This window comes from Bradyrhizobium sp. ORS 278, from assembly GCF_000026145.1.
Taxonomy (GTDB): domain Bacteria; phylum Pseudomonadota; class Alphaproteobacteria; order Rhizobiales; family Xanthobacteraceae; genus Bradyrhizobium.
In genome coordinates this window covers 3,780,054-3,885,523 of sequence record NC_009445.1, presented here as the reverse complement: position 1 = coordinate 3,885,523, position 105,470 = coordinate 3,780,054, and the positions used below count along the sequence as shown (strand labels likewise).

Here is a 105,470-nt window from a genome sequence, read left to right as displayed (position 1 = left end):
CGAGCGCCTGCAACTGGCGCTGGTCGAGCATCGCGTTGTCGACCATGCCGACCAGCACCTCCTCGACCGACCCGTTGCAGAACCAATCGACGATGCGCTGCACCGCCTTGGCGGCGACCCGCGCCCGCGGCTCCGCCGCGCTATAGACATAGGTGCGCCCGTCGACCGTGTGGGTCACATAGGCCTTGTCCTCGAGCCGGCGCAGCACCGTGCGCACGGTCGATTCTTTCAGTTTGCGCGACAGATTCTCCCGAACCGTCTCGGCGGTGACCGGACCATGCTCCCAGACCAGTTGCATGACCTCGCGTTCGAGGTCGCCGAGTTCGGGGAGGCTCGCGTCCATGATCCGTCCTTGCGTTGAGCGCTGTAACGCTACAGATTGTCGCTCAATCACAGGTTTCCGGCAACAGGTTTCCGCAGCGCGTTGCCTCGCGACCCACAAAGGGGGGACAGCGGGCGGCGGATCCGACAATCCCCGGGGCGCTATTTCGCGGCCTTAACCTCCTTCGCGTAAGTATCCGGCTTGAAGCCGACCACGCGCTTGCCGCCGAGGTCGAGCACCGGGCGCTTGATCATCGAAGGCTGCGCCACCATCAGCGCGATCGCCCTGCTCTCGGTGAGCCCCTCCTTGTCGGCGTCGGGAAGTTTCTTGAACGTCGTGCCGGCGCGATTGAGCAGCACCTCCCAGCCGAGTTCGTCGCTCCAGGCCTTGAGCTTCGCCTTGTCGATTCCTGCGGTCTTGTAGTCGTGGAAGTCGTAGGCAATGCCATGCTCGTCGAGCCAGGCGCGCGCCTTCTTCATCGTGTCGCAGGTCTTGATTCCGTAGATCGTGATGCTCATGCCAGCCGTCCTCAACCCTTCGTGTGCGACTGCAGCGAATGTCTCATGTTGCGACAATCGGACCCGCATTTTGCAGTGCGATTCACTCGCTTTTGATGCGGACAGCCCGCGCGTTCCACAGTCGGAATTCATACGGAGCTTTGCCATGAAAGTGTCGGCTGAGCATTACATTTTCTTCGCATCCCCGGCGTATCTGGCGCGCGAACAGGAGACCGCGAATGGGCAAGATCATGGTGCGTTGTCCGCAGACCGGCCGCAGCATCGAGACAGGGATGGACATGGATGCCGAGCGCTTTCAGCGCATGCCCGTGTTCTTCTCGCGCGCCTACTGCCCGCACTGCCGAACCTATCATGAATGGTTCGCCGCCCATGCCTGGGTGGTAGAAAGCCGCGACCGAGAGCGGATTGCCCTGGTCTGATCAGAGCATGCAATACAAAATGCCAGGCGTGATCCGGGCCTGATCGTCGATCTGCAGATCCGGGCGGCGATGTCGGGATGGGATGGGCCACGAGCCATCCTCGCTAAGCTCGCAGCCGCCTCACTCATCCACCGGATCGCTTTTCAGCGGCTTGGCGGAGTCGCCGGGCATCAGGCAGGGATGAAGCTCGTTGAACACGAAGCCGGTTCCGCCGGCGGCGCGATCGAACCGCAGCACGACGTCGAAGCGCTTGTGCGACCAATGCGTCGGCAATTGGCCGGCATTGCTGACCGGAAGCCGCGGCAGGATGCCGGAGATGATCGCCTTGTGCTCCCACGCCACCAGCACCGTGCCGGACAGCGGCAACAGCGCATCGACCAGCGCCGCCTCCTGCCCCTTTGCAAATGTCGTGTTCGGCCTGGCGAGCCCGATGCGCGCGGCCAGATCGAGCACCGTTTCGTACGGCCGGCGGCTCGGGTCCGAGCTGTCCTTGGTCGTGTCGGGATCGGCGGCGTAGATCGCCTGTGGTGTCGGATAGTCGGCGCCGCCCAAGCCGCTGCCGAACAGCGCGGTCCAGGCCCCTGCCCGCTCCCAGCCTGATATCACCAGCGATTTCGAATCGTCCTTGCCCTTATGCGTCAGGCCGGGGCCGGTCGCGTCGCCATCCGGCTTTTCGGCGTGGCGGATGATCAGAAGTGTGAGCGCATTCACGGTATCCTCCGCATGCAGACGGCGTCTTCGATGCCGACGGCCAACAGGCTAGTGTTCACCCGGAGACCGTCCTATGAACTCGTTCACAGGTTGCACGCGGAAGTCTTCAGCCGGCCGCGCTGCGCTGCGGCGCTCTGGCGCCTGCTGCTGGCATCATGGGCTGTCCGATCCAGGCGCGGTTGAGCAGCCGCGTGATTGACGGACACGGCTCGCCGCGGATGCGTGCCATCGCTTCCTGATAGGGACCGACGGTTCGTAGCCGGTCCGGCAACGCCGCGTAGGCCCGCGGCAGCCAGATGCGCGCCCGCGAGGCGCTTCGGCGCTCACGTGCGCCGTATGGCAGGTCAAATGCGAGGCGCAGCCGCTCCGGCAGCATCTCGGCCGTCAGCGCGGTGAACCAGCGCGGCGGACCGATCCAGGTCGCCTCGCCCGCGAAGATGCGCTGCGCGATATCGCGCGCCGCCGTACTGACCGTCAGCGTCTCCTGATCCATCATCGCAGCCGTATAGGCCTTGAACGAGGTCCAATCGGACGGCAGCGCCGCGCGCGGAATTCCAAACAGGCCCGCGAAGCGCATCGCCTCGCGCCAATATTGCTCGCGCTCGGCTGGGCTCAGCGGCGGACACAGCAGTCCGTAGGACATCATCGCGGTCTCGACCAGCGTCGCATGAACCCAGCGCAAGGCGTCGACATCGTTGGCGAGGAAGCGCGAGCCGGCTGTGTACGGTCCCGCCGTCTCCGTCATCAGGCCCTCGACCGCGCCGTGGCGCCGGTTGAGCCGCCGCGCCACCGCCACGGCCTGCTCGCGCGTGCCGAACACCATCGTGTAGACGATGCTGAAGGTGCGGTGGAAGCGGCCGAGCGGATCGGCGAACACCTTCGACTGCTCGGCGATGCCGGCCGACACCCAGGGATGGGCGAGCTGCAGCAGCAGCGCGCGGCCGGCGCCGAGAAACAGCGCGGCCTCGCGATGCACCCGCCACATCATGCTATCGGGGCCGACCACGCCACCGCCCGCCACGGCGGGGGCCGACAGCACCTCGTCGAGACAGCGCTCGAAATCGGCCTCGCTGACGATCACGGCCGCTTCGGGATCTCCAGCCCGCGCTGCACCGCCGGCCGCGCCAGGCCGCGCTCCAGCCAGGCCGGCACATGCTTGAGCTCATCGAACGCCACCAGCTCGCGCGCGCCGTAAAAGCCGATCAGGTTGCGCACCCAGCCGAGGCTGGCGATGTCGGCGATCGTGTAGTCGAGATCCATGATCCACTCGCGTCCGCCGAGCCGCGCCTCGAGCACGCTCAGCAGCCGCTTGCTCTCGGCGACGTAACGCTGCAACGGCCGCTTGTCTTCATATTCACGGCCCGCGAACTTGTGAAAGAACCCGAGCTGGCCGAACATCGGCCCGATGCCGCCCATCTGGAAATGCACCCATTGGATGGTCTGCCAGCGCCGCGCCGGATCGGCGGGCAAGAATTTGCCGGTCTTCTCGGCAAGGTATTGCAGGATCGCGCCGGATTCGAACAGGCCGAGCGGCTGGCCGCCGGGTCCGTCCGGATCGATGATCGCGGGGATCTTGCCATTCGGATTGAGCGACAGGAATTCCGGGGTCTTCTGGTCGTCCTTGCCGAAATCGATCGTGTGCGGCTCGTAAGGCAGGCCCGTCTCCTCCAGCATGATCGAGACCTTCACGCCGTTAGGCGTCGGCAGCGAATAGAGCTGGATGCGATCCGGATGCTGCGCCGGCCAGCGCTGGGTGATCGGGAAGCTGGAGAGATCGGACATGGGGGCTGTTGCTCGCCTGTTGCGTGGAGACATCAATCTAAGCCAGGGCAGAGCCGCCGCAAGCCATGAGGGGGAACTCGCTTGGCGGAATCATCTTGTGGTGCAGCACATGTGCAGAGATCCAGCATGAGCAGTGCAACCTACCAGTTGATCGTGCAGGCGATGACGAAGCGGCGGCAGGTGCTGTGCATGTATCGCGGCTTTGCCCGCGCGGTCTGCCCTCGGCCACACCGCAGGCCGCGAGCGGGTCCTCGCTTTCCAGTTCGCAGGCGGCGCGAGCAGCGCCCTGTCGCCGGGCGGTCAATGGACGTGCTTCGACATCGCCGAGATGAGCGAGGTCGAACTGTGCGACGGTCGCTGGCATGCGGGGCGCAGCCACAGTCAACCGCAACATTGCGTTGCCGACGTCGACCTCGATGTGAATCCGGACAGCCCGTCCGGCCCGAAGCGGATCGCGCAGTCGCGCAAGACCAAGCGCTGAGCTTACTGCGGCTCGCGCAGGCGCACGCGCAACAGCGCCGGCAGCTTCGACGTCGCCTCATGCTGCGCGAGCCTGGCGGCGACGCGGCGCATCAGCGAGGACGCGCCCTGCTTCGCCAGCAGCTTCATGCCGCGCGCGCTGAAGTCGACCACCACCTCATGATGGCGCATGCCCTTGCCGCCCTTGACCAGGCCAAGGTCGCGCACCAGGCAATAATGCCCATCGCTCATGCGTGCCAATCGGGTGTTCTCGAACATGCGCTGAAGCAATGCACCGAGTCGCCTCTCCGTCAAGATTGACAGGAACGACTCATGAACTCAGCACGGCATCGACAGGCCGGCGCGGCGAGAATGGCAGCGCGGGCCCGTAGCCAAAGCGAAGCACGAGATCCGGTCGCCGCGTCGTCCCGAGCAGGCGCGCCAGTTCGGGCCGCAACGCGGCAACCTCCACCGGCTGGTTGATGAAGGCGAGCTTCAGCCCGAGTCGCGTCGCCTCGAGCGCGAAGCGCTGGCACGCCTGCCCGACCCTGATCCAATGGGCGGGATCGGCCTGGTCGGCAACAAACACGGCAAGTCCTGCCGATGACGCGATCTGCCGCGCATATCTGTCGTTCTCGGCGGATGCATCGAACAGGCGATCGAAGGCGAAGCCACCCAGCGTCGTCGGCAAGGACGGATTGCCGCTCGCCGCCGCCAACAAGCCGTCGCCCGTCGTCATCGCACTGCGCGGATTGAACCGGATCCAGTCCTTGAGCTCGCGCATGAACGCGATGTCGCGTATCTGCGCGCTGTTGCCGGCCACGACGAGATCGCGGATCGCAGCGATGACAGCGGGCGCCGTAATGATGATGAGGTCGACACCTGCAATGGCCGCAGCAACCTGCAGAGCCGTGAGGTCGCGCGGCGCCACCTCGCGTCCGTCATACTCCGCGCGCGTCGACTGTCGGCGGACGATTGCGGCCAGCAGCGGATCGACGTCATCGCGCCGGCCGCCGGTGAAGTTGTAGCGCACCATCGGACCATCGATGATCAGTTCGCCCGGACGGCCGCTGGCCGCGGCGGCGATCGCGAGGTTGGCCGCCGCACAGCCGAGACTGACATACAGATGATGATCGTCGGGATCGACCACCGGCGTGCGGCGCGACGGGTCGGGCTTGATCGTGATGGCATCGGCTGATGCGGCGAAGCGCCATGGCTGCGTGTTGTGGCCGTTGGCGGCCAGTGTTGCGTAGCGGATCACGTCGGTGATCTCGCCCGACAACGGCGCGCGCAGCCGCGCGCTGTAATCGTCATAGGCGGACATCGATCCGGTCGCGGAGCGCCAGGTGCCCGCGCCGACCGCAGCCGCCGTCAGCGCGCCGCTCGCTCCTAGCAGGATCTGCCGTCGGTTCATGACCACATGCTCGCCGAACTGATGAGGATGAGGATAAACGTGCCTCGTGCCTCCGTGTTGCTTCAGATCAACAGCACCACCTTCGACCAAAATTCTTCGCGAAGCGCCGTTGACAGCAACAACAAACGAGCGTAGGTACCGCGGCCTCGCGGATGACTGCGTCCGCGACAATCACGAGCGAAACGATGTCCTTCGATATAAACATGATCTGCACCGCCAGCGGCTTCGGGCCGTCGGATGGCGCACGCCATGCTCGGGGGAGCGGTCTTGCTTGAGGCAAGATCAACAGTCCGTATCATACGGACCCTCCCGAGCCAGCCGCTCCGGAGGGTTTTTTATTGCCCTCGCGCGAGCGGCCTGCACGGCGAACTCACAAATATCCCGGCAATCAGCCGGAACGGGAGACCCGGATCCCGGGGCTCGCGCTGTCATGCGCGTGCCCAAGAGCGCGGGGCCTGTCGGAGGGAACGAGGCGTCAAGCGCCGGACACCGATGACAGAGCGAGCTTCCCTGGAGCTCGCACCATGCGGCGCCGCCGAGCGCCGCAGACAAGCTATTTGAATGCCCGGCCGCTCGCGGCCGGGTGCTGCTGGTGGTGAAGATCGCGGATCCTTCGCGCCAATGCGGCCACGCGCCGCCTTCGATCGATCGTACCGTGGAATCCGTCAAGCGAGACGGGTGAGTCGCGGGTTGCGGTGAGGCCGATGCCGAGGCTGATGCCAAGCATCATGCCAAGCCTGATGCCAAGCCTGCGTTTCGATCGTCGTATGACCGTGATCGCCCGTTCCCCAGCATGCCATCAACGCCGCCCGGCAACCGCCAGGCGGCCAGGCGGTGGTGAGGATGTCTGTTACTTCGTTGAAACCGAGCGCCCCCTTGGGCAGCAATAGCTGCCCCTTGGGCAGCAACAGCATCGCCCGTTCCCCGCCGAAGACATTGCCGGTCTCTGACCCGCCCCTCATGGTGAAGAGCGCCGCGCCAATTCTGACAATTCCCGGTCAGGTCGTCGCTCGCGGCGCGTCTCGAACCATGAGGCCCCAGCGAGGCCTCGCCCTTCGAGACGTCCGCCTCTGGCGGGCTCCTCAAGGTGAGGTTCGAAACCTTGCTCGTCGCGCGGCGAGACGGAGCTCGGTTCATCCACAATTCTGTTGCCACGCGCCGTGGTGAAGAGTGCTGATACTTCGATTGCTAATCGAGAGGTCGTGGGTTCGAGTCCCACCCGGCGTTCCGTGCGCCGGTAGCTCAGCGGCAGAGCGCTATCCGCTCCACGCGAGTGGAGCGGACCTCAGCATTCGCTCGTTCCCGGCGTGTGGATCTCATCACGCGTGATCTCCCGCGAGGTGACGCGCGTCGGCCGTGTGCCGGCCATCCATCCAACATCAACCCAAACAGAGGAGGCCATCATGGTCAGGCTCAACAAGGTCCTGCGCGCCTTCACCCATGAGGGTGCGCCATCCCGACAGCTCGCGCCGCTCGAGGCGCTGCAGCGTACGCTGATGAGCTGCCTGCTCTGGGAGGACCAGTTCTACGAGGACGGGGTCGCGATCGCCGATCGGATCAAGGTTCTCGTAGCTGCGGTCGAGCCGCGCGAGGCGGCTCGGCTCGCCGTGAGTGCGCGCGAGGAGATGAAGCTGCGGCATGCGCCGCTGCTCGTTGCTCGCGAAATGGCGCGGCTGCCGCAGCACCGCGCGCTGGTGGCCGAGACCCTGGCGCGCATCATCCAGCGGCCGGACGAGATGACCGAGCTGCTCGCAATCTACTGGGCCGACGCGCTCGGTCCGCAGCAGCAGCGCAAGCGGCAGCCGGTCTCGGCGCAGGTCAAGAAGGGGCTGGCGAAGGCGTTCGCAAAGTTCGACGCCTATCAGCTCGCGAAGTATGACCGCGAGGGGCCGGTGCGGCTGCGCGACGTCCTGTTCCTGGTTCACGCCAGGCCCAAGGACGACGCTCAGGAAGCGGTGTGGAAGCAGCTCGTCGACGGCGAGCTGCCCTCGCCCGACACCTGGGAGGTCGCGCTGTCGGCGGGTGCGGACAAGCGTGCGAGCTTCGAGCGGCTGCTTGCCGAGCGGCGGCTTGGAGCGCTTGCGCTGCTGCGCAACCTGCGGCTGATGCTGCAGGCCGGAGTGCCGCGCGACATGATCGCGGAAGCGATCGTGTCGATGCGAACGGACCGGATCCTGCCGTATCGGTTCATCACGGCGGCGCGGCATGCGCCTGATGTCGAGCCCGAGCTCGAGCAGGCGATGCTGCGGTCGATCAAGGGCCATGCGCGGCTCAAGGGCCGCACGCGGCTCCTGATCGACGTCTCCGGCTCGATGTTCGCGGCGCTGTCTGCGAAGTCTGAGATGACGCGCGCGGATGCGGCGTGCGGACTGGCGGTCCTCGCCCGCGAGGTCTGCGACGAGGTGGAGATCTTCACGTTCAGCGACGCTGTCGTGAAGGTGCCGCCGCGGCGTGGCTTCGCGCTGCGCGATACGATCCTCCGGTCGCAGCCGCATTCCGGGACCTATCTCGGCCGGGCGGTCAAGGAGGTCGACCGCAAGGGAGACCGCCTGATCGTCTTCACCGACGAGCAGAGCCACGATGCGGTGCCGGCGCCGAGGGCGCGCGGGACCATGGTGAACGTGGCGTCGTACCAGCACGGGGTCGGTTACGGGCCCTGGACGCGGGTCGACGGCTTCTCCGAGTCCGTGATCGCCTGGATCGCGGCGCAGGAGCAGTCGCTGCGCAGCGCCACGCTGCACTGACGACAAATGACCCGGACGCGTCACAGACGCGCCCGGGTCTCATTGCACAAGGGCTAGGACTCGCTGGTTCAGCATTCTTGTTCACGAGGAGCTGAGCTGCGTGATTGCGCCGTCATTCCGGGGCAATCGTCGATGCATCGAGGCGAAGCGGCGATGCGTTGACGATTGAACCCGAAATCTCGAGATTGTTCAAAACAGACGCAAGACAATGTCGAGATTCCGGGTTCAAGGCCTGTCGGCCTTGCCCCGGAATGACGGTGGTTGTGACTCCCTGGGATTTCCGTGACGCCATGTTTCTCTCGATCGCCACCACCCATCAGCCCGCCACCGATCTCGGCTTCCTGCTCAACAAGCATCCGGACCGGCTGCACGAGTTCGAGCTCACCTCGGGCAAGGCGCTGATCTTCTATCCCGAGGCCAGCGAGGCCCGCTGCGAGGCGGCGCTGGTGCTCGACGTCGATCCGATCGGGCTCGTTCGCGGCAAGGGCCAGAGCGACGGACTGCTCGATCAATATGTCAACGACCGCCCGTATGCCGCGTCTTCGTTCCTGTCGGTGGCGCTCAATAAGGCGTTCCGGACCGCGATGAACGGCGTCAGCAGCGCGCGCCAGGAACTAGCCGACAGCGCGATTCCGCTGGAGGCGGTGGTGACGCCCCTGCCCTTGCGCGGCGGTGAAACCGTGGTGCGCCAGCTGTTCGAGCCGCTCGGCTGGGACGTCTCGCTCACGCCCATTGCGGGTCCCCAAGGCGACACGACCAGCCGCTACGTCCGCCTCACCTTGCGCGGCACCAACAGGCTCAGCGCCCTGCTGAACCACCTCTATGTGCTGATCCCGGTGATGGACGACGCGAAGCATTACTGGGTCGGCGACGAGGAGATCGACAAGCTGCTCAAGCGCGGCGAAGGCTGGCTCGATGCCCATCCGGCCAAGGAGCTGATCGTCCGCCGCTATCTTCGCCATCGCGGCGTGCTCGCGCGTGCGGCGCTGGCGCGGCTCGCACCTGAGACGCAGGACGAGGCGCTGGAGACCGAGACGCAGAGCCAGTCCGAGGAGACGCTGGAGGCGCCGATCCGGCTCAACGATTTGCGCCTCGCCGCCGTCGTCGAAGCTCTGCGCGACAGCGGCGCCCGGACGATCGCCGATCTCGGCTGCGGCGAAGGCAAGCTGCTGCAGCTGTTGCTGCGCGAGCGCTTTGCCGAGCGCCTGATCGGCCTCGATCCCGCCGCGCGCGAGCTGGAGCGCGCGGCCAAGCGGCTCAAGCTCGGCGCGCCCGGCGGCCCGCCCGAGGGACGTGTCACACTGCTGCACGGCTCGCTCACCTATCGCGATGCGCGCTGGGCCGACGCCGATGCGGCCGCGCTGGTCGAGGTGATCGAGCATCTCGATCCCGACCGGCTACCGATGGTGGAGCGTGTCGTGTTCGGCGCGGCGAGGCCGCGCGTGGTCATCGTGACCACGCCGAATGCCGACTACAATGCGCTGTTTCCGAGCCTGCCCGCCGGCCAGTTCCGGCACCGCGACCACCGCTTCGAATGGACGCGCGCCGAATTCGCTGCGTGGGCGCAGCGCGTCTGCGAAACCTTCAATTGCCAGGTCGCCTTCTCCGGCATCGGCCATCACGACGAGACCCTGGGCGCGCCGACACAGATGGCCGTCTTCACCCGCTGAGCACCGTCATGAACATCGACATCCCCGACTTCGCGCTGGTCGTGCTGATCGGCTCGACCGGCTCCGGCAAGTCGACCTTCGCCGCCAAACACTTCCTGCCGACCGAGGTGATCTCCTCGGACCATTGCCGCGCGCTGGTGGCCGATGACGAGACCGACCAGAGCGTCTCGGCCGACGCCTTCGATATCGTCCGCGAGATCGCCGGGCGGCGGCTCAAGCATCGCCGCCTTGCCGTGATCGACGCTACCAATGTGCGTCCCGCCGACCGCAAGGGCTGGGTCGAGCTGGCGCGCAAATGGCATGCGCTGCCGGTCGCGATTGTGTTCGATCCCGGCATCGACATCTGCATCGAACGCAACAGGTCGCGTCCCGAGCGCAGCTTCGGCGGCCCAGTCGTGCAGCGCATGGTCTCGGAGATCCGCCGCGGCCTCGGTGGCCTGCAGCGCGAGGGTTTTCGCCAGGTGTGGAAGCTCGACAGCGTCTCGCGCATCGAGGCCGCGACGATCGCGCGGCAGCCACTGTGGACCGACAAGCGGCACGACACCGGTCCGTTCGACATCATCGGCGACGTTCATGGCTGCGCGAGCGAATTGCAGGCGCTGCTGGCCAGGCTCGGCTATCAGGTCGAGTGGCGCGAGCAGGATGGCCGGCGCGCCGTCACGGTGACGCCGCCGGCAGGCCGCAAGGCTGTGTTCGTCGGCGATCTCGTCGACCGCGGACCACGATCGCCGGACGTGCTGCGCATCGTCATGAGCATGGTCGCGTCCGGCGTGGCCTATGCCGTGCAGGGCAACCATGATCGCAAATTCCAGCGCTGGCTGGCCGGCCGCAAGGTCACGATCGCGCATGGCCTGCAGGACACCATCAACCAGCTCGCGAATGAGGATCGCAGCTTCCGCGACGGCCTGCCCGATTTCCTCGACGGCCTGCGCAGCCATGTCTGGCTCGACGGCGGCCGGCTCGCGGTGGCGCATGCCGGGCTGAAAGAGGAGATGATCGGCCGCGGCTCCGGCGCGGTGCGCGAGTTCGCACTGTATGGCGAGACCACCGGCGAGATCGACGAGTTCGGCCTGCCCGTGCGCGCCGACTGGGCCGCGAACTATCGCGGGCCGACCGCCGTGGTCTATGGCCACACGCCGATGCTGCATGCCGAATGGGTCAACAACACGATCTGCATCGACACCGGCTGCGTGTTCGGCGGACGGCTGACGGCGCTGCGCTGGCCCGAGCGCGAGCTGGTCGAGGTCGAGGCCGAGCGCGTCTGGTGCGAGCCGGTACGGCCGCTCGGCCTGCGCGCAGGCAGCGCCTCCGCGCAGGCCGAAGCGGATCAGCTGCTCGACATCGACGACGTCAGCGGTCGGCGGTGGATCGAGACCACGCTGCGCGGCCGCATGGTCGTCGCCGAGGAGAACGCAGCAGCCGCGCTGGAGGTGATGAGCCGCTTCGCGCTGCCGCCGCAATGGCTGGTCTACCTGCCGCCGACGATGTCGCCGTCGGAGACGAGCGCGCGCGACGGCTGGCTCGAGCGGCCCGAGGAGGCGTTCGCGCATTTCCGCGCGCGCAACGTCGCCGAGGTGGTGTGCGAGGAGAAGCACATGGGCTCGCGCGCCGTCATCGCGCTGTGCAGCAGCGCCGACGTCGCTAACGCGCGGTTCGGCATCACAGGCGCGGAGAGCGGCGCGATCTGGACGCGGACCGGCCGCGCGTTCTTCAACGACGCGGCGATGACCGAGGCATTGCTGGCGCGGCTGCGGAGCGCCGTCGAAAGTGCGGGTCTTTGGCAGGAGCTGCAGACCGACTGGCTGCTGCTCGACGCCGAGATCATGCCGTGGTCGGCCAAGGCCGGCGCCCTGATCGAGAGTCAATACGCACCGGTGGCGGCATCTTCTGTCGCGGGTCTCGACGCCGCATCCGATGCGCTGGCGCGGGCCGCTGCACGCGGCCTCGACGTCACGGCGCTGCGCGACCAGTTCGACGCGCGCGCGGCCCGCGCGCGGCGCTATGGCGCTGCGTGGGCGCCCTATGTCTGGCCGGTCGGCGGGATCGACGATCTCAAGGTCGCGCCGTTCCACCTGCTCGCCAGCGAAGGCCGTGTCTGGTTCGACCAGGATCACGTCTGGCACATGTCGCTGGCCGACCGCCTGGCGGCGGCGGATCCCGTGATCAGGCGCACGCGATGGCGCGTTGTGACTCTGGCCGACGAGACCGCAGTGAACGACGCCACCGCCTGGTGGGAGCAGCTCACGGCCGGCGGCGGCGAGGGCATGGTGGTGAAACCCATGAGCTTCGTCGCGCGCGGGCCGAAGGGCCTGATCCAGCCGGCGCTGAAGGTGCGGGGCGCCGAATATCTGCGCATCATCTACGGCCCGGAATATGATGCGCCCGAGCACATCGCCCGCCTGCGCCAGCGCAAGCTCGAGGGCAAGCGCGCCCTCGCGCTGCGCGAGTTCGCGCTCGGCCACGAGGCGCTGACCCGCTTCGTCGCCCGCGAGCCGTTGCGCCGCGTGCATGAATGCGTGTTCGCCGTGCTGGCTCTCGAAAGCGAGCCGATCGACCCGCGGCTGTGAGGACGGCGCTTATCGCTGGCCGACGCTGCGGGCGCCCGCTTCCTTCAGGACTCCTTCGATGTCGGCGGAGCCCGCGGTGAAGCCACCGACCACCACCTCGATCTCGCCTTCGAGCTCCGGCGCACCTTTCTTGCCGACGCCGGGATGGCCGCTCTCGACGTCGGCGCCGGAGGCTTGCGAGCCGGCGCTGTTGGCCGGACCGGCCGCCCGCACGGACACGTCGGTACGGGCGATGCCGTGATCCTGCACGAGGTGCTCGACGGCAAGCTCGGCCTCACGGCGCGTGGCGAAGTGGCCGATGATCGTATGTTCCATTCCCGTCTCTCCTGGCTTGTCACCGGCGACGCCGGCCGCTCCAGGTCGAACGCATGGCGCAGCACGGCCGTTCCATGCTGCAAGGCTGCGACATCACGCCGTGTAGGACGACAACCGCGCATCGAGCGAGAATTCGTGCGCGAGATGATCGATGATGGCGCGCACCTTCAGCGGCACGAAGCGGCGCGAGGCGTAGACCGCGTGCATCGGCAGCGGCCGCGGCGCGTAGTCTTGCAGCAGCACCTTCACCGCGCCGCTTTCGATCTCCCTGACGAAGGCGAAGGTCGGGATCACGGCGATGCCGAGCCCGCCGAGCACGCCGTCGCGCACAGCCTCCGAATTGTCGGCGCGGTAGCGCCCGCTCACCTCGACCGCGACGGGCCCGTCCTTGCTCTCGAACAGCCACCGATTGCCGGTGGCGAGCCTGGAGTAGACGATGCACTGATGCAAGGCGAGATCGGCCGGCACCTTGGGCGCGCGATGTGCCTTGAGATAGGCGGGCGAAGCCACCGTCACCCGCTGCACCGTGCCGATGCGCCGCGCGATCAGGCCGGGATCCGTGATGTCGCCGACACGGATGGCGACGTCGATGCCCTGCTCCACCAGATCGGCGAAGCCGTCGCTCATGATCAGATCGATCGACACGTCGGGATAGCGCTTCAGGAACGCCGGCAGCCGCGGCACCACATGCAGCCGCCCGAACACCACCGGCGCCGCCAGCCGCAACAGCCCGGAGGGCTTCTGCCGGCGGCGTCCGACGGCGCCCTCCGCCTCCGACACCGCCTCCAGCGCCCGCAGCGCGTGCTCGTAGAACACCCGGCCGTCGTCGGTCAGCGTCAGCGCCCGGGTCGTCCGCGTGAACAGGCGGGTGCGCAGATGCTCCTCCAGCGCGCCGATCTGGCGGCTGATGGTCGGCTGCGTGGTGTTCAACTCGTCGGCGACGGCGGTGAAGCTGCCGGCCTCCACCACCCGCACGAAGGTCCGCATCGGTCCAAGCAGGTCCATCGCTGCCTCTCATACACAAAACGTATGAATGATATCGATCCGACGAGAATTATCCAAGGGCACCGAATGAGCCATGCTCCTCCCATCAGCAACGGCCGGCGCATCGCCGGCAACCGCCACGGAGAGAGCCATGACCCCGTCCTATTTCACCCGCTTCGCCCATCTGCGGCTGACCCGCGATGCCCAGGGCGTGCTCCTGGTCGAGATGCACAGCGACGGCGGGCCGATCCGCTTCGATGCGCGCGACCACACCGAATTTACCGACGCCTTCTATGAGATCGGCCGCGACCGCGACAACAAGATCGTGATCCTGACGGGCGTCGGCGACTACATGGCCGAGATCGACTTCGCGAGCTTCGGCAATGTCGGCGATGCCAACGCCTGGTCGCGGGTCCATGACGAGGGCACGCAGATCCTGGAGAACATCGCCAACATCCGCGTGCCGCTGATCGCCGCGATCGAGGGCCGCGCCCACATCCACACCGAATACGCGCTGTTCGCCGACGTCGTCATTGCCGGCCGCGGCGCCACCTTCCACGATCTGCCGCACTTCGCCGGCGGCATCGTGCCGGGCGACGGCATCTTCACGACCTGGTCGTATCGCGCCGGCGCCGGCCGCGCCCAGGCCTTCCTCCTGAACCCGCAGCCGCTGTCGGCGCAGGAGGCCGCGAACTGGGGCGTCGTCAACCACGTCGTCGACGACGGCACCACGGTCGCCTTCGCCCGCGAGCTCGCCGCGCTCTATCTGCGCCAGCCCGAGGTCACCCGCCGCAACAGCCGCATCCATTTCGTCCAGCCGCTGAAGGAGCGCATCGTCCGCGAGGTCGGCTATGGCCTCGCCCTCGAGGGCGCCAGCGCCAACGCCCTGGTGCAGCAGATGATGGCGGGACAGCGCTGAGTTCGTCCGCTCGATGTGAACCGAGCTCATCCTCAACAACGCTGCGCTCCCTCTCCCCGTTCTTGGGCGCACGTGAGGAGCTTCGCTCGCGCTGAGAGGGCTGGGTTGAGGGGCAGCCGCACGGGACGTGTTCGTCGTCAGACCTGTCCCCCCTCACCCGGATCGCATCTGACGATCCGATCTCTCCCCGCAGGCGGGGAGAGATCCACCACAAGCACGCTTCAATTCCGACGCCACAGCCCGACAAGGACCCGTCATCATGTCTCTGCAATCCGAACTCGACGCCTTCAAATCTGCTTGGACCTCGCGTGTCGGCGACGACATCGCCACGCTGGTCGACACCGACAACGCAGCCCTCCAAGACCTCGCGGACCGCGCCGTCAAGGAAGGCGCCGCCTTCCCCGCCCCCACCCTCCGCAACCACAAAGGCGGCGTCACCGACCTCGGGGCGCTGATGGCGGAGAGCGCGCTGATCGTGACCTTCTACCGCGGCGGCTGGTGTCCCTACTGCAATCTGGAGCTGCGCGCCTACCAGGCGCTGCTGCCTGAGATCACGGCGCGTGGCGCGCGTCTGGTCGCGGTCTCGCCGGAGACGCCGGACAATACCCTGACCACGGCGGAGACGAACGCGCTTCTCTTCGAGGTGCTGTCGGACACCGAGGGACGTCTCGCCGATGCGCTTCGTATCCGCTACGAGCTGACGGCTCCGATCAAGGCGCTGTACCAGAAGTTCGGCCACGACCTGCCGGTGCGCAATGGCGACGGCCGCTGGTCGCTGCCGATGCCCGCGACCTATGTCGTCGCCAAGGGCGGCCGCATCCTGCTTGCGCATGTCAGCCCGGACTATCGCACGCGGCTGGAGCCGGAGGCCGCGCTGGCCGCGCTCACCTCGCCTGCAACGGTCGCCGCCGCCTGATCAGGCTCAGAGGAGGCAGTCCCATGACACTCGACGGCAAGGTCGCCCTGGTTACCGGCGCCGGCAGCGGCATCGGCCGCGCCACGGCTCTCGCGCTCGCCAGGCGCGGCTCTCACCTCGTCCTGTTCGGCCGAACCCGGGCAAAGCTCGCCGAGACGGCGGCGCTCGCTGCCAGCCACGGCGTGCGAACCGAGACGCTCGGCGGCAATGTCAGCGACGAGGCCGCCTGCGCGAGCACGCTCGCTCTGGCGCGCGAGCGTTTCGGCCGGCTCGACGTGCTGGTCAACAATGCCGGCAATGTCCGTGCCGGCCGGCTGGAGGCGACCGACGTCGCCGACATCCGCGCCATGATCGAGGTCGACCTGCTCGCGCCCATCCTGTGGACACGCACAGCGCTGCCGCTGCTGCGCGCCAGTGGCGATGGCGCGATCGTCAACGTCGCCTCTGGCATCGCTCTGGTCGGCGCGCCCTTCTACGCCACCTACGCGGCGGCGAAAGCGGGCCTGGCGCGGTTCGGCGAGGCGCTGCATCGCGAGCTGCTCGACGAGGGCGTGCGGGTGCTGACGGTCTATCCCGGCGCCACCGAGACGCCGATGATGGCCAGCAACAAGGCCGGTCCCGATCTCGGCTTCGCGCGGGAGACGCCCGAGATGGTCGCCGATGCCCTGGTCGAGGGACTCGTCACCGGCGCCCGCGAGGTCATCCGCGCCAACGAAACGCGGCGCGCGATGATTGCGCTGAACCGCGATCACCCGGAGCAGATCGACGAGCGCTTCCGCCTGCTGAAGCCGCGACTCGAGGCCGCCGTCGCGAACCACCACGCGCCTTGATCTCCTGCGGGGGCGAAGGCGGCGGTCCTGCCGCCGCCTTGCGCCCATCGGACCAGACTCATCTGCCCTCCGCGCGGTTACGCGGCTGCCGGCCAACGGGCCGGGAGCCGTGTCCCGCTGTCCGTTCGCGTCGTGGCCGAAGCCCCAATCCGAAAGTTCCCGGCTTGACGAACCAGCCACAAACCGGCCAAAGATTGCGCCAAAATGTCGCGGCGGAGGTTGGCCATGCGATATCTCGACGGTGCAGTGATGTTCTTCAGCCTCTGGCTGCTGGCATCGATGCTTCTCGACGCCCTGACGCCGCCGGAGCTGACCTTCTACATGATCGGTCCGGCGATCGCGCCGGCCGTCCTCGTCGCCGGCTTGCTGTACTGGCTGCGCATCCCCGCGCTCGATTACGCCGTGGTTTTCGGCACGCTCTGGATGGTCTCCGAGATGGTGCTGGAGATGATCTCGCCGAAACCCCTCTCGCCTCTGATGGCTGTTCTGGCCGTCGCCCCGCTGTTGCTCGCCGGAATTCTCGTGAACGTCCGGCAATGGCGCCATTCGGGCCGGCGCGACCGTCCCGCCCCTGCGGCGCCAATCAAGGGCCTGCCCGGTTCGCCCGGGCCGATCGCGAGCCGCCGGCCACTCTGATCCCGGCCTGACGGCTCGTCGCCGCTGCAGCGGCTGTGCTCATGCGCGGGTCACCCGGCCTGGCCTGCGAGCGCGTTCGTCAGCAGCGTCGCGACCGATCCATCATGGTTGAAGCCCAGCGCCAGTTCATTCGTCGCATCGAGCGCCGGGTAGCGGCCGAATGCGGTCTCGATGCGCTCGTCGGGGTGGAAGGTGACGAGCCGCGTTCGCTCGGCACCATAGAGCTGGGCCAGCCCCTCAACCACATCGGCGATGGAAAGATGCAGCGCCGGCAATTGCAGTTGTCCGCAGATCTCGGCTGCGCCCGCCAGAACGAGATTGTCGACGACCGCCGTCCGCGACAACCACCAGCAGGTCGCCGTCGCAGAGACCGGACAGGCATAACGCTGGCCCTCGGCCAGCGCATGCAGCAATTCGCTCATGAAGGCCGAGCCGAAGCCGCTCACCGGACGCGGTCGGGCGACGATCCCCGGCAGGCGCAAGGATACGCCTGAGAGCTCGCCTCGTCTTGTGTGATCAGCGAGCGCAACCTCGACCATCCGCTTGTGCGCGCCATAGGTGGCGGCCGGCCGCGGCTCGGTCGTCGAGCTCACGCCAGCCTCCCCCAGCGGCCCATACACGGCGATGCTGCTCGCATAGACGACGCGAGGGCGATGTCCCGATCCGGCAAGCCATTGCAGCAGGTCGAGCGAGGCATCGAGATTGACGCGGCGGCTGAGCCCGGGCTCGGCTTCGGCGCGCGCGCCGGGAACGCTGGCAAGATGAAACACCAGATCGAATGAGGCGGCGCCGAGCGGGGCCAACATGCCTGCGTCGAGCGCGCCGCTGATCCAGCGCAGACGAGGATCGAGTGACGACCACGGTTGCGCAGCGAGATCGATCGCGGTGATCTCGGCAATGGTCGCGTCCGCGAGCAATCGCCGCAGCAGCGCGCTGCCGATGAATCCCGCAGCGCCCGTGACGAGGATACGCATCGCTCAGTCCCGCGTCGCGCTGGACGCGCGCACCACCTGCTGGTGGATGCGTCCGAACGGCCCCGGGCTGCCGTCGGCGAAGCGGGCCTCCATCGTGACGTGCTCGCCGAAGCGCAGGAACGCCGTCCTCGCCTCGCCGAACTCGATCATCTCGATCGCGCGGCGCTCGGCCAGACAGCTCGATCCGGCTGCGCGATCGGCGTTCGAGACGGTGCCCGAGCCGATGATTGTGCCCGCGCTCAGCCGGCGCGTCCGCGCGGCATGGGCGATCAACTGCGAAAACGAGAACGCCATCTCGCCCCCCGACGCGGCTCCGATCCGCTCGCCATTGCGCTGAACATGCAGCGCCATGTCCACACGGCCGCCGTGCCAGGCCGCACCGATCTCGTCGGGCGTCAGCGCGATGGGCGCGAAGCTGGTGGACGGCTTGGCCTGCAGGAAGCCGAAGCCGGTGCGCACCTCGCGCGCGCCGACCGCGCGCAGGCTCCAATCATTGATCTGCACGAGCAGCCGTATCCGCTGCTCGGCCTGCTCCGCCGAAACGCCGATCGGGACATCATCGACGATCACCCCGAACTCGCCCTCGCAGTCGATGCCGTCCGCTTCGGACACGAACGGGACGTCGGCATGCGGGCCAAGGAAGTCGTCGCTCGCGCCCTGGTACATGACCGGAATGGTCTCGAAATCCGGGATCGGCGGCTTGCTGAAGGCGACGTCCATCAGGTGCCCGTGGTTGAGAAAGGCCGAGCCGTCCAGCCATTGCGGCGCGCGCGGCAGCGGCGCAGCGCAGCGCGCGGGATCGAACGCGAAGACGCCTGGCGCCGCCCCGGTTTCGAGCCGGCCGGCCAAGCCGCGCAGCGGCGCCTCGACCTCGGCCCAGCGCCGCAGCGCGCTCGCGAGATCCGGCGCGATCGCGCCCGCATCGACGGCGCGCGCATGGTCCCTGGAGACGATCACGAGGCGGCCGTCGAGGCTGCCGTTCTGATAGGTCGCGAGCTTCATCAGGCGGCCTTGCCGGGATTGGCGTCGGGACCGAACTTGCCGTCGACCAGGATGAACAGCATCCGGCACGGCTGGTCGCTGCGATTGGCCCACGCATGATTGGTGCCGCGCTGGATCACGACGTCGCCCGCCTTGAGATCCGCCGTGCCCTTGTCGAGCACCAGCGTGACTTCACCCGAGATGACGATGCCGTAGTCGATGGTCTCGGTGCGATGCATCAGCGGATGCGGCGATTCCGTCGTCACCGTCGAGGCATGAGGATCACCGATCTGGCCGAAGGCGGCCTGCATCCGCGCGGCGCCGTTGCGCAGGAAGTCCTCGGTATCCGGCGGAATGTCGACGAAGCGGATGCGGCTGCCATGTGCCGGCGGCGGCAGACGCAGCGGCCCCACCGTCGGATCGGGGCCGTTGTCGATCGGCGCGGGCGTCGCCTGCGTGCTCCAGACCTCGTGGAAGAAGGTGCCGGGGATCGCGGCGAGCTCGGTCACGGTCGGCAGCGCGCCGTCGGACGAGATCACGGCGGCGCCCTCGGCGTCATGCCCGGTGACGACGCGGCGGATCTGCGGAAGGGTCATGGAACAGGTCTCCTGATCAGGCGATTTCGAGAGTGGTCGTGGTCGCGGCGCCGCGCGCGGCGAACACGCGCGAGAACATCATGACGGCGGCCGACGAGATGACGACGGCGCCGAGCCCGAGCGCGGGATAGCCGAACAGTTGCACCAGCGTGCCGCCGAGGATCGGCCCGATCGCGGCGCCGATCATCAGCATCGCCGGCGTACCGGCGAGCGCGCGCGCCGTCGGGTCGAGCCGCGACAACAGGCCGAAGGCAAAGGTGTGAGTGAAGATCATCACGGCGGCAAACACCGCCGTCGGCACGGCATAAGCGAGGAAGCCCGAGCCGAAGGTGATCGTCACGGCGATGATCGCTTGGCAGACCGGACCCGCCAGCAGCACGTGGCGCGCCGGCAGCCGCGTCTCAAGGACCGCCGCGAGCGGCGCCGGCAGCAGGTTGACGAAGCCGAGTGCGATCAGCACGCCGGTGACCGTCTCCGCACCGAAGCCGTGATCGATGCCGATGCGCTCGATGAAGCTGAATAGCATCGCCTGCGTCAAAGCCATGCAGCTGATGCCGGCGATGCCGAACCAGACGGCGCGCGGCAGATGACTGACCTCGGCGATGAGATCCTCCTCGCTGCGCACCACGCCCTTGGGAAACGACACCGCGGACGCCAGCGCCGCCACCGCCATGACGCCGGCGAACACGATGAACAGCGCCGGCCCGCCGAAGCTCGCGACGAGATTGGGTGTCAGGCCGAGGAACAGGATTGCGAACACGCCGAGCGCCATCCCGACGATCGCGAACAGCCGGTGCGGATTGGCGCTGCGCGCGATGGTGCCATGGGTGAAGCTCAGGCCGCAGGCGGCCGTCGCCCCCGCCAGCGCGTGCAGCAGCGCGAGCAGCGGAAACTCCGACGTTTGGCTCGCGGCTACGAACACCAGCGCGGCCGCGGCGTATCCCGCAGCGGCCGACAGCGGGGCGTTCAGGCGGTTGAAGCGCGGCGCAAAGAACAGGCTGCTGAGCACGGCACCGAGCAGGAACAAGGTGGCGAGCAGTCCGGCCTGCTGCGGGCTGAAATTGTAGCGCGCGATCAGCGTGCCCACCCACACCGGAAGCGCCACGAGGTCAACCATCCCGGCGCAATGCGCGACCATCAGGGCGATGCGCCCGCGCCAGGTTTCCGTCGTCACCATCTTTGCGTCCTCCCCTTGATCGTTGTTTTTCTGTGTTCGTTGCCGGCTCAGATCGGCTGCGTCAGCCCGACGGTCGACTCGCGCATGACGCGGGCTTGCTCGGCCTTGTCGCCGTTTTCCATCTCGATGCGGCAGAGCTGCGCGGAGTTCTCGATCACCATGCGGCAGCGCTCCCAGCGGCGCGCATGGAAGCGGTCGAACGCGTCCTGTAACGTCGCCGCCCGCGCGAGCTCCTCGGCCAGCACGATCCCGCTCTCGATGCCGATGCCGGCACCGGAGGCGAGATGCGGCGTGGTTGCCGCCACGGTGTCGCCGATCAGGATGACGCGCCCGCGATTCCACGGCGCCGGCACCAGCAGGTTCGCAAGCGGCCGATAGTCGATCGCCGCGTCCGCGGCGAGGAGATGCGACCGAAACGCGGTCAGCACGGGATCGCTGAACGGCGCCAGCATGTCCGCGACCAGCTGCGGCCACGCCGATCGTTCGATCTGCTGCTTGTCGCGCCGCGCCTCGGTGACAAACATGTACATGTGGCTCGGCGACACCGGATTGACGCCGGCCTTGACGGTGCCACCCAGCCACATCCGCGGCCGCACGATCTCGTCCGGCCGCGGCAGCACGGCGCGCCAGACCACCTGGCCGATATATTGCGGCGGCTTCACTTCCGGAAACAGCAGCGCCCGCGTCTTCGAATGCACGCCGTCGGCAACGACGACGAGATCGTAGCGCCTTTTCGTGCCGTCAGTAAAAGTGACCTCGACGTCGCTGTCGTGCTGCGTGATCTCAGTATAGCTGCAGCCGACCCGGACGCTGACGCCGGCTTCACGCGTCGCATCGGCGAGAATTCGGCCGAGCTCGGGGCGCATGATGCCGCCGCCACCGGGCACGTCCGATCCGACCGGCTTCGGCGTCGGAATCTCGCCGATGCGATGACCTGCCGGCGTGAACAGCTCGACGCCATCAGACAGATAGCCGCGCCTTTTGAATTCGCCGAACACGCCGATCTGGTCGAGCGCCCGCAAGGTCGGGCCGCTGACGGTGATGCCGGCGCCTTCCGGCCGCCAGCTGGAATCGATCTCGACGAGATCGACCGCGATGTCCGCCTTGCGCATCTGGATCGCTGCGGCCATGCCTGAAAATCCGCCGCCGATCGTCAGCACCCTGCTCACCACTGCCATGGCGCCCTCCTCCCTCTAGAGTCCACCCTTGCGGGCTTGTTATGACTTCACGAACAGCTCGCCGTCGGCATCGACGACGAGCTCGAGTTGATGTAGCCGCTCACCGCGGCACGGCCCCTGCACGCACAGCCCGCTGTCGGGCATGAACTCGGCGCCATGTGCGTGACAGACGATGCGCGTGCCCGCCGCATTCAGGTAGGCATCCCTGCGCCACGCCATCGGCGCGCCCTGGACATGCGGACAGGCGTTGCGCCAGGCGTGGAGTTCTCCCTGCCATCGGACGACGAAAAGGCTGTCCTGCCCTTCATCCCGGGGATCGAATCCCCGCGACTGCGCCTCGCCGATCTCATCCGAATGGCACAGGCGAACGAGGCCTGACGGCGCGCCCTCATGCGTAGTCGCCATTCTCGGAGATTCCTGGCCCGGGGTACCATTTCTTGCGCATCTTCAGCAGGAAGGTCTGCGAGTTGTCGGCCGAGGCCGTGGCCTCGCGCGGCTGCCAGCTCGCATCGTGCTGGTCCATGTCGGCGTCCATCTCGATGTGGCAGCCGAACGGGCTGTTGAAGTACCAGAACCAGTTCGATCCGAGGATGTGACGGCCGGGGCCCCAGAACGCCTGGTAGCCCTTCTCGACGAAGCGATAGCCGTTGGTGATCATTTCCGAGGGGCCGCCGAAATGGAAGGTGAAGTGCTCGACGCCATGCATGTGCGGCGGCGCGCCGATCAGGAAATGGGTGTGATGATCGAGCGAGCCGGCGGGCTGCAGGAACGGCCCGGTGCCGGTGAAGCGATCGGTGCAGCGGAAGCCCAGGCGGTTGACGTAGAACGCCTCCGCCTTCATCACGTCTGGCACGAAGTACACGACATGCGACAGCGAGCGCGGACGGATCACGCTGCCCGGCGGCGGCACGCCGAGACTGTTGACGGGCCTGAACACCACGCCCCCCGGCGCATTCGAGATCTCGCCGGCGAGAACGAACGGCCGCCGCGCCGTGAGCTGGAATCCGATCACGAAGCCGCAATCGTCGATCGACTCGATCGAGCCGTCCGGCAGCCGCCGGACCTCGCGGTCGCGCCGCAACTCGGCGGCAATCGCGCCCAGGGTGATCTCGTCGGCGACGCCCATGACCGTCTTGCGCAGGCGGCAGCCCGGCGTCGGTCCCGGCGGCAGCGACGGCTCGTCCTGCCGCGCGATCACGACAGCCGTCCCGTCCATCGCCTCGAAGCGGCCGCCGCGTTCGGAGACGTCGACCGCCGTCAGGCCGTAATCGACCAGGAAGCGCGCCGCGCCCCTGACGTCGTCGACAGCGAAGATCAGGCTTTCCAGTCCGAAAATTTTCATGGCTTTCCTCTCCGCCTGCCGCTCAGGCGACCCTTCCGTTCAAGGTCTCGCGTTCAAGGTCTCGGCCACCCAATCCGCGATGTAGTGGCCGGCGTTGATGCTGTTGTCGAAGCTCGCATGCTGCGCGCCGCCTTCGCGATCGGTGAAGATCTTCAGCTCGCGCTTCGGCGAATTGACCAGCTGCTCAAAGGTCCGCTCCGCCCAATGCAGCGGGATCTGCGAGTCCTTGGCGCCATGCGTCACCAGGAACGGCACCTTGATGCGGTCGAGGATACCGTCGAGGTGAACCCGCTCGGCGATCCGCATGAAATCGTCCTGATCCCGCGCACCCCACACCCAGCGCACATGCGCCCAGTAGTGCGGGACCGGGAAGTTGCCTTCCTTCTGCAGGCGCTTCTTCTGCACGTCGCGCCAGTCATGATTGGCGCCCCAGGCGACGCCGCAGGCGAAGCGCGGCTCGAACGCCACGGCGCGCGGGCAGTAATAGCCGCCGAGCGATACTCCCTCGAGGCCGATGCGCCTGGGATCGACGTCGCTGCGCGTCTCCAGCCAGTCGACGACGCGCGAGGCCCAGTGCTCGCTGTCGTAGCGCGCGGTGAGGCCCTGCAGCCGCAGCGCCTCGCCCGAGCCGGGCTGATCGATGACCAGCGATGCCACGCCGCGCTTGGCCAGCCACGCCGGCAGGCCGACGCGGTATTTCATCTCCTTGGTCGAGTCCAAGCCGTTGACCTGCACCAGCAGCGGCGCCGGTCCATCACAGCCTTCCGCGCGCACCAGGAGGCCCGCGATGTGGCTGCCTTCATAGCGGATCTCGACGCGCTCGCAGTTCTCCCGCGCCAGCGCAATTGCCTTGGCGAAGGTGTCGAGGCACTTGCGGTATAGCGCCAGCCGGCCTGGCGCGTCATGCGCCTGCAGACGCTCGCAGGTCATGAGATAGCTCGCAGCGCGGCCATACTTTTCGCCGGCCGAGAGCAGCCGGCCCTTCGCCTCATCCTCGGCGGCAAGCTCGCAGAGCTTGTCCGCCATCCGCGCCCAGGTCTCGCGAAACGCCCGGGTGCCGCTGGCGTCGGGCTGCCGTGCCGCGTCCTGCAACGGCGCGCACATCTCCTCGATCTCGCCGATCCTGGCGCCCATCTCGATCGCCAGATCGACCGACAGATTCCAGACGTAGTTGGTCGGAAAATATTTGAACATGCTGCACTCGCGACGCGCAGACCGGCCGCGCGTCCCCTTGAGGTTTCTTCCCGGGATCTGGAGTAGCGCCGTTTGACCATTTCGAAAAATTGATTATCAAGATCGGTGGCATTGATCCTCTAAATACCTCCCGCGAGGCGGCCGATGCGGTTCAACAACAAGTTCGATCTCAATCTGCTGGTCGCGCTCGACCATCTGCTGCACCTGCGCAGCGTCAGCGGCGCGGCCGCGCGCATGAACATGACGCAGTCGGCGATGAGCAACGCCCTGCTCCGCCTGCGCACCTATTTCGACGACGAACTGCTGGTGAAGATCGGCCGGAAGATGGAGCTCACGCCGCGGGCGGAGGTGCTCAAGGACTCGATCAGGGACCTTCTCGTGCGGGTCGACTGGGCGATCGCCGCATCCTCGGAGTTCGACCCGGCGCAATCCGACCGCTGCTTCAAGATCCTGGCCTCGGACTACACGCTGGTGACGCTGATCCCGCGGCTGCTGGCGCGCAGCGAAGCCCTCGCCCCCGGAATCCGCTTCGATTTCCTGCAGCAGGTGCAGCGGCCGGAGCGCGCGCTCGAGCGCGGCGATGTCGACCTCTTGATCATTCCCGAGGAGTTCAGCTCGAAGCTGCATCCGTCCGAAGTCATCTTCGAGGACGATTTCTGCGTCATCGCCTGGAGCAAGGGGAAGTACGGCAAGGTCAAGCTGTCACGGCAGGATTTCGCCAGCGCGTCCCATGTCGTGATGCGGCCCGCGATCGCCGCGCAGTCGCTCGAAACCCATTACCTGGAGCAGCGCGACACCAGCCGCCGCGAGGACATCTCGGTCTACGCCTTCACTGCGATCCCTCATCTCATCGCCGGGACGGACCGCATCGCCACCGTGCACCGCAAGCTCGCTGTCGCCGCCCAGCGCAGCCTGCCGATCCGCATCATCGAGCTGCCCATCAAGCTCCCGGTGTTGCGCCAGCGCGTGCAGTGGCACCGCTATCGCTCCAACGATGCCGGCCTGCTGTGGCTGCGCAACCTGATGCGCGAGGTCGTCGCCGAGTTGCCGTGATCGACATCCCGTACCTGTCATGACGAACGGCCGGCGCAAGGCGCCGGCCATTCGCACGTCTCGAATGTCGGGACTTGCAGCGCGGCTCAGCGCTTGCCCGGTCCGGCGCCCGGCGGGGGTGCCGGCACCCAGATCGGGAACGCCAGGTTCGCCCAGACCGTATCGCTGCGGCTGCCGTTCTCGACATGGAATGTGTGCTGATAGTTCACATTGATCTGAAAGGCTCCGCCGTCATAGCTCAGCGACGGGCCGAGATTCAGCGACTTGAGACGATTGCCGTCCTGGACGCCCGCCAGATTGAATGCCTTGACGCCGTTGATCTTGTCGTCCTGATATTGATGCGTGTAGCCGCCGACCACGCCGAGCTTCCACGCGCCAATGTTGTAGCCGGCGTTGAAGTCGACTACCAGCGCGTCGCCGCTGCGATATTGCTGGCCCAGTTGCGTGAACGCGTTGACAGAGTCCGTATTTGTGGTGTTGAGCAAGAGACGCGGCGAGACGGCGAACTCGAACCCCTTCGGATCGGCATAGCGATAGGCGACCACCGGCGAGATGGTCGTGTAGTTGGTACCGACGTTCAGCGGCTGCCGCGCCGAATAGGTACCGGTATTCGGCATGAGGTCGAGCCCCACCGTCACGCTCTGAGCGGGCGACAAGGCCCAGCGCAGGATGACGGGCGAGAAGGTAATGTTCGCAAGCCCGTTGGCCTGGAAAGATCCGGCAGGATTGGAGCTTTCGAGGTGGACGAAGGGGACGACGAGCTGCGAGTAGACGTGCGCCCCGAAGAATTCGCCGGGATAGCTGGCCAGGAATCGCATGGTCTCCGACACCGACGACAGCTTGAAATTGATCGGCAGCTTGTTGCCCTGCCCGTCATACAGCCCGTTGGCGCTGGTGTAGCTGGTCTGGCTGATCGCAAACAGGCCGGGGATCGGCGGCATGGTGCCGATGAACACGCCGGGTGATCCCGCCGGATAGTTGGTCGTCCCGTTCTCTGCAGCCCGCGCTCCCTGGAGCATACCGGCCAGCACCAATGCCATCAGAGCGGACTGCTTCAGTCCTCGTCCCATATTCCCCCCTCTCGGCGGCGCGCTTTCTCTTGAAACGAGCTTGCCCTATCGACCGGCCGGCGGCGCGCCCGCGCCCGACCGATCCGGCGATTGATGCGCGAATTCGGAACATTCGTAAAATTGATCGTTTTGATTTGATGTATTGAGCAGCTTGATAGGAGCCGGGCGCCATCGATCGCCGGCCCCGTCGCAAGTGATTTGCCCGGCGGGTCGACGAGAGCGGCTGCCTGCCCGCAGCCGGCGGCCGTGAACTAACAAAGCGCGCTGCGCCGGAACGGCGGTTTTCGCTGGCGTCTCATGGACATCACCCTTGTCCGGTCCCATCACAGAAAAAATGGGCTTTCGTTTTTTCAAAAACTGGGGCCTACTGCGGTCGTCCCGTGCTCCTCGAGAGGGGCGGATCGCGATCGTCACGGACGTTGGGCGCGGGATGCGGTGGCCGCCGGCCTGTCGCAGCACAGTACGCTGTGCGGACGAACGACAGTCGGCGGACGTGAAATCGCGTGGTCCTGGCGCCCCGAAGCTGGCGCCAAGTCTTAGGGGGATGATGACCCCTTGGGCGACGGTGGCTACCAGGCCGGACACCGGGGAGATCGCGTATAAGCGTGAAGACCATCGTGCGGGGAATGCCGGGTCGAACCGGCTGAACCTGTGGTGACTGCCGCCTGCTTTTCTTGCTGCAGGCGGGCCATGGGTGAGGCCTTCACCCGGCATTCCCCGCGCCCTCTGTTGTCGAGGGCGAGCCGACCCGCAAAGCTCGGGCGCCGGAGGCGCTGCGATGACGATTGCTCACGTCTCGGCGCAGGGTGCGGTCACAACCTGGCGCGCCCCTATCGCCGCTGGCCGGGACGACACCGATCCGGGGCGGTCGCATCGCGACAGATCGATTGCCGGGGGAGTGTTCGCCGCCTCACCCAACAACACACGATGCCGTGCAGAATCTTCCGTAATTCTACGGGATTGAAAATTTACGTGGAACTCAGAAACCGACTCTTAAGCTCCCAGCGCCCATCAGAAGCCGACACACAGCCGCGCGGGGACCATGCTGAACGAACTTCTCGTGATCGAAGATGCCGACGTTCATCTGTCGATCCTGCGCAAGATCGCGGTGCAAGCGGGCTTTGCGACCACCGGCGTGAACTCGGTGGACGGCGCCATGAACGTGCTGCGCCGGCGCAATTTCGAGTGCATCACCCTCGACCTGAACCTCGGCGAACGGTCGGGCACCGAGGTGCTGCAGCTGCTCGCCGACATGAAATCGCGGACGCCCATCTTGATCATCAGCGGCTCCGACGACCAGACCCGCGACGTCACGGTGCGGGCCGGAAAGATCCTCGGCCTCAACGTCTACCCGCCATTCTCCAAGCCCGTCGATCTCGCGCTGCTGCGCCAGACGCTGCGCCAGATCGCAGCCGACACCGACCGCCAGCGCTTCGTCAAAGCCAACAATATGCGCTAGCGCCCCCGCGCGCTCGTTACGAACATCCGCGGCTCCGCCCTGTCCCAGCCATCGCCTCGTCGCCTTTGACGCAGATCAAGGCGAGGGGCGCGCGCGGCCTGTTGGCTGCGGGACGAACGGAAACGAGATGCGATGACGGCAGCGGAGCATTCCAGCGAAGTAGTGGCAGTCGAGGCGACGCCCTACGAGCTGATCGGCGGAGAAGAAGGCGTGCGACGCCTCGCGGATCGCTTCTATGCGATCATGGACGACGAGCCGGATGCGCGCCGCATCCGCGCCATGCACGATGCCGATCTCGGTCCGATCCGGCAAATGCTGTTCGAGTTCCTGAGCGGATGGCTGGGTGGTCCGCCGCTCTATTTCGAGCGTGCCGAACACCGCTGCATCATGTCCGCGCACCGCCCGTATCCGATCGGCGATGCCGAACGCGACGAGTGGATGACGTGCATGCGCAGGGCGATGTTCGATTGCGACATCACCGGCGACATGTACGACCTGCTCGATCGGGCGTTCCTGCGCATGGCGAACGCCTTCCGCACGCGCGCAGCCGGCTGAGTCGTTCCGGCTCAGCCTTGCTTGTCGGCGGCTTCGCGTGCCAGACGTTCGGCACGCAGTCTCTCGCGGTTCTTGTAAAAGGCCCGCTGGGCCTCCTCGTGCTCGCGCATGGCCTGCTCGGCATCGGCCCTGCGCATGGCATCGCGCGCCCGACGCTCTTCAGGCGTGAGGACGCGTGGCGGTCTGGCTGTGCTCTCGTAAGTCATGACCAGATAACGCCGGAGATCGCGAGGCGTTCCCGACGATCCGGAAGGTCAGTCCGCCTTGCGCGGGAACAGACGGTCGCGGATGTAGCGCGAGGTCGGCGTGAGGCTCAGGCCGTAGGGCTTCTGCCACACCGCCCGATCGATCTCCTTCTTGTCGCCGATCTCGAGCCGTCCCTTGGCATGCTTGGCGATGAAGATCGCATCGCTCATCCTGCGCCCGGAGCGCTTGTTCTTGGTGGTGACTTCCTTCCAGAGGCGAAGCCGGCCGAGCTTGAGCTTCGGCAGCTCCTCCTTGATCTCGCGTTTGAGACAGTCCTTTTCGGTTTCGCGCGACCGCTTGCGGCCGCCCGGAAACATCCAGCGGCCGTCGATGCGACGCCGGACCAGGAGAACCCTGCCGCCCTTGGCGGCAACCAGCTTGGACGCCTTGGCCATCGTTCCGGAAACTCTCACCTCACCTTGAAGCAAAGCCTAACAGGATTCGGTGCAAGTCCCGCTCCGGACCTTTGCGGAGGTCCGGGCGGGCCGGAATCGGATCCGCCTCAGTCATCAGTCGCGCGCACGTCGTCCAGGTTCAGGGCGCGACGCAGAGTGACGGAGAGCAGCATCGGCTCAGTAGCAGGAGCGTGAATCGACCGCGACATACTCGCCCGACGGATAGCGATAATAGCAATTGCCTTGCGACAGGTAATAACCCGGCCGCGACGCGGCGGTGGCGCCGGCGATCGCTCCCGTGGCTCCGCCGAGCACGGCGCCAGCGGCTGCGCCTCCCGCCTTCCCGGTCAGGATGCCGCCGAGCACACCCCCGATGATGGCGCCACCCAGCGCGCTTGCCGCGGGATCGGGATCGGAGGGCGGCGGCGCGGGCTCATAGGCGACCGGCGGCGGTGGCGCCTCATACGCCGTGGCCGGCGCATAGACGACATCGTCGGCGTAATCATCGGACACGTAGGTCGGCGGGCCCTCCATCGGCTCAGGATAATAATACCAGACGCCGCCGACATCCCACCACCAGCCGGGCCGTCCATTGTGAACCTCGTGACGCCAGCGGCCGCCTTCCCAGCCGACCCGGCCGCGATAGGGCTGGCCGCCATAGTCGCGAACACCGATGGCGCCCCGGGCGAAGCGCACATCCGGCCCGCGTCCCACGGCCGCGGGTCCGGACCCGGCGGGATAGCCATGGCCGCGATCATACGCCACGCCGGGCGGCCGGCCCTGTTGCGCCACCGGCGCCGGCGGACGCCCCTGGGGCGGTATCTGAGGCTGCATGGCGGCGCGCGGCGGAGGTCCACTGGGCTGTCCGACCATGGGGCCTTGCTGGCGCGGCGCCTGTTGTGCCTGAGGCTGACCGGCGGGCTGGCCGCCCTGCCCCTGACGAATGACACTCGGCGGGCGGCCCTGCGGCGGATGGCCCGGGCCACCCTGGTCCAGCCCCTGCCCTGGCCCCTGGGCATAGCCGGCGCTCGGCAATGCCACAGCAGCCAGGATCGCTGCAGCCGCCAGCCAGGATCGGCGTGGAGATCTGGTGTCATCGAACGACGTCATGCTGCCTACCCCTCGCTGGCCAATCATCCGCAGTGGTTCCGTCCAGGCCAACACCGTGGCGCGCCGAGCGCTCGCTCGATCATCTGCCGAACGCGACCACCAATTCCACAATCTTCGCGACAGGCCGTTAAAATCCAGACGATTTTGCGGCCGGTTCCCTGCGCGAACAACAGGATACGCGGAAATCGCGCTGATTCGCCGCTGCGAGGACCGTCAGCGCTCCGGCGCAATGACGTTGCAGTTGCTGCGGCCCGACATGAGGCAATCCTGCATCTTGCTCGCCGCCGTCAGGCTGTGAGCCAGCCACAGGCCGAAGCCGACCATGACCGCCGCGAACACCAGCGCCGCGATCGCGCCGCCCCGTCCGCCACCGCTGTCCTGTGCGCTCATGCCATGCCGAGCCTAGGCGGAGCGCAGGTCGGCCGCCTCGCCATGCGGCCCGTGATGCTGACGCGCGGCCGGCGTCAACGGCGTCAAACGCGTGCAGCTCGTCACCCAGAACATCTGCGCGCATTCCCATTCGACACCCAACACACCGGGCGCAACGGGGATGGGCCGGGCGAACACGGCCGTCATCACACCGGCACTGACGAGGAAAGCAAAAAGAGCGACGGCGAGCAACATGCGCCCGCGCCCCCAAAATACAGAGGCCATGCCGGTAAACTCCCTTGGATGTCGCACCCGGATGGTGCGCCAACGCCCGTGGGGTGTGATAAATTTCACAACCGGCCGACCTTCGCCGACACGACGGGGATGCTTACATAGCGATCGCTACAAAGCATGCAAGCGCCCGGCGGGCGCGATGTGGAGGACTGTCGATAAAGCATTTGTCATCGACGCATGCGATCCTATACACACGGCCTCGCGTCAGCCTTCGCTCGTGTTCACGACACCGTGGAGGAATGGCTTGGCGGCAGATGCCGCCCCTGACCGAACCACGCCGATCAAACCATACCCAAACCACACCAGTAGCGAAGTGACGACGTTTCCATGAGAGGATTCAAGGAACCCGGATTTGCCGATCGGCAGAAGGCCGCGCAGCAGGCCCGACAGAGCATCCTGCAGAAATTCAAGTCGCAGCCCGGGCCTGACGATCCCGAGGTCGTGAAGCGACGGCAGGAGCGCGAGGCGGCGGCGGCGCGCCGCGAGCAGCAGCGACTCGAGCGTGAGGCTGCGAAGGCCGAGCAGAAGCGAATCGAGGAGGAGGCCAAGGCCGCTGAGACGGCACGGCTCGCCCGTGAGGCGGAAGAAGCGGCCGCCCGCGCCGCCGAGCTCGAAGCCGAGCAGAAGGCCAAGCGCGACGCGCGTTACGCCGCCCGCAAGGCGCGCGGCAAGAAGAAGTGATGGAGCGGCGCCATGGCCGGTTGCCCGCCATGGCGCCTCCCGATGTCGCGAGGATCCGATGTAAGCCTCATGGACCCGGCATTGCTGCGAGCGATGCGGCTCAGTTCTTCTTCATCATGCCGTCGTCCTTCTTCATGCCGTCCTTGGACATGGCATCGTCCTTCTTCATGCCGTCTTTGGCCATCGTGTCCTTCTTCATCCCGTCGTGGGACATCGCGTCTTTCTTCATCCCGTCCTTGCTCATCTTGTCCTCCGCGAACGCGACTGGCGCGGCGGCGACGTTGAAGGCGAGAGCGGCGGCGGACAAAGCGAGGATAAGGCGGTTGCGAGACGTCATGGTGATCGCTCCTTCGAGGTGCGGGGTTGGACGGCGATCAATGCGCCGCTCCCTGATCTCGACGCTGCGTACAGCTCCGTTGTTACGGACCAGCGAAATAATTTTTGTCGATCAAATTTGAATCGTGTTCTGCGGTGTTTGAACGGTCGACACAATTTCGCCCCGGCAGACCGATGTTAGTACAACCGCCGCAAGGGATTCAGATCGTGACAGTTGCGTTGCAGCAATATGCCGCTTCTCTTGCATTTCACCTCGAACGGACTGTCGAGTTCGGCTAGAGGTAACCCGGCAGATTGGCTCGTATCGATAATGCCAGCGAACCAGGGTCGGGAACCCAACCCAGAGTTGTCCAGGGGAAATCTCATGCTTTCACGCCGTCACGTCATCGCCTCCGCGCTTGCTGCGCCTGCCATTCTGCGGTTCGGAACCGGCACGGCCCATGCGGCAACGACGCTGAAAATCTCCCACCAGTTCCCCGGTGGGACCATCGACAAGGGCGACTTCCGCGACCGGCTGTGCCGGGTGTTCGCCGAGGAAGTGTCCAAGCGCTCAGGCGGCGAGATTGCCGCCGAGATCTATCCCAACTCGTCACTGATCAAGACGGTGGCACAGTTTTCGGCGATGCGGAAAGGCGCGCTCGACATCAGTCTGTATCCGATGCCCTACGCTGGCGGCGAGCTTCCGGAGACCAACATCGGACTGATGCCGGGACTCGTGACCACCTACGACCAGGGCATGCGCTGGAAGAACGAGCCGGTCGGCAAGGCGCTGAGCGACTTCCTCGCAGACAAGGGCATCATCCTGCTCACCTGGGTCTGGCAGGCGGGCGGCGTCGCCAGCCGCTCGCGTCCGTTGCTGACCCCAGACGATGCCAAGGGCATGAAGGTGCGCGGCGGCTCGCGCGAGATGGACATGGTGCTGCAGACCGCGGGCGCGTCCGTGCTCTCCGTGCCATCCAATGAAATCTATACCGCGATGCAGACCGGCGCCTGCGACGCCGGCCTCACCTCGTCGACCAGCCTGATCTCGTTCCGTCTCGAGGAGGTGGCCAAGGCGCTGACCTCCGGCGCCAAGGCGTCGTACTGGTTCATGCTCGAGCCGCTGATGATGTCGAAGGCCTCGTTCGACAAGTTGCCGAAGAACCAGCAGGACATCCTGATGACGGTCGGCGCGGAGATGGAGGCGTTCGGACGCAAGGGCGCACAGGAGGACGACATCGAGGTCGCCAAGGTCTACGAAAAGGCCGGCGCCAAGGTGGTGGAGCTCGATGTCGAGATCGTCAACAAATGGCGAGACATTGCCCGAGACACCGCCTGGAAGGACTATGGCGGAAAGTCTGCGAATTGCGCGAAGCTCCTCAAGCTCGCCTCCGATGTCGCGGCCTGATTGATGCACGTACCCGTCTCCGACAGTGAGGCCACGCCGACCACCGGCGCCAGCGGACCGCTGGCGCCGGTTCAGCGTGTGATCTCCGCGCTCAACAGCATCATCGTGGTGTTCGCCGCGATCGCTCTGATCGCGGCCTGCGTCATCCTCAGCTACAGCGTCGCGGGCCGTGCGCTCTTCAAGGCCGCCAATTACTGGCAGGATGAAGCGGCCGTGTTCCTCCTCGTCGGCGCCACCTTCATGACCACCGCCTATGTGCAGGAGCATCGTGGCCATGTCAGCATCGAGGCCTTCGTCGGCCTGATGTCGCCGACGGCGAACCGAATCCGGCTCTGGCTGGTCGACGTTGCCAGCTTCTTGTTCTGCGCCTTCTTCACCTGGAAGTCCTGGACCCTCACCCATGAGGCGTTCGAGGACGGTCAGGTGTCCAACTCGATGTGGTCGCCGCCGCTCGCCATTCCCTACGGCTTGATGGCTGCCGGCATGACCCTGCTGTGTATTCAGATGCTGCTGCAGATCCTGTCGCCGCTCTCCGGAGCGCGTCGATGAGCGTATTTGGAATTGGAATCGCTTACGGGCTGTCCACCCTGTTTGCGATGTTCGCGGGCATGCCGATCGCGTTCGCGCTCGGCGCGGTCGCCGTGGTGTTCATGGCGATCTACATGCCAACCGCCTCGCTCGATACGGTGACGCAGAATGTCTACGAGGAGATGGCGTCGATCACGCTGCTGTCGATCCCGCTGTTCATCCTCAAGGGCGCAGCGATCGGCCGCTCGCGCGCCGGCCAGGATCTGTACTCGGCGCTGCATGCGTGGCTGCACCGTGTGCCCGGCGGTCTTGGCGTCGCCAATGTGTTCGCCTGCGCTCTGTTCGCGGCGATGGCCGGATCGTCGCCGGCAACCTGCTCGGCGATCGGCTCCGCCGGCATTCCCGAGATGCGCAAGCGCGGCTATTCCGGCGGCTTCGCGGCTGGCATCATCGCCGCCGGCGGCACGCTCGGCATCCTCCTGCCGCCGTCGATCACGATGATCCTGTTCGCGATCGCGGCCGAGAAGTCGCTCGGACGGCTGTTCCTCGCCGGCATCGGCCCGGGCCTGCTGCTGGTCACGCTGTTCGGCGTTTACGCCGTGGTGCGCTTCCGTCAGGAATACGCGCAAGCCAAGGCCGCCTATGAGAAGTCGGGCGCCTGGTCGGACATCCTGACCAAGGACGATTTCACCATGGCGCAGCGCTTCTCGGTGCTGCCGCGCGTGATTCCCTTCGTGCTGCTGCTGACCGGCGTGATGGTCGCGCTGTATGGCGGCTTCGCCACGCCGTCGGAGACGGCGGGCCTCGGCGGCATACTGGCGTTGGTGCTGATCGCGATCATCTACCGGGTGTGGACCCCGAGCGATCTGGCGCCGATCATGCGGGCGACGCTGCGGGAATCGACGATGCTGATGCTGATCATCGGCATGTCGCTGCTCTACTCCTATGTGATGAGCTATCTGCACATCTCCCAGTCGGTTGCCGAGTCGATCGTGGCGATGCACCTGCCGCGCTGGGAGCTGCTGTTCGCGATCCTGCTGATGGTGGTCGTGCTCGGCTTCTTCCTGCCGCCGGTCTCGATCATCCTGATGACCGCCCCGATCATCCTGCCGCCGCTGCGGGCGGCGAATTTCGACATCATCTGGTTCGGCGTCGTCATGACGATCGTAATGGAGATGGGCCTGATCCACCCGCCGGTGGGGCTGAACATCTTCGTCATCCGCAACGTCGCGCCGGACATCCCGCTGCGCGACGTGATCTGGGGCACGCTACCATTCGTGCTCCTGATGATGGCCGCGGTTCTGCTGCTCTGCTTCGTTCCCCAGATCTCGACCGGCCTGCCGAACCTCGTGATGGGACCGGATCTGAGCCGCTGACACGGCTGGCGAATGGCGAATAGGGAGTAGCGAATAGATTGGCGAGGGGGCAGGCCCCTATTCGCTACTCGCCATTCGCTACTCGCCTGTTCTTCGCATTCAGCGCCGCGGCGACGCGGCTGACCGGCGGACGCCCGATCAGCCGGCTGATCTCATTGGTGGCTGCCAGGAGTCCGGTCATGTCGACGCCGGTCCGGATGCCCATGCCCTCGAGCATGTAGACGACATCCTCGGTCGCGACATTGCCGGTCGCGCCCGGTGCAAACGGACAGCCGCCAAGGCCACCGGCGGCGGCATCGATGACGCGAACGCCCTCCTCCATCCCGGCATAGAGGTTGGCGAGCGCCTGGCCATAGGTGTCGTGAAAGTGCATCGCCAGATGCGACACCGGCACGTCGTCGCAGACCGCGCGCAGCATCTGCTTGGCCTTCACGGGCGTGCCGACGCCGATCGTGTCGCCCAGCGACACCTCGTAGCAGCCGAGGTTCCACAGCGCCTTGGCGACATCGGCCACCGCTTGCGGCTTGATCTCGCCCTCATAGGGACAGCCGAGCACGCAGGAGACGTAGCCGCGCACCTTGATGCCGTCGGTCTTCGCGTGCGCCACCACCGGCTTGAACCGCTCCAGCGACTCTTCGATCGAACAGTTGATGTTGGCGCGGGAAAAGCTCTCGGAGGCGGCAGTGAACACCGAGATCACCTTGGCACCCGCGGCATGCGCGGCCTCGTAGCCCTTCACGTTGGGCACGAGGACGTGGAACTCGCCGGGCAGCGCGGCGACGCTGCGCATCACCTCGTCGGACCCCACCATCTGCGGGATCGCCTTGGGCGAGACGAAGGCGCCGACCTCGACGGTGGTCAGGCCGGCGTCGACCAGCGCGCGGACGAAGGCGATGCGGTCGGCGACACTGACGGACGTCTTCTCGTTCTGCAGGCCGTCGCGCGGGCCCATTTCGATGATGCGCACGCTCTCGCTCATGCTGACCTCTATGAGTTGGAGGATCAGGCGGAGGGTTCGACTTCCGCCAGTTCGACGCCTTCCTGCACGATGTCGCCGACCTTGCACTTGATCGCCTTGAGCACCCCCGCGAATGGCGCGCGCAGGGTCTGCTCCATCTTCATCACTTCGAGTGTGAGGATCGCAGCTCCCTTCTCCAGAACGGCGCCTTCCTGCGCTAACAAAGCTACCACGGTGCCGGGCAACGGAGCGACGATCTTGTCCTCGCCCCCTTGCTCCTCATCGTCCCCGCCGAACGGATCGATCCAGTGTAGATCAAACCGGCCGTTGCGGGTGCGCAGATACAGCTCGTGACCCTCGATGACGGCCACCACATGGGACTTGATGCCGTCGCGCACAAGGTCGAAGCCACCATTCTCGGTCGGATTGGCCGCAAACGACGTCACACGATCCTCGATCGTCACTGTCTGTACGTCCGGACCATAAGCCAGCGTCACTGTCTGCGGTTCTGCCCCCACGCCCTGGCGGAACGAGAACACCCGCTGCCGCAAGCCCACCGGCATCCAGCCGGACGATCGCCACGGCGAGCCCTGCTCGTTCGCTGCCGCCATCTGCTCATCGATCAGGATAGCCGCCACTGCGGCGCACAGTTCGACATCGCCGGCAACTGCGCCCGACTGCGTCAGCAGCGACAGATGGCGCTCGATGAAGCCGGTATCGATCGCATTTGCCTGGACGTCCGGATGCGTCAGCAGCGCTGATAGGAACGGGATGTTGCTGACGATGCCACGGACGTCGGTGTCCTCCAGGCCGCGATTGAGCCGCTCGATCGCGACCTCGCGGGTCGGCGCCCAGGCGATCATCTTCGCGAGCATCGCGTCGTAGTAAGGCGAGACGGCATCGCGTTCGCGATAGCCGGCATCGATGCGCAGGCCACCGGTCTCCGCCGGCGTCCGCCAGGTCGTGATGGTGCCGACCGAGGGCATGAAGTTCTTAGCGGGATTCTCGGCATAAACCCGCGCCTCGATGGCGTGACCATTGAGCTCGATCTGGCCCTGCTTCAGCGGCAACTGCTCGCCGAACGCGACGCGGAGCTGCCATTCGACGAGATCGACGCCGGTGATCAGCTCGGTGACGGGATGCTCGACCTGCAGGCGCGTGTTCATCTCGATGAAGAACACGTCGCGCCCGTCGGAGACGAACTCGATCGTGCCGGCGCCGACATAGTTCACGGCCCCCGCCGCGCGGCGTGCGGCCGCGCAGACCGTCTCGCGTTGCGCTGGCGACAAGGTCGGCGACGGCGCCTCCTCGATCACCTTTTGGTGCCGGCGCTGCAGTGTGCATTCGCGCTCGAACAGCGACACCAGATTGCCATGGCTATCGCCGATGATCTGCACCTCGATGTGGCGCGGATTCTGGACGAATTTCTCGATCAGCACGCGGTCGTCGCCGAAGGCTGCCTTGGCCTCGCGTTTGGCGCTGATGACGGCGTCTGCTAGATCGCCGGCCGCATTGACTACGCGCATGCCGCGGCCACCGCCGCCGGCGGAGGCCTTGATCAGCACGGGATAGCCGATCCGTGCCGCTTCATTGGCGAGGGTCGCCTCGTCCTGCGCCTCGCCGTGATAGCCAGGCACCAGCGGCACGCCGGCCTGCTCCATCAGGAATTTGGAGCCGGACTTCGAGCCCATCGCGGTGATCATCGCCGCGGTCGGACCGACGAACACCAGCCCCGCATCGAGACAGGCCTGCGCGAACTCGGCGCTTTCGGACAGGAAGCCGTAACCGGGATGGACAGCCTCGGCGCCGGTCGCCTTCGCGGCCTCGATCAGCCGCTCGATATTGAGATAGGAATCGCGGGCGCGCGCCGGCCCGAGCAGCACGGCCTCGTCGGCCAACGCGACGTGAAGCGCATTGCGGTCCGCCTCCGAATGGACCGCGACGGTCTTCAATCCCATCGCGCGCGCGGTACGGATGACGCGCACGGCGATCTCTCCACGGTTGGCGATCAGGAGCTTGCGGAAACGGCGATACAATCCGGGACGAGCCATGATCACATCCTGAACAGGCCGAACTTGGTCGGCTCGACCGGGGCATTGGCGGCGGCAGATAATCCGAGCCCGAGCACGAGGCGGGTGTCGGCGGGATCGATCACGCCGTCATCCCAAAGCCGCGCGGTCGCATAGTATGGATTGCCCTGCGCCTCGTATTGCTCGCGGATGGGCGCGCGGAATTTCTCTTCCTCTTCCGCCGGCCAGCTCTCACCCTTGGCCTCGATGCCGTCGCGGCGGACCTGGCTCAGCACCATCGCGGCCTGCTCGCCGCCCATGACCGAGATGCGCGCATTTGGCCACATCCAGAGGAAGCGCGGCGCGTAGGCGCGGCCGCACATGCCGTAATTGCCGGCGCCATAGGAGCCGCCGATCACGACGGTGAATTTCGGCACAGAGGCGGTCGCCACCGCGGTCACCAGCTTGGCGCCGTCGCGCGCGATGCCGCCGGCCTCATATTTCTTGCCGACCATGAAGCCGGTGATGTTCTGCAGGAACACCAGCGGAATGTTGCGCTGGCAGCACAGCTCGATGAAGTGCGCGCCCTTCAACGAGCTCTCGCTGAACAGGATGCCATTATTAGCGATGATGCCGACGGGGTAGCCGAAGATGTGGGCGAAGCCGCACACCAGCGTCTGGCCGTAGAGCTTCTTGAATTCGTCGAACTCCGAGCCGTCGACCACACGCGCAATGATGTCGCGGACGTCGAACGGCTTGCGGCCGTCTGCTGGCACCACCCCATAGATCTCCTCCGCGGCATAACGCGGCTCGCGGACGGCGCGCATGTTCAGCACGGTGCGCGCGCCCGGCGGCTTCAACGTGCCGACGACGCGGCGCGCGATGCCGATCGCATGTGCGTCGTTCTGCGCGTAGTGATCGGTGACGCCCGACTGTCGCGAATGCACATCGGCGCCGCCGAGCTCCTCGGCGCTGACGACCTCGCCGGTCGCCGCCTTCACCAGCGGCGGCCCCCCGAGGAAGATCGTGCCCTGATTGCGCACGATGATGCTCTCGTCCGACATCGCCGGCACATAGGCGCCGCCGGCCGTGCACGAGCCCATCACGACCGCGATCTGCGGGATTCCAATGGCCGACATCTGCGCCTGGTTGTAGAAGATGCGGCCGAAATGCCGCTCGTCGGGAAAGATCTCGTCCTGCAGCGGCAGGAAGGCGCCGCCAGAATCGACCATGTAGACGCAGGGCAGATTGTTCTGCCGCGCGATGTCCTGGGCGCGCAGATGCTTCTTCACCGTCATCGGGTAGTAGGTGCCGCCCTTGATGGTCGCGTCATTGGCGACGATGACGCACTCACGGCCCGCGATACGGCCGATGCCGGTGACAATGCTCGCCGAGTGAACATCGCCGCCATACAGTCCGTGCGCCGCCAGCGGCGACAGCTCCAGAAACGCGGTGCCGGGATCGAGCAGCAGGTCGACCCGCTGCCGTGCCAGCATCTTGCCGCGCGACAGATGCCGTTTGCGCGACGCCTCGCCGCCGCCTTCGGCGACCTGCGCCAGCTTGGTCTTGAGGTCCGCGACGAGTGCGCGCATGGACTCGGCGTTGCGCGCGAAATCCGCGGATGAAGGATCGATCGTCGAATGAAGCGTCATGATCGGCGTCTTCGTTGCTTGGGCCCGAGGAAAAGCCGTGAGAGCAAGCTTCAGACCGGCCGCGGCCCGGGAGGCCGCGTCACGGGCGGGTGTACCATCTCTGCCGTCATGCTGTCCTCCCGTCCCCGGCGGCTTCTTCGCGCCGTCCGTCGTTCTCGAATTAAACGATCATACGTTTTTAAATTCTATTCTCAAGCGGATTGTTGTAGAGTCGGGGCTAAGCTTGACCCTGTTGAGAAGACGAGTGTTTTTGTACTCAGACAACGAGCGCGCGTCGCCTGTCGCCTCCGGCGGCGCGTTCCGGCCAGTCCGGCGAGGTTAGCATGGCGCGCACGATCGGGTCGCATGGTCCGACGACGATGGAGGCCATCCGCAAGGCCGGCCTGCGGCTGATCTTCGAGCATGGCTACGAGGCGATGAGCCTGCGTCAGCTCGCGGCCGAGGTCGGCATCCAGCCTGGCTCCCTTTATAATCACATCAGCACCAAGCAGGAGCTGCTCTCCGAGCTGATCCAGGACCATATCAACGATCTGCTCAGCGAGCTGGAGCAGGCGTTGCACGACAAGGAGGGCCCCGTCGAGCGTCTCAGGGCGTTCGTCGCCTTTCATGTCAGCTATCACATGACCCGCAAGCGCGAAGTCTTCATCGCCAATTCCGAGCTGCGCAGCCTCGAGCCGCGCAACTATCAGGCGGTGGTGGCGCTGCGCGGCGCCTATGAGCGGCGGCTGGCGGAGATTCTCGCCGATGGCGTGGCGCAGGGCGTATTCGACGTCGACGACGTCCAGGTCGCGACCTTCGCAATCATCGCGCTTCTGACGGGGTTGTGCAGCTGGTATCGCCCCGGCGGTCGCCTCACGAAGGACGCCATCATCGCCGCGCATGAGAAGCTCGTGCTGTCCGGCGTCATGCCGCACCGCGTGACCTCGCGACCGAACGGCGCCGGCGGTCCGGCCGACGCACAGGTCTAGCGGCGATGGCGGAGCGGCCCGACGTCGACGTCATCGACCGCAGGATCCTGGCGGAGCTCCAGGCCGACGGCCGCATCCGCATCAACGAGCTCGCCGACCGCGTCGGCATCTCGCAGCCGAACTGCCTGCGCCGGGTGCGCGCGCTGCGCGGCAGCGGCGTGATCAAGGCGATCCGGGCCACCATCGACGAACGGGCGCTGGGCTATGAGGTGGTCTCGTTCGTGACGATTCAGCTCGACAGCCAGACCCAGGCGGCCCTGGGGGCTTTCGAGGGGGCGATCAAGCCGTTGCCGTGGGTCCAGCAATGCTGGCGGCTGTCCGGCGACGCTGACTTCCTGCTGAAATGCGTGTCGACGGGGGTCGAGGGCATGAGCCGGCAGCTCCGACAATTTGCCGCCCTGCCCGGCGTCCGCACCATCAGAAGCTTCCCGTCGCTCGGCCAGTCAAAGGACGGACTGCTGCCGATACCGGACGACGGCGCGCCGGAGTAGAGCGTCGCGTCTGATCAGCTCGTCCAGATCAAAGCGTCGAAGGTTTAGTGCGTCCAAGAATCAGTGCGTCCAAGGCTCGCCGCGGCGGAACGAGAAGTTGTCGGCGTAGGCAACCTGGCGTTTCACCGGCTCCTTCGGCTCGATCACCTGGTAAGGAATGCCCTTGCGCTCGCAATAGGCAATCGCCTCTTCCTTGCTGTCGAAGCGCAGGGTGACCTGCTGCTTCATGTCCGAGGAGGAGGTCCAGCCCATCAGCGGCTCGACCGAGCGCGGCTGCTCCGGCTCGTAATCCAGCTGCCAATCCCGGGTCTTGGCCTTGCCTGATTGCATCGCGTTCTTGGCAGGCTTGAAAATGCGTGCGGTCATGGCCGGAAGAGCCTCTCGGAGCAGCGGTTCGTCATGCGTTTGGCGGAAACGGCCGGGATGGGGTACACGAAACCCGTCAGCACGGAACGGTGATTCCCATCCTGGACATGACCGTCTATCGTGCCTCGTATAGTCATTCTGCCGTCCCGTGACAATCTCGCTCGACTGCCACGGCGCCTTCCTGCTCCCCGGACGTTTTCCATTCAAAACAGTGCGTTGAAGCGGCCATGAAAATCAATGCCACGCTGCCCGAGAGAGGGCGCGACCTGCGGCTCGACCTGTTTCGCGGGATCGCCAACTGGGCGATCTTCCTCGACCACATCCCCGACAACGTCGTGAACTGGATCACGACCCGGAATTACGGCTTCAGCGACGCCGCCGACCTGTTCGTCTTCATCTCCGGCTACACCGCCTCCTTCGTGTACGCCCGCATGATGATCGACCGCGGCTTCATCGTCGGCGCCACACGCTTGTTCAAGCGGGTGTGGCAGCTCTACGTCGCCCACATCGTTCTGTTCGTCATCTACATCGTGGCGATCAGCTATCTCGCGACCCGCTTCGGCGTCTCCGAGATCATCGACGAGTTCAACGTCGCGGGCCTGGTGGACCACGCCAGCGACACCTTGGCGCAGGGCCTGATCCTGAAGTTCAAGCCGGTGAATCTGGACGTGCTGCCGCTCTACATCGTGCTGATGGGGTTCTTCCCGCCGGTGCTGTGGATGATGCTGCGCCAGCCCGACCTGACGATGATCGCGTCGATCGTGCTGTGGCTCCTCGCGCGGCAGATGGGGTGGAATTTCGCCGCCTATCCGGCCGGCACCTGGTACTTCAATCCGTATTGCTGGCAGGTGCTGTTCGTGTTCGGCTCGTGGTGCGCGCTGGGCGGCGCACGACGGTCGATGGGCATTATCATGGCGCCGGCGACGCTCTACTTCTGTCTTGCCTATATGCTGTTCGCGCTGGTGATGACCATGGCCGGCCGCTTCCCCGACTTCGGGGCGATGTTTCCGCATTGGCTGTTTTCGGCGTTCAATCCGAACGACAAGACCAACCTGGCGCCCTATCGTTTCCTGCACTTCGTCGTCATCGTCATTCTGGTGATCCGCTTCGTGCCGAAGGAGTGGTCAGGCCTGGAGTGGAAGGGCTTTGATCCGCTCGTGGTCTGCGGCCAGCAGTCACTGGCCGTGTTCTGCGTCGGCGTGTTCCTGTCCTTCATCGGCCACTTCACCCTGATGCTGAGCTCTGGCTCGCTGCTGGCGCAGGTCCTGGTCAGCGCAGCCGGGATCGCCATCATGACCACGGTGGCCTATTACATCTCGTGGTCGAAGCGGCAGGACAAGCCGCTGCCAAAGCCGGCCGCACCGAAACCGGCCGCGACGGCGTGAGCCCGCCCCTGGCGAGGCGCTCGCAAGGCGCCTTGCCCGTTGACCTGCATCAAGCCCGGCCTGAGCCGGCCTCGCTATGGTTCTCAGCACAAGGTGCCGCGTGGCGCGGCGCGCGCTTCTCATGCGAACGCGCACGCCGCCGTTGCGGCGATTTGCTGACAAGGACCAGATCATGCCGACCCATTTCCATGCCGTCGTGTGGCTCGATCACAGTGAAGCCAAGCTGTTTCACATCGGGCTGACGGGCGCCGACGAGGTGACGCTGCATCCGCACCTGCAGACCAAGCACCTGCATCATAAGGCCAACGCGATCGGCAGCGGCCATGCGGCTCCGGACAAGCATTTCCTCGAGCAGATCGCGAGCGCGCTCAACGATGCCGGCGAGATCCTGATCATCGGCCCGGCCAGCGCCAAGACCGAACTCGCCAAATACCTGCACGACAAGCATCCCGCGGTCGGCAAGCGCGTCGTCGCGGTCGAGGCGGCGGACCATCCGACCGATCGCCAGATCGTCGCCTATGCCAAGCAGCACTTCAAGATGGCCCCGCCCCGCGTCGCGACGGGCACCGCCGGCTGACGCCTGCCCGGGACGGCGGCGGCAGATCAAGACGGCTGTCGCGGGCTTTCACTCTCGCAATCATTGCCAACCGGCCGCCTCGAGCGGCCGGCTCGGTTTCAGGCGACGCCGTGACTCTGCGCTTGCCACGCCCGGCTGGCGATCATAGCCAGGATTAAAGCAGCAATCTTTGCTCATGCCGCGGCGTCAGACCCAGGTCGTCGATTTGATTTACCGCAAAGACGCGCGATCGCAATTTGGATGATGTGCGGGCTGGCGGATGTTCCTTCCCCGGATTCACCCGCACCACTTCGGATGCTCCCGGGTCTTGCCGCTGCGGGAGCATCCGAACTTTTTCATTGAAGCCGTTCCTTGCCAGACAGGCATCGGCCTATACGCCGCGGCGGCACACGCCGCTGTGCGCTTACATCTGGTGTCTTCGATTCGATCTGGAGGCAGGCCGCGACGATCGCGTCTGCTCGACGTCCACCCGCAGCGTTCGGCCTAAAGTCCATCAGATGATGGGGGGTGGTCGGGGCAGCTGGATTCGAACCAACGACCTGCAGTACCCAAAACTGCCGCGCTACCAGGCTGCGCTATACCCCGATATCTTCCCTGGGGACCATGGTCCCGCGAAGACCACGTCACTACACGGTCACGGCGCCAGCAGCAAGGCCGTGGGCCGTCCCGACGGCTCCTGTCGCTTGCTGAAAGCCCTCAGCCTGGCAGGTAGAAAGGACCAAAAAGCCCCTCCCACGGCCGGGCATCAGCATGAGGAAGGCACCAGAAAACGACAAAGCCCCGGATCCGGGGCTCTGCTTGCGTTTCGCTCCGGGATCCCCGTCAGTGCGAGGACAGCGCCGGTGAGCCGGTCTCGGGATGGATCTCGGCCGCCATCATGCCCTTGGAGCCCGGCCCATAGCGGACCAGCACCCATTGGCCGGGCCGCAGCTCGGTCATGCCGAACCGGCGCAGGGTCTCCATGTGGACGAAGATGTCCGGCGTGCCCTCGCCGCAGGTGACGAAGCCGAAGCCGCGAAGGCGGTTGAACCACTTGACCTGCGCGCGCTCAAGGCCGCTGGTCGGCGTCACCGTCACATGGGTGCGCGGCGGCAGCATCTGCGCCGGATGGATCGCGGTCGACTCGTCCATCGAGACGATGCGGAAGGCCTGGTAGCCCTTGGCGCGCTGGACGCACTCGACCACCAGCCGAGCGCCTTCATAGGCGGTCTGGTAGCCATCGCGTCTCAGCACCGTGACGTGCAGCAGCACGTCGGGCCAGCCGTTGTCGGGAACGATGAAGCCGTATCCCTTCGAGGCGTCGAACCATTTGATGACGCCGCTGATTTCGACGAGGTTCTCGCCAAGACCGGTCAGCGCGTCGATCGCCGAGTCGCGCGCGACACCGACCTGATAGTCTGCCCCGAGCCGGTTTGGTGTAGTTACACCAGCGACCGGTACTCCAAGCTTCTTGGACTCAAATCCGTCCGACCCCATAACCCCGGACCTCACAGATGAATTGTGAGCCGCCACCCCTGCAACGGCGCCCTGCGCGTGCTCACCGTCTATACCCTCGACGAGCCACGCGAATCTCTCGAATCGAAGATAACATTCCCTCGTGCCGCGCATAGACAAAAATCGGATTCAGTGAGGCATATGAACAGACTTACCGACAAAAATGCATCAATTTCCGTTCAATTACGGACGAACGATCCGAGTACTTCGCCGATCTCGTCGTGAATAACGAGGTCGGCAACGTCGTCCTGATCGGTCGGTTCCCGGTTGATGATCACGAGTCGCGCACCCGCCTGCTTTGCCATCAACGGAAAGCCCGCCGCCGGCCATACAACCAGCGATGAGCCGATCGCGATGAAAAGGTCGCAATGCTGCGCGAGCTCGGCCGCGCGTTGCATTTCGTTCTCCGGCATGGCCTGACCGAACGAAACCGTCGCCGTCTTCACCGGCTCGGCGCACTCCGGACAATCCGGCGCACCGTTACGCGCGAAGCGCTCGCGCACCCAGGCGAGCTCATAGCGCTGCCCACATCCGATGCAGCGTGCATAGGTGGTGTTACCGTGCAGCTCGATGACGTGCTCGGCGGCAAAGCCGGAGTCCTGATGCAGATTGTCGATGTTCTGGGTGATGACGGCCGGTATCTTCCCGGCGCGATAGAGCGAGACCAGCGCGTGATGACCGCGGCTGGGACGCGCCGCGGCAAACGTCTCCTGCATTGCGAAGCGCCGCCGCCACGCCTCGTCGCGCGCATCCTGACTGGCGACGAACTCCTCGAAGTCGATCGGCCGGTTGCGCGTCCATAGTCCTCCCGGCGAGCGGAAATCGGGAATGCCGGCTTCCGTCGAGATGCCGGCGCCGGTAAACGGCACAATGACGCGCGCGGCTGCGATCATGTCGCCCAGGCGGTTGACGCCATCCTGCAAGTTGGAAGCGATCATCGACAGCACCCCAAAGTTTCACGCGCGGCGTAACAGCCGCTCTCTATCATACCGGTAACGGCATCGCCGCGGCTCGTAGGTGCGTCTATTGAGCATCAGCAGGAACCGGTCCTGCAAGCAGAACGAGTCCGTGACGTAACCTCGCTCGGCTGACGACCCAGGCCACACGTCTCTTCTGCTGTCCCCAGCTCGCACAGCCCCCGATCTTCACAAGCAAGAGCTTCCGCAATCGCGCCGCAATCGGACAGCCTCATCGCGTCAGCGATTCGCCAGGAAGTTTGTCACGCGTCTCATGGCTGGACTCGCCGGATGGCAACCGGAGCAGTGAGGATCCGTGGGACACGACGAGACGCAGGACGACCGGCGGACGCAGGAGCGCGCCGAGATCACGGCACGACTGGCGCGATTCAAGTCGACCCAGGAGAAGTTCGCCCGCGAGCGCGAGGAATTCGCGCGCCAGGCTTGGCGCAAGGCCCAGCGGGGCGAGGCCGCGGAATAGTCCGATCTGCAGCTCAACATGAAAAGAGCCCGGGCGCGATGCCGCCCGGGCTCCTGATGACTTCACCGGCGCTCGCGCTTACCAGTGATGGTGCCAGCGGTGGTAGCGATGATAGTAGGGGCCGCCGTAATAAGCGTATGGGCCGGGGGCATAGACGTAGCGCGGGCCATAGGCATAGCCGTAGTCCGGACCGTAATAGTAGGGATGCGACGCCGCGATCGCGCCCGCAGTGAGCGCACCCGCGGCGAGTCCGAAGGCGAGACCTGGTCCGATGCCGCGCGCCTGAGCCGGCGCGGGCGCCGCCAACGCCGTGACGGCGACAGCGCCTGCGGTCGCCAGAACAGCCAGTGTCTTTCTCATGGTTGGTGTCCTCCAATTCCGATGCGTCCAAACAACGCAGACACCGCGGGATTGGTTGCAGCTCCGTGGGATGCCGGAGCTGCGGGAACCAACCGGGGGGACCATGCGTTCATGGTCGTCTTGGTGGAATGGCGATGGCTTCCTGGTTCGAACTTCTGGTCAACATCATCGGTTACGGCGGGTTCGTCGTGATCGCATCCCGCCATCACGGCGTCGGCTCCGCGCCGGACGGCTGCCGGGATGACGCGACCGAAGCCTGAGACCCGCGACGGAGCGAGGCGCCGCTTTTTCCACAGCCTGTTCGCAGCCTATCCACAGCCTGCCTCGCCGACCGGAGAGCAGCCTGGTCAACGGCTTGCTGCGCAATAAAACCTGACTTTTCCTCATACCTCCAAAACGGGTCTTGGGCCCTTGGGCCTGCTCTGCTCGAGGCCCCCTCAAGTCGGCGCGTGCGCCATCTCAGCCCCAGGCAAATCGTTGCACGTCGGCTTGAACCTTTGGGCGGCTCCTCCAGACACATCAGTACTGGGAATTTCAGGGCCCAGTCATCGAGGGTGGCGCCACGCGACGAAGATATTCCGTCGTGCTGGCGCTGCTGTCGTTTCAGCGGCTGTAAAGCGCCAACACGTGGCCGTCCCCCATCAAACGAAAAGGCCCCCTTTGCAGGGGGCCCTCGCAAACCATCAACCTGCCGAAGCTGGATCAGGCCACCGCGTCCTTGGCGGCCTTGACCGGGCGGGCGCGCACGATCTTGCGGGCCGGCTTGGCCTTGAACATCATCTCTTCACCGGTGAAGGGGTTCGTACCCTTGCGCGCCTTGACGGCCGCCTTCTTGACGACGACGAACTTCGCGAAGCCCGGCACCAGGAACACGCCGTTCTTCTTCAGCTCCTTGTGGCCGACATCGGTGAGCGTCTCCATGACGTTCTTGACGTCACGCTTGGACAGCTCGGTGGTGGTCGCGATCTTCTCGATGAGTTGCGACTTCGAGAGTTGGGTAGCCATCGTGTCTCCTTATGATTGTTACCGGTGATTGACGTGACGACTGCGCGGCTATCAGCGCATTGCTGCGCAGACTGGTCGGGGTTTTCTGGCTGCATTGCACAGCCGGGACTTCAGTCGTCTGGTGGTGGTACACCCCGCGATTTTCGGGATTCTCCTGCATTTCAAGGGGCCCCGAAGCACCCACAGCGGCGCCAAAATTCCAATGGAGCGCGGAGAAGTCAAGCTGCGATGCCCATCGAATGGAGCATGCGATTCATTTTCCCCTATATTTCCAGGCATTTTCGACGATCCTGCGTGATTTTGGCCGCACATGACTGGCAAAACGCACTGAAAAGCCCGTATCAGCCCGCAATGCTGCGCTTCGTTCACGCTGCGAATCACGGCTGAAAACAGCGATTCGCCGACCTCCGAACGGGCCGCAGGATCGCTCCGCCCACTCTCGGCAGATCGTCCCGCACCCCACAATTCCGCGCGAGCCGGCATCGCGGCAAGCTGCGCAAGCCTGCCGAATGCTGCTATGGATCGCCGTCCGCAGGCGGCCGTTGAACATCCGCTTCAAGCTCAGGGAGACAAGGAACGATGCGTTATCTCCACACCATGCTGCGCGTGCGCAATCTCGACGTCGCGCTCAAATTCTATTCCGATGCGCTCGGCCTCAAGGAGGTGCGCCGGATCGACAACGACAAGGGCCGCTTCACGCTGGTGTTTCTTTGCGCACCCGAGGATGAACACCTGCTGAAGAGCCTGCCGCCGACGCGCGGAGCACCGCTGGTCGAGCTGACCTACAATTGGGACGAGGAAAAATACGGCGAGGACCGCTTCTTCGGCCATCTCGCCTATGAGGTCGACGACATCTACGCCACCTGCGATCGCCTGATGAAGCTCGGCGTCACCATCAACCGGCCGCCGCGCGACGGCAACATGGCGTTCGTGCGCTCGCCCGACCTGCACTCGATAGAGCTGTTGCAGAAGGGCGAGCCGAAGGCGCCGGCCGAGCCGTGGCTGTCGATGCCGAACACCGGACACTGGTAGGCGGCATGTATCGTTTCCTGGTCCGTCTGCGTGATCCGAGCTATCGGCTCGTGCTGCCGGATGACCGGGAAGTCCCGGCTGGCGTGCGCGAGCAGGACTGGCGCCTGACGCGCACGCGGGTGAAAGCCGACGTCAACGACGAGGTTCGGGCGATCTTCGATCGCGAAGGCTATTGCCTGTTCCGGATCGGCTTGCCGCTCAGCGATCTGCCGCAGTCCTGATCAATCGTTCGCGACATCACGATCGGAACCCCGTGGCCACCCTCGCGTTGTCGCTCCGATTGACGGAGAGGATATGAGGAGGCCGAGATGGGTCGAGGAATCTTGCTGTGGTTGTTGGGCGTGCCGATTCCGGTGATCATTCTGCTGTGGCTGTTCTTCGGCCGCTGATCGCCGGGAACCACGACGACAGACTGATCGCGCGCGACGCGTTCGACCGAAAAGCCCCGCCGGAAGCGGGGCTTTTTGCGTGCGATGCGCTATCAAGATCGTCGGAGAATGCTCGGCATGAGAGGAGTCCGATGTGCCCGCCGCAACGCAACTGACGATCTGGGGACGCCCCAACTCTGTCAACGTGCAGAAGGTGCTGTGGTGTCTTGCCGAGCTCGATCTTGGCTTTCACCGCATCGATGCCGGCATGCAGTTCGGCCGCAACAACGAGGCGGACTACCTCGCGATGAATCCGAACGGCCGCATCCCGACGCTGGTCGATGGCGACTTCGTACTATGGGAGAGCAACGCGATCATGCGCTATCTCTGCCTCGCCTATGGTGGCGACACCCTGCTCTATCCGGCGCGGCCGCGAGACCGCGCTGCCGTCGAGCGCTGGCTCGACTGGACGCTCTCGACCGTTCAGCCGACCGAGCGGCCGCTGTTCTGGGGTCTGGTGCGCACCCCGCCTGAGCAGCGCGATATGGCCGCGCTGCAGCAGGCCGCTGACGGCGCCGCGATGATGTGGCGCATCCTCGACGCCCACCTGGCCACACGTACCTATGTCGAGGCGGACAGCTTCACGCTTGCCGACATCGCGCTCGGCGCCTATGCGCGGCGCTGGTTCGGCGTCGAGGGTGTGATCAAGCCGGAGCTGGCGAACCTGATGCGCTGGTACGCGCAAATTGCGCAGCGGCCGGCCTTCATCCGCCACATCGCGCCGCCGCTATCGTAAACGTCAGCGGCCGGTCGACGTGCCCATATCGAGGCGCAGCGCCCCGCCGACTTTCACGCAGGTGTCGGTGCCTTCGACGCGCACGAAGTTGGCGCCGTAGGATGCGCAGGGATTGGTGGTGACCGCGCCGGAACGGGAGATCGGCTTGCTGATCGCGCCCCCCTTCGGATCAAACAGCGAGGAGCCGGACGAGCCGGCGGACGCGGCGCTCATGGCGCCCAGCGAGGCGATCGCAATGAGGATGACGAACCTGACCATGGCGCTTGATAGCGCGTCTGTCGCAACGAAGCGACCGCGATCCGCTATTTGCCGATGAACTTGACGCCAACCGACGCGCCACGGCGCCACACCACCTGGCACAGCCGCCCCGTCCGCGCGTCGCGCGCGAAGGCGAGCCGGATGGTGGCCGGCAGGGCGGCCGCCTCCTGCAGGGTCAGCCTGGCGCCCGAGCTGGAGATGTCCTGAACCAGGCAATGGCGCACCGCGAATCCGCCATCCAGCGTGATCCACGCCGGCTGCTTCATCGACTTGCGGGCTTCCCGCTTCTTGGGTGCGGCCATCATCCTGCTCCTGCTTGCCGACTGCAGTACGGGAAGGACCCTAATGGAGGGTTGATCGGGCCGGCTCGACCTGCCATCCGTCAACGCGGAGCGGGCCACGACAGGGGCGACCCAGACGATTTCGAGTGGAAACGGTGCCCGAGGATGGCGCTCCCTAGCGAACGGCGGGAAATCAGCAAAATCAATGGTTTATGCATGTTTTTGGGGAATAGCGCCAGCATTGATATATAATGGCTTTCCAGAACGCTCCCCAAACTCTCCGAGCCCCAATGGAAGGTGATCCGGTCCGCATCATTCCGCACAGCCCGAAGGGCATTCCCGCCACTGGCAGCTTCGAGGTCCAGTTCGCTGACGGCCGGCCCTCGGTCTACTTCTATTGGGATGACAACGCCGGCCGGCGTGCGATCACAATGAACATTACGAGCCAGGACGAGGCCCGTGAGGCAGCGAGGGCGCTCGCCCGGACCGAACTGAATCGCCTCCGCGGACTCGAGTCGTGATGAGGATCTGCCTGCTTTGCGGCAACGTCGGCTTCGTGTGCGAAGCACATCCCGACCGACCCTGGATCGACGGTCCAGCCGGCTGCCGGTGCGGCGCGCCCGGCGACCCCTGCCCTCTCTGCAACCGCGCGCTGATCGAGACAGACAGGCCCGTGATCGACACGGCCGACATCGACGACGCCACCGAGGCTCTCGCCGAGATCGCCTCGCGACACCTGCGGCGGCTGCATTGATGGCGCGCCGGCCGCTTGACCTGCCGCCCAAGGTGGCCCGCGAATTCCTGGCCGATCTCAAGGCCTATCGAGCCGCGACAACCGGGCTGGCAAAGGACGAGATCGCCGCCCGGCAAGGGCGAGCGCTGCGAGAGTACCTGCGGCCCTCCGATGGCCGATTGCGGCTGACCGACGTTCGCAACCTCATGGATGCGATGCTGGAGGAATTGAACCCATAGGTTGTTTTTACTGTTGACGCACGCGTTGATGGTGTTATGATGCCTTCATAAGACGGGCCGTGGTGAGATCGAGGTCAGCCCAGAGCAAAGGGCGTCAAAGAGATACACCCGAGGTAGCCTCCCGGCGCCAGAGCAAAACCCCGCCCTCACCCGGCGGGGTTTTCCAGTGCCAGGGTTACCCCTCCGACGGCATGTAGGACGCCTGCGCCGACACCGAGGCCGCATTGAGCGGATTGCTGCCATCGGCCAGCAGCACCTCGCGCCAACCCACGTAGCCATTGCACGAGACCGCGATCAGGTGACCTTCCGGCGCGTCGTCGGCGAGCAGGTCGATGACCGCAGACGCGTTCGCCAGCGCAGCCGCCTTGTCGCGCGCGTGGATCGGCTGCGACACGACCACGTTGTCGAACGCAGCGGCAACGGCCGATTTTGCAGATACCTTCGACGTCGCCCTGATGTTGAATGAATAGCTCAAAGTCGTCTCCTCTTGCAGATTGCCGGCTGCCGGCCGGCGCGGATCTTAGTCGTCGTCCCGTATGAGCGGTTGACGCGGCCGCCGCTCCAGCTTTCCAGCCGGCCGCGCGCGACGTCGCTGTCCCTGATCGCGCCGAGCGCCTCTTCGCGATCCTTGGCCCGACGACGCTCGATCTCCTCCCGGGAGAGATTGAGTGGCTTGCGCATCTCACGCTCCCCTCATCAGCGCAGCGATCGAGAGTCCGATCACCGCCACTGTCACCAGCAGGATCCGGATCACGAGCATGCCGACGTTGCCGTGACCCGCGCGGGCCGTACCCCAGGCCGCAAATAGAATGGCGATGGCGTCGAGCATGTGACGATTCCGATTTTCGAGAATGGCTATTGGCGCAGCACCGGGCCGCGTTCGAGCGAACGCACGCGCGCCTCGTGATCCGCGAGACTCTGTTGCTGGACCATCAGCTGCTGCCGCAGTGCCTCGATTCGGCCGGACTGCTCGATCTGCACGATCCGCATCTGGTCGATCTTGTCCGCGACCTGGTCCATGGAGGAGATCATGCGGCCTCCGATCGAGAAGCCGATCGGCAACAGGATGGTGGTCGCCACGATCATGCTCGCTCGCGACCAGGCTTTCAGCAGCACGCTGTCGACGAGCTTCTCGCTGACCGTCTTGTCAGCGCTCTTGTCCGGTTGGCTCACCTGTCATTTCCCGCCTGTTGCGCGCCCGGCAAGGGACGCATTTTGCCCCGATGACGCACGAACGCTCGTCAAGATGCCGGGCCCGGCGCGGTCCGCGGGTAGCGGCGCGCGCCGGGCCGATTTTTGCCCAATGGCCTCAGGTGCCGGTGACGCTACTGTCCTTCGCGAACAGCAGTCCGATGCCAGCGGAGATGTTCGCGATATCGGCCGGCGTGATGCCGCTGCTCGAAAAATGCGAGATCAGGCCTCCGGCAGCGGTCATCAACGTGCCGACACCCAACAGCGTGGTCTTCCAGTTCTTCAGCATTCCAACCTCCTTCAGCCCGGGGATGGGATCGTCGCGCCGATCGGGCTGAGGATCGGCGAATTCGGCATGTCCCTGGTGAGATGTCCGATCAGCTCGGCAAGAGCCCCGAGCGCATCGCCGCCCTTGTGAGCGGCGATGTCCTGCAGCGCCTTCTCGACGAAGGGGATCGCAACGGCGATCATGGGCTGCACCGTCGCGACCACGGGCGCAGCGCCCGGCACGAACATGCTGGTGACAGCCGCGACGGTCGGCTCGATCTTGGCGGCTTCCTCGACGAACTTATCTGCCGCGTCGGCGGCTTGGGCGATATCCATGTCAGGTGACCTTTGGCTGTTGGGGCTGATCGATGAATTCCCAGTCAACGAGCCCCTTGCCGTCGAGCTGGATGGCCGATGCGGCCGCGAAGGTGAGATCGATGCCGGCGCGATTGGTGCGCCGGCCGCGGCTGTCGGTGCCGGACTCGGCCTGCGGCCTGGCGCCTGCCTGCCAATAGGGATCGCTGGTGTTCCAGGGCCCGACGTCGACGATGTCGCAATCGACCGAGCGAGATCCCTTGGTGACGCGGACGCGGGGACGCTCGCCCTCGAAGCGAAACGGCAGCGCCACGCCCGGCTTGCCGTCCTCGACCATCCCGCCATAGGCCGAGGCCTCGCCGTTGCCGAACATGGTCGCGACGATTGCGGTCTGCCTGGCGCCAGGCGCCGCAGCGGCGGCCGTGTGTGCGCTGCCGGGCGCGACCTGGATACTGGCCGCGGTGCCCGCCGGCATCACCACAGGGCCGCTTGTGGGCAGGGCTACGCCCTTCGGCCAGAAGTAGCCGACCAGGCCGAAGCGCTCCGAGGCCTTGGGCAGCGCCTCGATCTGGACCATGTCGTTCTCGTTGCCGCCGAGCGTCCAGACGCGGCTCGAGTCCTCTCCCCAATAGAAGCCGACATGGCCGAGCGTCGAGCCCTTCTGCCCACGCCAGAACACGGCAATCGCACCCCGCGCCGGCTGCTCGATCGCGATGAAGCCGGGATGCGTCCGGAACGACTGCGAGGCCGCAGATCGCGTGCCCGCGACGCCGGACTGCTCCAACATCGCGTTGACGAAGATCGCGCACCAGGGATCGCCGTCCGCCCCGCAATGCGCCATGGCGATGAAGCGGTCGATGCCGTGGTTATCGCCGGTCTCGCGGAAGCCGATCTGCGCGACGGCGGCGGCCATCCATGGCGCCTCGACGGCGGCAGGCTTGGGCGCAGGCAGCCCCGGCTTTGCATCGACCGCGATCACGGCCGGCGCCGGCGCCAGCACCGCGGGCGCGATCTGCCGTTGCGCGACCGGCTGGCCGGCGAGCAGCCGCGTCATGTCGGAGAGAACCGTCTGCAGCGCGCGGTTCGTCTGTGCGAGCAGAAAGGCCATGCCGCCGAAAACGATTAGAAGGTCGGACTTGGAGAGCAAGTTAAGTAGAATGTCGGGCATGCTGCCCCTCCTGATCAAAGCGCGCAGCCGCAGGCGGCCGTGACCGCCGGCACGCGCTTCAGTTGCTGATGATTTTCGGAATGCGTCAGGACCGCCCGCATGGCGGGAAAGGTAGACTCGAAGGCCGTGCGCGTGCCGGCCGCTATTGGCGACCACTTCCACGGGCGGACCTTGCTGTCTGGCCGGACTACCGGCGTCAGATCATCGCTTGGAGTCGGCGATCAATCCATTCTGAGTGGCCTTTGCGCCCCCCGGAATTCGACGGCCATTCGTAACTAACAAGGCTTGGCCGCTTACTATCGACGTTCCGATGGATCCCCATCCAGTCAACTGAGGATCTCCATTTAGATAAAGCTGGCTCGCGCCATGAATAGACACCATGCGACCAACCCGCGGTTGCTCGCTCACACGCCATGGATACCATGTCCCCTCGGGCCTGCTCACCGGCGCGATCGAGCCATGAATGCGGAAGCGACCTCCGCCCTCTTCCATTCTCAACAAGGAGTCGAACTCGCCGTCGACCAAGAACCCATCCATCAAGGCCGCCCCGGCGGTCGGACCATCGAAGTAGATCGCATTGTCGTACTTACCGGCTCCGACAAAAACGGGCGTCCCTTCCATGTCGAGTACGCCGTTGTTGTGCACGAAGATATGGCCGCTGTCGCGTGCGTGAGATCTGTTGCACTGGAATCGAATAGACGACGTTGCGGAAAATTGATTCAGGCGAACGTCAATCTCGGCATTGTCCCCCACGACGATGCACGGCCCGGGTGTTGTCCAGGTGAACGATCCCCGCCCGTATGGACTGATTTGCACGAGATTACCCCCTGTTGCCTGCCCACCGAGCAGCAACGGGTCGGTAAATTCCTGGCCCACGCTGACGGCAATGATAGGCGTGGCTTGCTGGAGATCAAAGTCCCGCTGGATGACTTGCGCGGCCGCGCCGATCGTGCGCAATGGCGTGTCGTCCGACAACCCGTCATTTTCATCGTCGCCAAGAGCGTCCACGCGAACGGTTTGAGGTCCATTTATGCGCCAGCGCCCAGGCGTCGATTTTGCGAACCATCTGCCATCCCGGCGCACGACAGATACTGCCTGACCTGGATAGAGCCGAGGGTTCACCGTGCTCGGAAAGCCAATCAGCCGCTTTCCGCTGGCGGAGTCTGCGTTAATCACCCAGATATCGCAACCTTCGGCCATATCTTCGGGGAGAGTAATTCGCCTGAAGCCACCTTTCGCCAGAAACTCCGACCCACACTGAAAAGGAGTTTCCAAATCGGCGCCCGCTTTCGAGACGAGCGTGGAAACAAACAGGGCGGCCATAATCATCAGAGATTGTATTAGTCGCATGGCACTACTGTGCCCATGGAAGAACGGGCTCGTCAAGCTTGCAGGGAGGCCTAGGGGATGCCGTACACCTTGATTGTCCCTGTCAAGTTGCCGCTCGAGGCAACCACCTGGAACCCGGTCACTGCGGCATTGCCGCCTGTGTAGGCGCCTGAGAAAGCATTGCTCACGTAAAACGTCCCGTTCGTGTGGGTGCTCTGGCCATAGATGGCCTTCGGGGCCGTCGTGTTCGACGGCGTGATGATCCTGATGGTGCCGGACAGGCCATTGCCCGTATTTTGCACCGTCGCCGTCTGCGAGATCTGCACCGCGCCGGTTGCGTTCGTGATCACCGTGCCGGATCCTGTGGCGACATTCGCCCCGAGATACCCGGTCGTCTGGAATGTCCCGCTCACCTGGACTTGCAGGTTGAGAGTCACATTGTTCGTTGCAGCGAAGACGTTTTCGACCACGAGCTCATAGGCGGGATACGTCGCCGTGAGCGAGGTGGTGTCCGACAGCGACGCCACACCGGAGCCCGTCACGGTGTTCAGCAGCACCGGGCTTCCGACGATGGCGCAAGTTCCTGACGTCGTGATCACACCGCCCGACAGACCGGTGCCGCAGGTGACGCTCGACACGCCGCCACCAGACGCAGCTCCCATGGACAAGCACGACCATTTGCTGGTGCCGTCGCTTGAACACTCATATCCACCGTTGGCAGCGGTGATCGTTACCGACGTGCCTGAGCCGTTGATCGTGTCTGACCCGGCTCGCGCGATGACCAGCGTGTTGACGCCGGTCACAGTGCCCTGCATGTCCGCGATTTTGATCGTGAACGAGGCGCCGGAGCAGTTCGCCGCCGGCAGGGTCCAGGTACGCGAGGCCGTAAACGCCGCGTTGGTGTAGGCCATGCGTTCGGTGCAGGCGAGTGCTGCCGCCGCGTCGCCGTGCGCCGTGCCGGAATCGCCGTAGACGTTGAGGCCAGAGGATTGCCGGGCCGCCGCCGCCGTCACCTGCCCCGTGCCGCCCTCGGCCTGCGACACGACCGTGCCGACCGACCAGGCATCGGTGCCAGTCCGCCGCGCGAGGCCGGTCCCGGTCAAGCCCTCAAGGGCCGCGAGATCATTGGCTAGCGCTAAGGTCGGATTGCCGGCGACCCCGTCGCCATTGCCGATGGTGATTCCCGCGGCAGGCGCCGTGAAGGTGCGAGCCGCGGCGGTCCCGGCGCCAGTGCGCGCGATCATGCCGTTGCTCGACAGCGCAGCCAACGCGTCGAGATCGGCATCCCAGGCCTCGACGTTGGTGCCGACGACGAGCAACAGCAACGACCGCATCTGCGTCGCGGTGCAGTCCTCCGGATCGCCGGTGCCTGCCGTGGTTCGGCACTTGCTGGAGCCATTGGCCATCTGGGCAAGCTTGGCATTTGTGACGCTGTTGGCCGCATAGGCCGCCGTCGCCAAGGTGCCGCACCCAATGGTGTTGCTGCTCTCTCGGAAAGCGCAGGACGATCCGGCCGTCGCCTGGATATCGGCAACGTTGCCGGTGGTGTTGGCGCTACGGCCGATCAGCGACAGCGCGCCGCCCTGGCGCAACATGGTGTCGAGCACCTTGTTCGCACCGATTGCCGTGGCGCAGGATCCGGCCGTCGTCGAGACGTCGCCGGTCAGCGCCGCGAGCTGCGAGCAGGCGATCGAGCTGAGCAGATCGGAGAACGACGGCTGCGCACAACCTGGCACACCCGACGTCGATATCGCGTTCAGCCAATTCGAGGTCGCACAGGCTTTGCTTTGCGTGCCGCCGAGCGTCGTGGCGCTCGGGTTCGGCAGCCGCGCCGCCGGCAAGGTGCCCGCCGTCAAATCCGCGGCGCTGCCGGAGGTGGCGACAGCGACGATCGGCGCACCCTGGCGGTACGGCGTCCAGCTGTGCGCGGTCGTATCCAATGCACCGAACACCACCCAGGAGTAGCCGTCATAGCGCTTGAACAGCACCGGGTTAGACGTTGTGTCCGCCCAACACTGATAGGCTAGTGGCAGCGACGACGGCCCGTTGGCCGGCGCCGAGGCTCCCCAGTTGCAGCTCGCCAGCGCTCGGATACCCGGGTTGAGCCAGGAGTTGATCAGGGTTGCCATCGACATCGGGCCGGCGGAGGGCATCACCAGCGAACCCTGCTCGGCCGCATGGACGGGGCCGAGCGCGAGCATTGCGGCAACCGCGATGGTGCCGGCGAGCTTGAACAGCTTCATCGGATGGTCCTGTTGTTGATGGGTAGACGGAGAGATCAGGGCGTGACGCGAACGACGCATTCCGCGATCAAAGTCGGCGGCACGATCGCGTGCGCGCCGCCGCCGCCGGTGTTCTGAATGGTGATGCCGATCGTCGCGTTCGAGATGGTGAGATTGTTGATACCGCTCCCACCAGGGCCCGGGGCCAGCGAGCCAGTGCCGGTGAAACCCTGGAAGACGCTGGGCGACGTGGGGTGCGAATGGCCCGGGTCGGTGTAGCCGTGATTGTGGCTCGGCATTTCGGCCGTGATCAGCGTGTGGCTTTCGGACCCGCCGGTGGCGCCAAAGACGTTGCTTGCCGCACCGAAATAGCTCGAGGTCAACCGGTTCGCTAGCGAGCCCGGATCGCTGCGGTCGCGGCCGGCGAGCGTCCGTCCGCGGCAATCCGCGACGCCGACCGTCGTCGCGTCGCCACCGGTGCCATACCCCGTCGTGAATACCGTGACGGCCGAAGTGCCCGAGGAAATCACGCAGCTCGATGAGTTCAGCGTGATCGCGTTCGACGTGACGCTGGCAATCGCGCAGTTGGCGGCGATGCCAGTACCTTCCACCGGCATGCCGGCCCCGAGGCCGTCAGTATTGGCGACGCTGGCGATCGTCGCGCTTCCCGAGGTGCGCGTCCCGTTCTGCACCCGCGTCACCTTGGCGAGATACGCCGGATAGGAGGCCCGCGATAGCGCCTGGCCATAGCCGGCGACGTGCAGCGGCGGCACCCCTTCCGCAAACGAGAATGAGGGGCGGCCGACGGCCGAGATGTCGACGGGAATGCCGGACGCCCTCGTGTAGCTCGTAATCTCCCAATTGCCGCTTCCGAGATGGGTGACGATGGCGCGGTCGCCCGCCGCGGTCACGAGGTCGAAGCCGCCGGGCACCGTGAGCGCGGCCGAGTTGGTCAGCTTCAAGGCCGCGGCAAACCGGATCACCTTGATGATCCCGATCGGCGCCGACGCGCCGAAGCCGGTCAAGGTTGAGGTGCCAGTGATGGTGACGTTGGCCGGCAACACGCTGCCGAGGTTGATCACCGGCCCGGTCGCGCTGTCGATCGAGCCCGGCGTGCCGCCGCCGATCACGCCGGCATAGGAGCTGTCGGACGGATCGAGCGCACCGATCACAGCCCAGCCGCCATTGACGTATTGCTTGACCACCCAGGGCGTCGCGGAATCGTCGATCCAGCACAGGCCGTCGACCGCGGCGCCGCCGACATTCGCCGGCGCCGTCGCACCCTTATTGCAGCTCGCGATCGAGCGAAACGCGTCACCGATCTTCTGAGAATACTGCACGCCGGTGTAGATGCCCGACGTCGGCGGCACCAACTCGTTTTGCACGGCCAGCGCTGCCACCGTGGTAGCAGCAATCAACGCGGCCGCAAATGCAGCCGCGCGCTTGAAGCGGGTCATGGAGTGTTCTCCGGATAGGCGATGAGGAGTTTTTCCGCCGCGCGCCCGGGCATGGTGGTGGACGGTGGCGTTCGCGGGTGGCGCTACTCAGAACAGGCCGTTGATTGCGGCCAGATATAGATCCGGCTAAGTTTTGCCTTCAACCGGAGGGCAAACCCATGGAATGGGTATTCGCGGCAGGATTGCTGGTGGTCGTCATCATCGCGGCCAGCAAGGACGACATCGACATGTGGTCCATCAAGTGATGCGGCCTATCCACTTAGAACCCGCGGACGAGCAGGTTGACCCCGGCACGCGTGACGTTGCTGCCGGCGTTGACGACAAAGACCCTGCAGCCACTCAAGGTCACGTTGGTGACCTTCACCTCGTCACCATTGGTCCCGTTGACGATGGCGCGCTGGACGTGAGGCACAGGCGAGCCGTTCGGACCACCGTTGAACGGGGTGGCTGCAGCACCCGACGTCGGCGTGCCGTTGTAGCCGCCAGAATAGAACGTGACGTCGAGGCCGGTATCGGGAACGGTCATGGCCGTGTAGTCATCGGTGCGGTCCGGGACATCGACGAACCATGAGAACTTCGTCCCGACAGCGCTGGTGTCCTCTCGTCCCGTGATCAGCACAATGCCGGCTTGAAAGTAGCGCGCCACCCGCGTGCCGGTGGCAATGGCGGTCCAGTCGCCCCAGGCGATGTCGGCCGAGAACACATCCGTCGCCGCGAAGACGTCGGCCGGCGCGAACACGTCGTTGCCGGCACCTGTCGCGAAACGCCAGATCGGGAAGGCGTCGATGTAGCGCGTCGGCGAAGTGCCGAGCACGTCGGCCGAGGCCAGCACATCGGTCTGTGCCAGGAAGTCGTCGCCTTGCAGGATGCCCGACGCCTCAAATTGCGTCCAAAACCGGCACTCTGCGGCCTGCCCGATATTGACGATGATGGGCGAGACGTAGATTGCGATATGCAATCCCGACAACTCCAGCTGACTCACGATCTCCGTGGCCCAGGGCAACGTCAGGGTCGCCGTTGGAGTGGTTCGGATGAAACTACCGTCGATAACGCCGCCCTGCAGCTGGCCGGTCCACCCCTCGATCTGCTCGTCATGCGAGACGATGATGTTGCGCGCGATGATGGCGCCGAGCACCGTGATCGAGGCCGAGTGAGCGCTATAGATCCTCGCGCTGAACGGACTGAGCACATAGGCCCTGACGTGATAGACGCCGTCGCCGGTTGTGGCCCAGGGCGGCTGCGCTACCGCATCGCCGACGACGAGCCCCGTGTCCCAGGTCGAGCCCTTGCGGATCTCATAGAACAGCACCCTGGAATCATCGACCACCGTCCAATCCAGCACCGTCTGGCCGTCGACCGCGCGAATGTGCAGATTGGTGATGTCGCCGGGAACGGTCGACAGCCCCGCTAGATTGAGCGCATTCAACACCGCCCAGTCCGACACCGTGGCGTCCGCGAACACGCAGCGGACTCGGAACGACCAGATGCCGGCCGAGGTCAGGGGGACGTCGACCGTCATGGTTGGCGCGAGCACGTGCGCCGCGGCGGTCCAGTCGCCGCCGGCATCGTCATCGCGCAGCTGCACGTCGAACGAGACGGTCTTGCCGAGACGCGGCAGCTGCCACACCAGCCGCACCAGCGCCCGCGCCGTGGCGCCGCGGCCGTCGATCACCTCCAGAAATCTGAACGAGCGCGGCGGGAGGCTGAGCGGATCCGGCGGCACCGTGACGTGCGGATCGTAGTCCGGGATGTCGCCCTGGTCGGCTGCCGCGATCTCAGGCGCGTCGTCGACCAGGCCGAGCGTCGCGTTCAAGTCGCGCTGATGCGTGATCGAGCGGACGCGATAGATCGCCGTCTGCCGTCCGGTCTCGCCGAACGCAAACAGCTCGCCGCCCGAGAGCACCGAGAGATCGCCGACCAGCGTCAGGGACTTGTAATCGCCGGGGACCATGGCGCCATCGACCGCGCGGGTGATCGACCTCGCGTCGTCGGCGATGCGGAAGGTCAAGCCATAGGTCTTGCCCGTTTCGATCGTCACCTGCTCATCGACGGTCACCACCTGCCCGGCGATGGATTTCACGCGACCCGACGCCAGCCCGACGAGCATTGCGTCATGCGTGACAGCGACACGGTCGCCCCTGGTACAGACGAGGTGCTCCCAGCCGACAGACAGCGAGATATTCTCCGGCCTCAAGCGCGACTGCGCGATGTGGAATCGGCCGTGGCGCCAGATCAGTCCGGGATCGGTGACACCGGGAAATTCGATGCGCTCGAACAGCGTCGCATTCGAGGCGTCATAGCCGTCGTCATAGACGGTGCGCTCGTCCTGCGTCCAACCATTGGCGGCGTTGATGAACGGCACGCGCCAGCCGTGCGGCCGCTGCGCATAGGTCCGCTGTCCCTTGAAGCCCCAGGAGTTACGCGGCGTGAAGTGCTGCACGACCGGATCGGCCGGCCGGTCCCAGACCACGCCCCACTTGCCGTCGATGAAGGTCGGGACCGCGCGGCCGGCGGCGCAGATCCCGAGCAGGCGATCATAGACCGAGGCGGAATCGGTCAGCACCTTGTTGAACTTGAATCCGTTCGCCACGCAATAGGTCCACCACTCCTGAAGACTGGCGAGGTCGATGCCGCTATCGGCCACAGGACGCGCATTGGCCGGGCCCTGCAAGACATGGCGGAAGAGATCCGGCGGCCAGCTCGACGGCTGGTTTGCGACCCACGCCGAACCGTTCCAGGCCTTCACTAGCGAGGTCGTGACGCAGTTGAGTGTCGAGATCACGCCCGACAGCTGATTGGTCGCCCTGATGCGTACCGCCAGGAGCGCAAGCGGCTTGTCGAAGGAGATCGGCGCCGCCGATCGCAGCGAACGCAGTGAGGTCCATGTGACCTGGTCGCGCGCATATTTCGGATCGGCATCGCCGAGCGGCTTCTGGCATTGCACCTCATACTGGCCGCGCGCGACCGCGATGCGCTGCCCCCGGCGGATCGGCTCATAGGAACGGGTGAACACGGTCTGCGGCCCCGTGGTCCAGCTGGCGGCACCGACCTTGCGGTACCGCATCTCGATCGTGAACGACCATGAGATGTCGTTGCCCTTGCTGTCGGTCATGTTGATGCCCGACGGCGCCAGGAAGTCGACCGCGATCTCGTCGGTGTCGACAGAGGTCACGACGCTGTCGGACCACGGCGCATGGCCGGTCAAGCGCGGCGGATCGGCGCGGTTTTGCAGCGCGATCGACAGCGCCTGCTCGTCGACCTGGCCGGGATACAGCGTCACCGCGGCATCGCCGGCATAGCCCTGGCGCAACTCCGTCTGCACGTCGGCGTAGGTCCCGATCGCGGTCTCGCCGATCTGAATGCTTTCGACCTGCAGAGGGCCGTAGCCGAGCACGAACAGCAGCCGGAGATACTGATCGTTGCCGACGATCTCGGTGTAGGCCTTGGCGCCGTAGAACGGCGACTGCCTGTGACGGCCGAGCACCACGGGCACCGTGCCGTAAGGGTTGGCCTGGTTGTTGGCGCCCTGGATCGAGTTGAGCGGCGCGCCAGAGCCTTGCGCCGACAGCTCCGGCGGACGGATCGGAAACAGCGCGTTGAGCGCGAGCGAGCCCGCCAGCATGATGACGCCAGCGCCGATCGCAATCGCCGTCGTTGCGGCAATGGTCACACCGATCGCGCCGGCTGCCGCGATGATGCCCGGCGCAAGATAGGGCGCCGCGACCAGTGCTGCGACGGCGATCACCACGGTCGCCACCGTGCGCCAGACCGGATTGTTCTGCAGCCGCGGGACAACCACCACGGTCGCGCCCGGCTTGACGCGGATGCGGCCGTAGTTCTCCGCGCGGATCGGATGCTCGCCGAGATAGACCGCGAAGTCCGCGCCGCTCGATCCTGCACAAAGCTGCAGGATCTCGGCGATCGAGAGCCCCGCAGGCACCTCGCAGATCACCCGCCGGCTCGACAGCGGATGCGCACGCCCAATCACGCGCACGGTAGCGAGCGGCGAGAGGATCTCGCCGTCGAGCGCGTGGCGTTGCAGGGAGTTCGCGTGCATCAAGCAATGACCGGTGCTGTGTAGCGGTAGAGGCCCCTCACCCGCTGCGCCAGCGGGCCGCTGCGGTAGCGTTCGATGCGGCTGGTGCAGCCAAACTGAACGTGCAGCACGAGGCCAGGCTGCACGACGACGCCGATGTGACCGATGCCGCCAAAGCCGCGCATCAGCACGCCGTCGAGCGCCTGCTCATGACCTGCCGGGATCTGCGACCAGCCGCCGAGATTTCCGGCGATCAGGCCGGCAATCGCCTCGCGATCCGCTGACGTGACGTAGTCCTCGGCAAAGCTCGGAAGCTCCAGGCCGAGCTGCTCGGTATAGACAAGCCGCAGCAAGCCCCAGCAATCGCAGCCGGCGCGCGTGCGGCCGTGCGACTGAAAGGGAATGCCGATATAGCTGTCGAGCATCGGGAGAGCAGCCGATCAGTAGAATAGGCCCGGGAAGCTCGCCGGGTTGAACGAGCCCGATGGATACGGCTCCGACGTCAGCGGATCGATGGTCAGGTCAAAATTGAGCTCCATCGTGTCGTACTCAAGATTGGTCATCTGGAAACCCGGGAACGAGGTCTCGACAGTGTCGAGATTGGACGCCGCGACCATTTCGATATCGACCCGCGCAGGCGACGAGACCGAGCGGGCCAGCGGGATCAGCTCGCGGGTCACGTTCGAGATCGTCAGCTTCGAAGCTGGCGCCGACTTTTCCTGCTCATCAGGCAAGGTCAGCGCGACGCCGGCATAGTAGTAGGTCTGCGCGCGGCTCACGGTGCCGTAGACCAGCGGATCGGTCGACAGACGCGACGTCGGATCGGTCGACAGGCGGATCGGCGTAGCAAGCTCGGGATGCGTGATCGTCAGCAGGAAGATCGGCACCTCGCCGCTTTCCTGCGCAAACAACTCGCGGCGAAAGTGGAGAGAAAACACCCTCATGGCAGCACCAGCAGCTGAAAGCTGTATTGGAAATTATCGCCGCCGAGCGGCACCAGCACCGGCAGCTGACCCTTGACGAACTTGACCAGGATCAACGTTCCCGTGCGCGGGTCGGGAAACCAGAACGGCAGCGAGCCGCGCGCCAGCGTCGTCACGAAGAACGCTTCGAACGTGTCGACCTGCGCCGAGGTCAGGATCACGGCGCCCGCCAGCGGCCGCGCGACGGCCGTCGAGCCGAGCCGCGTGATCGGTGGACCGCGGTCCGGTGTCGCCTCGACCAGGCCATCGCCGATGCCGAGGCTCGCGCCCTGCAGCTGCAGGCGCTGCGGCAGCCCTGCCGGCCAGGTGTCGGCCATGTCAGCCCTCGGCCCGCTTCATGTCGATCAGCTGTGACGGCACGGTCTTGGTCGCCTTGGCGATCTCCGCGTCACGGGTCGCGGTAAGCCTGACGATGGTCTCGACATGCTCCGGTACCAGGCGCGCCATGAACTGCTCGTGCCGGATCCTGCGATCGGCAGCCGACGCCTGCGCCATCTTGTGGATCGCATAGACGACCACGCCGGCAGCCATCGCCGCGATGATCACGGCGCCCTTCACCATGTCCATGGTTCTCTCCTCTCCTACCGGCTGGCGAGCCGCCCGCGCGCGCTGAATTGATCCGTGAGGACACGGTTGACCGCACCGCCCGGGCGCGCGGCGCTCTTGGCCGCGATCTGGGCAATGGCGACCTCGATATCGATGCCACCATTGCCGTTCTGCGTCTGCGTTACCGCGCCCTGCGCATTCGGGCTCTCGATCAGCGTCACGTTGACCTGCGGCGCAGCGCTGCCGTATTTGCGCGCCAGCTGGTCCGGCCAGCCAACCTCCTCACCGCGGCGCGCGATGATCGGCACCTCGTCGCCGACGATGCCGCCGCCGTGGAAGCGCCGCGCATGATCGAACGTCGCGGGATGCACCAGGCGCATCGGCATGCCCGGATCCCCAGCCATGCCGCCGCTATGATGGATGGCGGCGAGGCCGTCGAGGCCAGCGGCCGACGGCGCGGCCGCGGCGCCGCTGCCGACACCGGGGACGCCGAATGACGACACCACGCCCTGCAGGCTGCGCAGCAGCGGCTCGACAATCAAAACCTTGTTGATCATCTGCAGCAGCGCCTGGCCAAACTGGTTTGCCATATCGAGGGCGCCCTGCGCGATCTTCTTCTGCCCGGTCTCGATCGCGACCAGGCCCGGGACGAGCTGGCTCTCAAGGCTCGAGGTGAGGCTGCGGGTCGCTTCGTTGAAGCGGATCTGCGCAGCCTCGGCCGAGTTGAGCGCGTCAGCGACATCCGGATAGATGTCTTTCAGCCGCTGCGCGATGGCGAGATCGCCCTGCGACAACAGCGCCGTGTTGCCGGCAAAGCGGATCTCGGCGTTGACCTTGGCCTTGGCGAGCGCCGCCGCGGCATTGCCAGCGCGTTCGGCGAGATCCGAGAAGGTCTCGGCGAAGCGCTCGGTATCCTTGATGCCGGCGCGCTGCGCGGCCGCGTAGAGCAGCGCCTCGGCGCGCAGGCGCTCCAACTCGCCTGCGCCTGCGCCAGCCGCGTCAGCGTCCGCCTGCAGCTTGGCGATGTGCTTCTCGATCGCGTCGGTCGCCTTCTCGATCTCATCCTTGCCGCCCATGCTGGGCAGCACCGTGCCGTTGCCCTGCGAGCTGCTCGGATAGATGTTGACCCGCTGCGGCTTGTCGTAGAGCCCCTGCACCTTTTCGAGGAACGCATAGGCCTGATCGAGACTGACGTTCTCAGGCAGGCCGAGCATGCCGGCGAGGTTGCGCGCCTTGAACGCGGCCAGGCCGCTGCCGCTCGCGTCGCCCTTCAGCCCCTCCAGCATCTCGGTCAGACGATGGACGTCGTTGATGGTGTCGCTCAGCTGTGCCTTGCTCTGGTCGTCGATCGGCGTCAGCCAGCGCCCGACCGAGCCGGAGACCGCGCCGATGCCGTCGAGGATCGAGCGCGCCAGGTTGGCAGCCTGCACGAGCAGCGGCATGATCCCGGCCAAGGTTGCCTTGAACTGCAGATCCCAGGCAGCGACGGCCGATTTCCACTCGCTGTTGAAGGTGCGCGCCTTGGACACGGTCGCATCGTCGATGATGATGCCGAGATCCTGCGCCTTCTGCTTGGTGGCCTCGAATTCCTCGACGCCCTGGCGCAAGAACGGGATCCAGGACGCGGAGACGCCGACGATCGCGGCCAGGCGCTGCTGCACGGCCGGCGTCGCGCCCTCCATCAGGCCCATGATGTCGGCAAGCGCCTGCTTGGCCGTCTTCAGCTCGCCGCCGGCCTGCCGGATCGAGAGCCCGTTGGCTTCGAACAGCTTGCCGAATTCGGTCGCCTGCTGGCTGGCCTGCGTCAGGTCTGATGTGATCTTGTCGAGGCCCGACGCGAAGTCCTTTTCGGTCAGCCCCTTCGATCTCGCCGCGTAGAGATCCTCCTGAAACTCTTTCAGCGACATGCCCGCCAGCTCGGCATGGTCCTGCAGATCGACCAGCTCCTGCGACTGCCTGCCGACATAGTCGAACAACGAGCGCAGGCCTGCGACCGCCGCGATCGAGGCCGCACTCACGCCGGCAATCGCCAGCGACATCGAGCCCGCCGACGACACGCCCTTTTCGGCCGCATCGCTGGCGCGGTCCATCGCGTCGGAATAGCGCTCGGCGCCCGACGTATCGGCATCGATGACCAGCTCGGTGACGGTCTCGGACATCTCAGTCTTTCTTGCGGTAGAGATCGTCGAGCATTTCGATCAGCTCGATCTCGAAAGGCGACAGGCGGATGCCGGTCAGCCGCATGAAGGCGTCGAGATCGGCCCAGCCGATCGGCTCGATCGCCAAGCCGACGCGGCGCCGCGCGCTGAGGCGACAGAAGCCGTGCCAGGCGCGCTCCAGCTCGGCAGGCAGCGGCGGCACGGACAACTCCGCCTCATACTCTGCGCGCTTGTCAGACCGCAGCGTCGGCCGCGACATCAGGCCTTCCAGCATCTCGCGATAGGTGACGCCGTCCTCGACGGTCGCGAGCGCGAAGGTTCGTTCGGCGAAGGCCCTCAGCTCGTCGCGGAGGGCTGAATAAAATTTACCTCGTCGCGGAGGAACTCCGACACCTGCTCAAACAGCCAGGCCTTGCGCCGATCGCGCAGCAGACCGCGCGCCGCGTCGGCCGAGAACTCGATCAGCTGGCCGTCGAATTTGATCGGCGAGAACGACTTGGTGCGCGCGACGATCGCCTCGACGTTCTCGGCCGTGATCTCGGCGAGGCTCTGCTCGTCCTCTTTCCACTTGCGGCCGTTGGCCTGCGCCTGGCGTCGCGCCGCGGCCTTCTTCAGCGCAGCCTCCGCGACGCGGTTGGCGAGGCCCACGGTGACCGGATGGCCCGGGCCGTAGAAGGTCCAGACCCAGCCGGTCGGGGCGAGCGACTTGGGATGGCGGATGTCGAGCGTGGCCTCGTCCTGCGCGTCGAGCGCGGCGAGATCGAGCGTGTCCTGGCTGGTCATGGATGGTCCTTAAGGCGCCGTGGTCTGGAACGAGATCATGGTCGGATCGAAGCCGGCGGCCGTGTTGGTGGCGGCGCCGACCAGCGCCGCCGGGATCGAGATCGTCTGCGTCCGTCCGCCGCCCTGCTTGGAGAAGGCCGAGGGATCGACGCCGCCGAGCGTGAAGTTCGGGACGAAGATCGACAGAAAATCCTTCGGCTCGGCCATGTTGTCGACCGCGAGGATCTGCAGCGAATACTGCGTCTCGGCGATGAAGTCCGACAGATAGGTCAGGCTCTTGCGCAGCGCCGTGATGTTCATCGACACCTGCAGCGCGCCCGTGAACACGTCGGGTGAATACTTCTGCGCGCCGGAGCCGAACACGGGCGTGGCGGTCGGCTGAATGTTCATGGTGAGGTCGAGCCCGGTCAGCTCGACGACGTCGATGCCGCCGACGCGGATGGTGGCGTCGACGACCGAGAACGGCACATCAGATGGCGCCGTGGTCGAGGTGTAGTAAGGCGACGACGCCGTGCCGAGCGCCTGGATCTGGCCGGTGCCGGTGCCGCTGACATCGGCCATCATCAGGCCGTTGGCGGCCATCGAGAACTTGACGCCGCCGAACACGAAGTCCTGCGCCAGGGTCGACTGGTCGATATCGCCCTCATACTCTTCGAGCGTGAAATAGGTCGGCACCAGCGAGGCCGGATTGATGATCCGCTTGCCCGGCCTGGTGATCGAGCACGTCGTGTCGGGCGTGGCGTTCACGGTCAGGGTCTCGGCAGTCGTAATGGTCGTCGACGACAACGCGGCAATACGGATGTTGCGGCCGTTGTTCGCGGCATCCGGCAGGCCCGTGGCTCGAATGACATCGCCGACGCGATAGCCCATGGTGATCGGATTGCCCGACCCCAGCACGATGCTATTCGCACCGGTCGTCAGCGAGGTGAAATCGGCCTGCGTCTTGGTGAGCACCGAGCTGTCCCAGGCCGCAGCGCGCATGATCGCGAGGATGATCGGGTCGATCGAGCCGAGCGACACCTCAGCGTTGTAGCTGGCGACGACGCCCTGCGTGCCGTGGCGGCCGCGGGTCGACATGCCGTCCTTGCGCAGCTCGTTGGAGACGATCGCCGCCTTCGAGAGCTTCGCGCCCTGGCCACCGGAGAGCCGCAGCTGATTGGCGCCAGCGCCGCTGGCCGCGGTGCCGAGCCCCGTCTGCGCCTTGTAGGCAATCAGGGCGTTGAAATTCGACTGATAGGGCATGGCCGTGCTCTCTCCGTTGCTGGTCGGATCAGCCGATCCAGTAGAATTCGAAGGGGATGACGACGGTCACGGCGAAGTAGTTGCCGTCGTCGCTTTCGGAATCGCCACCGCGAACGGTGGCACCGCCGCAGATGACCTTCACCCCGGGCTCGGTGTTGTAGAAGGTCTTCGCGCGGAAGATCGCGCCGGCCTGGCCGGCCAGGACGAGATGATCCGGCATCGCGTAGCCCTTGGGCGCGAACACGTGGATCATGATGTTGCCGGTCGTCAGCCAGAGCTGGCTGCCGGGCAGGCCGACGCCGCGCAGCTGCTCGGTGACCTGCAGCACCTCGAAATAGACCCAGGGCGCAGGCGTAGCCGGCGGCCAGGGCTGCGACGGCGGGTCCTCGTTCTGATAGACGATGGGCACGGTCGGCGTGAACTGCGCCACCATGCGCGCGCGCATCGCGGCGACGGCGCCGGCATAATCGGCCACGATGCTTCTCCCTATCGTCCGCGAATTTCGAGCGCCGGCTGGCGCACCAGCCAGTCCTGGCGAGCTTTGGCTGACATGCGGCGCCCCGGCCGGATCCGGCGCGAGAAGCTGGCGAAGGATTGGACGTCGCCGAAGCGGACCGGCATGAACGTGAATTTGACGACCGCCTGATTGCCGAAGCGCGAGGCGACGACCAGCGCGGCCTCCTCATAGACGTGACCAGGGACAGTCATCCGGCCGCGGCCGATTTCGATCTTGCGGGCGTAGGGCACGGGGTTGGAGATGTTGATCTGGTCACCGGGGCGCCAGGCGCGGACATCGCCATCGGACACCACGTGACCGTTGAGAAACACGGTATGCGAGTCCCGGTACAGCCCCGGATGCCGGTCGCCCTCGGCACCAACCGGCGAGCGCTCGCGCAGCGTCTCCAGCGCGAAATCGACGACGGCCTGCATCGGCTGATAGCGCAGCACGATCCGCATCTCAGGGCACCTTGACGAGCTCGTCGGCGCGGCCGGTGACGATCTCCTGCACGTCCAGCGGGATGATCGCATTCTCGCGCGCGCGGTCCATCTCGGCGCGGATGCGCTTGACCATGGCCTTGCGCGCCCCGCGCAGCGCTTCCATCTTGGCGGTCTGGATCTGGCGCCGCGCCTCAATCGGCGCGAGGCCGGTGCCGGTCACCAGGCCCTTGGCGAGCAGGCCGATCTCCTCACCCGTCGACATGTCGTCCTGGATCGCGTCGAGCCGGCGCCGATAATCGGCCTCGTCGAAGGTGCGCGTCATGGCCTAGCCCTTGACCATGATGACGAGCGCAATCAGCACGCCGCCGACGCGGCGGGTATCGTCGTCGATATCATCGATGGCGAACTCGGCGCCGCGAAAAAACAGCCGGTCGGTGGCCGTCGCCAATGGCAGCAGGCTGGCCAACGATACGAAGCCGGAGCCGAGTGCGGCCAGGGGATCGTTGACCAGGATGACACGCCGGCCCGCCTGCACGACCTCGCCGACCAGCGGCTTGGCGCCGGCGCCGATGACACGGCCGCGCGCGACCGCCTTGGAGGCGATGGCCCTCGACGCACCGGTGCCCGCATAGCGGCGGACGGTGACGTCCTCGCCATCTTCCGCGAGCAGGCTGCGATGCTGATCGAGCGCCTCGGCCGGCGTCATGTGCCCTACTCCCAACGCTCCGACCAGAGCAGCGCCGAGGCCGCCTGCGGCAGCGCCTGCGCCGAGAACTGGTCGAACTGATAGTGCTTCTCGCCGACGCCGATGACGCTATCGCGGCGCAGAAACGGGTTCTGGCTGCCTAGCGAATAGAGATGGCGCACGGTCAGCTTGATGGCCGCCTTGACGTTCTCCGGCACGCTGGCGGCATCGGCATAGCCGGCGTTGAAGGCAATGACGATCGGCTCGGCGGACGTCAGATAGACCAGCGGCCAGACCAGGCCGAGCTTGGGCATGATGCGCACGGTCGGCCCACGGGTCTGCACCACGTAAGTCGCGGGATCGAGCGTAACCTGCGCCTGCGTCCAGTCGACGTATTTGATCGACAGGACCGCCGACTTGTCGACGGGCGCGATCGGCAACTCGAGTGGGCGCCGCCAGCACGGCAGGACCCACTCCGCCGTGCGCTTCATGAAGAAGCGCTGCGTCTCCGACTCGGCCGCCAGCGTCGCCGCGAGGATGAGGCTGGTGACTGTCGTGTCGTCAGCCGAGGCCGGCAACTGCGCCTTAGCCTCGGCGAGCGAGACCGGCACGGGCCCGGTTGTCGCGGTGATGCGGAGCATGATCAGCCTTGCGCTAGCGAAGCCGGCGACTGGCCGACGTAGTTGAAGCCATCCGCGAGCGCGTCCTGCTCGGCGACATAGGCGCGGACGACATCGGTCGAGACGGAGCCCGCGCCCACTTGCTCAGGCATGGCGTCGTCGAAGAACCAGGTTGCCGGCGGATTCGAGTTGGGCGCGACCTGCGGAACGCCCTTGAGCATGATTTGCCAGGCGGCCATTTTGCGCCCCCACTATTGATAGATGATGTTCACCATGACGTCGCCAGCGCCTACAGCGGTGGTGTCGTTATCAGCCGGAGCGCCCGTGATGGCATAGCCGAGGCCGAGCGTAGCCTTCCAGCTCCATGAGCCGACCAGGTCGAGAAGCGAGATCGGCACATTCTGCGGAAGCGGGATCGTGAGAACAGGCGTGTCAGTGCCCACGACCGGCGCCGTCGCCTTGTTGTAGAATTTGAGGTAGCGGACTGCAGCCACCGTGTTCATCACGAGGCCGCCCCAGATCAGGGTCTGGCCGGCCTTGACGAGCGTCGCGTTTGTCGTGGCCGCCGAGGTGAGTTTGTGCGCGGCCTGGATGTTCTGGTTGACGGTGACGGGCGTAGACGCAGCAGTGACCACGTTGACGGCAACGGCCTTGCTCGCCAGCTGATCGCCCTCACCCGTCGAGATCTGCACGCGTTGTTCATAGTTGTCGACCACGAGCACGCGCTGGACGGTCACCGATGTCGCCGACCCCGGCGCCGTCGGATTGCGGAAGCGCATCACCAGCTTATAGAGCCGCTTATCGTTCGGGCATTGGGACGAGACCCGCGAGCCGCCCGAGGCCTTCGCAGCCACCGAGTCGACCGATGCCGTTGAAACCGTGATGTCTCGGCTGTCGATCTCGATCAGGCATTCCTGCGCCGTGGTCCAAGCCGCGCCGGCTGCGCCGGCATTGCCAACCGCCTTGGTCGACGAGCTGTCGCCGATCGCCTCGGCCTGGAAAGCGGTATTCGTCCCGCTGAGACCGAACTCGGCGCCGCCGCGGTTCGTGAATTCCATCGAGCCGTTGCCGTCAGCGGCGAAGTTTGGATTGAGCAGCGGAATGCCGCTTGCCGGATCTACCTCGCACAGGCCGATATAGATCGAATTTCCTGCGACCACCTGCGACTTCGAGAGGATGACGAGAATATCCTCTTTGCCTGCGAAGATCTGCCGCGAGAGATACCAGCGCTCGGCGCCGGTCGTGGTGCCCATGTTGACGGTCAGGCCGGAGGCCGACACGCTGTCGGTGATGCCGGCGATGCCAGATCCGATCTTGGCCTGGCTGAAGGTCGCGACCGGCGCGCTCTGCAGCGCGGACACGGCCACGTTGGCAACGACCGCAGGCAAGCCGCCGTCGATGACGTCCCAGACTGTCGCATTGATTGCGCTGCCTCCGAAGTCGTCGGACAGCAGGCTGTCCATTGACGTCCCGGAGGCGACGGTCTTGCCGTTTGGCGAGGAATATTCCGCGGAAGCCATGGGCTGAAGATCCTGTTCGAGGAAACCGGACGCGAGCCCCGCGAAGGGCTCGCGCACTCACGCAACAGACGATCAGATGATCTGCGCTTCGCTGGCCGCCTTGTTGTCGCTGGCGAAGCCGAAGCGGGGATCGACGCCGAACACGGTGCCGGCAATCAGCGTGGCCGCGACAGCCGGGGTGATCGACAGGCGGAACCACTTGAAGCCGTTGTTGAAGTCGAGATCCTCCTGCTTGAGGTTGATCACGGCCTGTTTGTTGTCGTCGGTATTGGCCTTGGTGAACTGCACGATGGCCTTGCCGGTGACATCCTTGGCGCCGGTGCCGGTGTTGTCGGTCGCCTGCTGCAGCTTGGCGTCGACGGTCGCGGCGGCGCCGATGGCACCGAGCTGCACCATGGACAAGTAGTTGTGGAAGGTGGTCGCATCGATCCAGCCGGAGGTCTGGACGGCGGCCGCCGACTGCGGCGGGATGGCGCCGACGATGGCGACGCGCTGGGACGGAAGGAGTGCGGGAGCTGCGGTCATGGGGCTTGCCCTATTGAGTTGTGACGGACGAAAGACGGCGCGCCGGTCGGCGCGCGGCCGGAGGTGTCATCAGCGAGCGGCGAGCGCCACGAAATGCGACTTGGCAGTCGCACCCTTGGCCGGCTGGACCGGCTTCGACAGATAGGGCTGGCCGCCGGCACGGATGATCCAGCGGAAGGCGGTCAGGTTCTGGTCGAAGAACAGATGGATCGACGCCGCGAAGTCGATGCCGCCGCCCTGCTTGGTCGCCAGCGCATAGCCGGAGAGATCGGCCAGCACGATGTCGCCGGTCGTGCCGACCGTCTGGCAATGCTCGTTGAACAACAGCGGGTCGCCGGCCAGCGTATTCTTGAACGGCGAACCGGTCAGCGCCTGGTTGACCGGCAGGAAGGCGGCATTGTTGCCGATGGTCATGGTGCCGAGCTGCGGAATCGTGTCGCGGTTGGCGAGCCAGATCGGATTTCCGCCGGGCATTTCGAACAGCCGCGCCATCATCTTGAGGATGTTGGCGGTCACGATGGTGCCGGCCGACTGGCCGCCTTCCGCCGGCGCCGTCACCAGCGCCGGGGACGCCATGAAGCCGAGCGGCTTGCCGTTGCCGTCGCCGAAGCACACGGCTTCGAACAGCTTCCAGCGGATCGCGCGCGCGGCCTGGACCGTGATGCGGTTCTGCAGCCGCGGCGCGTCATCGAGCACCTCGTTGGTCGCGAGCACGAACGCATACAGCTCGTGCAGCTGCAGGATCTCAGGCGTCAGGGCTGCCTTGCTGGCGATCATCTGCGTGCCTTCCGAGCGCCAAGCCGCCTGGACACCCGCGGCACCCCACGGCGTGGTCTCATCCTTGACGATGCCGACCGTGTTGCCCTGCGTCGGTTCTGGATTGCAGAAACCGAGCAGATCATTGTCGGCAAACACCAGGCTCCAGATCTGCTCGCGCCATTCGGTCGGGACCAGCACACCCTCACCCGACGACCCCTGGTTCTGCTGATAGCCGGAGGCAGCACCGGTGATGCGCGGATCCGCGATGCCGGCAACCTGGAAATTGCGCACGGCGACGGCGAACTCGGCCAGATTCTTGAAGCCCGCGGTGCGGGCCGGATCGCTGTCGTTCACGACGGTCGCGAGAGCCGGGCCGCCGAGCGCCGTGGCGCCGAACAGGCGGGCGCGCGAGGCTTTTCTCTCCTCGGCCGCGATCTCGGAATCCAGCTGCTTGACCTCGGCCTCGAGCGCATCGACCTCGCCCTCCAGCTTGGTCAGCTCGGCCTGCTCGGCCTCGGTCAGATCGGCCTTGTCGAGCAGCGCATTGAGACGGTCGAGCTTGCCTTTGCCGAGCCTGGCCTTCTCGGCACGGGACGCGCGCAGTTTCTTGAGATCCTTCATGGGATCGCAACTCCTGTTTAGAAGATTATGAGGGGAGCCCGGACGACGCAGATGCGATACATCCTGCGGTCCGGGCGGATGCAGAATGCTCGGGAATAGGGGACACTGCTTAATGCAGTCAGTTTTCAGAACGGATCCGACGCTACTACATTTAACGATGGCTTTCGGTACTTTGGCATGGATTGGCTTATGACTATTTATCGCTCTCGGGCGCTTCGCTAACGAATACCTCGTGGCGAGAGCACCTCGTCAGCCATCGGGGGAGGCTGACTCGCGCAAATTGATCAACTAACGACAGATCCAATCGCCTGCGTTTCGGCCATACAAGGCCTCGTTTCTCCAAGAATTGCGAAGCGGCTTTTCTGACCAGCGCCGCCGGGCGAAGAACCCGCATCAATGTTCCCGATGGATTGTAGTGAAAACCCGCAAGGAGAAATCCGAAGCCAACGTAGTTCAATGCTCCGGGAAAACCCCACCTAAAGAAATCACCAACACCGTCAAAATAAGCGTACCCAACCGATGTGCCGAGTCCAATTCCGCCGGCTCCGATTAGAAATTTCACCAAGCTAAGAATAGCGGCGCTTCCAATTTTTCGTACAAATTGAGGCGGTGATGCGCACCCAAAAAGGCCCGCAAGAACATATGCCAATATCTGCGGTCCAACTCCGAGGTATAACAGGCCGGACGCGAACAACAGTTCGTCATCGAAATCAGTGAGAGCGAGATAAATATAATCGTACTGACCAAATAGATCTAAAATATCTTTCCCTGAATGCAGCGCTCGCACTTCTACTGCTAGAAACACGAGAAAAAAACCGGAGAATATGTACCATAAGATATAGAGTTCACGCGAATGTCTTTCGCGCAACGCTAGGCTGCCAGCAACTAGGATAAACAAATTAATCGCGACATCAATTACATGTCCCAATTGCCGCCTCCATGACCCCGCTGCTAATAACTTCAGTTTATATCTTTGTCTATTTCACGCAACTCGTTTACATCAGGTCCCATCAAAGACGCTCGACGATCATTCGAAGGTGAACGAGGAGCGGCGGCGATTGCCGATCATTGCCGACCTCTTTGTCATGCTCAGCCTCGATACTAATTCATCGAACGTTGAAATGCGGTCAACCATACCGCGGGCAACCGCCTCGCGTGCGCCGAACATGCGGCCCTGGCCAAAATCTTCCTTCACTTTCGACTGCGTCACACGCCGGCCGGAGGCGACGGCGCGGATGAAATCGGCGCCGGCATCGTTGACGCGCGATTGCAGGTTGGCGCGTGCCTCGTCCGACAGCGGGCCAAACGGATGCGCCTCGTTCTTCTTCGGCGACTGTTCCGAGCGGATCATGGTCACCGTGATACCGGCATCTTCGAGCGCCTTGGAGTAGTCGACGTGCATCACCATCGCGCCGATCGAGCCAACGTCGGCGGATGGCGTCATGACGATCTCAGAGGCCTGCGAGGCGATCCAATAGGCGGCAGAGGCGGCCAGCGTGTTGACGCAGGCAACGCACGGTTTCCTTTGTGCGGCCTCGGCGACTGCCGCCGCTGCCTCCGCGGTGCCGGCGACGGTGCCGCCAGGACTGTCGACGTCGAGGATGATGCTGCCGACATCGGCGTCAGCGGCCGCGCGCGCGACCTGCGCCGCGATCTGAGCGAGCGAGGAGCCGTACCAGCTGCCCCTCGGCGTCAGCGGGCCGGAGACCGAGATCAGCGCGATCTTGCTCGGCTGCGTCGGCACACTGGCCACGGCCGCGGCGCGCTGTTCCTCGCGGGCAATCGCCCGCGCGAGGCAGCCGGTCAGCGCCTCCAAATCGAGCGCCACAACGGGGTCGATCGCGGAGATCTGCGCGATGACCTTCTGCAGGTGCTTGTCCTTCGCCATGGCGCTCAATCCTTGCTCGGCTTGTTCTCGTTGTCGGCACCGTCGCCGTCATCGCTGCCGGCGCCATCGGCCGCGCCAGCCGCCCCGCTCTTGGTCTGCGGATTGGTGTAGTCGTCGCCGCCTTCATCCGTGCGCGGCGACATGTTTTCGAAGCGCCGGATGTCGTTCGCCGAGAGCCATTCGCCCTGTCGGCCGATCAGATAGGCGCGATAGCGATTCAGCAGGTCCCCGCGCAGCAGTCCGGCGAAGTTGAATTCGATGAACAGCTCCGCATCCTGGCCGCCGAGGAAATCGCGCTCGGCGCCCTGCTCGATCGCAATGGCAAGCGGCGCCAGGCAGTAGACGACGAAATTCAGCGACTGCTGTTCGATGTTCGAGAACGTCGCCCGATCGAGCCGGCCGGCAAGGTGCGGCGGATAGGACCACAGGCCAAACACGTCGATGTCGCTGGCCTTCTCGGTCTCCAGCAGCTGCGCCTCGGCGTTGGTGACCTTGATAGGCGTGTAATCGACGCCATGGGTCAGTAGACGGTCGCGATGCCGGTTGCGTCCGGTGCCCATCGCGCGCCAATTGTCGAGAAACACGTCGCGATCGGCCTTGTCCTTGAACGTGCCGGGATGCTTGATCACGCCGCCGGACTGGCCGTTGTTCGCAAACCAGATGTCGCCGTATTCGTGCACGGCGATGGCACGGGCAAACACTTGCTTGGCGGTTGCCCAGATCGGCTCGCCGAGCAGCCCGTCCTCCTGCAGCGGGTTACCGCGAATGTGCCAGATCTCGTCGTCGCGATAGGTCTCGGTCGCGATCTGAGCGCCCTGCACGATCGTCCGCGGCGGATTGAACGTGTAGTACAGATGCCCGTCGATGCCGCGCTCCAGCTTGGCAAAGCGCTTGGGATGCAGGATCTCCAGCGAGCCGGCCGCGTAGTCATCGGCGCCGGGTTCGCCCGGAATGACGCGGCAATAGCCGTTGCGATAGTACGAGACATGCCACGCCAGCTCGCCGATGAATTCGGCCGGGGTCTGGCGCGCATTCGGACGGCAGCCGAGCAGCCGGGAAATCGGATGCTGCGGCAGCGCCTCGCGCGCGCCGTCTGCGCCCTTGCGGAACACCGTCACCGGCAGCGATGACATCGCCGAGGACAAGCCCTGGCGCACCGACTGCACGGCCGCGAGCTGCGACACGCGCTCATCGTTGACGACGACGCCCGCGATCGAGGGATATCCGCCGCCCCACCAATGCTCGCCCCAGACGTCGCTATGGTCCATCGCGCTATCGAGCACGCTGGCCATGCCGCGCAGCGCCCATCCAAGGCCGGAACGAAGTCCCATCAGACCACCATCAGGATGTCGGAGCCGGTCACCAGCAGACCGGCTTGAGGATTCCAGCTCATCAGGATCGTGGCCTGCAGCAGCGCGATCAGCGGGTCGATCTTGGCGCGCCCGGCGACCTGCTTGGTGATCATGTCGGCGTTGCCGCGCTGCTCAACCTTGGCGTTGCCAACGACCCAGGTCATCAGCGCCTGGTCGGCGTGGAAATACGTCCCATCGGCGAGCTTGAGATCGAGGCCGTACACCGCGGGCGCGAGCGCCGGGCCCTGCAGCAGCCGGCGGATCATGTCCTCGGTAATGCCACCCGCGAACAGCGCTTCGAACAGCGCCGCGGCGCGGTTCGGATCGATGCCGACCGCGTTTTTTTCAGGCAACAGGCCCGACGCCTTGATGCAGGCGACGAGACTGGTCAGCTCGGCCAGCGCCTCGGCGACCGGAAGGATCGAGAACGTCCCCTCCTTCTCGAAGTCGTCGAGATGCGCGGCAATTTCTTTGCGCCGCTCCAGCACGATCGGATCGGCCCAGCCGTAACAGACGGACAGCCAATGGCGCGTGCCCTTCTCGCGGCCCATAACGGCCAGGCCGAGCAGATCATCGCGGCCGCCACCGTCGACGCCGATCACGACCACCTCGGAGCGCTCCAGAAGCGCCTCCAAATCGAGCGTCTCGTCAGCCTGCGCGTCCCAAAGATCGGCGCCGGACCAGCCGTCGTCGTTCGTGCCGGTGCCGATCTCGATATTAAGATGCTGCGAGGCCCAAACGCTGACGGCGTCCGCACCCTTCTCGCGCTCGCTGGCAAAATCGGCCAGCATCGACGCGACCGTGATGGGACGGTTGATGTTCGGCATGACCATCGGCCAGACGGCGGGATCCATCCAGCGCGGCTCGACGCCGTGCTTGCGTTCCTCGCGCGTCAATGTCGCGATGTCGCGAGGCAGTTCGTAAAGCAGCGGCAAGGTCGGACGGATGATCTTGCCCCGGTAGAGGCCGTCGCGCACGTTCCGAACGAATTTCAGCTCGCTCTTGAACGCGCCGGCCGGCGCCTCATCGCTCTGCGTCGTGGTGATGACCAGCACGCCCTCCTCGGTCTTGTCGAGACCGCCGCGGATCTGGCGCAGCACGCGCGAGGTGTGCGCGCGCTTGCCGAGCAGGTGCAGCTCGTCGAGCAGAACGAAGATGAGAGCCATCGCGCCGGTCAGGATCTTCAGATCGAAGCTCGCGATCATGATCTCGGACTTGGTGACCAGGTCCTCGATCGTCTTGTCGTAGTCACGCGGCTTGAAGCGGCGCCGCAGATCCGGCGATTCCTCGATCATGCCGACCGCCTGCTCATAGGCGCGATCGGCGACGGCCTGCGTCTCGCCGAGAAACAGCGCGGTGCCACGCGGCCGGAAATTCATCAGCATCGCGACGATCATCAGCGCCGCCGAATAGGTCGTTTTCGACGATCCTTTCGGCACGAGCGCGAAGAAATCGCGGATCATGCGGACCCTGTTGACCGGATCCCAGGAGCCGAACACGGCGCGGACCAGGTCGCGGAACCATTGGCCGGCGGCATCGCCGAGGCGCGGCGTCCCCGGCACGTCCGGCAGCTTCAGCTCGTCGAAGAACGCCAGCCCCATGTCGGCCTCATCGGCGAACAACGGCAGATCCGGCAGCAGCGAGCGCCCGTTGCGGATGCGATCTTCCCAATCTGGGCAGGAGGTGTCCCAGCAACTCTTGTCGCGCGGGAAGCTCAACAGCAGCCCCTCCAGAGGTTGAGTTTGATTCGGATTCTTTTTCGACTACTATCGCACCATATCGGGCGATCTTAACCTGTCTGATCCAACAGTTAGGTCGGGTGCAGCTATGCGCGGTCAATGGTTTGGGAGTTTCAAAGGGGATAACGAGGGCACAGTCACAATTGAACTTGACGATCTCGGCGACCACTATGATGGCATGGCGTACGTCTTCTCCAGAGCGCCGGGAGTGCCTGGAGTCGCTGGCCGAATTCGAACGAAGGATAAGTCGCGCAGCTTCGCACTGCAGATACCCATCGAGATCATCACCAGCAATGGGACTATAGTTCCTTGGGACGCAGTCAAAGACAATTACAAGGGCGCTCCATTCGATCCCTTGCTAACTACGATCTGGTCGTTCGAACCCGGAATTGGGCTGGAGATCCAGTTTCACAGCGCCTCGGCGGGTAAGGGTACGGCCAACCTCTTACTATCGGACGGTGGTCGACCGCCTGAACGTCAGCCGCTCTCGACAGTGAATGATTGGGCTTCCTTCAAAAGGTATGCTCTAGAGAGGGATCCGGCCCGGTATGTTTATAGAGGCCAAGAAAGCAATACTTGGCGCCTGCGCACTTTCTTTCATCGTTCCGGACGGTCCGATCTTATGCGGTTTATAAGGAGCGATATCAACCAGTTACACGCGCACCTGAGCAGCTTGACTGAACATCATTTCAACCTAAAGGACGAGCTTGAGTACGCGGCTTTTTGCAACTTGGTGCAACATCACGGCTATCCTACTCCACTTCTTGATTGGACACGATCGCCTTTCATTGCTGCCTATTTTGCTTTTCGAAGGAGGAGAGCGGACGACGGCAATGCGCGTATATTCATATTCGATCGGCGCGAATGGCAAAAAGATGTCGCTAGATCACACTTAGTCACGGCAACTCTCCCACATTTCTCCTTGTTAGATCCGTTAGCCATTGAGAATCGTCGCATGGTGCCTCAGCAAGCACTTTCGACCGTTACAAACGTTGACGACATAGAAGAGTTCATAAAATTCATCGAGACTCGAAACGGAAAGACCTATCTGGAGGTAATCGACCTACCACTTTCCGAGCGACCGCAGATCATCCAGGAACTGCAATTAATGGGCATAACTGCCGGATCTATGTTTCCTGGATTTGACGGCGCCTGCGAACAGCTGCGCGAAATCAACTTCAATATCTAGCTGTCAACGACGCTTGCGGCGTCTTGGCATTAGTTTATGCGCTGCTGACGTCGAGCCATCAGCTCACCCATCGGCGTGCCTGCATCCGGCTGGTGCGCAGCGGCGAGCGCGGCTGCTTTCTTGCCAACCCTCTCCGGCTTCGCTGGTTTCTCAGGCTGCTTAGCCGTCGCCTTTAACGTCTGACCGAAATGCATCAGATCATTGCGGTCTATCAGCTGCAGGAACAGCCGGATCGCGGTCGCGTTCCCGCCTTGCACGGCCTCAAAGCCCTTCATCAGCAAAACGGCGTTGAGGCGGTCGCGGGCGACGGCCCGATGCTTCAACTCCGAAAAATAATGCTTCCGCAGCGTCGGCTCAGTGATGCGCAGTGCGCCGGCAATCCGCTCGTTGCTCCAGCCGCACGCCAACAACATGTTGACGCGATTCCTGTTTTCCAATGTCGGCACATGCTCCGGCCGCCCCCGTTTGCCATGGTTAGCCGGGATCGGATCGCCAAACAGATCAAAATTCAGAGCCACGACGAAAAAAACCTGCGAGTGAGAGAAGGGCCGGTCCGTGAAGATGGGGTGGCTAGAGATTGCACCACCCCCCTCCCTGAGCTGCAGCGGTCAGTGCCAGATGCCGCGCGTGTGGAGAGAGGATTGCTCTTGCTGCTGTTTGCGCTTGTCATGGCAAGGCTTGAACAGGGTCTGCAGATTCGCCTCGTTCCAGAACAGGCGCTCGTCGCCGCGGTGCGGGATCTTGTGATCGCACACGAGCAGCGAGGTGTTTGATTCGATACGTCCGCAGCCGCATTGGCAGGTGTAGAGGTCGCGCAGGAATACCTGCATACGCAGCCGCTGCCAACGCGCCAGTCGGTACCAAGCTTTCCAAGGATGCGACATGGCCAACAGCACAATGGAAGCCGCTTACCGGCCTCCAATACGTTGTCTCAAGGCTGCACAAAGGGCGAGCGAACCGCCAACAGTTTGCCTAGATTGGTGGAAGTGCAGGCACCGGCTTCGTTGCTCTGAGCCGATGCCGCAAGGGGCTCTTCCAATGTCATCCCGCCGCTGCATCTTCTGTTTGACACCTAGCACAACCAAGGAGCACCTGTTTGCTCAATGGCTCCGCGAAGCTTTCCCCCGAACGGCCCGCGACACGCGCACTATTGGCCTGACGCGATGGGGACAAGATAAGCGCGGAAAGGTTTATTCGATGCCCACCCGAGCAATTCGCCAAGGGCATTCCGGAACAACCACAGTGCCGTTCGTTTGCGCCGGCTGCAACAGCGGCTGGATGAGCCGAATGGAAACACGCGCACGACCGATCCTGCGTCCGCTGATCTACGGATTGCCGCACTCGATTTCGACATTTGATCTCAAGGTGCTTTCCGGGTGGATCGGCAAGACCGTGATGGTCGGCGAGTACCTGCACCCCAATCACATAGCCATTCCCGACAGCGAACGCCTGCGGATGTACGCGGAATTCGAATTACCGCCAACCTGGTCAATTTGGATTGCCGACTATCAAGGGTCAAAGTGGCGAAACCTCGCCATGTTCCACCACATGGGTCGTGTGGACCCAGACCCGACCGGGTCACTCCATCCGGACACGCACTTCACCAGCATCGGGATGGGTCGGCTGTTCATTCAGGCTGCGGCGACATCTAGTAGCACAACGATCGTGAACGAAAACGATGCTATGCGACAGATCTGGCCGTTGCCCAAAACAAACCTGAGCTGGCCTCCTGCCAGATTCATCGACGACGGTGAGGCCGACTTCATCGCAGATAGCTTCTCACGGGCAATGAATTTACCCCATGGGGGCAGTATACACATGTGAGAAAGCCCGGCTCGAGACCGGGCTTTGGGCAGATTCCACCTTTTTTCCGCGAACCAGCGTTCTGGCTGGTGGCAGATGCGCCGGAGTGGTTAGCTCCGTTCGAAGCGTCCTGGTGACCTTGGCCACCTGGCACCAAGCGCCAGAGATGATGCGCGCTAAGCTTCAACCGCTTCGATTTCACCCTCGTCGATGTCGATCGGAGTGATGCGCCCGAATATCTCAGCACCGACACTGAGTCGGCCCCTTGAGTCAATTCTCTCGACGCGAGCGCTGAAGTAACGGAACGGCCCGCTGAGCACACGAACCAGCTGGCCGACCTCGAAGGCGCGCGCCCGCTTGCTCTTCGGCGTGTTGGCGATGTCCTCGATTTTCCTGATGTCCTGAAACAGCTTGGGCGTAAGACGCGGCGTCCATTCGCCGAACCGCAGCAGTCCCACCGCGCCGTCGACACCACGCCAGCACTGCCAGCGTTCTTCGAAATCCGGGATCAGCACAGCGCCGAGGATCAAGGGCGACACCACGTCGCGACGCTCGATCCATTCGAAGCCGCGGCGCATGCGCCGGAATTCCTTCGACACGGTCATCACAGGCAGGTACGCGCTGATATTCCGCAGGCGAAAAGCCTTCATCACCTTCGCTTCGCAGTGGGGATGCGTGCGCAGGATGTACCAGCATTGCGGCACTGGCGCCGCCTCTGGCGCGTGGAGCTTGGCGAGATCCACGAACTCGACGAAATCCCCAATCTGATAGCCCATGTTCATGCGTTCTCCCCTGCTGCTGGCGACCATGTGCCGTCGCGGCGCGGTGGAAAGGGCCGCGGGACGCGAAAGCCGTTGATGGATTTGCGGACTCGGAAATTCGGATGCAGCGGCGACAGGCCGTGCACGGCCGGATCGTGCGGCTCGAGCCAGATACGTTCGGCCTTCGGCTCGACGCCGAGCCAGAGCTTCAGCCGGTCGCGCCAGGCCGCGAAGCGCTCCGAGCCCTCGGCGACGATCTCCCAGCTGTCGCGATCGGCGTCGTCGACGAACGCCGCCATCGCAACCAGGTCGGGCTGCACGGGCATCAGGCGCCAGACGCCGCGGCCGAGCTGCTGATCGGCGACGAGCACCGGATCACGCCGCTCGGCGATGCGCAGCGCGACCGTGAAGCCGGCTAGCTCATCGCCCTGGATCAACCGACGCTCCGGCGGTGGCGGCCGCTCGTCGGGCAACTTCGCGTTCGGAAATTCACGGAAGCCGCCTGAGCGAACCCAGAGATGAAACGCTCGCGGCTTCCATTTCAGCTTGCGGATCTGCGCCGCGTAGTCCGGCACGGCCGCTCTGCAGAGCTTCTGATCGTCCGCCGACAGGCTGCGGAATTCGGCGAGCGCGAGATCCCGCCGCATCGCCTCGTGCTCAGGATAGCCTGCCCACGCAGGCCCGAAATGCTCCGGCTCCGCTTCGCTTTCGTCACAAGCGTCAGCAGCCTCCCGCCCCCCGGAGGGGGGTAAGGGGGGAGATTCAGGTTCAGGTTCAGAGTTTAGGTGGTCGCAACAGTGCGAGGGCTGGCCGAGGGCTGGCCTAGGGCTAGCCGTTTCCGGCGGCTGATTTAGCCCTTGCTGCCTGCTAGGGCTAATCGCCGTTGATTTATCTTCGCTTTCCACGACGACGCCCCAGGCGCGCGCTTCGATCTCATCGCCGTCGCGGTCAATATGCAGCAGGATGAGATCGGTCGAGCGCTTGCCCCGGCCGTCGCCGTTGCGCACGCCGCGATCGTCAATCCACTGCGCAATCCGCGTGATGGCGCCGATCTCTTCCAGCCAGATCATGCGGCGCCTGACAGTGTCGACCGACAGATCAGTGTCGAGCGCCAGCTGCTCAAGCCCGACGAAGCATCGCGCCTCGCCATTGACGTAGAGCGCGAGCGACCGAAGCACACTCTTCGCGTTCGGGTTTCGAAGATCCAGCGAGCGCGCCCAGGCATGGGCCTCGTCGGAGGCGATGTGCCGGGCTCGGCGCTTCTCGCGATGCGCAGTCATGTCGGTCTCACTTCCAGAAGGTCAGATAACGCAAGCCACGGAACGGACGCAGGCGCGGGCTCAGGGCCGCCCCAGCAACAGGATCTCGACGACGCGCTCAGGCGCCATACGGGCCAGCGAGCCGCGCTCGACGGCAACGGCCAGCCGCTCCAGCCACTCGCCGCGCAGTCGCTTGAATGGCTGCGGCTGGCCCTCGGCGGCCCCATACATTTCGAGCTCGCCCAGCTCGCCGCCGCGGACCGCGAGCAGGCAGATGATGTCGGCCAGGCGCGCGGCGTCATCGTCCGGGCGAGCGAGCGCCTCGATCAGCACGTCGCTCATTCGGCAGCCTTGCCCCTCGCCTTGACGAACAAATACTCAAAGCAGCAGCCGCCGCCTGCGCCGTGGAACTGCAGATCGGGGCGACGGCGCTGGACCAGGACGCCCTGCTTGGCCTGCGCGCAGAATTGCGCGTTGGCGCGGACGGCGTGCAGCTCCGGCGCGCCCACGGCGCTATAGGCGAGATCGCCGGTCGCGTAGATGATCCTCGCGCCAGGCTCGGCATCGCGCACGGCCGCGATGAATTCATCTACCGAGAGATGCCGTGTGCCTCTGGTGTCCATGGTTCCCCCGTTGCCTTCACCTGCTCACAGCGCGCGTCGCATGGCGGCGTGCGGCCGCCGTCGTCGATACGCTCCTCATCGCGCCAGAACTCGGTCCAGTAGAGATCGCGACCGCCCTGCCCCTCGTGCCGGCCGACCTTCACCATTTCGCAGCGGGCACACTGCCGCTCGCTCTTGTGGGGAAAGCGAACCTTGTCGCCCCAGCGATGACGGACGGAGGTCATTGCCCCTCCAGAAGATCCGATTGCTGCTCGGCATGGCCCGCGCCCATGTAGCCCATCGCGACGAGCGCCTGAGCAACCAGGTGCCAGACGTGCACGCGAAGCCGCGGGTACTTGGTGACATCGGCAGTCCGCTGCCGAATGAGCCGCGACAGCTGCTGCGCCGAGCGGCCGCGGAAGGTCTCCGCGCGGTAATCGCCATGCTCGCGGGTGCCGCCCACATTGCAGATGCGCATTCGCGCAATCTCGGTGACTTGGCGCGTCACGGCGGAATGCAGCTCGACGCGGACGATGATCATCGGCGATACCCCGCCAGATAGTCCGCGCCGCCGACCTGATAGGTGATGCCACTGCGGTACTCGACGGGCACGCCATTGAAGCGTGCCATGCTGATGCCCGCCTCCATGCCGGCGGAGATGCCGCGGTCGGTATAGACGACGACAGCGTCGGCGAGATGCATCCACGCGTGGCCGGCATTGATGCCGTGCGCGCGCTCGCGCTGGACGTTGTCGTCGAGAATACCGGGCTGGGTGTAGAGCAGATGCGAGACCAGCGGCGCCTCTCCGCGCAACAACGCGTCTTTTACGCAAGCGCGCGCATAGGCGACGTTGCGGACGATGTCGCCGGCATAGGGTGACTCCAGGATCACGCGACGCATCTGCCGCGGCGTCAGCGTCTGACAGGTGAGGATCTCAGCCATTGCCGACCGCTCCCTTGATGCGCGTCTCGTTGGCCTGCAGCCATTCCAAGGTCGCGGCGGCCGCTTCGAGCCGCGAGATGTGGTATTCCGCCTGCGACCGGCTCATGCCTGGCTTGACCTTGCGCTCGCGGATCTCGACGTTGATGGCGCCGATTTGTTGCCGCAGCGGGATCTTGTCGCTCATGCCCGCGCCTCCGCGGCGCCTGCGAGCGCCGTACCTACCAGCTGCGCCAGGAAGGCGCGGCCCTCGTCGGTGACCGAGATCCGCTTCGTCGACGCGTGCGCGAGGCCGGCGCCGATCAGGTGCCGCGCCATGCCGCTGTCGATCGCCTCGCCCGCGTCGATCGCGAGCAGCGCCGTCTGCATCTCCAGCTCGTCCGACGTCAGCGGCAGGCGCGTCTGCAGATGGCCATCGACGATCTCGCCCGGCAGCCGGTCACGGCGCGCGAGATCCATCTCGGCCTGTTGCGACGTGCGGCGCAGGAACGGCGGAATTTCGAGATCGGGGAATGCGGAGCCAGGTCTGCCCGCCGGCGGAACGACGGTGTCGGCTTCGGGGTCCTGGTCGACCGGAGCCGGTTCGACTATCCCATCTTCCGACGCGGAAGGCGGCTTCGGCGGGGCTGGCTGATCTGCGGCATGTGGGGACTCGCCGCTGTCCGCAAACTGAGCATCGTCGGGCGCATCGAAGCCCCAAGCTTCCCAGCCTGGCCGGCGACGGCGCGCGTTGAATTCCACCTTCGGCACGTTCGGCCAGTGGAATTCGATGATGCTGTGAATGTTGTCCGGCTTCTCGCTATGCGCCCCGACCGGCTCGGTGAACACGCTCCGGAAATGCGCCGTGGCCGGCGGCACGACCTTGCCGCGGACGCCGACCAGCACGATCTCGTGCTCGCCGGTGAACCAATAGCCCATGCCGCGCGCCTCACCCATCCGGCGCTTGTCCCAGACCAGATGCGTGACGTAGGTGAAGCCCTGCAGCTCCAGCACCTTGATGGCGAGCGCGAGGTGCGGGATCGTCGTCCACTTGAACAGGATGCAGTCATCGGCGAGGCAGGCGAAGCGCTCGGCGCAGCGCGCGACGATTTCCTCAGGCGTCCGCGCCTCGGCGGCCGTCTCATAGTGCATCGACGGATGCCGCTCGGTGCCGGTCTCGGCGGACCACGTCGCATGGTCCCATTCGAAATCCTCGATCGCGACGCCGAACATCTTGTCCGGCAGCGCCTGGATTTTGCGGCCGAGCTTGATCTCGCGCTCCGCTCGCACTTCCTTCTTCGCCGCGATCTTCTCTTTGCGGATCTCCTTGATGACCGGCGCCAGCGCCTTCTTGATCTCCGGCGTCAGCCGCCCTTCGGCATCGCGCGGCAGCGCTGCCACGATCTCAGCCTGGCGCTCGGCCGGCTGCGCGGCGATCTGCTCCGCCACGGAGACCTTGAGCTGGCCGCGCTCGACCGCCGCAACGACCTCCGGGAGCGCCGACTGCACGACCTTGCGGCCCGCTGCCGCCGAGCGCTCGCTGACGTTCACGGCTTCCGCCGCGGCAGCCGTCGAGACCTTCTGCAAATTTGCAGAAGGTTGAAGATCGGTCCGGTGCCCCTGCCGCATGTTCGCGAGCCGGCCGGCGACGATCGCGCGCTGGCTCTCGTCGAGCTGGCGCCGCTTGAGGTTCTTCGACAGCACGTAGGCGAGCAGGTCGCCGTAGTCGTCGGCATCGCCGTCAGCGTAGAGCCAGGAGCGCCAGGGCTGGTCCTCGCTCACTAGGTCGGCGGCATTCAGCAGCCTGCCTTCGTGCATGCCCCAGCCCGGCCCGAGCCGCTCGCCCGTCGACATGATCCAGACGAGCGCCCGGTAACGGTTGCGCCCGTCGAGGATCTGATAGCTGCCCTCGATCTCGATCAAATCGATCTGGTCATGCAGCCCGTTGACGCGGATATCCTCAGCCAGATCGTAGAAGTCCTGGCCCTCGATCAGCGGAAACAGATCGGCATAGGGATGAAACGAAAGCTGCTTCATCAGAACGGCACCTCCGCAGGCTCCCGCGCCGGGCCGAGATCCGCCAGCAGCTGCAGGACGATGGAATCGAGTGAAGGGATGCGCTCGCGCGGGGTGCGGTTGCCGCAGTTCTGGCGATGCGTCAGCCAGCGCAGATTGCAGCGGCGATTGTCGAGCGTCTGGCCGTTGATGTGGTCGACGACGTGCGTCCGCATGAAGCGGTCCGAGCGCGGATCGGCCTTGATCATGATCTCGCGATGCATCCGCACCGTCGCCCGGTCGGGCCCGACATTGCGCTTGGCGTACTTCTGCCAAGGCGTGCGCGAGCCCCAGGACACGTTCCAGACGGTCTCGGTCAGCCAGGCGGCATCGGCCGCATCGACGAGACACCAGACGTTGTCGCGCGCCGACAGCATGATGCGGCGCCACGGCGTCGCGGAGAGATCGAGGAGGTCGACCGTCTCGATCTCGATCTGATGCCGGGCAAGGTTGAAGGCTTCGCGGATCATGACGGCCAGCCCTCACGAAGCCTTGCGCTTGTTCATGAACTCCTGGAACAGCGGCGGCACGTAGTCCTCGGCGAACGACTTGCCATCCGCCGTGCGCCACAGCCGCATCGGCTGGCCGCCGACGCTGGCGATGATCTCGCCATTGACCGGGATCAGCAGCTGCAGCGCCTCGATCACCTGGTCGCGGCCGAGCCCAGTCTGCGCCAGCTCCGCCACCTGTTGATGCAGCGGGTGCTCAGCGGTCATGCCGAGCGCGTGCATGTAGAGGGCGTCGACCGACTCCTGCTCGGTCAGCTCGGCCTGGTCCTTTTGCCGCCGCTTGATGATCCGGCGCATCGACTTGGTGTCGATGCCCTGCGCCTTCGCTTCGGCGAACAGGACTTTCTGGTCATCCTTGAGCGCCTGAATTTCCTCGACGATGCGCTCGATCCGCTCGACGTAGGAGCGCAGCAGCTCGCGGCCCTCGGTGGCAGCAATGGTCATCGGCGCGGCTCCGCAGCAGCGTCGATGGCATCCGCCAGGACGCGGTAGAGCGAGCTGGACGGCAAGATCCAGACTTCGATCACGCCACCCTTACGGGCCACGACCGTCTCGATCCGATAGAGCTGGTCGACCGGCGGGACCCGATCGGCAAACTCAGGAGGCAACCCGGGCAGAAGGTTGCGCAGCTCGGACAGGACAGCGTCGAGCTTCGAGCAATTGGCCTTGAACGACATCGATTTCAGCGCGCTCATCGGTCAAACTCCCGGAGTTGCACGTCACGCAGCAGCGACGGATCGGCGCGCTCGGCGGCCAGCTTGAACAGCCCGGCGGTGCGCAGCGCGCGCATTGCCGTCATCGCGACGTCGACGAGCACTTGGCCGCCGAGCCCGCGGATGCGGACACGGACCGCGAGGTCCTCGCGGACCGACAGCTCCATCACATGCGGCATCGAGGCGACCTGCTCGGCGCCGATGACGGCCTCGTCAGCGAGCCCCGCGGCGTCGCCGCGCGCCGTCAGCTCTGGCTGCGCCCTCATTCGGCGTCCTCCCGATCGAGGCGCGCCAGCTCCAATTCGAGCTTCAGCTTGCGCATCGCCTTGCGAACCGCGCGCGCCGTAGGGTCTTTGACGTCCGGATCGATGAGGCCGAGGACGGCGTCGATGACGAGCCGCGTCTGGCAGAGCGCGACCAGCATGTCGCGATTTTCCACGCGATGCCCGGACAACAATTTCTGGCAGATCGAGAGCGGCTCTCCGGTCAAAAACTGCAGCTCTTGCGCGGCCTTAACCGCGCCGAGCGAGCCCCGCACATTCTGCATAACGGGCGAAATCGGATTCCCCTTGGGGCAATTCCGATTCCCGTCGGGGAAACGGCCTGATTTGGCCTTTGCGCTCCCACCGGATAGCTTGCTGGTCATGACGCACCCTCTTCAGCAGCAACCACAGATGGCGCCTGCAGGAAGTCGGCAGGCTCCAGCGAGAGACCGGCAGCGCGGGCATGATCGAGAAGCTTGAGAGCGTCAGCGGGCGGGACAAAGCCGCCGGTCCCGCCGCGCTCGGCCGGATAGGTCCAGCGGTAGATGCCAGTCACGTGCTTGCCGACGATGCGGGCCGCCGCAGCGTAGCCACCCACCTTGTCGATCACGGATTTTGCGGGGTTGAGAATCATCGCGGCGCAATGCTTGCGATAATCGCAAATACCTGTCCAGACGAATTTGCGAAAACCGCGATAGACGATCTTGCGATTTCCGCAAATGATAGGCGGATGAAGGACTTACAACTACAGCAGCGCCGTTGGCTCAGTGAACAACTCAAGGCGCGCGGCCGTGGCGCCCGCAGCGCCCTGGCGAATCATCTGGGCATTCGCACCGACGCGATCAGCCGCATGACCAACCTGGACGGCGCGAAGGAGAACCGCGAGATCTCCCTGGCCGAGCTGATCGGCATGGCCGAGTTCTTTGAGGACGAGCCGCCCGGACTCAAGGAGGCCCGCAGCAAGGCGAAGGACATTCGTGACCGGACCGAGGCCAAGATCACGCGCGTCCCCCTGCTCGATACCGTGCCGGCCGGCAAGCTAGCCGCGCCGATGTCGCAACTGCCCATCGACCAGGTGCCGCTGCTTGCCTTCGCCGACCTCGGTCGCGGCGATTTCATCGCCTTGACGGTCAGGGGCGATTCCATGGACCGCATTTCGCCGGAGAGTTCGACGATCATCGTCAACAAGGCTGACCGAACCCTCGTCTCGAATAAGGCATACGTCTTCTGCGACCGAGGCGAGGTCACCTTCAAGCTGTGGAAGCCGGATCCGCCGCGGTTGGCGCCGCTTTCGACAAACCCCGTCCACGAGCCGCGCTATCTCAAGACCAAAGCCGAAGCCGAGCGAATGGTGGTCGGACGCGTCAAACGATCATTCCTGGATCTCTAAACCATGCCGATCGGCAAGCTGGAAACCTTGGTCGCGAACCAAAGCGCCGATTAGATTTTGCGATTCTCGCAAAATTAAGTTGAAATGAATTTGCGATTGCCGCATAAATACTCCCGTGATCAACCCACGGGGATTTTCCAATGCGACGCATCCGCTATTGCAACCGACTGCCCGGCCGCGCCAGCCGCGTGCCGCCTCGTCCTGCCATCGCCGGCTTCATCAGCACCGCCCTCGTCCCGCCGCGCGCCGCTCTGGGCACCGAGGCCGCCATCATCGCGCAGATGGCCGAAGACATGCGCGAAGGCGCAGCCAGCGGCGGCGGCATCACCGAGAACGACCTGATCAGCCGCGGCTACACCGCCGCCCAGGTCAAGCTGCACGCCGGGAACGCCCGCGCGCTGGCACAGCGCCTCGCCGGCCCCGCGCTCTAACCTGTTCCTCCCTGACTGGCGGCCGGGTCGACCGCCCTCCGATAACAAGCCCGGCCGCCGCTTTTTTCAGAGTTCGGTCATGACCCCTCAACAGCACGCCGACCATTTGCTGCACGTCTGGCAGATGCAGCGCCATCTGCCGCCGGCCATGCGCCGCCTTCCGGCATTTCCGCCGGTCATCATTGCCAGCGTCCGCGCGATGGACATCGCGCCAACCCTGCAGATGCAGCCGAGCCTCGATCACGTGCTCGACGCCGTGGCCGCCGCCTTGAACGCGCCGGAGCCCGCAGGCGGCTGACCATGAGCTACAAGGTTCACACAGACCACCTTCGCCTGCTCGAACTCAGCCCCTTCGAGCGGCGCCTGCGCGGCGGCTGGCGCTGGGGCACGAAACGCATTTCCGATGCGGTCGTGGCCCGCCTGGTCGACAGCCGCCGCGCCGAGATCCGCGGCGACCGCGTCATCGCGGTCGCGGCTCCCACCACGACAGGAGGCGCCATGGTCCCATAGCGCTGCGGAGAGGGACCCGCCCTCTCACAATGTCCCAGCCGCCTCAGGCCGCCCCTGAGGCGGCCCATTCATTTCAGCCAGATGGAGCCACCGTGACCGAGATGTGCAAGCGTTCCTCTGCAGCCCCCGTGAACAACGGCCGCAAGACCCCCGGCCAGCTAGCCTATGAGGCCGACTGCGCGCTGCAGCCGAACTACGGCCCGCGCGACGGCCACCAGGAAGGCATGCCGCGCAAGACATGGGACCAGCTCAGCGACATCGCGCGCGACAGCTGGGAGCGCAATCCGACCGTGCGGGCGTATCACCGTCCCGTGGACCGCGCGGAGCCGCGGGGATGACCCGCCAGGTCGCGCTCCCGCCCACCCTGCCCCCGCGGCTGATCGGCCGCGAGGCCGCTGCGGCCTATGTCAGCGTCTCGCCCAAGACCTTCGACGTCATGGTCAGCGAAGGCCGCATGCCGCAGGCACGGGAGTTGACACCGCGGCGCTGGGCTTGGGATGTTCGAGAGCTGGACGCCGCAGTCGACGGCCTGCCCCGCAAGGGCGGCCCGGCGGACCAGGACGAGACCGGCATGGTGCCGGCTGACGACTTTGGATGGGATGATTGATGCGGCGCAGGCTGCCCCCGAACGTCGAGCGCAACGTCGTCAAGGGGCACGTCTACTACGCCTATCGAATCGGCAAGGGCCCGCGCGTCAAGCTCCCAGATCCGTCCTCCGAGGAATTCGGCGCTGCCTACCAGGCTGCGATCCAGGGCGCCGCGCAGACCCGTCCTGCGCCGAGCCAGGACGCACCGCAATCGCTTGGCGCCCTCATCGCCTCCTACTACGACAGCGACGAATTTCGTTCGCTTCGCGCCTCCAGCAAAGAGGGCTATCGCCGCCGGCTCGAGTTGATGCGGGCCGCGCACGGCCATCGCTCGGTCGGCGGCCTCACGCGCGAGCGCATCGAGGCGAAGATCCTCAAGCCGCTGTCGAACAAGCCCGGCGCCCGGCTCGACACGCTGAAGAAGCTGCGCATCCTGATCCGCCATGCCAAGGCGCTGAAGTGGCTCAAGGTCAATCCGAGCGAGGGCATCAAGCGCGGCAAGTCGAAGGAGATCCGCGGGTGGACGGACAACGAGCTGGCGGCCTTCGAAGCGCGCTGGCCCTTTGGCACGCGCCAGCGCGCCGCCTATGAGATGATGCTCAACGTCGGCACCGCGCGCGCCGATACTCACCTCACGACCTGGACGCAGGCCGACAACGAGGTGTTCGAGTATACGCGACGCAAGACCGATGTCGCCGTCCTGGTGCAGCAGGCGGATTCGTTGTGCCAGGCGCTCGCCGCACTACCGCGCCGCCACGTCACCATCCTGGTGACCGAGTGGGGCAAGCCGTTCTCGGTCGATGGCTTCTCCGGCTGGATGCGCGACGCGATGACGGCTGCCGGTTTGCCGCTCGACTGCAAGCCGCACGGGCTGCGCAAGACGCTTGGCCGCATGCTGGCCGATGCCGGCGCGACCGCTCACGAGATCATGGCCGCCCTCGGCCACATGACGCTGGCCGAGGCCGAGCGCTACACCCGCGAAGCCGACCGCCGCCGCGGCGGCAAGCGCGCGATCGTCAAGTTGGAAGATCACAAGGCGAACAGAATTCCCCAAACCTCTTCGGGTCGTTTGGGGAAAGGCAAAAGAAGCTGAGGGGTCCTTACAATCGCGCGCCGCATTTGCGATGCACGACTGGCAAGCTTCACCACTCGCCTCTCATCATTCAGCCATCACCACTGCGTGCTTTCCGATCCTGCGCCTTACGCGAGGCCCGCCTAGTAGCTTGTATCAGATTGATTTCTCCTTCGGGCTCCTGAGGAGCAATTTTGGTGTATGGCCTCCGTCGAAGATGAAATTTTCGACCGAGCGCCACATCTAGTCGAATGGCGACCTCGATTGCATTTCGGGACAGCATTACGAATCTGTCAAAGTCGACGTGGGTCTTCTGATGAAGCGCGAAGTCCAGACCTGCGTACGACTTTCTGCCGACACGCTTAAGAAATACCTCGTTCACGACCCCTCGGTTGTGCGTGTGAATGTTCCGAAGTTCGGCAAGGATCGTAAGCCGCGCTCGCTCATCGTCATTAGCGAATAAATCGATGCCTAGCCGATCCCTCACATAATCTTCGACCCCCTTGAGACCGCCGTAAGCCAACTCGTTGACTTTTTTGTCGGCCATATATGCCACCAGTTCCTTCACCCGCGTGAACTGGAGGACCTCTTCGTTAGTTAGGCGCTCGCTAGAACGCAGCACTTCCGGCTTACGCCTCAACACGAGTTGGAGCATCTCCGAAATGTAGCTGAAGAAGTTGTTGGCCATACCGACTACCATGTTCCGAGACAGCAACGGCGAGTAGCGACGCAGTCGTTTGAAGGTGGGGCCATCCCGAAAGTGCGCTTGAGTGTCTGGCTGCTGAGCTTCCGGCTGCTCGTCTCCGGTATTTTTCAGTGCATTTTTGACCGTTCCCAAGACCTTCTCAGTAACTGCTCTCATTTCGTCGACGTGCGCCGCCGTTATCACCGTGAAAAAGAACGCTTGAACCAAATCGTCGTATTCACAAATGAACCGAAAGAGCGGATCAGAGCAGCTTCCCAAGCTTCGTGGATCGTAGAGAGCCTCGAACGTGCGCTTGACTTCTTCGTCGCTGCGGGCGTCATCAGGTCGCCGCGAGTCCTTCTGGATCTCAGCCGCTGCTGTCATTGCAATGTTCCCCCACCACGAGCACTGTACGTTACTCACTCGTTTTAAGGCAACGCACTGCGCGTTTGCGCCGAAGCCGACCGCCACAGCGGCAAGCGCGCGACCGTCAAGCTGGAGGATCACAAGCCGAACAGAATTCCCCAAACCCCTTCGGTTCGTTTGGGGAAAGGCACAAAAAGCTGAGTGATTCCAACGATCGAAGGGTGGCACTGGCGCTCCCTAGCGGAATCGAACCGCTCTCTCCACCGTGAAAGGGTGGCGTCCTAACCGATAGACGAAGGGAGCACGACGCACGATACCGCGGAGGCACAGGGCCATGGCGCTATCGCCGTTTGCGCGCTTCTTTGAAAACCATCAACAAATCAGTGTCTTGCGACCATGACCTGAAAGGCCGGCTGAACCATCGGCCATGATTCCGCGCCGCGCGCGCCGAACGTATAGAGGCGTTTGCCCGCCCGGGCAAGCCGCCCGTAACCGTCTTTACCTGCCGCCGGCAGCCATGCTCAACGCGCCGCAAACAGCGGCGAGATGCCGTCAGTGTCGATATAGACGATGCCGTCCTCGACCTTCAGGGGATACTCGGCCAGGGCGCTCTCCGGCGGATGGACAGGCTCTCCGGTCAGTGCGTCCCAGGTCCAGTTGTGCACGGGACAGCTCAGCAGCCGGCCGTCGAAGCCCGCCTCCTCCATCGGCGCGGCGGTATGCGGGCACACGCCCTGGAAGGCCTTGAGCTCACCATTGTCGGGCCAGGCCAGGATGATCAGCTGGGCGTCGGCGATGACGAGACGCATGCCGCCTTCGTCGATCGTTTCGGCCTTGCAAACGCGCGTGAACATGCGGGGCGTCTCCTCGGGCTTGCGATGCAATCGTCCACAACGAACTGAGCAAGACTCGTTCCGGCCGCATCGCGCGCCGGCGAGTGTCAAAAACGATGGCACCCTTCTTGCTGCCCTGCCTTGAAGACATCGCCGATCACGCCGCCTTTGTCGCGAAAGCGACAGAGCTGGCAGCGAGCCGGCGAACTGCGGCGACGGAGTGAGATATGACCGACATGACGGAGCTGAGGACACGCAAGGAGCCGCTCAACCTCGCCATCGTCCATGTCGATCCCGATGGCTTCGTCGCCAATCTGATGGGATGGCTGGAGATCACCGCCTTCATCAAGGCGCAGCGCGCCGGTGACGCCACGGTGCCGGCGGACGGCAAGACGCCGACCTTGTCGGCCGCGCAGCTCAAGACCGGCGGCGTGCACGAGGTCGCCAACGATGCGCTGTTCGCCTTCGCCATGACAGCGTCGCTGAAGGGCGACAAGGCCGCCGTCGACAAGGTCGAGACCGCCCTGCTCGACCGGATGGGCCAGGATTTCCCGGGCTCGTTCGCGCTGTGGCACTTCCGCGCCACGATCGATGCGCCGACCACACTGGACGATTTCGTCGGCCAGGCCGGCAAGAAGATGCTGACCGGCGATCTGCCGCCGCCGCCTCTGCGCGCCAAGGAGAACTGGAGCGCGGGCCTTCGCTTCTTCGAGAAGGCGCGCAAGTCCAACTTCATCCACGAGGTCATGTATCCGCTGGCGAAATGGACGCGGGCGCGCTGGACCGAGACAGCCGAGAAGGGCGTCGCCTTCCTGCACCACATCGAGGACAACGTTCCGGTGCTGCGCGAAGTCCTGGAGGAGCCGCGCAACGATCAGGCGTTCATCGCGAATGTGCTGCTGCGGCTGGCGCCGGCGGTCGACATGGAGTTGAACGAGGAATACCAGGGCTTCCTGCGCTCGCTGGCGCGGCGCAACTGAGCAAGCGCCGTGGCCTCCTCCGCTGAAAAGCCCACGCAAAAAGGCCGGCGGGCATTACGCCGCCGGCCTCTTGTCGCGACTGCCGGCTCCGGCCGTCCGGTTCCGTCGCACTCCTGGGGTCGAGTGCGATCAGGGTGGCGCGACTTGGTTAACGAGAGCTTAACTTAACGCTCTTACAGCCGAGCCACGAACATCCCTGCGAACGTGCGCCGCTCCGGACCAGCAGGGCTGGGGTGCAAATCGAGACGCGCAAAAGCGCCGCGAGATTGCGCGGCGACGGAGTGTCGGCTCAGCGCACTATCAGGTCAGCAACAGGGCCCGCTTTTTCTGGCGGCGCAGCTTCAGCTCCTGGCAGCCGGACAGACGGACGAATTCCTGCGGATGAATGTCATAGCCGTGGCAGCCGAACGCGCTCTGCTGCGACATCGGTGTCTGCGCCGGCCCATTCCGCTCCGCGCCCCGCCCGGCCAGCTTCGCCCGGACCGGCTTCAGCCCTGTATTCAACGCGGTCATAGCCAACTCCGTAAAAGAGTGCCTGCCCCCCACACGGAGGAACTATAGCCCTCTGCATTTCAGGTGCAGTTGGGACAAAGCGTCCGTGAGACAGAGTGTCCCTCAGCCCGCCGCGGCGCGTGCCTGCTCCGCCTCCTGCTCCCAGCGCAGGATCGTCCGCTCCAGATTGTGGAATTTCTCGGCGACCTCGCCGTCGAACAGCGGGTCCTTCTCGTCGGACATGCGGGCGTCGATGTCGGCCCAGTCCTCCGGCTGCAGCGCGCGCAAGGCGGCCGGAAACAGCAGCGTTTCCTCCTTGCGCAGGTGCTCGCGCTGGCTGTCGATGAACTCAAGAACGGCGGCGTGGAAGCTCTCGCGCAGGATCTCCTGGTCTGCCAGCACGGCATTGACCGCCTCGGCAAAGCCGCGCAGCCGTCGCGCCTCGGCCTCATGCTCGTCGTCGACATCGCCATAGGTCGCAGCCGCCGCCGCATCGCGCGCGCGGAGCTTGCTGAAGATCATCTCCTCCTTGGGATGATGGCAGCGCTGCGGATAGTCCTCGAAATAGGCAATGATGCTCTGCAGGATGTCGTAATCGGGCCGCCGATTGTGATCGAACAGCTCCAGCTCGTGCTCGAGCACAGCGAGAAGCTTCTCGAGATTCTCGTGCTCCTGCAGCAGCGCCTCGATGATCTTTGCCATGGCTGCCTCTTTGCGCCGGCCGGGTCCTGCCGAACCGGCATGTTCCCCTCTTCAGAAAAGATTACGCCCGCGCGGGCGCGGGCGGCATTGCGGCAGATCAAACTTGACAGGGTCGCCTGACAAAACAGTCGGACAGACCTACTCCGCGGCCATCGCCTGCGCGGCGCGCGGCAGGCCGAGCCGGTCCCAGACGTCGACCAGCGCTTCCGCCAGCGCATCGATCAGGCCATCATCATGGTACGGCGACGGGGTGATCCGCAGCCGCTCCAGACCGCGCGGTACCGTCGGGTAGTTGATCGGCTGGATGTAGATGCCGTGCTCTGCCAGGAGCAGGTCGGAGGCGCTCTTGCACTTCTCGGGATCGCCGACATGGACCGGGACGATGTGAGTATCCGAAGGCATCACCGGCAAGCCTGACGCGTTCAGCACCGCCTTGAGCCGGGCGGCACGGTCCTGATGCCGGTCGCGCTCCCATTGCGAGGTCTTCAGATGCCGGATCGCGGCGGTTGCCGCGGCGCAGACCGGCGGCGGCAGGGCCGTAGTGAAAATGAAGCCCGGGGCGTAGGACCTGACGGCATCGATCAAATTGGCATTGGCGGCGATGTAGCCGCCCAGGCAGCCGAACGCTTTCGCCAGGGTGCCTTCAAGGATATCGATGCGGGCCATCGCGCCGTCGCGCTCGGCAATGCCGCCGCCACGCGGGCCATACATGCCGACAGCATGGACCTCGTCGACATAGGTCAACGCGCCGTAGCGATCGGCGAGATCGCAGATCCGATGCAGGGGCGCGACATCACCGTCCATCGAATACAGACTCTCGCAGACGATCAGCTTGGGCCGGTCGGGATCGGCCGCCTGCAGCAGCTCCTCGAGGTGCGCCAGATCATTGTGCCGCCACACCTGCTTCTCCGTGCCGGCCTTGCGCACGCCTTCGATCATCGAATTGTGGTTCAGCGCGTCGGACAGCAGCAGGCAATTCGACAACAGCTTGGCGATCGTCGAGATACCGGTCTCGTTGGAGACGTAGCCCGAGGTGAACACCAGCGCCGCCTCCTTGCCGTGGAGATCGGCGAGCTCGCGTTCGAGCTCGACCAGCGGGTGGTTGGTGCCGGCGATGTTTCGGGTGCCGCCCGCGCCGGTGCCCATGCGCGCGGCCACATCGACCATCGCGCCGATCACCTTCGGATGCTGTCCCATCCCGAGATAATCGTTGGAGCACCAGATCACCACATCCCGCGGACCTTCGGGCGAATGCCAGATCGCGTGCGGAAACCGGCCGGCACGGCGCTCGAGGTCGGCGAACACGCGGTAGCGGCGCTCCTGGTGGAGCTGATCGAGGGCATGGTCGAAATAGCGGTCGTAGTTCTTCACCTGGTCGTCCTTCCCCTGCCCGGCGGCCAGCGCCAGCGTTGCGGCGCGCCCCTAAAGGTTTGTTCCGGATGGGACAAAAGCCCAGTTATGCAAGGCGTTCGTTGATCCAGATCAGGGCGTGAGCATGGTTCCCGGCATGCCGCGCGAGCAATTCAGGTCGAAAGGGCCCGGGACCAGCGCGATGCTAACTGACCAGCAGCGCGCTCGTATTGCGAGCAATGCGCCGCATTCGCACGTAAACTCCGGCAGAGAAATCCAAATCTCGGCGAGATTGGCCAAACATTTGCACACTTTCGCGGCGAACTATGGCAGGCATCGCCGGCGCGGCGGATCGCGCCCGGGTTTACGTCGGGATTTCAGATTTGAGATTTCTGACTGTGAGTGAGGTGAGGCTCGGATCGTTCACAAGCCGCGCCACACGGAAGACGAGGGGCACCATGAGAATTCTTGCGCTTGTCCTTGCGACGTTGGCTATTAGCCAAGCCGCCTCTGCCGAGGGCTTGGAGTGCCGGCGCGTCGCTGATCCGACCCCACGGCTGAGCTGCGTCGAAACGCCGACAACCGCTCAGGCGCCGGCACCCGGACGCACCGACATCTGGACGCCGGCCGAGCCGCGGCAGCCGACGCGAGACGGCGACTCAGCTCCGTCGAGGGGCTCCCGGATTCGCTGAGGCGATCGCTCCTGGGCCTTCCCGCTGGCCACAGACAGCCTGCCAAGCGGGATTTGCGCAATCGACGCCTTGATGAACGGCCATCGTTGCCGACATGTAGGTCTTACGCCGCGGTTGCGAACTGATCTTAGACCCAAGCCTCGCGGGAGGTGATGACCGGTTCCGCCAGCGGCATCGATGATTGGAGACCATGGCCTACCTGCCGTCGCAAATGAACCTGCTCGAAGCGCTCGCGACAGTGGTCGGAACCGCAGCGATTGCACCCGCGCTCCTGATCCTGTGGCTGGTGGTCGCTGCTGGCGACAATTCCGGTCCGCCGCTCAAGATCTGGACCGCCTTCCTGCTCGGCGCAGCCAGCGTGCTTCTGCTCGGCATCGTCAGGGCGCCGTTCCAGAACGTCGGTCTGGGGATCGAAAATCCCTGGCTCGCGCAGGCCGTCCGGGCGCTGTTCAGCGTTGCGCTGCCGGAGGAGATCGCCAAGGTCGCGGTGATCGCTGTGCTTTGGTCGCGGCGCAGGCAGGTCGGCAATGCCATGGACACCGTGTTCTATGGCGCGGCCGTCGGGCTCGGCTTTGCGGCCTATGAGAACCTCGCTTATCTCGTCCAGCATGCGGAGATGTGGCGCTCGCTGGCGATCCTGCGCAGCGTGCTCACCGTCCCCTTCCACGGCGCGCTCGGCATCATTGCCGGCGCCTACCTCGCGATCGCCCGCACATCCACCGCGCTCGGTGCGAACCGGCACAATCGCGACTGGGCGCGGATGTCGAGCTGGGCGCTGGTGCTGGCGGCGCCCGTGATGCTGCATGCGGCATTCGACTATCCGCTGCTGCTGCTGCAGCGCGCATCCAACCTCGATCCGACCTCGCGGCTCTGGCTCGGTGCCGTCAGCGTCCTGATCGGCTTCTCGTCGATCGCACTCGCGGTGCGGCTGGTGCGCCGCGTCGCCCATCACCACACACCGCGTACCGAGATGGCCAAGGCCCGACTCAGCCAGCTGCGCCGGATGTGGGCGCTGCTGCTGCTCGGCGGCGCCGCCGGCTTCATCGGTCTCGGCTTCGTGCTGACCTCGGTCCGGCACTGGCTGCTCAACCCCGATCGCAACATCGCCGGCGTGCTTGTTCCCCTCGGGCTCACCGCGATCGTCCTTGGCGTGGCCCTCCTGATTGTCACAACGACCATCTATGTGTTCGGCCGCAACCGGATGCGGACCACGGCCTAAGGCCCACCGCAGGCCTGGATTGCATTGAAACGCGGCTCGGGCGCTTGTCCGGACCGTGGTTCCACACCATCTGCGTGAGCAGCAGGCGCCGCGTCCAGCGCGCGACCGTGCCGGAGTGACGATCGATGACGCTACCGCAGGATACGATTCCGCCCGAGCTCGAGCGCGTGAGGTCGAGGATGGGCGCGGCCGTGCGCGCGCATTGGAAAGCCTTCCTCGTCGAGGGCATCCTGCTGGCGGTGCTCGGCCTGCTCGCCGTGGTTCTCACCCCGCTGGCGAGCCTTGCGGTCACGATCTTCCTCGGCTGGATGTTCTTGATCTCGGGCATCGCCGGCCTCGCGCTGACCTTCTGGGCCCGCGGCATGCCCGGCTTCTGGTGGTCGCTGCTCTCGGCGGTGCTCGCCATCCTCGCCGGATTGATCCTGGTGGCCCAGCCGATCCAGGGCACGCTCACCCTCACCGTCGTGATCGGCGTCTATTTCCTCGCCGAGGGCGTCGCCACCATCATGTACGCGCTCGAGCACCGGCGCGAATTGTCCGGCCGCTGGTCCTGGCTCGCGATCTCAGGACTCGTCGATATCGCCATAGCCGGCATCATCATTTCCGGTCTGCCCGGCACCGCAACCTGGGCGATCGGCCTTCTGGTCGGCATCAATCTGCTGTTCGGCGGCCTGTCGATGATCGGCATGGCGCTCGCGGCGCGAAACGCCTGAGGCAGCTGAGTTTCCATTTTTGGGATGACAATCCGCGCCGCGACCGCTATAGGACCTCCATGATCAACGCCGCCACCAGCTATTATTGGTACTTTAGCTACGACAGCTCGCTGGCGGCGGGAGGATCGCGCTCAATCTGACACATTGCAGCAAGATATCCGAACAAGCCGCCAGACCTGGCGGCTTTTTTATTGCCGGCAGGTGCCCTTCACCCGACACAGGAGCCCGCCGTGCTGAGTACGACAGACGATCTTCGCATCAAGGAAATCAAGGAATTGAGCCTGCCCGTGGAGGTGATGGGCGAGATTCCGCGCACCCTCACCGCCACGCGCGTCGTGATGGCCGCGCGCAATGCCATCCACGCCATCCTGACCGGCACCGACGACCGCCTTCTGGTCATCGTCGGCCCCTGCTCCATCCATGATCCCAAAGCCGCGCTGGACTACGCCGGCCGCCTCGCTGCCTTGCGCGAGCGCCTCGGTGATCGGCTGGAGATCGTGATGCGGGTGTATTTCGAGAAGCCGCGCACGACGGTCGGCTGGAAGGGCCTGATCAACGATCCCGACCTCGACAATTCCTTCGACATCAACAAGGGCCTGCGGCTGGCGCGCAACGTGCTCTCGGCCGTGAACAATCTCGGCCTGCCGGCGGGCTGCGAATTCCTCGACATGACCACGCCGCAATACATCGCCGACCTCGTCGCCTGGGCCGCGATCGGCGCGCGCACCACCGAGAGCCAGATCCATCGCGAGCTCGCCTCAGGCCTGTCCTGCCCGGTGGGCTTCAAGAACGGTACCGACGGCAACATCCGCATCGCCGCCGACGCCGTAAAATCGGCCGCGCATCCGCATCATTTCATGGCGGTGACCAAGGGCGGCCGCTCAGGCATCGCGGCGACCACCGGCAACGAGGACTGCCACATCATCCTGCGCGGCGGCGCCGGCCCGAACTACGACGCGGCCCATGTCGAGCAGGCCTCCGCTGAGCTCGTGAAAGCCGGCCTGCCGGCGCGGCTGATGATCGACACCAGCCACGCCAATTCGAGCAAGAAGCCGGAGAACCAGCCGCTGGTGGCCGCCGACATCGCCGGCCAGCTGGCGAATGGCGAGCAGCGCATCATGGGCGTGATGATCGAGAGCCATCTCGTCGCCGGCCGTCAGGACGTCAAGCCGGGCGTGCCGCTGACCTATGGCCAGAGCATCACCGACGGCTGCATCGGCTGGGACACGACGGTGGACGTCTTGGAGCAACTGGCCCAGGCTGTCGCCGCGCGGCGGGTAAAGCGTCGCGATTCCCTGCGCGAGCGCTCGGCTTAGCAAGCTTCAAACAGCAAAGCGGCTCGCCTCGCGCGCGCCGCTTTGCAAGGTGTCAGCAGCCGCGACAGATGCTCTTGATCTTGCGGTCGAGCTCGCGGTCTTCCTTGCTCGCACTGCTCATCGAGCTGTCCTCGGCCTGCTCGGCCTTGGGCAGATCGCTCGGGCGGACCTGACGGTGCCCGACGGGCGCCTGAGACGATGCACCGCTTTTCGACCCGCCGCCCGAGCCGCTGCCCTGCGCCAGCACCGCGCCGTTGGCGACCAAGATCAGGAGCCCCATCGCGATCGGAAGTGTCTTCGTCAGAAGTGGCTTCATCGCAAGTGTCTTCATGTTGCTCCTCCGTGTCAGCGGAATCAGCCGATCACTTCATTCCCCAGCGGGCGGATAGAGGTGCGCCTCGCCGCAATAGTCAACCACACGATAGCGCGTTTGCGCAGCCGCGGCATGATCCTGCGCAACAGATTCCTCGGCAGTGATGTATTGCGGTCCGACCGGTGCCTTGCCGTACCCGCCGGGAATGTCGAGCACGTAGTCGGGCTGGCAGAGGCCGGACACCCGGCCGCGCAACGCCCGAATCAGCGCCTGTCCTTCGGCGAGGGTGGTGCGCAGATGCGCGGTGCCGGGCGCGAGATCGCCATGGTGCAGGTAATAGGGCTTGATGCGGGTCTCGACGAAGGCGCGCATCAAGGCCTCCAAGGTCGCCGCGTCGTCATTGACGCCACGCAGCAGCACCGACTGGCTGACCAGCGGAATGCCTGCGTCGACCAGCCGCGCGCAGGCGGCGCGCACGTCCGGGCTGAGCTCGCGCGGATGGTTGGCGTGCAGCGCGACCCAAATGGCCGCGCCCTTCACCTTCAGCGCCTCCACCAGCCCCGGCGTGATGCGGGCGGGATCGGCGACCGGCAGCCGGGTATGGATGCGGATGATCCTGACGTGCTCGATCGCCGCGAGATCGGCCATGATCTCCGCCAGCCGCCGCGGCGACAGCATCAGCGGATCGCCGCCGGTGAGGATCACCTCCCAGATCTCGCCATGCGCGCGGATGTAGTCGAGCGCGCCGCAATAGGCGTCCTCGGACAGCGCGTTGTCCTTGCCCGGCCCGACCATCTCGCGGCGAAAGCAGAACCGGCAATACACCGCGCAGACATGCACCAGCTTGAGCAGCACGCGGTCCGGATAGCGGTGCACGATGCCCGGCACCGGCGCATGCGCATCGTCGCCGATGGGATCGCCGCGCTCGCCGGGCGCCCCGACCAGCTCGTCCGCCGACGGCACGAACTGGCGCGCGATCGGATCGTCGGGATCGTCGCTGTCGATCAGATCCGCCAGATGCGTCGTCACCGCGACAGCATAACGCTGCGCCACGCGTTCGAGCGTCGCCTGCTCGCCCGGATCGGCCAGGCCTTGTGCGACGAGATCGGCCGCGCTGCGCAACGTCGTCGGCCGTTCGATCCTGTTCATCGCTGCTCACCTGCCGGCGGCGTCCAAACCACCTGATCGATCCTGACCGCGCCGGCCGCCAGCATCACCAGCCGGTCGAAGCCGAGCGCCACCCCGCTCGCCTGCGGCATCGCGGCCACGGCGGCGAGGAAATCCTCATCGAGCGGATAGCGCTCGCCATAGCGCCGCTGCTTCTCTGCCATCTCCAGTTCGAACCGCCGCCGCTGCTCGAGCGCGTCCGTCAGCTCGCCGAAGCCATTGGCGAGCTCGACGCCGCAGGCATAGACCTCGAACCGCTCGGCCACGCGCGGATCCGCCGCGACCCGCGCCAGCGCGGCCTCCGGCGAGGGATATTCA

At 65.3% G+C, this 105,470-nt stretch carries 132 protein-coding genes and 3 tRNA genes (2 of these 135 cut by a window edge); 42 read left to right on the top strand and 93 right to left on the bottom strand.

What is annotated here, in order from left to right; genetic code table 11:
* Positions 1–343 carry the 5' portion of a BlaI/MecI/CopY family transcriptional regulator gene (locus BRADO_RS17395; protein WP_011926639.1) on the bottom strand. It extends 74 nt beyond the left edge of the window, so the window shows 343 of its 417 coding nt (coding positions 1–343); its start codon is at positions 341–343; its stop codon lies off the left edge, out of view.
* A gap of 140 nt (positions 344–483) precedes the next feature.
* Positions 484–840, bottom strand: coding sequence for an ArsC family reductase (locus tag BRADO_RS17390; RefSeq protein ID WP_011926638.1), 357 nt, complete (start codon positions 838–840; stop codon positions 484–486).
* 218 nt (positions 841–1,058) lie between these two features.
* On the opposite strand from BRADO_RS17390, the gene BRADO_RS17385 reads away from it, so the two are divergent.
* Complete coding sequence (locus tag BRADO_RS17385; RefSeq protein ID WP_011926637.1) at positions 1,059–1,259, top strand: hypothetical protein; 201 nt, start codon at positions 1,059–1,061, stop codon at positions 1,257–1,259.
* 120 nt (positions 1,260–1,379) lie between these two features.
* Here BRADO_RS17385 and BRADO_RS17380 read toward each other — a convergent pair whose 3' ends face one another.
* The 3 genes from BRADO_RS17380 to BRADO_RS17370 form a co-directional block, all read right to left on the bottom strand.
* On the bottom strand, positions 1,380–1,970 hold the full coding sequence (locus BRADO_RS17380; protein ID WP_011926636.1) for a hypothetical protein: 591 nt from the start codon (positions 1,968–1,970) through the stop codon (positions 1,380–1,382).
* A gap of 106 nt (positions 1,971–2,076) precedes the next feature.
* Positions 2,077–3,051, bottom strand: coding sequence for an oxygenase MpaB family protein (locus BRADO_RS17375; protein WP_011926635.1), 975 nt, complete (start codon positions 3,049–3,051; stop codon positions 2,077–2,079).
* Positions 3,048–3,752: a glutathione S-transferase family protein gene (locus BRADO_RS17370; protein WP_041756638.1), complete on the bottom strand. Its 705-nt coding sequence runs from the start codon at positions 3,750–3,752 to the stop codon at positions 3,048–3,050. Before BRADO_RS17370 ends, BRADO_RS17375 begins: the two co-directional genes overlap by 4 nt.
* 328 nt (positions 3,753–4,080) lie before the next feature.
* On the opposite strand from BRADO_RS17370, the gene BRADO_RS35785 reads away from it, so the two are divergent.
* The gene (locus BRADO_RS35785; protein WP_244422837.1) at positions 4,081–4,233 is read left to right on the top strand and encodes a hypothetical protein; all 153 of its coding nucleotides are present in this window, start codon (positions 4,081–4,083) and stop codon (positions 4,231–4,233) included.
* 2 nt (positions 4,234–4,235) lie between these two features.
* Here the strand turns inward: BRADO_RS35785 and BRADO_RS17360 are convergent, their stop codons facing one another.
* The gene (locus BRADO_RS17360) at positions 4,236–4,463 is read right to left on the bottom strand and encodes a hypothetical protein (RefSeq protein ID WP_011926632.1); all 228 of its coding nucleotides are present in this window, start codon (positions 4,461–4,463) and stop codon (positions 4,236–4,238) included.
* Positions 4,464–4,542: 79 nt separating this feature from the next.
* Positions 4,543–5,625 (bottom strand): nitroreductase family protein, encoded by a 1,083-nt coding sequence (locus BRADO_RS17355; protein ID WP_011926631.1) that lies wholly within the window; start codon positions 5,623–5,625, stop codon positions 4,543–4,545.
* A 1,155-nt stretch (positions 5,626–6,780) separates the two neighbouring features.
* Here BRADO_RS17355 and BRADO_RS17350 point away from each other — a divergent pair.
* The 4 genes from BRADO_RS17350 to BRADO_RS17335 all read left to right on the top strand — a co-directional run bounded on the left by BRADO_RS17350 (position 6,781) and on the right by BRADO_RS17335 (position 12,606).
* Positions 6,781–6,852, top strand: a tRNA-OTHER gene (locus tag BRADO_RS17350).
* A 176-nt stretch (positions 6,853–7,028) separates the two neighbouring features.
* Complete coding sequence (locus BRADO_RS17345) at positions 7,029–8,369, top strand: TROVE domain-containing protein (protein ID WP_041757572.1); 1,341 nt, start codon at positions 7,029–7,031, stop codon at positions 8,367–8,369.
* Between the two features lie 290 nt (positions 8,370–8,659).
* On the top strand, positions 8,660–10,039 hold the full coding sequence (locus tag BRADO_RS17340; RefSeq protein WP_041756637.1) for a 3' terminal RNA ribose 2'-O-methyltransferase Hen1: 1,380 nt from the start codon (positions 8,660–8,662) through the stop codon (positions 10,037–10,039).
* Between the two features lie 8 nt (positions 10,040–10,047).
* Positions 10,048–12,606, top strand: a complete 2,559-nt coding sequence (locus BRADO_RS17335) for a polynucleotide kinase-phosphatase (protein WP_011926627.1) — start codon at positions 10,048–10,050, stop codon at positions 12,604–12,606.
* A 9-nt stretch (positions 12,607–12,615) separates the two neighbouring features.
* On the opposite strand, the gene BRADO_RS17330 is transcribed toward BRADO_RS17335, so the two are convergent.
* Both BRADO_RS17330 and BRADO_RS17325 read right to left on the bottom strand, forming a co-directional pair.
* A complete protein-coding gene (locus BRADO_RS17330; RefSeq protein WP_041756635.1) occupies positions 12,616–12,921 on the bottom strand; it encodes a hypothetical protein in 306 nt (101 codons plus the stop codon).
* Between the two features lie 93 nt (positions 12,922–13,014).
* Positions 13,015–13,926 carry a LysR family transcriptional regulator gene (locus tag BRADO_RS17325; protein ID WP_011926625.1) on the bottom strand — a complete coding sequence of 304 codons (912 nt, stop codon included), beginning with the start codon at positions 13,924–13,926 and terminating at the stop codon, positions 13,015–13,017.
* Positions 13,927–14,056: 130 nt separating this feature from the next.
* On the opposite strand from BRADO_RS17325, the gene BRADO_RS17320 reads away from it, so the two are divergent.
* From BRADO_RS17320 to BRADO_RS17305, 4 genes are all read left to right on the top strand, one after another.
* Positions 14,057–14,824, top strand: a complete 768-nt coding sequence (locus BRADO_RS17320; protein ID WP_011926624.1) for an enoyl-CoA hydratase/isomerase family protein — start codon at positions 14,057–14,059, stop codon at positions 14,822–14,824.
* Between the two features lie 259 nt (positions 14,825–15,083).
* Entirely contained in the window at positions 15,084–15,740 is a 657-nt protein-coding gene (locus tag BRADO_RS17315; protein ID WP_011926623.1) for a peroxiredoxin-like family protein, read from the top strand.
* A 23-nt stretch (positions 15,741–15,763) separates the two neighbouring features.
* Positions 15,764–16,570, top strand: a complete 807-nt coding sequence (locus BRADO_RS17310; RefSeq protein ID WP_011926622.1) for an SDR family oxidoreductase — start codon at positions 15,764–15,766, stop codon at positions 16,568–16,570.
* A gap of 249 nt (positions 16,571–16,819) precedes the next feature.
* Entirely contained in the window at positions 16,820–17,206 is a 387-nt protein-coding gene (locus tag BRADO_RS17305; protein ID WP_011926621.1) for a hypothetical protein, read from the top strand.
* 50 nt (positions 17,207–17,256) lie between these two features.
* Here the strand turns inward: BRADO_RS17305 and BRADO_RS17300 are convergent, their stop codons facing one another.
* The 8 genes from BRADO_RS17300 to BRADO_RS17265 are packed head-to-tail and all read right to left on the bottom strand — an operon-like array spanning position 17,257 to position 24,648.
* Complete coding sequence (locus BRADO_RS17300) at positions 17,257–18,180, bottom strand: NAD-dependent epimerase/dehydratase family protein (protein WP_011926620.1); 924 nt, start codon at positions 18,178–18,180, stop codon at positions 17,257–17,259.
* A gap of 3 nt (positions 18,181–18,183) precedes the next feature.
* Positions 18,184–19,182, bottom strand: coding sequence for a fumarylacetoacetate hydrolase family protein (locus BRADO_RS17295; RefSeq protein ID WP_011926619.1), 999 nt, complete (start codon positions 19,180–19,182; stop codon positions 18,184–18,186).
* A complete protein-coding gene (locus tag BRADO_RS17290; RefSeq protein ID WP_011926618.1) occupies positions 19,182–19,757 on the bottom strand; it encodes a cupin domain-containing protein in 576 nt (191 codons plus the stop codon). The genes BRADO_RS17295 and BRADO_RS17290 overlap by 1 nt, the downstream gene beginning before the upstream one ends.
* Before the next feature lie 16 nt (positions 19,758–19,773).
* On the bottom strand, positions 19,774–20,931 hold the full coding sequence (locus BRADO_RS17285; RefSeq protein ID WP_011926617.1) for an MFS transporter: 1,158 nt from the start codon (positions 20,929–20,931) through the stop codon (positions 19,774–19,776).
* 50 nt (positions 20,932–20,981) lie between these two features.
* Positions 20,982–22,112, bottom strand: a complete 1,131-nt coding sequence (locus BRADO_RS17280; protein ID WP_011926616.1) for an FAD-dependent oxidoreductase — start codon at positions 22,110–22,112, stop codon at positions 20,982–20,984.
* Between the two features lie 39 nt (positions 22,113–22,151).
* Positions 22,152–22,517: a Rieske (2Fe-2S) protein gene (locus tag BRADO_RS17275; protein ID WP_011926615.1), complete on the bottom strand. Its 366-nt coding sequence runs from the start codon at positions 22,515–22,517 to the stop codon at positions 22,152–22,154.
* Complete coding sequence (locus BRADO_RS17270) at positions 22,501–23,454, bottom strand: VOC family protein (RefSeq protein ID WP_011926614.1); 954 nt, start codon at positions 23,452–23,454, stop codon at positions 22,501–22,503. Before BRADO_RS17270 ends, BRADO_RS17275 begins: the two co-directional genes overlap by 17 nt.
* Before the next feature lie 39 nt (positions 23,455–23,493).
* Positions 23,494–24,648 (bottom strand): S9 family peptidase, encoded by a 1,155-nt coding sequence (locus tag BRADO_RS17265; protein WP_011926613.1) that lies wholly within the window; start codon positions 24,646–24,648, stop codon positions 23,494–23,496.
* Between the two features lie 144 nt (positions 24,649–24,792).
* Here BRADO_RS17265 and BRADO_RS17260 point away from each other — a divergent pair, with 144 nt between their 5' ends.
* Complete coding sequence (locus BRADO_RS17260) at positions 24,793–25,701, top strand: LysR family transcriptional regulator (RefSeq protein ID WP_011926612.1); 909 nt, start codon at positions 24,793–24,795, stop codon at positions 25,699–25,701.
* Positions 25,702–25,787: 86 nt separating this feature from the next.
* On the opposite strand, the gene BRADO_RS17255 is transcribed toward BRADO_RS17260, so the two are convergent.
* Positions 25,788–26,771 (bottom strand): transporter, encoded by a 984-nt coding sequence (locus BRADO_RS17255; protein ID WP_011926611.1) that lies wholly within the window; start codon positions 26,769–26,771, stop codon positions 25,788–25,790.
* A 1,042-nt stretch (positions 26,772–27,813) separates the two neighbouring features.
* On the opposite strand from BRADO_RS17255, the gene BRADO_RS17250 reads away from it, so the two are divergent.
* Both BRADO_RS17250 and BRADO_RS17245 read left to right on the top strand, forming a co-directional pair.
* Positions 27,814–28,230 (top strand): response regulator, encoded by a 417-nt coding sequence (locus tag BRADO_RS17250; RefSeq protein WP_011926610.1) that lies wholly within the window; start codon positions 27,814–27,816, stop codon positions 28,228–28,230.
* 132 nt (positions 28,231–28,362) lie between these two features.
* Positions 28,363–28,785, top strand: a complete 423-nt coding sequence (locus BRADO_RS17245; RefSeq protein WP_011926609.1) for a group II truncated hemoglobin — start codon at positions 28,363–28,365, stop codon at positions 28,783–28,785.
* Between the two features lie 11 nt (positions 28,786–28,796).
* Here BRADO_RS17245 and BRADO_RS17240 read toward each other — a convergent pair whose 3' ends face one another.
* From BRADO_RS17240 to BRADO_RS17225, 5 genes are all read right to left on the bottom strand, one after another.
* Positions 28,797–28,991 carry a hypothetical protein gene (locus BRADO_RS17240; RefSeq protein ID WP_011926608.1) on the bottom strand — a complete coding sequence of 65 codons (195 nt, stop codon included), beginning with the start codon at positions 28,989–28,991 and terminating at the stop codon, positions 28,797–28,799.
* A gap of 48 nt (positions 28,992–29,039) precedes the next feature.
* A complete protein-coding gene (locus tag BRADO_RS17235; RefSeq protein WP_011926607.1) occupies positions 29,040–29,426 on the bottom strand; it encodes an NUDIX hydrolase in 387 nt (128 codons plus the stop codon).
* Between the two features lie 177 nt (positions 29,427–29,603).
* Complete coding sequence (locus tag BRADO_RS17230) at positions 29,604–30,536, bottom strand: hypothetical protein (protein ID WP_244422836.1); 933 nt, start codon at positions 30,534–30,536, stop codon at positions 29,604–29,606.
* A 213-nt stretch (positions 30,537–30,749) separates the two neighbouring features.
* Entirely contained in the window at positions 30,750–30,926 is a 177-nt protein-coding gene (locus BRADO_RS35440) for a hypothetical protein (RefSeq protein ID WP_011926605.1), read from the bottom strand.
* Positions 30,927–30,938: 12 nt separating this feature from the next.
* Positions 30,939–31,160 (bottom strand): hypothetical protein, encoded by a 222-nt coding sequence (locus tag BRADO_RS17225; RefSeq protein ID WP_244422835.1) that lies wholly within the window; start codon positions 31,158–31,160, stop codon positions 30,939–30,941.
* Positions 31,161–31,526: 366 nt separating this feature from the next.
* Between BRADO_RS17225 and BRADO_RS17220 the strand changes: the two genes are divergently transcribed.
* The gene (locus tag BRADO_RS17220; RefSeq protein WP_011926603.1) at positions 31,527–31,880 is read left to right on the top strand and encodes a DUF6481 family protein; all 354 of its coding nucleotides are present in this window, start codon (positions 31,527–31,529) and stop codon (positions 31,878–31,880) included.
* 100 nt (positions 31,881–31,980) lie between these two features.
* Here BRADO_RS17220 and BRADO_RS17215 read toward each other — a convergent pair whose 3' ends face one another.
* Complete coding sequence (locus BRADO_RS17215; RefSeq protein WP_011926602.1) at positions 31,981–32,217, bottom strand: pentapeptide MXKDX repeat protein; 237 nt, start codon at positions 32,215–32,217, stop codon at positions 31,981–31,983.
* A gap of 363 nt (positions 32,218–32,580) precedes the next feature.
* Here BRADO_RS17215 and dctP point away from each other — a divergent pair, with 363 nt between their 5' ends.
* The 3 genes from dctP to BRADO_RS17200 are packed head-to-tail and all read left to right on the top strand — an operon-like array spanning position 32,581 to position 35,507.
* Positions 32,581–33,603 carry a TRAP transporter substrate-binding protein DctP gene (gene dctP, locus BRADO_RS17210; RefSeq protein WP_011926601.1) on the top strand — a complete coding sequence of 341 codons (1,023 nt, stop codon included), beginning with the start codon at positions 32,581–32,583 and terminating at the stop codon, positions 33,601–33,603.
* A gap of 3 nt (positions 33,604–33,606) precedes the next feature.
* A complete protein-coding gene (locus BRADO_RS17205) occupies positions 33,607–34,152 on the top strand; it encodes a TRAP transporter small permease (RefSeq protein ID WP_041756631.1) in 546 nt (181 codons plus the stop codon).
* On the top strand, positions 34,149–35,507 hold the full coding sequence (locus BRADO_RS17200) for a TRAP transporter large permease (protein ID WP_011926599.1): 1,359 nt from the start codon (positions 34,149–34,151) through the stop codon (positions 35,505–35,507). Before BRADO_RS17205 ends, BRADO_RS17200 begins: the two co-directional genes overlap by 4 nt.
* 64 nt (positions 35,508–35,571) lie before the next feature.
* On the opposite strand, the gene BRADO_RS17195 is transcribed toward BRADO_RS17200, so the two are convergent.
* From BRADO_RS17195 to BRADO_RS17185, 3 genes are read right to left on the bottom strand one after another with little or no spacing between them, the layout of a single operon-like run.
* Entirely contained in the window at positions 35,572–36,486 is a 915-nt protein-coding gene (locus BRADO_RS17195) for a hydroxymethylglutaryl-CoA lyase (RefSeq protein WP_011926598.1), read from the bottom strand.
* Between the two features lie 23 nt (positions 36,487–36,509).
* On the bottom strand, positions 36,510–38,516 hold the full coding sequence (locus BRADO_RS17190; RefSeq protein WP_041756629.1) for an acetyl/propionyl/methylcrotonyl-CoA carboxylase subunit alpha: 2,007 nt from the start codon (positions 38,514–38,516) through the stop codon (positions 36,510–36,512).
* A 2-nt stretch (positions 38,517–38,518) separates the two neighbouring features.
* Positions 38,519–40,126, bottom strand: coding sequence for a carboxyl transferase domain-containing protein (locus BRADO_RS17185; protein WP_011926596.1), 1,608 nt, complete (start codon positions 40,124–40,126; stop codon positions 38,519–38,521).
* Positions 40,127–40,449: 323 nt separating this feature from the next.
* On the opposite strand from BRADO_RS17185, the gene BRADO_RS17180 reads away from it, so the two are divergent.
* Positions 40,450–41,094, top strand: coding sequence for a TetR/AcrR family transcriptional regulator (locus tag BRADO_RS17180; RefSeq protein WP_011926595.1), 645 nt, complete (start codon positions 40,450–40,452; stop codon positions 41,092–41,094).
* 5 nt (positions 41,095–41,099) lie between these two features.
* Positions 41,100–41,585, top strand: a complete 486-nt coding sequence (locus BRADO_RS17175; RefSeq protein WP_011926594.1) for an Lrp/AsnC family transcriptional regulator — start codon at positions 41,100–41,102, stop codon at positions 41,583–41,585.
* Positions 41,586–41,645: 60 nt separating this feature from the next.
* Here BRADO_RS17175 and BRADO_RS17170 read toward each other — a convergent pair whose 3' ends face one another.
* Positions 41,646–41,951: an ETC complex I subunit gene (locus BRADO_RS17170; protein ID WP_009031292.1), complete on the bottom strand. Its 306-nt coding sequence runs from the start codon at positions 41,949–41,951 to the stop codon at positions 41,646–41,648.
* 227 nt (positions 41,952–42,178) lie between these two features.
* On the opposite strand from BRADO_RS17170, the gene BRADO_RS17165 reads away from it, so the two are divergent.
* Positions 42,179–43,336 carry an OpgC domain-containing protein gene (locus BRADO_RS17165; RefSeq protein ID WP_011926593.1) on the top strand — a complete coding sequence of 386 codons (1,158 nt, stop codon included), beginning with the start codon at positions 42,179–42,181 and terminating at the stop codon, positions 43,334–43,336.
* Positions 43,337–43,508: 172 nt separating this feature from the next.
* The gene (locus tag BRADO_RS17160; RefSeq protein WP_011926592.1) at positions 43,509–43,913 is read left to right on the top strand and encodes a hypothetical protein; all 405 of its coding nucleotides are present in this window, start codon (positions 43,509–43,511) and stop codon (positions 43,911–43,913) included.
* A gap of 508 nt (positions 43,914–44,421) precedes the next feature.
* Here the strand turns inward: BRADO_RS17160 and BRADO_RS17155 are convergent.
* The 3 genes from BRADO_RS17155 to BRADO_RS17145 all read right to left on the bottom strand — a co-directional run bounded on the left by BRADO_RS17155 (position 44,422) and on the right by BRADO_RS17145 (position 46,345).
* Positions 44,422–44,498, bottom strand: a tRNA-Pro gene (locus BRADO_RS17155).
* A 237-nt stretch (positions 44,499–44,735) separates the two neighbouring features.
* Positions 44,736–45,389, bottom strand: a complete 654-nt coding sequence (locus BRADO_RS17150) for a cold-shock protein (RefSeq protein WP_011926591.1) — start codon at positions 45,387–45,389, stop codon at positions 44,736–44,738.
* 197 nt (positions 45,390–45,586) lie between these two features.
* The gene (locus BRADO_RS17145) at positions 45,587–46,345 is read right to left on the bottom strand and encodes a Sir2 family NAD-dependent protein deacetylase (protein WP_041757571.1); all 759 of its coding nucleotides are present in this window, start codon (positions 46,343–46,345) and stop codon (positions 45,587–45,589) included.
* 334 nt (positions 46,346–46,679) lie between these two features.
* Here BRADO_RS17145 and BRADO_RS35435 point away from each other — a divergent pair, with 334 nt between their 5' ends.
* The gene (locus BRADO_RS35435) at positions 46,680–46,844 is read left to right on the top strand and encodes a hypothetical protein (RefSeq protein ID WP_011926589.1); all 165 of its coding nucleotides are present in this window, start codon (positions 46,680–46,682) and stop codon (positions 46,842–46,844) included.
* A gap of 78 nt (positions 46,845–46,922) precedes the next feature.
* Here BRADO_RS35435 and BRADO_RS17140 read toward each other — a convergent pair whose 3' ends face one another.
* The gene (locus BRADO_RS17140) at positions 46,923–47,204 is read right to left on the bottom strand and encodes a hypothetical protein (RefSeq protein WP_011926588.1); all 282 of its coding nucleotides are present in this window, start codon (positions 47,202–47,204) and stop codon (positions 46,923–46,925) included.
* A gap of 134 nt (positions 47,205–47,338) precedes the next feature.
* Between BRADO_RS17140 and BRADO_RS35885 the strand changes: the two genes are divergently transcribed.
* Positions 47,339–47,464 carry a hypothetical protein gene (locus BRADO_RS35885; protein ID WP_256374558.1) on the top strand — a complete coding sequence of 42 codons (126 nt, stop codon included), beginning with the start codon at positions 47,339–47,341 and terminating at the stop codon, positions 47,462–47,464.
* A 442-nt stretch (positions 47,465–47,906) separates the two neighbouring features.
* Here the strand turns inward: BRADO_RS35885 and BRADO_RS17135 are convergent, their stop codons facing one another.
* Positions 47,907–48,209, bottom strand: coding sequence for an HU family DNA-binding protein (locus tag BRADO_RS17135; RefSeq protein WP_011926587.1), 303 nt, complete (start codon positions 48,207–48,209; stop codon positions 47,907–47,909).
* A gap of 579 nt (positions 48,210–48,788) precedes the next feature.
* Between BRADO_RS17135 and BRADO_RS17130 the strand changes: the two genes are divergently transcribed.
* The 3 genes from BRADO_RS17130 (at position 48,789) to BRADO_RS17120 (ending at position 50,405) form a co-directional block, all read left to right on the top strand.
* Entirely contained in the window at positions 48,789–49,241 is a 453-nt protein-coding gene (locus tag BRADO_RS17130; RefSeq protein ID WP_009031298.1) for a VOC family protein, read from the top strand.
* Between the two features lie 5 nt (positions 49,242–49,246).
* Positions 49,247–49,462, top strand: a complete 216-nt coding sequence (locus BRADO_RS17125) for a hypothetical protein (protein WP_011926586.1) — start codon at positions 49,247–49,249, stop codon at positions 49,460–49,462.
* Positions 49,463–49,763: 301 nt separating this feature from the next.
* Positions 49,764–50,405 (top strand): glutathione S-transferase family protein, encoded by a 642-nt coding sequence (locus tag BRADO_RS17120; protein ID WP_011926585.1) that lies wholly within the window; start codon positions 49,764–49,766, stop codon positions 50,403–50,405.
* Between the two features lie 3 nt (positions 50,406–50,408).
* On the opposite strand, the gene BRADO_RS17115 is transcribed toward BRADO_RS17120, so the two are convergent.
* The gene (locus BRADO_RS17115) at positions 50,409–50,663 is read right to left on the bottom strand and encodes a porin (RefSeq protein WP_011926584.1); all 255 of its coding nucleotides are present in this window, start codon (positions 50,661–50,663) and stop codon (positions 50,409–50,411) included.
* Between the two features lie 44 nt (positions 50,664–50,707).
* On the bottom strand, positions 50,708–50,965 hold the full coding sequence (locus BRADO_RS17110; RefSeq protein ID WP_041757569.1) for a PilZ domain-containing protein: 258 nt from the start codon (positions 50,963–50,965) through the stop codon (positions 50,708–50,710).
* Positions 50,966–51,234: 269 nt separating this feature from the next.
* On the opposite strand from BRADO_RS17110, the gene BRADO_RS17105 reads away from it, so the two are divergent.
* The 3 genes from BRADO_RS17105 to BRADO_RS17095 are packed head-to-tail and all read left to right on the top strand — an operon-like array spanning position 51,235 to position 51,916.
* The gene (locus BRADO_RS17105) at positions 51,235–51,465 is read left to right on the top strand and encodes a hypothetical protein (protein WP_041756627.1); all 231 of its coding nucleotides are present in this window, start codon (positions 51,235–51,237) and stop codon (positions 51,463–51,465) included.
* Positions 51,465–51,698, top strand: coding sequence for a hypothetical protein (locus BRADO_RS17100; RefSeq protein ID WP_011926581.1), 234 nt, complete (start codon positions 51,465–51,467; stop codon positions 51,696–51,698). The genes BRADO_RS17105 and BRADO_RS17100 overlap by 1 nt, the downstream gene beginning before the upstream one ends.
* Positions 51,698–51,916, top strand: coding sequence for a hypothetical protein (locus tag BRADO_RS17095; protein ID WP_011926580.1), 219 nt, complete (start codon positions 51,698–51,700; stop codon positions 51,914–51,916). Before BRADO_RS17100 ends, BRADO_RS17095 begins: the two co-directional genes overlap by 1 nt.
* Positions 51,917–52,091: 175 nt before the next feature.
* On the opposite strand, the gene BRADO_RS17090 is transcribed toward BRADO_RS17095, so the two are convergent.
* The 32 genes from BRADO_RS17090 to BRADO_RS16950 all read right to left on the bottom strand — a co-directional run bounded on the left by BRADO_RS17090 (position 52,092) and on the right by BRADO_RS16950 (position 80,241).
* Complete coding sequence (locus BRADO_RS17090) at positions 52,092–52,391, bottom strand: hypothetical protein (protein WP_011926579.1); 300 nt, start codon at positions 52,389–52,391, stop codon at positions 52,092–52,094.
* A complete protein-coding gene (locus BRADO_RS17085; protein ID WP_011926578.1) occupies positions 52,388–52,597 on the bottom strand; it encodes a hypothetical protein in 210 nt (69 codons plus the stop codon). Before BRADO_RS17085 ends, BRADO_RS17090 begins: the two co-directional genes overlap by 4 nt.
* Position 52,598: 1 nt before the next feature.
* Positions 52,599–52,745, bottom strand: a complete 147-nt coding sequence (locus tag BRADO_RS35045) for a hypothetical protein (protein ID WP_011926577.1) — start codon at positions 52,743–52,745, stop codon at positions 52,599–52,601.
* 26 nt (positions 52,746–52,771) lie between these two features.
* The gene (locus BRADO_RS17080) at positions 52,772–53,089 is read right to left on the bottom strand and encodes a hypothetical protein (protein ID WP_011926576.1); all 318 of its coding nucleotides are present in this window, start codon (positions 53,087–53,089) and stop codon (positions 52,772–52,774) included.
* A 136-nt stretch (positions 53,090–53,225) separates the two neighbouring features.
* Positions 53,226–53,396 carry a hypothetical protein gene (locus tag BRADO_RS35040; protein ID WP_011926575.1) on the bottom strand — a complete coding sequence of 57 codons (171 nt, stop codon included), beginning with the start codon at positions 53,394–53,396 and terminating at the stop codon, positions 53,226–53,228.
* 11 nt (positions 53,397–53,407) lie between these two features.
* Positions 53,408–53,710, bottom strand: a complete 303-nt coding sequence (locus BRADO_RS17075) for a hypothetical protein (RefSeq protein ID WP_011926574.1) — start codon at positions 53,708–53,710, stop codon at positions 53,408–53,410.
* A gap of 1 nt (position 53,711) precedes the next feature.
* Positions 53,712–54,857: a TIGR02594 family protein gene (locus tag BRADO_RS33500; protein ID WP_244422834.1), complete on the bottom strand. Its 1,146-nt coding sequence runs from the start codon at positions 54,855–54,857 to the stop codon at positions 53,712–53,714.
* Positions 54,858–55,058: 201 nt separating this feature from the next.
* Positions 55,059–56,186 (bottom strand): hypothetical protein, encoded by a 1,128-nt coding sequence (locus tag BRADO_RS17065; RefSeq protein ID WP_041756625.1) that lies wholly within the window; start codon positions 56,184–56,186, stop codon positions 55,059–55,061.
* Between the two features lie 71 nt (positions 56,187–56,257).
* Positions 56,258–58,429 (bottom strand): hypothetical protein, encoded by a 2,172-nt coding sequence (locus BRADO_RS17060; RefSeq protein WP_041756623.1) that lies wholly within the window; start codon positions 58,427–58,429, stop codon positions 56,258–56,260.
* 35 nt (positions 58,430–58,464) lie between these two features.
* On the bottom strand, positions 58,465–59,865 hold the full coding sequence (locus BRADO_RS17055; RefSeq protein WP_011926570.1) for a hypothetical protein: 1,401 nt from the start codon (positions 59,863–59,865) through the stop codon (positions 58,465–58,467).
* 259 nt (positions 59,866–60,124) lie between these two features.
* Positions 60,125–63,922 carry a host specificity protein J gene (locus BRADO_RS17050; RefSeq protein WP_041756622.1) on the bottom strand — a complete coding sequence of 1,266 codons (3,798 nt, stop codon included), beginning with the start codon at positions 63,920–63,922 and terminating at the stop codon, positions 60,125–60,127.
* Entirely contained in the window at positions 63,922–64,326 is a 405-nt protein-coding gene (locus BRADO_RS17045; RefSeq protein ID WP_011926567.1) for an NlpC/P60 family protein, read from the bottom strand. Before BRADO_RS17045 ends, BRADO_RS17050 begins: the two co-directional genes overlap by 1 nt.
* 15 nt (positions 64,327–64,341) lie before the next feature.
* Positions 64,342–64,845, bottom strand: coding sequence for a DUF1833 family protein (locus BRADO_RS17040; protein ID WP_011926566.1), 504 nt, complete (start codon positions 64,843–64,845; stop codon positions 64,342–64,344).
* Positions 64,842–65,201 (bottom strand): hypothetical protein, encoded by a 360-nt coding sequence (locus BRADO_RS17035; protein WP_011926565.1) that lies wholly within the window; start codon positions 65,199–65,201, stop codon positions 64,842–64,844. The genes BRADO_RS17040 and BRADO_RS17035 overlap by 4 nt, the downstream gene beginning before the upstream one ends.
* 1 nt (position 65,202) lies before the next feature.
* Positions 65,203–65,451 carry a hypothetical protein gene (locus tag BRADO_RS17030; RefSeq protein ID WP_011926564.1) on the bottom strand — a complete coding sequence of 83 codons (249 nt, stop codon included), beginning with the start codon at positions 65,449–65,451 and terminating at the stop codon, positions 65,203–65,205.
* Between the two features lie 14 nt (positions 65,452–65,465).
* Positions 65,466–67,589: a hypothetical protein gene (locus BRADO_RS17025; RefSeq protein ID WP_011926563.1), complete on the bottom strand. Its 2,124-nt coding sequence runs from the start codon at positions 67,587–67,589 to the stop codon at positions 65,466–65,468.
* 1 nt (position 67,590) lies between these two features.
* A complete protein-coding gene (locus BRADO_RS17020) occupies positions 67,591–67,848 on the bottom strand; it encodes a hypothetical protein (RefSeq protein ID WP_244422833.1) in 258 nt (85 codons plus the stop codon).
* A 77-nt stretch (positions 67,849–67,925) separates the two neighbouring features.
* On the bottom strand, positions 67,926–68,372 hold the full coding sequence (locus tag BRADO_RS17015; protein WP_011926561.1) for a hypothetical protein: 447 nt from the start codon (positions 68,370–68,372) through the stop codon (positions 67,926–67,928).
* Between the two features lie 9 nt (positions 68,373–68,381).
* Positions 68,382–69,614 (bottom strand): phage tail tube protein, encoded by a 1,233-nt coding sequence (locus BRADO_RS17010; protein WP_011926560.1) that lies wholly within the window; start codon positions 69,612–69,614, stop codon positions 68,382–68,384.
* A gap of 28 nt (positions 69,615–69,642) precedes the next feature.
* Positions 69,643–70,089, bottom strand: a complete 447-nt coding sequence (locus tag BRADO_RS17005; protein ID WP_011926559.1) for a hypothetical protein — start codon at positions 70,087–70,089, stop codon at positions 69,643–69,645.
* 11 nt (positions 70,090–70,100) lie between these two features.
* Positions 70,101–70,571, bottom strand: coding sequence for a hypothetical protein (locus tag BRADO_RS17000; protein WP_011926558.1), 471 nt, complete (start codon positions 70,569–70,571; stop codon positions 70,101–70,103).
* A gap of 1 nt (position 70,572) precedes the next feature.
* Positions 70,573–70,875 (bottom strand): hypothetical protein, encoded by a 303-nt coding sequence (locus tag BRADO_RS16995; RefSeq protein ID WP_011926557.1) that lies wholly within the window; start codon positions 70,873–70,875, stop codon positions 70,573–70,575.
* Positions 70,876–70,878: 3 nt separating this feature from the next.
* Positions 70,879–71,259 carry a hypothetical protein gene (locus tag BRADO_RS16990; RefSeq protein WP_011926556.1) on the bottom strand — a complete coding sequence of 127 codons (381 nt, stop codon included), beginning with the start codon at positions 71,257–71,259 and terminating at the stop codon, positions 70,879–70,881.
* Positions 71,260–71,264: 5 nt separating this feature from the next.
* Positions 71,265–71,879: a hypothetical protein gene (locus tag BRADO_RS16985; RefSeq protein ID WP_011926555.1), complete on the bottom strand. Its 615-nt coding sequence runs from the start codon at positions 71,877–71,879 to the stop codon at positions 71,265–71,267.
* A gap of 2 nt (positions 71,880–71,881) precedes the next feature.
* The gene (locus tag BRADO_RS16980; protein ID WP_011926554.1) at positions 71,882–72,097 is read right to left on the bottom strand and encodes a hypothetical protein; all 216 of its coding nucleotides are present in this window, start codon (positions 72,095–72,097) and stop codon (positions 71,882–71,884) included.
* Positions 72,098–72,109: 12 nt separating this feature from the next.
* Entirely contained in the window at positions 72,110–73,378 is a 1,269-nt protein-coding gene (locus BRADO_RS16975; RefSeq protein ID WP_157872581.1) for a hypothetical protein, read from the bottom strand.
* Between the two features lie 72 nt (positions 73,379–73,450).
* A complete protein-coding gene (locus tag BRADO_RS16970; protein WP_011926552.1) occupies positions 73,451–73,903 on the bottom strand; it encodes a hypothetical protein in 453 nt (150 codons plus the stop codon).
* Positions 73,904–73,972: 69 nt separating this feature from the next.
* A complete protein-coding gene (locus tag BRADO_RS16965) occupies positions 73,973–75,283 on the bottom strand; it encodes a phage major capsid protein (RefSeq protein WP_011926551.1) in 1,311 nt (436 codons plus the stop codon).
* 193 nt (positions 75,284–75,476) lie between these two features.
* The gene (locus tag BRADO_RS35035; RefSeq protein WP_157872580.1) at positions 75,477–76,211 is read right to left on the bottom strand and encodes a hypothetical protein; all 735 of its coding nucleotides are present in this window, start codon (positions 76,209–76,211) and stop codon (positions 75,477–75,479) included.
* Between the two features lie 99 nt (positions 76,212–76,310).
* Positions 76,311–77,171, bottom strand: coding sequence for a S49 family peptidase (locus BRADO_RS16960; RefSeq protein ID WP_157872579.1), 861 nt, complete (start codon positions 77,169–77,171; stop codon positions 76,311–76,313).
* 5 nt (positions 77,172–77,176) lie between these two features.
* Positions 77,177–78,502 carry a phage portal protein gene (locus tag BRADO_RS16955; protein WP_011926549.1) on the bottom strand — a complete coding sequence of 442 codons (1,326 nt, stop codon included), beginning with the start codon at positions 78,500–78,502 and terminating at the stop codon, positions 77,177–77,179.
* Positions 78,502–80,241, bottom strand: a complete 1,740-nt coding sequence (locus tag BRADO_RS16950; protein ID WP_011926548.1) for a terminase TerL endonuclease subunit — start codon at positions 80,239–80,241, stop codon at positions 78,502–78,504. The genes BRADO_RS16955 and BRADO_RS16950 overlap by 1 nt, the downstream gene beginning before the upstream one ends.
* Before the next feature lie 109 nt (positions 80,242–80,350).
* On the opposite strand from BRADO_RS16950, the gene BRADO_RS34105 reads away from it, so the two are divergent.
* Positions 80,351–81,451, top strand: coding sequence for an FRG domain-containing protein (locus BRADO_RS34105; protein ID WP_011926547.1), 1,101 nt, complete (start codon positions 80,351–80,353; stop codon positions 81,449–81,451).
* 29 nt (positions 81,452–81,480) lie between these two features.
* On the opposite strand, the gene BRADO_RS16940 is transcribed toward BRADO_RS34105, so the two are convergent.
* A complete protein-coding gene (locus tag BRADO_RS16940) occupies positions 81,481–81,969 on the bottom strand; it encodes a hypothetical protein (RefSeq protein WP_011926546.1) in 489 nt (162 codons plus the stop codon).
* Positions 81,970–82,059: 90 nt separating this feature from the next.
* The gene (locus BRADO_RS16935; RefSeq protein WP_244422832.1) at positions 82,060–82,281 is read right to left on the bottom strand and encodes an HNH endonuclease; all 222 of its coding nucleotides are present in this window, start codon (positions 82,279–82,281) and stop codon (positions 82,060–82,062) included.
* A gap of 367 nt (positions 82,282–82,648) precedes the next feature.
* Here BRADO_RS16935 and BRADO_RS16930 point away from each other — a divergent pair, with 367 nt between their 5' ends.
* A complete protein-coding gene (locus tag BRADO_RS16930) occupies positions 82,649–83,275 on the top strand; it encodes a hypothetical protein (RefSeq protein ID WP_157872578.1) in 627 nt (208 codons plus the stop codon).
* A 155-nt stretch (positions 83,276–83,430) separates the two neighbouring features.
* Here BRADO_RS16930 and BRADO_RS33320 read toward each other — a convergent pair whose 3' ends face one another.
* Genes BRADO_RS33320 through BRADO_RS16855 form a run of 15 tightly spaced genes read right to left on the bottom strand, consistent with a single transcriptional unit; the run spans position 83,431 to position 90,968 of the window.
* Positions 83,431–84,036, bottom strand: a complete 606-nt coding sequence (locus tag BRADO_RS33320) for a transcription termination/antitermination protein NusG (protein WP_011926543.1) — start codon at positions 84,034–84,036, stop codon at positions 83,431–83,433.
* Complete coding sequence (locus BRADO_RS16920) at positions 84,033–85,295, bottom strand: hypothetical protein (RefSeq protein WP_011926542.1); 1,263 nt, start codon at positions 85,293–85,295, stop codon at positions 84,033–84,035. The genes BRADO_RS33320 and BRADO_RS16920 overlap by 4 nt, the downstream gene beginning before the upstream one ends.
* Before the next feature lie 60 nt (positions 85,296–85,355).
* Positions 85,356–85,616, bottom strand: a complete 261-nt coding sequence (locus BRADO_RS16915) for a hypothetical protein (protein ID WP_011926541.1) — start codon at positions 85,614–85,616, stop codon at positions 85,356–85,358.
* Positions 85,613–85,897 (bottom strand): hypothetical protein, encoded by a 285-nt coding sequence (locus tag BRADO_RS16910; RefSeq protein WP_011926540.1) that lies wholly within the window; start codon positions 85,895–85,897, stop codon positions 85,613–85,615. Before BRADO_RS16910 ends, BRADO_RS16915 begins: the two co-directional genes overlap by 4 nt.
* Entirely contained in the window at positions 85,864–86,121 is a 258-nt protein-coding gene (locus BRADO_RS16905; RefSeq protein ID WP_050781011.1) for a hypothetical protein, read from the bottom strand. Before BRADO_RS16905 ends, BRADO_RS16910 begins: the two co-directional genes overlap by 34 nt.
* A complete protein-coding gene (locus BRADO_RS16900; protein ID WP_011926539.1) occupies positions 86,118–86,417 on the bottom strand; it encodes a hypothetical protein in 300 nt (99 codons plus the stop codon). The genes BRADO_RS16905 and BRADO_RS16900 overlap by 4 nt, the downstream gene beginning before the upstream one ends.
* Positions 86,414–86,818: a hypothetical protein gene (locus BRADO_RS16895; RefSeq protein ID WP_011926538.1), complete on the bottom strand. Its 405-nt coding sequence runs from the start codon at positions 86,816–86,818 to the stop codon at positions 86,414–86,416. The genes BRADO_RS16900 and BRADO_RS16895 overlap by 4 nt, the downstream gene beginning before the upstream one ends.
* Positions 86,811–87,002: a hypothetical protein gene (locus BRADO_RS16890; protein ID WP_011926537.1), complete on the bottom strand. Its 192-nt coding sequence runs from the start codon at positions 87,000–87,002 to the stop codon at positions 86,811–86,813. The genes BRADO_RS16895 and BRADO_RS16890 overlap by 8 nt, the downstream gene beginning before the upstream one ends.
* Positions 86,999–88,831, bottom strand: coding sequence for an MT-A70 family methyltransferase (locus BRADO_RS16885; RefSeq protein WP_011926536.1), 1,833 nt, complete (start codon positions 88,829–88,831; stop codon positions 86,999–87,001). The genes BRADO_RS16890 and BRADO_RS16885 overlap by 4 nt, the downstream gene beginning before the upstream one ends.
* Positions 88,831–89,319 carry an HNH endonuclease gene (locus BRADO_RS16880; protein WP_011926535.1) on the bottom strand — a complete coding sequence of 163 codons (489 nt, stop codon included), beginning with the start codon at positions 89,317–89,319 and terminating at the stop codon, positions 88,831–88,833. The genes BRADO_RS16885 and BRADO_RS16880 overlap by 1 nt, the downstream gene beginning before the upstream one ends.
* 12 nt (positions 89,320–89,331) lie before the next feature.
* Positions 89,332–89,802, bottom strand: a complete 471-nt coding sequence (locus BRADO_RS16875) for a DUF2312 domain-containing protein (RefSeq protein ID WP_011926534.1) — start codon at positions 89,800–89,802, stop codon at positions 89,332–89,334.
* Positions 89,799–90,053 (bottom strand): hypothetical protein, encoded by a 255-nt coding sequence (locus BRADO_RS16870; RefSeq protein WP_011926533.1) that lies wholly within the window; start codon positions 90,051–90,053, stop codon positions 89,799–89,801. Before BRADO_RS16870 ends, BRADO_RS16875 begins: the two co-directional genes overlap by 4 nt.
* On the bottom strand, positions 90,050–90,337 hold the full coding sequence (locus BRADO_RS16865; protein ID WP_011926532.1) for a hypothetical protein: 288 nt from the start codon (positions 90,335–90,337) through the stop codon (positions 90,050–90,052). The genes BRADO_RS16870 and BRADO_RS16865 overlap by 4 nt, the downstream gene beginning before the upstream one ends.
* Positions 90,334–90,717 carry a hypothetical protein gene (locus BRADO_RS16860; RefSeq protein WP_157872577.1) on the bottom strand — a complete coding sequence of 128 codons (384 nt, stop codon included), beginning with the start codon at positions 90,715–90,717 and terminating at the stop codon, positions 90,334–90,336. Before BRADO_RS16860 ends, BRADO_RS16865 begins: the two co-directional genes overlap by 4 nt.
* Positions 90,714–90,968: a hypothetical protein gene (locus BRADO_RS16855; protein WP_011926530.1), complete on the bottom strand. Its 255-nt coding sequence runs from the start codon at positions 90,966–90,968 to the stop codon at positions 90,714–90,716. The genes BRADO_RS16860 and BRADO_RS16855 overlap by 4 nt, the downstream gene beginning before the upstream one ends.
* A gap of 96 nt (positions 90,969–91,064) precedes the next feature.
* Here BRADO_RS16855 and BRADO_RS33315 point away from each other — a divergent pair, with 96 nt between their 5' ends.
* From BRADO_RS33315 to BRADO_RS16815, 7 genes are all read left to right on the top strand, one after another.
* A complete protein-coding gene (locus BRADO_RS33315; RefSeq protein ID WP_011926529.1) occupies positions 91,065–91,724 on the top strand; it encodes a S24 family peptidase in 660 nt (219 codons plus the stop codon).
* 140 nt (positions 91,725–91,864) lie between these two features.
* Positions 91,865–92,155 (top strand): hypothetical protein, encoded by a 291-nt coding sequence (locus BRADO_RS16840; RefSeq protein WP_041756610.1) that lies wholly within the window; start codon positions 91,865–91,867, stop codon positions 92,153–92,155.
* Between the two features lie 79 nt (positions 92,156–92,234).
* Complete coding sequence (locus BRADO_RS16835) at positions 92,235–92,453, top strand: hypothetical protein (RefSeq protein WP_157872576.1); 219 nt, start codon at positions 92,235–92,237, stop codon at positions 92,451–92,453.
* A gap of 2 nt (positions 92,454–92,455) precedes the next feature.
* The gene (locus BRADO_RS16830) at positions 92,456–92,665 is read left to right on the top strand and encodes a hypothetical protein (RefSeq protein ID WP_011926526.1); all 210 of its coding nucleotides are present in this window, start codon (positions 92,456–92,458) and stop codon (positions 92,663–92,665) included.
* Between the two features lie 92 nt (positions 92,666–92,757).
* Entirely contained in the window at positions 92,758–93,003 is a 246-nt protein-coding gene (locus BRADO_RS16825) for a hypothetical protein (protein ID WP_011926525.1), read from the top strand.
* Positions 93,000–93,272, top strand: a complete 273-nt coding sequence (locus BRADO_RS16820; protein ID WP_011926524.1) for an AlpA family transcriptional regulator — start codon at positions 93,000–93,002, stop codon at positions 93,270–93,272. Before BRADO_RS16825 ends, BRADO_RS16820 begins: the two co-directional genes overlap by 4 nt.
* Positions 93,272–94,345: a tyrosine-type recombinase/integrase gene (locus tag BRADO_RS16815; RefSeq protein ID WP_244422831.1), complete on the top strand. Its 1,074-nt coding sequence runs from the start codon at positions 93,272–93,274 to the stop codon at positions 94,343–94,345. The genes BRADO_RS16820 and BRADO_RS16815 overlap by 1 nt, the downstream gene beginning before the upstream one ends.
* Before the next feature lie 70 nt (positions 94,346–94,415).
* Here BRADO_RS16815 and BRADO_RS16810 read toward each other — a convergent pair whose 3' ends face one another.
* The 3 genes from BRADO_RS16810 to BRADO_RS16800 all read right to left on the bottom strand — a co-directional run bounded on the left by BRADO_RS16810 (position 94,416) and on the right by BRADO_RS16800 (position 96,229).
* Positions 94,416–95,393, bottom strand: a complete 978-nt coding sequence (locus BRADO_RS16810; RefSeq protein WP_011926522.1) for a hypothetical protein — start codon at positions 95,391–95,393, stop codon at positions 94,416–94,418.
* Between the two features lie 210 nt (positions 95,394–95,603).
* A tRNA-Glu gene (locus BRADO_RS16805) sits at positions 95,604–95,678 on the bottom strand.
* 218 nt (positions 95,679–95,896) lie between these two features.
* Positions 95,897–96,229, bottom strand: a complete 333-nt coding sequence (locus BRADO_RS16800; protein ID WP_011926521.1) for a Rieske 2Fe-2S domain-containing protein — start codon at positions 96,227–96,229, stop codon at positions 95,897–95,899.
* Between the two features lie 206 nt (positions 96,230–96,435).
* Between BRADO_RS16800 and BRADO_RS16795 the strand changes: the two genes are divergently transcribed.
* Complete coding sequence (locus BRADO_RS16795) at positions 96,436–97,188, top strand: hypothetical protein (RefSeq protein ID WP_011926520.1); 753 nt, start codon at positions 96,436–96,438, stop codon at positions 97,186–97,188.
* Positions 97,189–97,488: 300 nt separating this feature from the next.
* On the opposite strand, the gene BRADO_RS16790 is transcribed toward BRADO_RS16795, so the two are convergent.
* From BRADO_RS16790 to hemA, 3 genes are all read right to left on the bottom strand, one after another.
* Entirely contained in the window at positions 97,489–97,701 is a 213-nt protein-coding gene (locus BRADO_RS16790; RefSeq protein WP_011926519.1) for a hypothetical protein, read from the bottom strand.
* 102 nt (positions 97,702–97,803) lie between these two features.
* On the bottom strand, positions 97,804–98,382 hold the full coding sequence (locus BRADO_RS16785) for a hemerythrin domain-containing protein (RefSeq protein ID WP_011926518.1): 579 nt from the start codon (positions 98,380–98,382) through the stop codon (positions 97,804–97,806).
* 138 nt (positions 98,383–98,520) lie between these two features.
* On the bottom strand, positions 98,521–99,753 hold the full coding sequence (gene hemA / locus BRADO_RS16780) for a 5-aminolevulinate synthase (RefSeq protein WP_011926517.1): 1,233 nt from the start codon (positions 99,751–99,753) through the stop codon (positions 98,521–98,523).
* 861 nt (positions 99,754–100,614) lie between these two features.
* On the opposite strand from hemA, the gene BRADO_RS16775 reads away from it, so the two are divergent.
* From BRADO_RS16775 to BRADO_RS16765, 3 genes are all read left to right on the top strand, one after another.
* The gene (locus BRADO_RS16775) at positions 100,615–101,643 is read left to right on the top strand and encodes a PrsW family intramembrane metalloprotease (protein ID WP_011926516.1); all 1,029 of its coding nucleotides are present in this window, start codon (positions 100,615–100,617) and stop codon (positions 101,641–101,643) included.
* A gap of 125 nt (positions 101,644–101,768) precedes the next feature.
* Entirely contained in the window at positions 101,769–102,356 is a 588-nt protein-coding gene (locus BRADO_RS16770; protein ID WP_011926515.1) for an HdeD family acid-resistance protein, read from the top strand.
* A gap of 230 nt (positions 102,357–102,586) precedes the next feature.
* Positions 102,587–103,672, top strand: a complete 1,086-nt coding sequence (locus BRADO_RS16765) for a 3-deoxy-7-phosphoheptulonate synthase (RefSeq protein ID WP_011926514.1) — start codon at positions 102,587–102,589, stop codon at positions 103,670–103,672.
* A gap of 52 nt (positions 103,673–103,724) precedes the next feature.
* Here the strand turns inward: BRADO_RS16765 and BRADO_RS16760 are convergent, their stop codons facing one another.
* The 3 genes in view from BRADO_RS16760 to epmA are tightly spaced (at most 36 nt apart) and all read right to left on the bottom strand, a layout consistent with a single transcriptional unit that may run on beyond the window.
* Complete coding sequence (locus tag BRADO_RS16760; protein ID WP_011926513.1) at positions 103,725–104,003, bottom strand: hypothetical protein; 279 nt, start codon at positions 104,001–104,003, stop codon at positions 103,725–103,727.
* Positions 104,004–104,039: 36 nt separating this feature from the next.
* Positions 104,040–105,134, bottom strand: coding sequence for a lysine-2,3-aminomutase-like protein (locus BRADO_RS16755; protein WP_011926512.1), 1,095 nt, complete (start codon positions 105,132–105,134; stop codon positions 104,040–104,042).
* Positions 105,131–105,470, bottom strand: the end of a protein-coding gene (gene epmA, locus BRADO_RS16750; protein WP_011926511.1) for an EF-P lysine aminoacylase EpmA. 716 nt of this gene lie beyond the right edge of the window; 340 of the gene's 1,056 nt are visible here — the last part of the coding sequence; its start codon lies off the right edge, out of view; the stop codon is at positions 105,131–105,133. Before epmA ends, BRADO_RS16755 begins: the two co-directional genes overlap by 4 nt.

Excerpts from the sequence above, each read along its gene's own strand:
- BRADO_RS17390 (WP_011926638.1), bottom strand. The coding sequence starts at position 840 with ATGAGCATCACGATCTACGGAATCAAGACCTGCGACACGATGAAGAAG.
- BRADO_RS17385 (WP_011926637.1), top strand. The coding sequence starts at position 1,059 with ATGGGCAAGATCATGGTGCGTTGTCCGCAGACCGGCCGCAGCATCGAG.
- BRADO_RS17370 (WP_041756638.1), bottom strand. The coding sequence starts at position 3,752 with ATGTCCGATCTCTCCAGCTTCCCGATCACCCAGCGCTGGCCGGCGCAG.
- BRADO_RS35785 (WP_244422837.1), top strand. The coding sequence starts at position 4,081 with ATGAGCGAGGTCGAACTGTGCGACGGTCGCTGGCATGCGGGGCGCAGC.
- BRADO_RS17360 (WP_011926632.1), bottom strand. The coding sequence starts at position 4,463 with ATGAGCGATGGGCATTATTGCCTGGTGCGCGACCTTGGCCTGGTCAAG.
- BRADO_RS17355 (WP_011926631.1), bottom strand. The coding sequence starts at position 5,625 with ATGAACCGACGGCAGATCCTGCTAGGAGCGAGCGGCGCGCTGACGGCG.
- BRADO_RS17345 (WP_041757572.1), top strand. The coding sequence starts at position 7,029 with ATGGTCAGGCTCAACAAGGTCCTGCGCGCCTTCACCCATGAGGGTGCG.
- BRADO_RS17340 (WP_041756637.1), top strand. The coding sequence starts at position 8,660 with ATGTTTCTCTCGATCGCCACCACCCATCAGCCCGCCACCGATCTCGGC.
- BRADO_RS17335 (WP_011926627.1), top strand. The coding sequence starts at position 10,048 with ATGAACATCGACATCCCCGACTTCGCGCTGGTCGTGCTGATCGGCTCG.
- BRADO_RS17330 (WP_041756635.1), bottom strand. The coding sequence starts at position 12,921 with ATGGAACATACGATCATCGGCCACTTCGCCACGCGCCGTGAGGCCGAG.
- BRADO_RS17325 (WP_011926625.1), bottom strand. The coding sequence starts at position 13,926 with ATGGACCTGCTTGGACCGATGCGGACCTTCGTGCGGGTGGTGGAGGCC.
- BRADO_RS17320 (WP_011926624.1), top strand. The coding sequence starts at position 14,057 with ATGACCCCGTCCTATTTCACCCGCTTCGCCCATCTGCGGCTGACCCGC.
- BRADO_RS17315 (WP_011926623.1), top strand. The coding sequence starts at position 15,084 with ATGTCTCTGCAATCCGAACTCGACGCCTTCAAATCTGCTTGGACCTCG.
- BRADO_RS17310 (WP_011926622.1), top strand. The coding sequence starts at position 15,764 with ATGACACTCGACGGCAAGGTCGCCCTGGTTACCGGCGCCGGCAGCGGC.
- BRADO_RS17305 (WP_011926621.1), top strand. The coding sequence starts at position 16,820 with ATGTTCTTCAGCCTCTGGCTGCTGGCATCGATGCTTCTCGACGCCCTG.
- BRADO_RS17300 (WP_011926620.1), bottom strand. The coding sequence starts at position 18,180 with ATGCGTATCCTCGTCACGGGCGCTGCGGGATTCATCGGCAGCGCGCTG.
- BRADO_RS17295 (WP_011926619.1), bottom strand. The coding sequence starts at position 19,182 with ATGAAGCTCGCGACCTATCAGAACGGCAGCCTCGACGGCCGCCTCGTG.
- BRADO_RS17290 (WP_011926618.1), bottom strand. The coding sequence starts at position 19,757 with ATGACCCTTCCGCAGATCCGCCGCGTCGTCACCGGGCATGACGCCGAG.
- BRADO_RS17280 (WP_011926616.1), bottom strand. The coding sequence starts at position 22,112 with ATGGCAGTGGTGAGCAGGGTGCTGACGATCGGCGGCGGATTTTCAGGC.
- BRADO_RS17275 (WP_011926615.1), bottom strand. The coding sequence starts at position 22,517 with ATGGCGACTACGCATGAGGGCGCGCCGTCAGGCCTCGTTCGCCTGTGC.
- BRADO_RS17270 (WP_011926614.1), bottom strand. The coding sequence starts at position 23,454 with ATGAAAATTTTCGGACTGGAAAGCCTGATCTTCGCTGTCGACGACGTC.
- BRADO_RS17265 (WP_011926613.1), bottom strand. The coding sequence starts at position 24,648 with ATGTTCAAATATTTTCCGACCAACTACGTCTGGAATCTGTCGGTCGAT.
- BRADO_RS17260 (WP_011926612.1), top strand. The coding sequence starts at position 24,793 with ATGCGGTTCAACAACAAGTTCGATCTCAATCTGCTGGTCGCGCTCGAC.
- BRADO_RS17255 (WP_011926611.1), bottom strand. The coding sequence starts at position 26,771 with ATGGGACGAGGACTGAAGCAGTCCGCTCTGATGGCATTGGTGCTGGCC.
- BRADO_RS17250 (WP_011926610.1), top strand. The coding sequence starts at position 27,814 with ATGCTGAACGAACTTCTCGTGATCGAAGATGCCGACGTTCATCTGTCG.
- BRADO_RS17245 (WP_011926609.1), top strand. The coding sequence starts at position 28,363 with ATGACGGCAGCGGAGCATTCCAGCGAAGTAGTGGCAGTCGAGGCGACG.
- BRADO_RS17240 (WP_011926608.1), bottom strand. The coding sequence starts at position 28,991 with ATGACTTACGAGAGCACAGCCAGACCGCCACGCGTCCTCACGCCTGAA.
- BRADO_RS17235 (WP_011926607.1), bottom strand. The coding sequence starts at position 29,426 with ATGGCCAAGGCGTCCAAGCTGGTTGCCGCCAAGGGCGGCAGGGTTCTC.
- BRADO_RS17230 (WP_244422836.1), bottom strand. The coding sequence starts at position 30,536 with ATGACGTCGTTCGATGACACCAGATCTCCACGCCGATCCTGGCTGGCG.
- BRADO_RS35440 (WP_011926605.1), bottom strand. The coding sequence starts at position 30,926 with ATGAGCGCACAGGACAGCGGTGGCGGACGGGGCGGCGCGATCGCGGCG.
- BRADO_RS17225 (WP_244422835.1), bottom strand. The coding sequence starts at position 31,160 with ATGTTGCTCGCCGTCGCTCTTTTTGCTTTCCTCGTCAGTGCCGGTGTG.
- BRADO_RS17220 (WP_011926603.1), top strand. The coding sequence starts at position 31,527 with ATGAGAGGATTCAAGGAACCCGGATTTGCCGATCGGCAGAAGGCCGCG.
- BRADO_RS17215 (WP_011926602.1), bottom strand. The coding sequence starts at position 32,217 with ATGACGTCTCGCAACCGCCTTATCCTCGCTTTGTCCGCCGCCGCTCTC.
- dctP (WP_011926601.1), top strand. The coding sequence starts at position 32,581 with ATGCTTTCACGCCGTCACGTCATCGCCTCCGCGCTTGCTGCGCCTGCC.
- BRADO_RS17205 (WP_041756631.1), top strand. The coding sequence starts at position 33,607 with ATGCACGTACCCGTCTCCGACAGTGAGGCCACGCCGACCACCGGCGCC.
- BRADO_RS17200 (WP_011926599.1), top strand. The coding sequence starts at position 34,149 with ATGAGCGTATTTGGAATTGGAATCGCTTACGGGCTGTCCACCCTGTTT.
- BRADO_RS17195 (WP_011926598.1), bottom strand. The coding sequence starts at position 36,486 with ATGAGCGAGAGCGTGCGCATCATCGAAATGGGCCCGCGCGACGGCCTG.
- BRADO_RS17190 (WP_041756629.1), bottom strand. The coding sequence starts at position 38,516 with ATGGCTCGTCCCGGATTGTATCGCCGTTTCCGCAAGCTCCTGATCGCC.
- BRADO_RS17185 (WP_011926596.1), bottom strand. The coding sequence starts at position 40,126 with ATGACGCTTCATTCGACGATCGATCCTTCATCCGCGGATTTCGCGCGC.
- BRADO_RS17180 (WP_011926595.1), top strand. The coding sequence starts at position 40,450 with ATGGCGCGCACGATCGGGTCGCATGGTCCGACGACGATGGAGGCCATC.
- BRADO_RS17175 (WP_011926594.1), top strand. The coding sequence starts at position 41,100 with ATGGCGGAGCGGCCCGACGTCGACGTCATCGACCGCAGGATCCTGGCG.
- BRADO_RS17170 (WP_009031292.1), bottom strand. The coding sequence starts at position 41,951 with ATGACCGCACGCATTTTCAAGCCTGCCAAGAACGCGATGCAATCAGGC.
- BRADO_RS17165 (WP_011926593.1), top strand. The coding sequence starts at position 42,179 with ATGAAAATCAATGCCACGCTGCCCGAGAGAGGGCGCGACCTGCGGCTC.
- BRADO_RS17160 (WP_011926592.1), top strand. The coding sequence starts at position 43,509 with ATGCCGACCCATTTCCATGCCGTCGTGTGGCTCGATCACAGTGAAGCC.
- BRADO_RS17150 (WP_011926591.1), bottom strand. The coding sequence starts at position 45,389 with ATGGGGTCGGACGGATTTGAGTCCAAGAAGCTTGGAGTACCGGTCGCT.
- BRADO_RS17145 (WP_041757571.1), bottom strand. The coding sequence starts at position 46,345 with ATGATCGCTTCCAACTTGCAGGATGGCGTCAACCGCCTGGGCGACATG.
- BRADO_RS17140 (WP_011926588.1), bottom strand. The coding sequence starts at position 47,204 with ATGAGAAAGACACTGGCTGTTCTGGCGACCGCAGGCGCTGTCGCCGTC.
- BRADO_RS35885 (WP_256374558.1), top strand. The coding sequence starts at position 47,339 with ATGGCTTCCTGGTTCGAACTTCTGGTCAACATCATCGGTTACGGCGGG.
- BRADO_RS17135 (WP_011926587.1), bottom strand. The coding sequence starts at position 48,209 with ATGGCTACCCAACTCTCGAAGTCGCAACTCATCGAGAAGATCGCGACC.
- BRADO_RS17130 (WP_009031298.1), top strand. The coding sequence starts at position 48,789 with ATGCGTTATCTCCACACCATGCTGCGCGTGCGCAATCTCGACGTCGCG.
- BRADO_RS17125 (WP_011926586.1), top strand. The coding sequence starts at position 49,247 with ATGTATCGTTTCCTGGTCCGTCTGCGTGATCCGAGCTATCGGCTCGTG.
- BRADO_RS17115 (WP_011926584.1), bottom strand. The coding sequence starts at position 50,663 with ATGGTCAGGTTCGTCATCCTCATTGCGATCGCCTCGCTGGGCGCCATG.
- BRADO_RS17110 (WP_041757569.1), bottom strand. The coding sequence starts at position 50,965 with ATGGCCGCACCCAAGAAGCGGGAAGCCCGCAAGTCGATGAAGCAGCCG.
- BRADO_RS17105 (WP_041756627.1), top strand. The coding sequence starts at position 51,235 with ATGGAAGGTGATCCGGTCCGCATCATTCCGCACAGCCCGAAGGGCATT.
- BRADO_RS17100 (WP_011926581.1), top strand. The coding sequence starts at position 51,465 with ATGAGGATCTGCCTGCTTTGCGGCAACGTCGGCTTCGTGTGCGAAGCA.
- BRADO_RS17095 (WP_011926580.1), top strand. The coding sequence starts at position 51,698 with ATGGCGCGCCGGCCGCTTGACCTGCCGCCCAAGGTGGCCCGCGAATTC.
- BRADO_RS17085 (WP_011926578.1), bottom strand. The coding sequence starts at position 52,597 with ATGCGCAAGCCACTCAATCTCTCCCGGGAGGAGATCGAGCGTCGTCGG.
- BRADO_RS35045 (WP_011926577.1), bottom strand. The coding sequence starts at position 52,745 with ATGCTCGACGCCATCGCCATTCTATTTGCGGCCTGGGGTACGGCCCGC.
- BRADO_RS35040 (WP_011926575.1), bottom strand. The coding sequence starts at position 53,396 with ATGCTGAAGAACTGGAAGACCACGCTGTTGGGTGTCGGCACGTTGATG.
- BRADO_RS17075 (WP_011926574.1), bottom strand. The coding sequence starts at position 53,710 with ATGGATATCGCCCAAGCCGCCGACGCGGCAGATAAGTTCGTCGAGGAA.
- BRADO_RS33500 (WP_244422834.1), bottom strand. The coding sequence starts at position 54,857 with ATGCCCGACATTCTACTTAACTTGCTCTCCAAGTCCGACCTTCTAATC.
- BRADO_RS17065 (WP_041756625.1), bottom strand. The coding sequence starts at position 56,186 with ATGATTATGGCCGCCCTGTTTGTTTCCACGCTCGTCTCGAAAGCGGGC.
- BRADO_RS17060 (WP_041756623.1), bottom strand. The coding sequence starts at position 58,429 with ATGAAGCTGTTCAAGCTCGCCGGCACCATCGCGGTTGCCGCAATGCTC.
- BRADO_RS17055 (WP_011926570.1), bottom strand. The coding sequence starts at position 59,865 with ATGACCCGCTTCAAGCGCGCGGCTGCATTTGCGGCCGCGTTGATTGCT.
- BRADO_RS17050 (WP_041756622.1), bottom strand. The coding sequence starts at position 63,922 with ATGCACGCGAACTCCCTGCAACGCCACGCGCTCGACGGCGAGATCCTC.
- BRADO_RS17045 (WP_011926567.1), bottom strand. The coding sequence starts at position 64,326 with ATGCTCGACAGCTATATCGGCATTCCCTTTCAGTCGCACGGCCGCACG.
- BRADO_RS17040 (WP_011926566.1), bottom strand. The coding sequence starts at position 64,845 with ATGAGGGTGTTTTCTCTCCACTTTCGCCGCGAGTTGTTTGCGCAGGAA.
- BRADO_RS17035 (WP_011926565.1), bottom strand. The coding sequence starts at position 65,201 with ATGGCCGACACCTGGCCGGCAGGGCTGCCGCAGCGCCTGCAGCTGCAG.
- BRADO_RS17030 (WP_011926564.1), bottom strand. The coding sequence starts at position 65,451 with ATGGACATGGTGAAGGGCGCCGTGATCATCGCGGCGATGGCTGCCGGC.
- BRADO_RS17025 (WP_011926563.1), bottom strand. The coding sequence starts at position 67,589 with ATGTCCGAGACCGTCACCGAGCTGGTCATCGATGCCGATACGTCGGGC.
- BRADO_RS17020 (WP_244422833.1), bottom strand. The coding sequence starts at position 67,848 with ATGTCGCGGCCGACGCTGCGGTCTGACAAGCGCGCAGAGTATGAGGCG.
- BRADO_RS17015 (WP_011926561.1), bottom strand. The coding sequence starts at position 68,372 with ATGACCAGCCAGGACACGCTCGATCTCGCCGCGCTCGACGCGCAGGAC.
- BRADO_RS17010 (WP_011926560.1), bottom strand. The coding sequence starts at position 69,614 with ATGCCCTATCAGTCGAATTTCAACGCCCTGATTGCCTACAAGGCGCAG.
- BRADO_RS17000 (WP_011926558.1), bottom strand. The coding sequence starts at position 70,571 with ATGCGGATCGTGCTGCGCTATCAGCCGATGCAGGCCGTCGTCGATTTC.
- BRADO_RS16995 (WP_011926557.1), bottom strand. The coding sequence starts at position 70,875 with ATGACGCGCACCTTCGACGAGGCCGATTATCGGCGCCGGCTCGACGCG.
- BRADO_RS16990 (WP_011926556.1), bottom strand. The coding sequence starts at position 71,259 with ATGACGCCGGCCGAGGCGCTCGATCAGCATCGCAGCCTGCTCGCGGAA.
- BRADO_RS16985 (WP_011926555.1), bottom strand. The coding sequence starts at position 71,879 with ATGCTCCGCATCACCGCGACAACCGGGCCCGTGCCGGTCTCGCTCGCC.
- BRADO_RS16980 (WP_011926554.1), bottom strand. The coding sequence starts at position 72,097 with ATGGCCGCCTGGCAAATCATGCTCAAGGGCGTTCCGCAGGTCGCGCCC.
- BRADO_RS16975 (WP_157872581.1), bottom strand. The coding sequence starts at position 73,378 with ATGGCTTCCGCGGAATATTCCTCGCCAAACGGCAAGACCGTCGCCTCC.
- BRADO_RS16970 (WP_011926552.1), bottom strand. The coding sequence starts at position 73,903 with ATGACCGCAGCTCCCGCACTCCTTCCGTCCCAGCGCGTCGCCATCGTC.
- BRADO_RS16965 (WP_011926551.1), bottom strand. The coding sequence starts at position 75,283 with ATGAAGGATCTCAAGAAACTGCGCGCGTCCCGTGCCGAGAAGGCCAGG.
- BRADO_RS16960 (WP_157872579.1), bottom strand. The coding sequence starts at position 77,171 with ATGGCGAAGGACAAGCACCTGCAGAAGGTCATCGCGCAGATCTCCGCG.
- BRADO_RS16955 (WP_011926549.1), bottom strand. The coding sequence starts at position 78,502 with ATGGGACTTCGTTCCGGCCTTGGATGGGCGCTGCGCGGCATGGCCAGC.
- BRADO_RS34105 (WP_011926547.1), top strand. The coding sequence starts at position 80,351 with ATGCGCGGTCAATGGTTTGGGAGTTTCAAAGGGGATAACGAGGGCACA.
- BRADO_RS16935 (WP_244422832.1), bottom strand. The coding sequence starts at position 82,281 with ATGCAGGTATTCCTGCGCGACCTCTACACCTGCCAATGCGGCTGCGGA.
- BRADO_RS16930 (WP_157872578.1), top strand. The coding sequence starts at position 82,649 with ATGCCCACCCGAGCAATTCGCCAAGGGCATTCCGGAACAACCACAGTG.
- BRADO_RS33320 (WP_011926543.1), bottom strand. The coding sequence starts at position 84,036 with ATGAACATGGGCTATCAGATTGGGGATTTCGTCGAGTTCGTGGATCTC.
- BRADO_RS16920 (WP_011926542.1), bottom strand. The coding sequence starts at position 85,295 with ATGACTGCGCATCGCGAGAAGCGCCGAGCCCGGCACATCGCCTCCGAC.
- BRADO_RS16915 (WP_011926541.1), bottom strand. The coding sequence starts at position 85,616 with ATGAGCGACGTGCTGATCGAGGCGCTCGCTCGCCCGGACGATGACGCC.
- BRADO_RS16910 (WP_011926540.1), bottom strand. The coding sequence starts at position 85,897 with ATGGACACCAGAGGCACACGGCATCTCTCGGTAGATGAATTCATCGCG.
- BRADO_RS16905 (WP_050781011.1), bottom strand. The coding sequence starts at position 86,121 with ATGACCTCCGTCCGTCATCGCTGGGGCGACAAGGTTCGCTTTCCCCAC.
- BRADO_RS16900 (WP_011926539.1), bottom strand. The coding sequence starts at position 86,417 with ATGATCATCGTCCGCGTCGAGCTGCATTCCGCCGTGACGCGCCAAGTC.
- BRADO_RS16895 (WP_011926538.1), bottom strand. The coding sequence starts at position 86,818 with ATGGCTGAGATCCTCACCTGTCAGACGCTGACGCCGCGGCAGATGCGT.
- BRADO_RS16890 (WP_011926537.1), bottom strand. The coding sequence starts at position 87,002 with ATGAGCGACAAGATCCCGCTGCGGCAACAAATCGGCGCCATCAACGTC.
- BRADO_RS16885 (WP_011926536.1), bottom strand. The coding sequence starts at position 88,831 with ATGAAGCAGCTTTCGTTTCATCCCTATGCCGATCTGTTTCCGCTGATC.
- BRADO_RS16880 (WP_011926535.1), bottom strand. The coding sequence starts at position 89,319 with ATGATCCGCGAAGCCTTCAACCTTGCCCGGCATCAGATCGAGATCGAG.
- BRADO_RS16875 (WP_011926534.1), bottom strand. The coding sequence starts at position 89,802 with ATGACCATTGCTGCCACCGAGGGCCGCGAGCTGCTGCGCTCCTACGTC.
- BRADO_RS16870 (WP_011926533.1), bottom strand. The coding sequence starts at position 90,053 with ATGAGCGCGCTGAAATCGATGTCGTTCAAGGCCAATTGCTCGAAGCTC.
- BRADO_RS16865 (WP_011926532.1), bottom strand. The coding sequence starts at position 90,337 with ATGAGGGCGCAGCCAGAGCTGACGGCGCGCGGCGACGCCGCGGGGCTC.
- BRADO_RS16860 (WP_157872577.1), bottom strand. The coding sequence starts at position 90,717 with ATGACCAGCAAGCTATCCGGTGGGAGCGCAAAGGCCAAATCAGGCCGT.
- BRADO_RS16855 (WP_011926530.1), bottom strand. The coding sequence starts at position 90,968 with ATGATTCTCAACCCCGCAAAATCCGTGATCGACAAGGTGGGTGGCTAC.
- BRADO_RS33315 (WP_011926529.1), top strand. The coding sequence starts at position 91,065 with ATGAAGGACTTACAACTACAGCAGCGCCGTTGGCTCAGTGAACAACTC.
- BRADO_RS16840 (WP_041756610.1), top strand. The coding sequence starts at position 91,865 with ATGCGACGCATCCGCTATTGCAACCGACTGCCCGGCCGCGCCAGCCGC.
- BRADO_RS16835 (WP_157872576.1), top strand. The coding sequence starts at position 92,235 with ATGACCCCTCAACAGCACGCCGACCATTTGCTGCACGTCTGGCAGATG.
- BRADO_RS16830 (WP_011926526.1), top strand. The coding sequence starts at position 92,456 with ATGAGCTACAAGGTTCACACAGACCACCTTCGCCTGCTCGAACTCAGC.
- BRADO_RS16820 (WP_011926524.1), top strand. The coding sequence starts at position 93,000 with ATGACCCGCCAGGTCGCGCTCCCGCCCACCCTGCCCCCGCGGCTGATC.
- BRADO_RS16815 (WP_244422831.1), top strand. The coding sequence starts at position 93,272 with ATGCGGCGCAGGCTGCCCCCGAACGTCGAGCGCAACGTCGTCAAGGGG.
- BRADO_RS16810 (WP_011926522.1), bottom strand. The coding sequence starts at position 95,393 with ATGACAGCAGCGGCTGAGATCCAGAAGGACTCGCGGCGACCTGATGAC.
- BRADO_RS16800 (WP_011926521.1), bottom strand. The coding sequence starts at position 96,229 with ATGTTCACGCGCGTTTGCAAGGCCGAAACGATCGACGAAGGCGGCATG.
- BRADO_RS16795 (WP_011926520.1), top strand. The coding sequence starts at position 96,436 with ATGACCGACATGACGGAGCTGAGGACACGCAAGGAGCCGCTCAACCTC.
- BRADO_RS16790 (WP_011926519.1), bottom strand. The coding sequence starts at position 97,701 with ATGACCGCGTTGAATACAGGGCTGAAGCCGGTCCGGGCGAAGCTGGCC.
- BRADO_RS16785 (WP_011926518.1), bottom strand. The coding sequence starts at position 98,382 with ATGGCAAAGATCATCGAGGCGCTGCTGCAGGAGCACGAGAATCTCGAG.
- BRADO_RS16775 (WP_011926516.1), top strand. The coding sequence starts at position 100,615 with ATGGCCTACCTGCCGTCGCAAATGAACCTGCTCGAAGCGCTCGCGACA.
- BRADO_RS16770 (WP_011926515.1), top strand. The coding sequence starts at position 101,769 with ATGACGCTACCGCAGGATACGATTCCGCCCGAGCTCGAGCGCGTGAGG.
- BRADO_RS16760 (WP_011926513.1), bottom strand. The coding sequence starts at position 104,003 with ATGAAGACACTTGCGATGAAGCCACTTCTGACGAAGACACTTCCGATC.
- BRADO_RS16755 (WP_011926512.1), bottom strand. The coding sequence starts at position 105,134 with ATGAACAGGATCGAACGGCCGACGACGTTGCGCAGCGCGGCCGATCTC.